Genomic DNA, 115,343 nt, shown 5'->3' on the forward strand with positions numbered 1-115,343 from the left:
AAAGCACTCTATATACATGTAAGCAATAATAGATGCATTTTGTGCAATAAGGGGAGGAAATGTGTAATGCCTAAGTTATTTTGTTCAAATGTAAAAGTTAAAAGTTTAGCAAGCATAGAAAGAGGGGATCATTCTCAAGTCGATGATTTGATTGAAGAATTTTATCCCTACATGAAAAGTAAGCATGGTAAAAAGTTTAGGGGGAGAAGAGTGGTTGATCTTGATGATTTTAAGCAAGAGTGTAGTGTGGAGATTGTAAAAAGTATACCTAATTTTAGAAAGAATAGTGTTGGGGAACTTTGCAATTTTATAATAACAATAATAGATAGAACAGCTATAAGGATGGTCGATGAGTATACAGAGTATGGAAATTACCATATCTATGTAGAAGGAACTCATGATGATTATTATTCAGAGATTGCTTATTTTAAGGATGGTTTTGAAGAGGAGATAGTAAATAATATTTCTCGGCATGAATCCTATACAAAATTTATTAAGGGAAAAATAACTAGATGTGAGGAAAAGGTAGTGGAGGCACTACTTCTTAATAAAGGAGATATTAATGCTTCGATTAAGAAAACAAAGATGAAATCAGGAAACTTTAAAAGAACTTTATCAAGGGCTAGAAAAAGTATTGATATGATTGTAGTTTCAGAAGAATTTAGGAAGTGTCACCATTATTTAATTTTAGTCTTAGTTACATTACATCAAGAGATTCTTGAAGAGAGTATTTTATTGTTAACTAATTTATAAATTTAATGTCACCTTTTTTGAAAAAAAGGGTATCTATTGTATGATACATTAAATAATTAGGGGGAGTTTATTTTGGTTGAGGGGAGTATGAGAGATAATATCATAAAGGCAAAGTTTAATGATAAAGAGGCTTTAGAAGAAATAGTTAGAGCTTTTACGCCTTATATAATAAAGACAGCTAGGTGTACCTTTATTAAGAATTATGAATTTGAGGACTTGGTACAGCATGGTAAGGTGTTAGTGATTAAAGCTGTAAAAATGTATGATATAAATCGGGGGAACGGTTTTACAACCTATGTTATGAATTCCATAAAAAGAGGCTTTTATTATTTGATAAGGCAAAATGTGAAGAACATGGGCTGCTGCAGCTTGAATAGCTTAAATGACAAAGGTGAAGAACTGATAAATGCTATAGCTTCTGAAGAAAACTTTGAGGAAGATATGTTTAAGGAGGTTGAAAAAGCCTTACTTAGAAAGGCCTTAAACATGCTTAATGAAAGTGATAAGGAGCTTATTCACTGGTTTTATTTTGAAAATAAAACTTTACAGGAATATGGGAAGTTTAAAGGACTATCTTATAGAACCTTAAGTGATAGAAAAAGAAGAATACTTTTAAGGCTTAGAAAGAGTTTAGAGGGGATGGGTTATCATGGCGATATATAGACAAATACAAACTAGTTTTTGGTACGATATTTTTGTTTTAGAGCTTACACCAGAGGAGAAATATTTTTATTTTTACATAATGACTAATCCTAATAGTACTCAATGCGGAATATTTGAATTTTCTATAATGAAGGCTGCTCTTGAGACAGGCTATAATGTAGAGACTATAAAAAAGCTTATAAAAAAGTTTGTGGAGTATGGAAAGATATTATACAGTGAAGAAACAAGGGAAATTATGATTATAAACTGGATGAAATATAACTTTATAAATAGTAAAAATACTATTTTATGTATGAATAAAGAGATTAAAAAAGTTAAAAATAAAGAACTTGTTAAAAAGTTATATGAAATATGCTTTGTTTTAGAGTATGATTTGGATTCTATTTTCAAAGGTACTAATGTAGTAAGAGAGGAAATACTAGAAAGTAGCCAAGAAAACAATCCCTTAGAAGGGGCTTCTAAGGACCTAGGGGAAGAAGAAATAAAAGAAGAAACACAAATACAAAAAGAATCTCTCAATAAGAAAAGTAATATAGATGATAAAAGACATAAAGAGAAAATAGGTGAGAGATCTGATAAGAATATAAAAGCTGAGGATGATAAAAGCTTAAATAAAATACTAGTAGTGCTCAATGAAAAAATAAAAAATTCAACAGAGGGCGATATTGAAACAATTAGGGAATTTGCTAAAGAGTTTGAGGAAGAAGTTATTATAAAGGCTATTTGTAAGGCTGCGGAGCGAAAGGCCATACATCCCGCCTATATTTGGACAATCCTTAGAAACTGGAAGAAGCTTGATTTGGTTACTATGAGCAAGTTAAATGATTATGAAAAAGACGGAGAGAAGAAAAGTGGAAAGCCTAGTGAAAAGTGTAATGTAGATGCTTATAGATATATAGATTGAAGCAAGATCTTAATTCAGATGGGGGTTCTTTTACCTCATCTGAATTTTAGAGCTGCGAATGTATGGTTTACTTGGCGTTGCACTCCCACTTGAAGGAAGGCAGAGTGCGTGGGAGGTTTACGCCAAACAAGTCATGTTAAAGGAGGAAGCTTTATGAACATAGATAGTATATATAACATGGATGCAGAGATAAATGTGATTGGGTCTATTTTAATTAAAAATGATAGTATCTGTGAGATTGGGGATTTTCTAAGAAGTGCCGATTTTTATAGAACAAGGCACGGAATAATTTATAAGGCTTTAAAAGAAATGTTTGAAGAGAGTGTGCCTATGGATATAATCAGTGTTTTAGAGAGACTGAAGGGTAACTTAAGTGATGTTGGTGGCAAGACCTATTTATGCGATATTGTAAATGCGGTAGTCAATGCTAATAATATAAGGAAATATGCTGAAATTGTAAAAGAGAAGTCTAAAATAAGAGAGCTTTTTGTAGTGTTTAATAATTCTCTTGATAGCATAAATAACGGAGATTCTTCAAATGTAAGGGAAGATGTGACGGAGGCAGAGGTAAAGGCTGCTATGGACTTAATTATTTCTAAGAATATATTCACTTCTAGCGGTGGAGATTTAAAGGTGAAGGATAGTACTCATTTAGTAGATACTAATACTACAGAGATGAGTGTTAAGTAGAGATTGTGAAAACAGGGTAGAATTTCGAATAGAGATTCTACCCTGTTTTTTTATGCTTATTTATCTAATATGAATTTATCCTTAAATAATAATGTATAAAAGCTTGAAGGCACTAATAAAAATGATAAAGAGACTACTTTTTAAAAAGAGGAGTTAACAAATTTACTAGTGGACTGGTCTTTATTAGACTAATAGATTATGAAGAGGATATAACTATGGAATTAAAGAAAGTTATTGATTTTGTAAAGAAAACTAGTAATAAAATAAGTACTAATAAAATAGTATTCATTTTATGTTTTTCACTAGGTTATAAACAAGTTTTATTTGATGCTAATATACTTAATAATATTTCCATGAAGTCTTTTGCTATGGATGTATTCATATTGTTATTCATATATTACATGCTTAGTATATTTTTAAAATCTAAAAGTTTAATGATATCTTATATTTTCTTATCAGTAGTATCTATTTTAATGCTTTCAAATGCTATTTTTTATAGATGCTACAGTGATTTTATAACGCTAGGCATTATTAATGAAGTAAGACAACTTCCGGCTATAAAATCATCTGTAAATTTCTTCTTTAATAGAATAGACTTACTGTATTTATTAGATCTACCTTTTATATTTTTGTTTCTGAAGTATTGTAATAGTGAAAATAAAAGCTTGAAAAAGAGAGTTTCTAGTTTATTAATTAGTTTGTTTTTTTGCAGTATCTTATTCCAATATACAAGCTTTAAGGTTCCTAATTTAGCTTCCGCAGTGTGGTCAAGAACGGAACTTTATTATAACTATGGCTTTGTAGCTGGAAGCTTTATAGATGGCTTCAACTATATAAAAAATAATGTGAATTTTACAAAGTTAAGTAGTGCTGAAAAACAAATAATAGATAATAATTTTAAGGTTAATAATTATAGTAAATTAAAGTACAAAGGTAAAAACTTAATAATGATACAAGTAGAGTCTCTACAGCAGTTTGTAATAAATAAAAAATATGATGGAAAAGAAATAACGCCTAATCTTAATAGACTTATTATAGAAAGCTTATATTTTAATAATTGCTATTATCAAATTTCTTTAGGACATACAGCAGATGCGGAGTTACTAACAAATACTTCTCTATACCCTTTAAAAGATAGTGCAGCCTATATGAATAAATATAATAATGATTTTATAGCATTGCCTAGGATAATGGGTTCAACAGGTTATAATTCTTTTGTTATCCATGGGAATGAAGGGTCTTTTTGGAATAGAAATTTAATATACAATAAGTATGGATTTAATAAATTTTATTCTATAGAAGAATTAGATGATAAAGATGTTATACAGATGGGTCTAGCTGATGATAGTCTTTTTAGCCAAAGTTTTGATATTATTAATAAAAATAAAAGTCCATTTTATACCTTTATCATAACGCTATCCAGTCACGGTCCTTTTAAAGTCAGTAATGATTTTTGTAAAGCAGATAATTCACTATTAGATTATTATAATGCAATAAATTATACGGACAAGCAAATTGGCCAGTTTATAACTAAACTAAGGTATAGTGGTATATTAGATAATAGTATTATCATAATTTATGGTGATCATAATGCGATGACGATAAATGATAAGGATATTATGGAAAAAGAGGTTAGAGAAAACTTAGATAAAACTTATCAATGGCAGATGTATCAGAAGGTACCATTAATTATTAGAGTTCCTCATGGGGAACTTAAGGGAACAAAGTATAATAGTGTTGGTCAGATAGATGTTTTACCAACTATATTGGATTTATATGGTATAAGTGGGGTAAAACATTTTGGAGCCAGTATTTTAGATTATAGTAATCATTTAGTTGTTTTAAGAAATGGAAGTTATATTTATGGAGAAGAATTTTATGATAGACAAACTGATACTACTTATGATTTGGATAGTGGTGAGGTGCTAAATAACGATCCTAATAAAATACTGGAAGCTGAGACACAGTTAAAAGCATCCGATTATATTATGAGGTACAATTATTTTAAATAGAAATATAAAATAGTAGGGCTAAAAAGTACAAATAGTTAGTTTTTAGGGACTTAATTATTTCTAAGAGTATATTTATTTTTAGCGGTAGAGTAATCACATAGTGTATATCAATACACAGATATAAGCGTTAAGTAGTTAACATGAGAAACAGGATAGAATTTCGAAGAGAACTCTACCCTGTTTTTTAGTTTTAATGAATTGTAAATCCAGAAACTTCTTGAGAACCTGTACCATCAAGCTTTACTTTATAAGTTTTGTAATCAATATTATTAGATGAGGAGGAATAGTAAATACAATCACCTAATATATAAATATATTTAAGGCCTGAACCAGATACAAAGGTATCTCCATTTGAGCCATCTAAATGTACCTTATTAATAGATTTTGAATCTAATGACACATAATAAATATAGTTACCTTCCGTATTGAAATAGTTAGATCCAGTAGCTGTTAGTGTAGTATCATCAGTTCCATCAGTTTTTATTTTATGAATTTTATTACCGTCTGTTGAATTAGTATAATAAATATAGTCATTGATTACTATAATTTGAGATACAGCGTCTTTTGTTAGGGCTGATTTATTTGCACCGTCAGTCTTTATTTTATATAGTATTGAGCTATCTGAGGTGTTTCTATAATAAATCCATCCTCCAGATACATCAAAGTAACCTACAGTATCGTTGCCTAATTTAGTCTTATCTGCACCGTCAGTTTTTATCTTATATAGTTTTCCATCATCAGAGAGATTAACATAGTAGATCCAATCACCAACTACAGTAGGGTGTAGAGCTACGTCATCACAGAGCTTTGTTTCGCCTGTACCATCTGTCTTTATTTTATATATCTTTCCATGCATTGTTCTAATTCCGCTGCCGCTGTTAACCGGATAAACTCCAGGATCATTCGAATTTTGATAATAGATCCAATCACCAGCTACATTTATATTCTCTACACTACCAGAAGTTTTTATTAGGGTACTAGTACCTTTAGCAATGCTTATCTTCTTAACACTTTTGCCACTAATATTATAAATAAAATCTCCTTTTATAACAGCAGTATTTCCATTAAACGTATTTCCTGATGAATTTCCTTTTTCTAAAATGCTTATATCTACTACATTCAGCTTTAAGGCAACTTCCTTACTGTAGCCTAGTACAACTCCTTTAAAGGAAGATGTTCCAGTTTTAGTTGTGTCTATAGTACTTTGTGCCCAAGTTACTGGTACATCTTTAGTAGTTCCATTAAATAAAGTTGCCTTCACTGTTGAAGGTAATTGATAGTTGCTATTTAATTCTGTATCAACAGTAACATCATTTATTAAAGCAATATCAGTACCTTCTAAGTTACCACTTATATAGTCTTCAAAATTTTTGCTTATTGAAGCAGTTCCACCAAATAAGTAAGTTGCATCAGTTCCTTTGTAAACCCAATTACGGGCTGATTGTCCATCAGTTAATACTATTGGAGAATTTAGTTTTGCTGCAAAAGCGCTCCCCGCTAAACCATCCGGAAAGTTTTCTCCATTTGCTATACAGCTGTTTTGAGTGCTAAGGTCTTGTCCAAGTTTTTGTATAATAGAGGTATTGCTTGAGTATTTGTTATCTGCTGAAGTATCTATTCTATTTATGCCTGGAAAAGCTTTAGCAACAGATTCACTTATATAGTTTAAGTCTCCTATTACAAAAGTTTGGGTTATGGAATTTTGTTTTATATAGTTTGATATTTCACTTGTAACGGTATCCTTAGGTACGAGAATGATTGGCATACCTTTTACTGCAGCTATCGAAGATATAGATAAAGCATCTGGATAGTCATTACCATTAACTATACATATTCCACTACTATTAATACCGACTTCAGCAGCAACTTTAAGGGAGGTTTCATATCTATCCTTTCCAGCAAATCTCACTGTTGATATTTTAAGGTCAGTAAGAGCTTTTTCAACATTAGCTGAAATTGATCCAGTTCCTCCAGTAATAAATACTTTTTTAACTTTTAATCTTACTAATTCATTTTTAGTGTTAGTATTTAAAGTATCCTTAGAAGTTAAAAGAATCGGAGCCTTATATTTTTTAGCGAGTGGAGCTGCACATAAAGCATCTGGAAAGTTTTCGCCACTTGATAATATGGCGTAGTCCGATTGATCCCAACCTTTAGTAGAAATCTGTGCAGCTGTTTCATATCTATCTTGTCCAGCAAGCCTAGTTACTGTATCCGATGCGAATACAGTAGTTGAATATATAGAAGAAGCTAAAGCTGCTGAGCTTAAATATCCTAATAACTTAGAGAATTTTAAATCTTTTTTCATATGTGATCACTCCTTAATTTTCCTGTTAATGAAATTCTATCATTAGTAATAATTGCAGTCAAATTATCAGTAGGTATCGTTGAAAAGGTAAATAGTTTATTGAAGCTAAGGTAGTCTGATTACTCCTAGCCTTTTGTAGAAATAAAAAAAGAAAAAGTGGTTATGATAAAAATATATGTAATAGATAGACTGTCAAAGATATTTATTATTGGAGGAAGAATAATGAGAAGTAGCATACACAAGGGGGTACATAGAGGTATCAAGGAAGATAGTTGGCATCACGTAATTCCTTTAGCATTTTTAGTTTTTTTAGTACCGTTAATTGTCTACGGAAAAGTAGTTAATCTAACAGGGGATTACTACGAATACTGGATGCATATAACTCAGACTATGGATTTTTTTTCCTATTATAAAGTAATATGGATAATAGTGTCGGTAGCAGTAATCCTAATAGTACTAGGAAAAAAACTATCCTATAAAAACATAAAAAGGCAAAAAAATATAATATATTTTCCTATGGCCGCTTACTCCCTAATGATTATCTTGTCAACAATATTTTCGGAACATAAGGAAATATCATTATTCGGATTTGTTGATAGGTATGAAGGAATGATAGTCCTTCTCTCTTATATGATTCTTTTGTTTGCAACTATAAACCTAGTAAATAATAAGAAAAGTATTAAGGTTCTACTAATTGCATTGCTCTGCTCAGCAGTAGTAATAGGAACTATCGGAATTCTCCAATATTTTGGGCAAGATATATTTAGAACTAACTTGGGCAAGAAACTAATTCTCCCTAGGGAATATCGAGATATGGCATCAAGGATAAGGTTCAAGTTTAGTGATAAGGTTATTTACTCAACGTTGTATCACTATAATTATGTAGGCAGTTATATGGCAATGCTATTTCCTATGACTTTTACTATGTTCTTGTTGATAAAAAATAAGACTTATAAAGTCATTATAGGAACTATATCTCTGCTTATGTTTTTAAATTTGCTACTGTGCAATTCTCGTGCTGGTGTTATTGGTGGGATAGCAGCCTTATTACTGTTGTTTATAATGTTGAGGAGACTAATTATAAAAAAATGGAGGATGTCGCTTCTGATGCTAACTATGCTCATTATCATAGGGGCTGGCTTTAACACATACTCAAAAGGTAGTTTAGCACAAAGATTAAGTTCTTTGCTTAGCGATGCAAGAAATATAACTAAAGCTTCAAATCCAGTACTTTTAAAGGATGTAGTTTCGAAAGATAATAACTTAGAAATTGTAACTTCAAAGGATATTTTAAAGGTAAGTTCAAACTATGGGAATATCCAATTTAAAGATAATCAAGGAAATCTAATAGCTAATCATTTTGATAAAGAAAATAAACGAGTCGTGTTAGATGATCCTAAATATAAAGATTATATTATAAATTTAAAGGATTATCCTATAGATAAGGATGAAAAATATAATTTAGAAATACATAAAAGCAATATAAAAATGTGCTTTCTTGTTAGTAATAATTGCTTTAGCTACATAACTAATAGAGGAAAGGCGGTAGAGCTAAAATCAGTAGCAAAGTGGGGCTTTGATGGAAAAGAAAAACTAGGCTCATCAAGGGCATATATATGGTCCAGAAGTATACCTTTGCTCAAGAATACATTATTAGTTGGATATGGTCCAGATACTTTTACAGCTAAGTTTCCACAGTACGATTATATTGGAAAACTTGTAGCATATGGAACTACTGAAATAATTGTAGATAAACCTCACAATCTATATTTGCAGAATGCTATTAACATAGGAATACCAGGACTAATCTCCTTTTTAGCTATGATAATTATTTACTTTATAAGTTCTATTAAGGTGTATTATAAAAATAACTTTGACGATTTTTATTCAATTATAGGGTTATCTATTTTTACGGCAGTTTGTGGTTATTTAGGAGCGGGATTCTTTAATGACAGTGTAGTTTCAGTAGCACCAGTATTTTGGGTATTGTTTGGAATGGGAATAAGTATTAATTATAGGCTATCTAGAAATATAAAAACTTAATCAAATATTTTATTAAGCAGCATTTTACATGTCCTAGATGGTTAAAGAAATTACATGATGCATGGATATAAAAACTATAGGAGATAATTATAGAAAGTGCAACAGACTTTATTTTAGTCTGTTGCACCTTTTTAGTTTAGCAGAAAATTATCTATACTCATATAACATCTTATTGATATAAAGTAAAATTGAACAACTTTACCGTGAAATCACTTATTTAACAACTAACTTTTATTTAATATTAGAGCTCAGTAAAGTTAGTTCATGGATAAAAGTGGCGATTATATACATACATTATAATAAAGAAATTTTTATGGAGGTTCTAAATGAAAGGAATAATACTCGCTGGCGGTACAGGTTCGAGACTTTTTCCCTTAACAAAAGTAACAAATAAACACCTACTTCCAGTAGGAAAATATCCAATGATTGATCATATAATTGCTAAAATGAAACAAGCTAACATAAAGGATATAATGGTGATCACCGGTAAAGAGCATATGGGGGCGGTAGTTAACCTTCTCGGTAGTGGCTATGATTACGGCGTAAGATTTACCTATAGAATCCAAGATATGCCCGGTGGAATAGCGGAAGCATTAGGTTTATGCGAGGAATTTGTAGGAAAAGATAAGTGTGTTGTAATACTAGGAGATAACATCTTCTTAGATAACATTACCCCTTTTATAGAAAAGTTTAAAGAACAGGAGGAGGGGGCAAAGATACTTATTCATAAGGTTGAAAAGCCAGAAAGATATGGTGTAGTTCAGTTTGAGGGAGATAGAATAGTTCAAGTAGAAGAAAAACCAAAGAATCCTAAAAGTGATTATTGCGTAACGGGTATATATATGTACGACAGCAGAGTATTTGATGTAATAAAAACCTTGAAACCATCTAACAGAGGAGAACTTGAAATTACAGATGTGAACAACTGGTATATAAGAGATGGTTCGTTAACTTATGATGTGCTAAAAAATTGGTGGACGGATGCAGGAACTTTTGAGTCTTTAGTTTATGCGAATTCTTTAGCGAGATGTATAAATTTAGATGCTACTTTAAGTAATAATTATAAAACTCAGTAATGCATTTATAATCTGAATTTGAGGTTGTCCAAAATAAAGCTTTGTACATGAGTACTTTATATAAAAGTATACTGATGGTAGACATTTATAGGCATATGAAATGAAAATGTGAAAGGCGGTATAGTAAATGAAAATACTAATTACCGGTGCTAGAGGTCAACTGGGGAGTCAACTTTTCAAATCTTTCAAAGCAGCACAACTAGAACTAGAAGGAATTAATCACTTATACAAAAATACTAACAATCAATTTAACAAGTATGAATATAGAAATGATAAGAACATCCATAAATTATATGAGAATCTAGAGATATTCACCCCAACTTCGGAAGAACTAGATATAACAAATCAAACTGACGTAAAGAAATATCTATATAAATTAAAACCTGATATTGTAATAAACTCAGCTGCCTATACAAATGTAGATGGCTGTGAGGAAAACCCCAAAGAAGCCTTTAAGGTTAACTCGATTGGGCCAGGAAATTTAGCAATAGTGTGTCAGGAATTAAAAGCTAAACTAATCCAAATATCTACAGACTATGTTTTTGAAGGGAATGATAAGCAGCCTTATAGAGAATATGACATTCCGAATCCAATAAATGTATATGGAAAAACAAAGTTCTTAGGAGAGAAGTATGTTCAGAACTTTTGTAGTAATTATTTTATCATTAGAACATCCTGGCTCTATGGTTATAATGGAAAAAACTTTGTTAAAACCATCATGACCGCAGCAAAAGAAAAAGGATATTTAGAAGTAGTTGATGATCAAATAGGAAATCCCACTAATGTTGAAGATTTAGTTTACCACATTCTGAAACTTGGTATTACAGAAGAATATGGAGTCTATCATTGCACAGGAAAGGGAGAATGTAGTTGGTATGACTTAGCAAGGAAAATAGTTCAATATGCAGGACTAAATTGCATAGTAAATCCTATAAAGTCAGATAAATTGACCAGAAAAGCGAAAAGGCCCGCTTATTCTGCCTTAGATAATATGATGCTTAGATGCTCAGTTGGAGATGAAATGAGATATTGGGAAGATGCGCTAAAGACATTTATAGATAGCTACTTCGCTAAATAAATAGCTGCTACAACCAGTTCACTAACTATTTAAACATATTGAACTTACAAGTATAACACTGTTAAAAAATTTTAGTTACCGCTCGAGGGGTGTATATGTAAAAATTAGTTACACTATAGAGCGAAATGGGGGGACGTATGAAAACCTATTTAGTAACAGGTGGAGCTGGTTTTATAGGCTCTAATTTTATTATTTACATGCTTAAGAAATATTCTAATATAAATGTAATAAATCTAGACAAACTAACCTATGCAGCAAATCTAAAAAACTTAAATTTTGTAGAAAATAATCCTAACTACAAGTTTATTCAAGGAGATATTTGTGACAAGCATATCGTAGAAAACATATTTAAACAGCAGGACATTGACTATTTAATAAATTTTGCTGCAGAATCTCATGTAGACAGGAGCATAGTAGAACCTGAGATATTTGCAAAAACAAATATACTAGGTACAGTAAACCTATTAAATGTAGCAAAAAGTTTCTGGGAAACAAAAGAAAACTTTATTAGCGGGAAAAGATATTTACAGGTTTCTACAGATGAAGTCTATGGCTCTCTTGGAGAAACAGGATACTTTACAGAAAAAACGTCATTAAATCCTCATAGTCCCTATTCCGCTAGCAAAGCCTCAGCAGACTTAATGGTAAAATCCTATTTTGACACTTATGGAATGCCAGTGAATATAACGAGATGTTCAAATAACTATGGGCCATTTCAGTTTATCGAAAAATTAATACCTCTAATAATAAAGAATTGTTTAAATAATATTCCCATTCCAGTATACGGGGATGGTTTAAATGTGAGGGATTGGCTTTATGTGGAGGATCACTGCAGAGCTATAGATATGGTTATAAATCATGGTGGACTAGGTGAGATTTATAACATAGGTGGGAACAATGAAAGGACAAATCTCCATATTGTAAAAACAATAATATCTTATATAAATGAAAATATAGATAGAGAAATTACAGAAGAATTGATTCAATATGTAGAAGATAGAAAAGGTCACGACCGTAGATATGGCATAGACTCAACTAAAATAAAAGAAGAACTAGGATGGTTTCCAAAAACTGATTTTGAGAGTGGACTAAAAAATACTATACAGTGGTATTTAGAGAATAAAAGTTGGATTAATAACTAAACTTTAGGGAATTATAAGATTAATATATAAATAACATAAGATACTATTAAAAGTTTTAAAGTGAATCTGTATTACTGACAAGACGTAGAAAATTGAAGGGTAACAGGATTTATAAGCTAAAGGTGAATAATAAAAAATATATAGAAATAATTAAAGGAGAGATGTAATTGGAGAAATTTGGATTTATAGAAACTCCTATTACAGGGCTTTATGTTATAGAAACCATATTATTCGAAGATGATAGAGGATATTTTATGGAAACCTATAACTATAATGACTTTAAATCAGTAGGCTTAGATATAATTTTTCATCAGGATAACCAGTCTAAATCCAAGAAAGGTGTTCTTAGAGGACTTCATTTTCAGAAAAAGCATCCTCAAGGGAAGCTTGTTAGAGTTATAAGTGGCGAGATTTTCGATGTAGCTGTTGATCTAAGAAAGGATTCAGAGACTTACGGTAAGTGGTATGGAGTGACTCTTAGTGATAAGAATAAAAAACAATTTTATATACCAGAAGGCTTTGCACATGGATTTTTAGCTTTATCTAACGAGGCAGAGTTTTGTTATAAGTGTACAGATTTTTATCATCCCGAAGATGAATACGGAATTGCCTGGAATGATAAAGATATAAATATAAAATGGCCCTTAGACAAAGTAGTAGAAATAATTTTATCTGAGAAGGATAAAAACTGGCCTAATTTCGAAAGTATATGTACTGGGGAAGGCAGCATTGTATAAAGCTTTAAGGAGTAAATTTATGATTAAGATATACTTAAGAAATTTTATAAAGTATAGGTGGTTGCTTTATGAATTAGTGATAAGGGATATAAAGGTAAAATATAAACGTTCTGTATTAGGACTATTGTGGAGTCTTTTAAATCCTCTTTTTATGATGATAGTAATAACTATAGTATTCTCCAATATTTTTAGGTTTGATATATTGAACTTTCCAATTTACTTACTTACTGGTCAGATTATATTTGGCTTTATGTCAGAGTCTACCAATATGGCAATGGGGTCTATAATGGCAAGTGGAGAGCTTATAAAAAAGGTATATATTCCAAAGTATATATTCCCTTTATCAAGAGTGCTCTCGTCCTTTGTTAATTTAATTTTTGCATTAATAGCAGTTATTATAGTTATGATAGTTACACATACGAAAGTTACATTTACGATACTCTTATTCCCTATATCTCTAGTATATATCTTAATATTTTCGATAGGTTTAGGGCTGATTTTATCAACTTATGCTGTATTTTTTAGAGATATAATTCACTTATATGCAGTGTTTATAACAGCATGGAACTATTTTACGCCACTATTTTATCCAATAAATATAATACCAGAAAAGTATAGAATATTGATTGAACTAAATCCAATGTACTACTATATAGAGCATTTCAGGGATATTGTTCTATACTCAAAAATACCTTCGCTACAGCTTAATTTGACTTGTATAGGTATTTCTATCTTTACGCTTATTTTAGGATTAGTAGTGTTTTATAAAAATCAAAATAAGTTTATCTTATATATCTAAAACTTAGCTGTACATTTAATATAGTAAATTTATTTTATATATTAGAACTTATTAGTGTATTTATCAAGAATAATTTTATTTCACATATTTATAACTTGATAAGGCATTTATCCGATGACTACCCGCTCTAATACTCCCTCGCACGGTGTGAAAGCGACTATCACCAAATCGGAGATTTGGGATATCTGCTTTTCTCCAAGAGTACGTTGCGAGCGGCTACGTCCCTGGATTCGTTCAACTAAGAATCAGATGGGATTAAAACCCTATCTGATTCAAGTTTCACTTTATAAATGCAGATTCAGCCCATATATTTAGAATTTGGTGGTAGATTTAAATGAATATGATAGAAGTTGAAGGCTTATCTATGTGCTTTAATATGAGCAGCCAAAAGGTAAATGGACTTAAAGAGTATATAATAAAGCTAGCAAAAAAAGAGTTGTTATTTCAGGAGTTTTGGGCACTTAAAGATGTAACTTTTAGTGTAGAAAAGGGAGAAATATTTGGTCTGGTGGGGCTAAATGGTGCAGGAAAAAGTACTATGCTAAAGCTTATTGCGGGAGTTCTTAAACCTACGAAAGGCAGTATAAAAGTTTATGGAAGTATTGCTCCTCTTATTGAGCTTGGAGCAGGTTTTGACATGGAACTAACCGCCAGAGAAAATATATTTCTAAATGGAGCTATCCTGGGTTATTCCAGGGAATTTATAAAAGGAAGATATGATGAAATAGTTGATTTTGCAGAGGTCCGTGGTTTTATGGATGTTCCAATAAAGAATTATTCTTCAGGCATGATAGCAAGGCTTGGATTTTCCATAGCAACTCTTGTAAAGCCTGAAATATTAATAGTAGACGAAATTTTATCAGTAGGTGACTATAAGTTTCAAGAAAAATGTGAGAAAAAAATCGAGGAAATGCTATATGGAGGAACAACTGTAATAATGGTTTCACATTCCCAGGGGCAGATAGAAAAAATGTGTAATAGAGTCCTATGGCTTCATAAGGGGCAGGTAGAAATGTGCGGGTATACAAAACAGGTCATGAAAAATTATATACAATAATATTTTTAGCTCAGGTATCTGAAAATAAATAACAAGTTAAAGCTGAGACGGATATTTCATGTTAGATAAGGAGATATAAATCGATGTTAGTTGTTATATCAAGGGTTTTCCGTGAGGAGCAGATATTTCTTTTCAGATGCCCCAACTATTAAACCTGCTAATAAAAATCAATACTTTTTTAGAAAATTTTCGCGTTTTAAAGTGAGGTAAGAACTATGGAACTGATGGATAAAAGTATTAGAGTAATAAAAGAAGAAGGGTTATTTTCATTCTTTGAGAGAAGTAAGAATTACATAAAACGCAGAGTGATACCGGGAAGCGGCAGAAAGTCTTTTAGAACTGGAACATCAGTTAAGGATAAGAGGTTAAAGAGTAATAAGAGCATATTTATATTTGGAACAGTACCGTATTATGACATAGGTGGAGGTCAAAGAAGTGCACAACTTACGAAGACCTTTGATAAGATGGGATATAGCGTTCATTATATATATGTCTATGAAGCAAGTGACGGAAGTAGTGAACAAGATATATATATTCCATGCTTAACACATGCTTTTATAGAAAAAATAGATGAACAGTATATAAAAGACAGATTAACTGAAGAGAATATATTCATATTTGAATTGCCACATGTACAATGTGAAAGGTACCTTGATATGGCCAATAAGTTTAATATATCAGCAGTATATGAACATATTGACAATTGGGAAACCTCCCTTGGAAGTATGTTCTTTGACATAGATACGTATAGAAAGTTTATAAACAAGTCAGATATACTGATTGCCACAAGTAAGCTGCTTCAAGAAAAGCTTCAGACTTTTATAAAAGAAGACAGTGGAATGGAAGATAAAAACAAGAAGGTAGAGTACTTAGCAAATGCTGTAGATAGTGAGCTTTTTGAACATATGATAGAAAGAGAGATCCCAAAAGATCTAGTTAAGGGAAAGAAAACTCTTATATATTATGGCTCTCTATGGGGAGAATGGTTTGATTGGGAACTTATAAAATATATTGCAATGGGAAAACCAGACTATCAAATTAATTTAATAGGTGACTATAAACCAATTGAAAAGATAATAAAAAATATGCCTTCTAATATACACTTCTTAGGCTTAAAGAAGCAAGCAGAGTTACCGGCTTACTTAAAGCATAGCGACATAGCACTTATACCTTTTAAAAATGATGAAATAGGGAAGTATGTTTCTCCGCTTAAGATATTTGAATACATATCTGCTGGAAAGATAGTGGTATCAACTGCGCTCCCTGATATAGAACAGTATCCTAATATATATTGTTCTGATAGAAAGGAAGAGTGGGTAAGGTTTATAAGTGAAGAACATAAGTTAGAGGAATTTAATACATTTATAAATGAAAATAACTGGTACTCACGTTGCAGATACATAGTTGATAGAACAAAGGCAAAACAAGAGGATAACAGTATATCAGTAATAATACTTAACAGAAATAATAAAAAGGTAATTACAAGGTGCGTAGGCAGCCTTTTAAAACATAATTCTTATGGATATGAAATTATAGTTATTGATAATCAAAGTAATGACGGTTCTTATGAAATGTTGAAAAATGAGTTTGGAAGCAAAATAAAGCTTTTAAGAAATGGAAAAAATGGATGCTCATCAGGAAGAAATCTTGGAGTAAAGAATGCAAAAGGGAGTTACCTAGTATTTCTTGATAGTGATCAATGGGTATTAGAAGATAGGTGGCTAGATAATGGACTTGAGATAATGAGAAGTAAAAAAGAAATTGGTGCCTTAGCATGGAATGCTGGCTGGTTTAATAAAAATTCACCTCAAGGTCCTATTGTAGATTATTTTCCCAATAGAGCCATAAAACCTGGAGAGAAGATAAGGACAGATGTAGCATATCTTGCAACCTCCGGTTTTTTGATGAGAAAAAGTCTATTCAATGAAGTTGAAGGTTTTGATGAATATTATGATCCTACATGCTTTGAAGATACAGATTTGTCTTTGAAGGTAAGGCATGCAGGCTACGAGATTGCCTATTGCCCATATATGAGTATATTTCATTTACCACATCAGACTACGAACTCAGGATCACCGGAACATATAGAGAGAATGAAGAGAAATGGTGATTATTTTATGAACAAGTGGAAGAATCTTAACCCAAGGTTATTGGAATACTATTGCAGAGAATAACTTTATAGATAACGAAACATAGAGCTAGACTTATACGCCGGGATATATTAGCAATTCTTCTGCGCCATAAATACTTTTAATTCGTCTAAAGCTCAGGATTTATGAAAAACTAAGAATCTTCGATAACTCGCTACACTCAGACAATCTAAGATTCTAAGCCTTTCATAAATCCTTCGCTAAGACTACTAAAAAAATATTTAAATGTACCTTCAAATTGGTATTATGTCTCTTCGAATAAGTCAGCTTTCTAGGTTGGGTATCTATATAGATAAACAAATATAGAGATAGACTTATACGTCGGGATGTATTAGTCTAAGATGAAATTGGTTTATCTATAACAAAATAAAAACAAGTAAGGAAAACACTATTCTAAGAGGTGATAGTACACATAAGATGAGCAATGAGAGACAGTTTAATATAATTTGTTTTTCTAACATTGACTGGGGCTTTATATATCAGAGGCATCAACATCTAATGAATGCCTTTGGTGAGCTTAAATACATAAATAAGATAATATATGTAGAAACTTTAGGCTGCAGGTCTATAAGGCTAAATATAGAGGATACTAAAAGAATTCTTAATAAGTTATTGGTTTGCCTAAGCAGAAGGAATAAGAATGTTAACTCTACAAGATATGTGAATTCTAAAATATCAATCACTACTCCTTTGGCTATACCACTTTTTAATGATTTATTTTTTGCAATTAATGAGAAACTTTTAGAAAAAAGGTTAGATAAGGAGCTTTATAGATTAAATATTGACCTAAATAACACGATTGCATGGGTAAATTTATCTCATCCTTCTGTATATAACTATGTAAGAAAAAAGAAATTTAAACAGGTTATATATGATTGTATTGATGATATTAAGTCAATTCCTAAAATGAATAACTACATAGTAGAATGTGAAAAAAGCTTTGTAAAAGATGCAGATAAGGTATTTGCTACTTCTAAAAGCCTGTATAACAAGTGTAGAGAACTAAATAATAATGTGGAGTTACTTCCAAATGCTGTAAGCAAGAAGTTTATAAAATATAAAAAAGTTAAAATCACAAAGGAAAAGAAGGTTGTAGGTTATGTAGGCACAGTATATGAGTGGTTTGATGATGACTTGTTATATAATTGTGCAAAAGCTTATCCGAATATTGATTTCTGCATAGTTGGTCCAGTAAGAATAGACATAGATAGATTTAAGAACTTAAGAAATGTAAGTTTTAAAGGAAAAGTAAGTTACGATGAAATAGAAAATTATATAGAAAGTTTTGATATTTGTATAATACCATTTAAGATTAATGAGCTTACTTTAAGTACAAATCCCGTAAAAGTATTTGAATATTTTTCAAAAGGAAAGCCAGTTATAGCAACCAATCTTCCAGAGTTACAGTTCTATGATGATTGTATGTATATAGCGAGAAATGAATTAGATTTCATTAAAAATATTGGAGAAGCATTAGTTGAAGATAACTTACAGTTATATAGGAAAAGAATCTGTATCGCAAAAGACAACACATGGAAGCGTAGAGCGGAAGCAGTAATTAATGCTTTTATCCGATGACTACCCGCTCTAATACTCCCTCGCAGGGTGTGAAAGCGACTATCACCAAATCAAAGATTTGGGATATCTGCTTGCACGGTGTGAAAGCGACTATCACCAAATCAAAGATTTGGGATATCTGCTTTTCTCCAAGAGTACATTGCGAGCGGTTACGCCCCTGGATAATGATTTCCCCTAAAGGATAACGAGTTCTAAGTGTCAAAGACACTAAGAACTCTGTTAATAAGCATCAGATGGAGTTAAAACTCCATGTGATACCAAGAACTCTGTTTGCAAAATAAGAGAAAAGTTTAATACTGATAGGAAGTGTAGTAATGGATTTATCTATAATAATAGTAAGCTATAATACAAAGGATTTACTAAAACAGACGATTCAATCTGTAAAAAAAACAACAAAATACATAAGTTATGAAATAATAGTATCAGATAATGACTCCACCGATGGCAGCATAGAAATGCTTAAGCAGTGTTTTCCAGAGGTTATTTTAATTCAAAATAAAGCTAATCTTGGATTTTCAAAGGCAAATAATATTGCTATAAAAGAATCTAAAGGGAAATATATACTTTTGCTAAATTCAGATACTGTAGTATTAGAAAATTGTCTGAATAAATGCATGGCTTATATTGAGGAAAATAAGGAAATAGGAGCATTAGGGTGTAAGCTTACGCTTGAAAATGGTGAGCTAGACCATGCTTGCAAACGAGGATTTCCAACGCCAGAAGCCTCTTTATTCTATATATTAAAGTTGAATAAGATTTTTCCCGAGAGTAAAAGTTTCGGACAATACACTATGGGACATTTAAGTAAAGATGAAATAAATGAAGTAGATTCTTTAACTGGTGCTTTTATGCTGCTAAGAAGAGAAGCAATAAATAAGGTTGGACTTTTAGATGAAGACTTTTTTATGTATGGTGAAGATATAGACTGGTGCTTTAGAATAAAAGAATCAGGCTGGAAGATTATTTATTATCCAGAGGCTGAGATTATCCATTGTAAAGGTGGGAGTAGTAAAAAGAAAAGCTTTAAAATAATCTATGAATTTCATAGGGCTATGCTTCTATTTTACAATAAACATTACATTAATAAGTACAATATATTAGCAACTTCTTCTGTATATTTAGGAATATATTTCAAACTAATAGTATCTCTTTTTAAAAACCTGTTTAAGAGGAGAGGTGTGTTAAATGATAAAGGAAAATCAGAAGTACTTGAATAGGCTTTTAGCAATAATAGACGCAGTAATATTAGTGATGTCGCTAATATTAGCATGGAATATAAGATTTAAGAGTGGATTAATAGGTGCCGCAGAAAATTATTTAACACTTACTCAGTACTTAAAACCTATAATATCCATAATACCAATATACCTATTGATATTTAGTATCTTTAAACTCTACACTCCTCATAGACATAAAAATATGATTGAGGAATTTATAAACATAATAGAAGCCAACATAGCGGGGTTACTGATTTTTGTGCTCATACTTTTTTTATTTAAACAAATAGATTATTCAAGATATCTCCTTTTAATCTTTTCAGTAGTATCTGTATTTTTAATAACTTTAGAAAGAAGTTCCGTAAGGCTATTTTTAAGGAAAATTAGATTAAAGGGTTACAATATCAAACATATCTTAATTATAGGGTATAGTGAACTTACTATGGAATTCTTGAAGAGATTAGAAAAAAACAAAGGCTGGGGATATGAGGTTATAGGTATATTAGATGATAATGAAGAATTTAATAAACTTGAAGGCTTTAAAATAATAGGAAGGACTACTGAGCTCGAATACATTCTAAATAACCTTGATATAGATGAAGTCTTTATAACCTTGAGTATAAAAGAATATGAAAAGCTAGGTGATATAATCATAACTTGTGAAAAAACAGGTGTAAGAACAGAAATTATTCCAGATTACTATAAATACATTCCAGCCAAGCCTTACGTTGAAGAGGTGGATGGCTTGCCAATAATTAATATAAGATACATACCCTTAGATAACCTAATCAAGAAAGTTATAAAAAGGCTTTCTGATATAATGCTGTCATTTGTAGGTATAATATTATTTTCACCAGTTATGTTAGGAACGGCTATAGTTATTAAGCTAACTTCACCAGGACCAATATTGTTTAAGCAAGAAAGAGTAGGTTTGAATAAGAAAACCTTTAATATGTATAAATTTAGATCAATGAAAGTGCAAAGTGAAGAAGAAGAAAAATTTCGATGGACTACAGAGTTTGATCCTAGAAAAACAAGGTTTGGGTCTCTTATAAGAAAAACAAGTATTGATGAGCTGCCTCAGCTTTTCAACGTATTTAGAGGAGATATGAGTATTGTAGGCCCAAGGCCTGAGAGACCATATTTTGTAGATAAATTTAAAGAAGAGATTCCAAAGTATATGGTTAAACATCAGGTGCGTCCAGGAATTACTGGTTGGGCTCAAGTTAATGGGTGGAGGGGCGATACATCTATAGAAAAGAGAATTGAATGTGATATTTATTATATAGAAAATTGGAACTTTTGGTTAGATATTAAAATTATGATTCTTACGGTGGTTAAGGGGTTCATGAACAGAAATGCTTATTGATTTTAAATAAGGGATTTTAGGCATAGGATACGAGAATGAAGTTACATCTTTAGAAATTTCTGTTAAAGATGCATATAATGCGGATTATACGGATAATAAGATTTAGAAAGGGCTTGGAGATGAAAATCTAAAAATAGAAAATTGGAAGGAGCAAAATAAGCTTTTGGCTAGTGGAATAATGGGGTAAAAGATATGCTCTAAAGGTGTATGGAAGCAGAATTAAAACTAATGTGCTTCATAACGTGAATTCTAGCAATAAAGCTAGTAGTGTAACAAATAATGTTATTAATGTAATTAATCAACGTTCAACTAAAAATAAGAATGAAAAGATAAATATAATAATAAGAAAGAATGCTCATGCTTTTGAGTATTTTATATTAGCTCTGCTTATATGCAATATATTTTTTGTTTTTAATTTTAAGGGGTATAAGGTTATTATATACATATTATTTCTTTGTCTATTTTACGCAGTTACTGATGAGTTTCACCAAGTGTTTGTACCAGGAAGAGCATCATCCGTGGTAGATGTTCTTATAGATTTTTTTGGGAGTATCATAGGGATTATAATTTTTTATTTGGTATATTATTCGTTTTTTAAGGATGAATCTGTGTTCAGAAGTTAATTTTCTTAATAAATTTGGGCAGATAATACGGCTATGGTTTAACATTGAATAATTGACATCAATTCATAGATTGTAAAGTCAACAATTATGAATTAAAATAAAAACATCGGTTGAAGCAAATGACGTAAATCGACAAAAAATACTCTAAAAAGACAGTATGTTACTTTAGAGTATTACAATATAAAGCCTAAGTAAACCAAATAGATTAAGCTATAAAACTTATGCTTATTTTTAAATTACTATTATAAGAATTAAATTTAAATTACTTGGGAGGAATTTATTTTATGAATAAAAAAGGTACAAGAGTATTAGCGAGTGGAGCACTTATGTCTTTAGTTTTAACTTCAGTTTTATCTGTAGGACCAGCACACGCAGCGGCATCTCAAGTTACAAGAACAAGTGGAGCAGATAGATATGCAACAGCTGCAGAAGTAGCAAAAGCAAACTGGGCAGATGGAGCACAAGACGTAGTATTAGTAAGTGGAGAAGGTTATGCAGACGCAGTAAGTGCATCAGCATTAGCTAAGAAGTTAAATGCACCAATTCTTTTAACAACAGCAGGATCATTAGATAAAAATGCTGAAGCAGCACTAAACACATTAAAGCCAAAGAATATATATGTAGTTGGTGGAAATGCATCGGTAAGCCAATCAGTAAGAGATGGTTTAAAAGCAAACTATAACTTAGTAGAATTACAAGGAAAGAACAGATACGAAACAAACTTAGCAGTAGCTAAAAAGTTAGTAGATTTAGGAGTAAAAGCAGACAATGTATTACTAGTAGGTGGAGAAGGATTCTCAGATGCACTATCAGTAGCCCCTGTAGCAGCAGCTAAAGGACAAATATTACTACTAGGAAATAACAGTGCAGAATCAATGCAGCCAATAATAGACTTCGTAAAAGCTAACAGCTCAAAAGTAACAGTAGTAGGAACTACAAATGTTATAAGCGAAGATATGTACAAGGCACTAGGAGCGGTAGAAAGAGTAAATGGCGGAGCTGACAGATTTGAAACAAACAGAAATGTATTAGCAAAATTCAGCTCAGATCTACAAGGTGAGCAGTTATTTATTGCTAACGCAAGTGGACAAGGTTATGCAGATGCATTAGTAGCATCAGCGCTAGCTGGAAAAACAGCAGCACCGTTAGTATTAATAGATTCAGCATCATCAGATGCAACATCAAAAGCAATGGACTACATTAAAGGAAAAGCATCTGGAATAAAAGGCGTAAACATTGTCGGAGGAACAGGAGTTGTTTCAAAAGACACAGAAGATGCTATAAATGAAGCAGTAGGTAATCCAGGCAATAACAACGGACAAGCAACAGTTCAATCAATAGAAGCAGTGAACCTTAACCAATTTAAAGTACACTTCAACACAGCTATTGACAGTGATTCAGCTGAAGAGGTATCAAACTACAAAATAGATGGAAATTCATTAACTGCAGCTACAGCAGTAGCGAAAGCAATTGATGACAACACAGTTTTAGTTACATTAGCACAATCAAGAAAACAATATGATGATATGACAGTATCAGTTAAAAAAGCTATCTTAACTAAAGATAAAAATAATACAGTATCTGCTTTTGACCAAGCAATAACATTCTCAGATACAACAGTACCTACATTAAAATCAGTATCAGTGCAAGGAAACAGTAAAATAACTATAGAATTCTCAGAAGCTGTTAACATGAAGGATATTGATAGTATAAAAGGAAAGTTCAAAATTGATGGACAAAGCATATCAAACTACGGAATAAACAGTGACCCATCACTAACTAAGATAAAGAACTCAATCTCAGCTGATGGAAAGACATGGGCAAACAAAGTTGAATTCTACTTTGACTCACCAATAGCTGCAGGAGAGCACTCACTAAAAGTTTCAGATGGAGAACTAAACGGAATATTAAGTGATGCAGCAGGATTCACAGTAAAAGAATCAAGCTTAGCATTCACAGTAGATACGAACTCTACAAAACCAGAAATCAAATCAGTAGAAGAAACATCAAGCGGAGAAGTTCACGTTACTTTCGATAGACCAATGGATAAGAAAACAGCACTTGTTGCTTCAAACTATGAATTAAACGGTGTAGCTTTATCTGGAGTAACATTCGATACAGATAATAATGATACTGTAATTGAGATAAAAGGCTTAACTGGTATTAAAACAGGAGCAAACACACTTTATATCAAAAATAATGTTAAAGATGCCTTTGGCAACAAAGTTGCAGATGATACAAGAATAAGCTTTAACAACATTAAGGATGAAACAAAACCAGTAGTTACAAGCATCAACGTAATTGATTCAGAAACTATCCGTGTAAGATTCAGCAAAGATGTTGACTACAACTACGCTACAAATAAATCAAACTACAAACTAGAAGACAGCAAAGCTACAAATATAACTAACCATATTGCTGGAATATACAGCACTAAGGGTCAAAGTGATAAGAGCAACACAGACACTTATGACATCAAGCTTACAAAAGTTAATCCAAACAATTCAAACGATGACTGGAGATTAACAGACTCTAAATACACTTTAACAATTAAGAATATCATAGACACAGCAACTACACCAAACACAATGGATGACTATATAGCTGTACTAAATGGATCAGATGATATAGCACCAAAAGCAACTGGAGTATACTATAAGCAAAATAGTAGTTCAGGAAAAGATCAAGTAGTTGTTTACTTCAGCGAAGCTATGGACTCAGACACACTTACAAACAAAGCTAACTACAAGTTTGTAAATGGAGAAAGAGATACTAAAGCATTACCAGGAGATGCATCAATTACTGTTGGTGGAGATAACAAGAGTGTTATAATAGAATTCTCATCAAGCTACCACGTAAAAACAACTGCGGATGCAGCTGAGAACAAAACAGGCAGCAACGATGTAGTTAAAGTAATAGTTACTAACGTTAAAGATGAAGCTGGAAATCTATTAGACGGAGTAGCATACACAAGTGAAATAGCTGTTAACGGAGTAGGGTCAGAAGTAAAAGCTAACACAATTAAAGTATACCATGATGGAGACGATCTAAAAGCTGAAGTTCAATTTGATAAAGCTATAGATAACTTAACAGCAAGTGACTTCACATTAGGTGGAGTAACACCAACAAGTGCAAGTCTTGCAGGAGATAAGGTAACACTTACATTCAGAGATGGAGCGTTAGCGACAGATGCTGATAAGGCGGCAGCCCCAGTAATAAGCTATGTTAACGGAAAAACTGACAACGATGCAAACACAACTAAGATAGACTTAATAAAAGCTCAAGGACAAGCTGCACACCTTGGAATAAAAGCAGGAGCTACAACAACAGATGAAACTGGAGCAGCGGTAGCTAGCTTAGATAACACAGTAGCAAGTGAGCAAAACACAATCTACGATTACCAAGCAGCACCAAAGACAACATCAGATTACTGGACAGCAGTAAAAGATGTAAATGGTGGAAAAGTATATGTAACATTTGATACAGTAATTGATGCAAATAGTGGAATAAAGACAGATGACTTTATATTCACAGGATCAAATGGAACAGACTTAAAAGCTGATTCAGTACAAATAGATGGAAATACTGTAGTATTCACATTCAAGAGTGATAACAGCCGTATAGCTTCATTCACTGATAAGGTAACTGTAAAATCTAAGAGCACAGTATCAATCAGAACTCAAAAGGATGCTGATGGAAACTATGCAAGCTATGCACCATCAAGCGATGACTTGAAGGATAGAACAGTATCTATAACAGCTCAATAATTAAATTAATAATATCTTAAAGGGGATAGCATATCGCTATCCCCTCAGATTGTTCAAGAACCCATCACTTTTTAGGTGCTGGGTAAAATTATGCCTTTAGTTAATACGATAGTATTCATGAAATGTATTTCTATAGAATAAGTGCAAAAGGGATAACATAGTACTATCCACTTTAGGTGTATATATAGAAGGTTTATTGATTTAATATACTAAATGTTAAATTAACAGGTTTTGAAATAGATGTTTTATCTTTAGACAGAACCCCCTGAGTTATAACTAAATGATATGTAGCTCCTGCTACGTATTCTTTTTTTGGTTTAACATATATTATTTTGCTAGAACTATTATAAGATATTTCTATATCTTCCACAGGATACAGGCCGTTATCATATTCTTTAAGTACAAATATATTACTGCTATTTATTGTAGATATATCAGTGGACTTATTAAATTTTATATTCCAAACTTTATCTTTAGATACATTAGGTCTGTTACCCCATTCTTTATAATTAGAAGAATCTATACTAACACTATCACTTGATACTACAGTAATTTGACAGCTAGCTGTGTATCCGCCATCTTCCGTCTTTACATTTATGGTAGCACGGCCTTCCTGTAAAGCTTTAATAGTTCCATTGTTGTCTACAGTGACTACACTAGGATTAGTCGATTGCCAGAGAATATTTTTATTATACGCATTTGTAGGGCTTACAGTAGCTTTAAGATTATATGTTTTTCCTATTTTAAGAGCTAAATCTTTAGTTGATAGTTTTATTCCTGAAACTGAATTTGGCACTGGTGTTTTTGTATAAGATACTGTGGAACTTGGGTATTTTGAATGATCCCACGAGTGATCTAGAGCCATTTTATTATCTGTTAAGTTATAGTAATCATATAAAACCCTACCTTGAATATCTGGAACTGGGTCATCCCAGGTTAAATCCAGGTGATACCAGTTCCTATCTAAATTAACAAGATTCCAAGAATGATCTTCTGTTACATAACCGTTATTTGCGGTTCCTATAACGATTTTATTTTCAATTCCGGCAGCTTTTAACATCTTAAAGGTTAAAAGTGAATACCCCTGACATACAGTTTTACCTTCATCTAATGCATTGTAGGCACTATATCTTGAAAGAGATGTATCATATTCAACATTTGCAGTGATGTAGTCATGAATTCTTCTTTCCTTCTCATGGTCATTCATGTTTGAATCAATAATTTGCCCTAATATATTAGCCACTTGTGAATCAACAAAGTTTTCTTGAGCCTTTGTTGTTAGATATTCAAATGAGAAGTGTATAGTAACATTATTTTCATAACCACTATAACCCCACTCATATCCGGTGTAAGAATGATTTAAGTAATCATCCTGACTTAAAATAGTGTCAATTATATTAGTCAGGTTAGCCTTCAAATTTGAAGTGTCTCCCTTATAAATAATTGAAAAACTTGTCTCCCGATTATTCATGCTATACTCTATTTTAGTTTTCAAGTCAGATAATGAATACAGGATTCTACTACTAGTATTAGCATTATAGGTAGGTGCAGCAAAGCTTTCTACATAATTAAGCTTTGCACTTTTAGGAAGATTTGTATTTGTAAATCGATCACTTCCACTAATGAAACTTGTATCATTTACCACATTAGCTTGTACTTTTGTAGGAATCAAAAACATTAAACTTACTATAAAAATTCCAACTATACTTTTTATATATTTATAGTCCAAAATAATACCTCCTTTTAAACAAAATACAGATTCAATTATACTACTTTTTTTATAAAAAAGTATATAGGAGTTCTACCCACGATACTTTAGAGATTAACTTATGCCTCAGGGTATATTAATAATCATTCCCCACTATAAATACCTTTAATGAGTTCAAGGTTCAGGTTTTCTATATTATTTATTTGAATATAATCAAAGGTTATATGTCGACAGAGGTACATACATCATCAAATAAAAAGTAAAGCTGTAGTCTCATTTTATTTATAAGTAATCCTAAGAGAAAAGTAAGAGTATCTTTTAGTGAGTAATGATCTATTTAATGTATGATGATTTTATGGATAAGTTTTAATGATTAGGATTGACTTTCCACAGTATCCAATAATCAATGGATTGAAAAGAAGACAAAACAACAGTACAATAAGTTTGTTAGCTTAAACAACATATCGTACAAGCATAAAGAAAGTCAGCATTGTATTAAATTGAAGGTTATGAACTACCCCTCAATAATTATGTTATGCGAGTTCAGGGGAGATAGTATTATCTTAATAAAAATTGTGAACCGTCCCCTTAATTAAAGTGGTTTAGCCTTGAATAATTACCAAGATTTAATGGATTGTAAAGTGGACAAAAACAAGGTACAATAAACCTATCGGGTTGAGCGAGACATTATAAACTGATAGAAAGATGTAGATAATCGAAACTTGATGAATTTAATAAGACAAACTAATCGAGCTATCATAGTAAATTACTTAGAATATATTAAAAAAATTATTATTAAAAGAAATGATTAAATTAATTTTAATCTAGGAGGCTATTATATATGAATAAAAAGGGTACAAGAGTATTAGCAAGTGGAGCACTTATGTCTTTAGTTTTAACTTCAGTTTTATCAGTAGGACCAGCACATGCTGCAGCGGCACCAGTAACTAGAACAAGTGGAATAGATAGATATGCAACAGCTGCAGAAGTAGCAAAAGCAAACTGGGCAGATGGAGCACAAGACGTAGTATTAGTAAGTGGAGAAGGTTATGCAGACGCAGTAAGTGCATCAGCATTAGCTAAGAAGTTAAATGCACCAATCCTTTTAACAACAGCAGGATCACTAGATAAAAACGCTGAATCAGCATTAAATACACTAAAACCAAAGAATATATATGTAGTTGGTGGAAATGCATCGGTAAGCCAATCAGTAAGAGATGGTTTAAAAGCAAACTATAACTTAGTAGAATTACAAGGAAAGAACAGATACGAAACAAACTTAGCAGTAGCTAAAAAGTTAGTAGATTTAGGAGTAAAAGCAGACAATGTATTACTAGTAGGTGGAGAAGGATTCTCAGATGCACTATCAGTAGCCCCTGTAGCAGCAGCTAAAGGACAAATATTACTACTAGGAAATAACAGTGCAGAATCAATGCAGCCAATAATAGACTTCGTAAAAGCTAACAGCTCAAAAGTAACAGTAGTAGGAACTACAAATGTTATAAGCGAAGATATGTACAAGGCACTAGGAGCGGTAGAAAGAGTAAATGGCGGAGCTGACAGATTTGAAACAAACATGAACGTTCTTGGAAAATTCAGCTCAGACCTAAAAGGTGAGCAGTTATTTGTTGCTAACGCAAGTGGACAAGGTTATGCAGATGCATTAGTAGCATCAGCGCTAGCTGGAAAAACAGCAGCACCGTTAGTATTAATAGATTCAGCAACTTCAGGAGCAACATCAAAAGCAATGGACTACATTAAAGGAAAAGCAGCTTCAGTAAAAGGTATCAACATCGTTGGAGGAACAGGAGTTGTTTCAAAAGACACAGAAGATGCTATAAATGAAGCAGTAGGTAATCCAGGCAATAACAACGGACAAGCAACAGTTCAATCAATAGAAGCAGTGAACCTTAACCAATTTAAAGTACACTTCAACACAGCCATTGACAGTGATTCAGCAGAAGAGGTATCAAACTACAAAATAGATGGAAACTCATTAACTGCAGCTACAGCAGTAGCGAAAGCAATTGATGACAACACAGTTTTAGTTACATTAGCACAATCAAGAAAACAATATGATGATATGACAGTATCAGTTAAAAAAGCTATCTTAACTAAAGATAAAAATAATACAGTATCTGCTTTTGACCAAGCAATAACATTCTCAGATACAACAGTACCTACATTAAAATCAGTATCAGTGCAAGGAAACAGTAAAATAACTGTAGAATTCTCAGAAGCTGTTAACATGAAGGATATTGATAGTATAAAAGGAAAGTTCAAAATTGATGGACAAAGCATATCAAACTACGGAATAAACAGTGACCCATCACTAACTAAGATAAAGAACTCAATCTCAGCTGATGGAAAGACATGGGCAAACAAAGTTGAATTCTACTTTGACTCACCAATAGCTGCAGGAGAGCACTCACTAAAAGTTTCAGATGGAGAACTAAACGGAATATTAAGTGATGCAGCAGGATTCACAGTAAAAGAATCAAGCTTAGCATTCACAGTAGATACGAACTCTACAAAACCAGAAATCAAATCAGTAGAAGAAACATCAAGTGGAGAAGTTCATATCACATTTGATAGACCAATGGATAAGAAAACAGCACTTGTTGCTTCAAACTATGAATTAAACGGTGTAGCTTTATCTGGAGTAACATTCGATACAGATAATAATGATACTGTAATTGAGATAAAAGGCTTAACTGGTATTAAAACAGGAGCAAACACACTTTATATCAAAAATAATGTTAAAGATGCCTTTGGCAACAAAGTTGAAGACGATACAAGAATAAGCTTTAACAACATTAAGGATGAAACAAAACCAGTAGTTACAAGCATCAACGTAATTGATTCAGAAACTATCCGTGTAAGATTCAGCAAAGATGTTGACTACAACTACGCTACAAATAAATCAAATTACAAACTAGAAGACAGCAAAGCTACAAATATAACTAACCATATTGCTGGAATATACAGCACTAAGGGTCAAAGTGATAAGAGCAACACAGACACTTATGACATCAAGCTTACAAAAGTTAATCCAAACAATTCAAACGATGACTGGAGATTAACAGACTCTAAATACACTTTAACAATTAAGAATATCATAGACACAGCAACTACACCAAACACAATGGATGACTATATAACTGTACTAAATGGATCAGATGATATAGCACCAAAAGCAACTGGAGTATACTATAAGCAAAATAGCAGCTCAGGAAAAGATCAAGTAGTTGTTTACTTCAGTGAAGCTATGGACTCAGAAACACTTACAACCAAAGCTAACTACAAGTTTGTAAATGGAGAAAGAGACACTAAAGCATTACCAGGAGATGCAACACTTACAGTAGGTGGAGATAACAAGAGTGTTATAATAGAATTCTCATCAAGCTACCACGTAAAAACAACTGCGGATGCAGCTGAGAACAAAACAGGCAGCAACGATGTAGTTAAAGTAATAGTTACTAACGTTAAAGATGAAGCTGGAAATCTATTAGACGGAGTAGCATACACAAGTGAAATAGCTGTTAACGGAGTAGGGTCAGAAGTAAAAGCTAACACAATTAAAGTATACCATGATGGAGACGATCTAAAAGCTGAAGTTCAATTTGATAAAGCTATAGATAACTTAACAGCAAGTGACTTCACATTAGGTGGAGTAACACCAACAAGTGCAAGTCTTGCAGGAGATAAGGTAACACTTACATTCAGAGATGGAGCGTTAGCGACAGATGCTGATAAGGCGGCAGCCCCAGTAATAAGCTATGTTAACGGAAAAACTGACAACGATGCAAACACAACTAAGATAGACTTAATAAAAGCTCAAGGACAAGCTGCACACCTTGGAATAAAAGCAGGAGCTACAACAACAGATGAAACTGGAGCAGCGGTAGCTAGCTTAGATAACACAGTAGCAAGTGAGCAAAACACAATCTACGATTACCAAGCAGCACCAAAGACAACATCAGATTACTGGACAGCAGTAAAAGATGCAAATGGCGGAAAAGTATATGTAACATTTGATACAGTAATTGATGCAAATAGTGGAATAAAGACAGATGACTTTATATTCACAGGAACTAGCGGAACAGACTTAAAGGCTGACTCAGTACAAGTAGATGGAAATACTGTAGTATTCACATTCAAGAGTGATAACAGCCGTATAGCTTCATTCACTGATAAGGTAACTGTAAAATCTAAGAGCACAGTATCAATCAGAACTCAAAAGGATGCTGATGGAAACTATGCAAGCTATGCACCATCAAGCGATGACTTGAAGGATAGAACTGTAACTATAACAGTTAAATAGTAAGATAAATTAATTATTTTAAAAAGAGGTTGCTCATAATACATGAATATGTGTTATGGGCAACTTCTTTTTAAACTTAACTTCTGTTTGCTATGAATTCATTATTATTTTAGGTATAAAAATTACTCTTCATAAAATTATATTGTATTAAATTAAGGTAACAGGTGAAATTTGAAAGTAATTTATATAGTTTATTTGATAGTAAGTGTGGTAAAATGTAAATAATAAGTTTGATTATAATCGGTAAGGAGACTGTAGAGACTTATGAGAAGCTTTGATAAAGAATTGGAAAGTATAAAGAGGCAAATAATAGAAAACTATAAACCAAAAGAGATAATACTATTTGGTTCTGTGGCAAAAGGAAATTTTAAGAGTAGTAGTGATATAGATTTGTGTATTATCAAGGATACAAATGATAAGAAAAAGATATTGGCAGAGATGTATGTTGAAATAGACAGCACCATTCCTTTTGATTTAATTTTGTATACAGTAGAAGAATGGGATAAATGTATAGACGATGAAAATAGCTTTGCGTATATTATAAATAATACAGGAGTGAAAATATATGGTTGATACCTTACGATATAAGGACTGGATAGAAAAGGCAGAAAGAGACATCAAGTCTGCGAAAATACTAAAAGATCATAGTTGCGGAAATGATGTTGTAGCATTTCATTGTCAGCAGGCAGTAGAAAAGTCACTAAAAGCTTATTTAATATCTAAGGGGGAGGGGATAGTAAGTGGGCATAGTCTTATATACTTATGTAAATTAAGTGAAAAGTATAGCGGTGAGTTTAGAAAATATATTAAGGACTGTGGTTTTTTAAATCAATATTATATAGAAACTAGATATCCTGCAGATAATCCGCTTATAGTAAGTGATTACGAAGTGGAAGAGTGTATTCAGATAGCCGAGAAAGTCTTCAAAGCTGTTATAGAGGGGATCAGATCTCTACAATAAATAGTATAACCGTTGCTAACAGGACATGATACTTACTATAAATCATGTCTTTTTTGTTATTTTCAAACTGCAATTAACAATATAGAGCTTATGTAGCAATATTGCTAAACTTTTCATAACTCTTATCTTTAAAATTGCTATAATAATTAATAATTGAGGGGGCAAAAAGATAGCAAAATCACGACACAATGAGATCGTAAAGCTGATCAACATATTGTATAAGCATAAAAAGAGTCAGCATTGTATTGAATTGAAAATTGTGAACTGCACCCAAATGAAAGTTGTAGACTGTTCATCATAACTATGTTATATGAGTCCAAGATGGTATGGCATTAGCTTAATGAAAATTACAAACCGTCTCTATAATTATGATGATTTTATGGATAAGTTTTAATGATTAGGATTGGTTTTCCACAGTATCCAATAATCAATGGATTGAAAAGAAGACAAAGCAACAGTACAATAAGTTTATTAGCTTGAACAACATATTGTATAAGCATAAAGAAAGTCAGCATTATATTAAATTGAAGGTTATGAACTACCCCTCAATAATTATGTTATGCGAGTTTAGGGGAGATAGTATTATCTTAATAAAAATTGTGAACCGTCCCCTTAATTAAAGTGGTTTAGCCTTGAATAATTACCAAGATTTAATGGATTGTAAAGTGGACAAAAACAAGGTACAATAAACCTATCGGGTTGAGCGAGACATTATAAACTGATAGAAAGATGTAGATAATCGAAACTTGATGAATTTAATAAGACAAACTAATCGAGCTATCATAGTAAATTACTTAGAATATATTAAAAAAATTATTATTAAAAGAAATGATTAAATTAATTTTAATCTAGGAGGCTATTATATATGAATAAAAAAGGTACAAGAGTATTAGCAAGTGGAGCACTTATGTCTTTAGTTTTAACTTCAGTTTTATCAGTAGGACCAGCACATGCTGCAGCGGCACCAGTAACTAGAACAAGTGGAGCAGATAGATATGCAACAGCAGCAGAAGTAGCAAAAGCAAACTGGGCAGATGGAGCACAAGACGTAGTATTAGTAAGTGGAGAAGGTTATGCAGACGCAGTAAGTGCATCAGCATTAGCTAAGAAGTTAAATGCACCAATCCTTTTAACAACAGCAGGATCATTAGATAAAAATGCTGAAGCAGCACTAAACACATTAAAGCCAAAGAATATATATGTAGTTGGTGGAAATGCATCGGTAAGCCAATCAGTAAGAGATGGTTTAAAAGCAAACTATAACTTAGTAGAATTACAAGGAAAGAACAGATACGAAACAAACTTAGCAGTAGCTAAAAAGTTAGTAGATTTAGGAGTGAAAGCAGACAATGTATTACTAGTAGGTGGAGAAGGATTCTCAGATGCACTATCAGTAGCCCCTGTAGCAGCAGCTAAAGGACAAATATTACTACTAGGAAATAACAGTGCAGAATCAATGCAGCCAATAATAGACTTCGTAAAAGCTAACAGCTCAAAAGTAACAGTAGTAGGAACTACAAATGTTATAAGCGAAGATATGTACAAGGCACTAGGAGCGGTAGAAAGAGTAAATGGCGGAGCTGACAGATTTGAAACAAACAGAAATGTATTAGCAAAATTCAGCTCAGATCTACAAGGTGAGCAGTTATTTATTGCTAACGCAAGTGGACAAGGTTATGCAGATGCATTAGTAGCATCAGCGCTAGCTGGAAAAACAGCAGCACCGTTAGTATTAATAGATTCAGCATCATCAGATGCAACATCAAAAGCAATGGACTACATTAAAGGAAAAGCAGCTTCAGTAAAAGGTATCAACATCGTTGGAGGAACAGGAGTTGTTTCAAAAGACACAGAAGATGCTATAAATGAAGCAGTAGGTAATCCAGGCAATAACAACGGACAAGCAACAGTTCAATCAATAGAAGCAGTGAACCTTAACCAATTTAAAGTACACTTCAACACAGCTATTGACAGTGATTCAGCTGAAGAGGTATCAAACTACAAAATAGATGGAAACTCATTAACTGCAGCTACAGCAGTAGCGAAAGCAATTGATGACAACACAGTTTTAGTTACATTAGCACAATCAAGAAAACAATATGATGATATGACAGTATCAGTTAAAAAAGCTATCTTAACTAAAGATAAAAATAATACAGTATCTGCTTTTGACCAAGCAATAACATTCTCAGATACAACAGTACCTACATTAAAATCAGTATCAGTGCAAGGAAACAGTAAAATAACTATAGAATTCTCAGAAGCTGTTAACATGAAGGATATTGATAGTATAAAAGGAAAGTTCAAAATTGATGGACAAAGCATATCAAACTACGGAATAAACAGTGACCCATCACTAACTAAGATAAAGAACTCAATCTCAGCTGATGGAAAGACATGGGCAAACAAAGTTGAATTCTACTTTGACTCACCAATAGCTGCAGGAGAGCACTCACTAAAAGTTTCAGATGGAGAACTAAACGGAATATTAAGTGATGCAGCAGGATTCACAGTAAAAGAATCAAGCTTAGCATTCACAGTAGATACGAACTCTACAAAACCAGAAATCAAATCAGTAGAAGAAACATCAAGCGGAGAAGTTCACGTTACTTTCGATAGACCAATGGATAAGAAAACAGCACTTGTTGCTTCAAACTATGAATTAAACGGTGTAGCTTTATCTGGAGTAACATTCGATACAGATAATAATGATACTGTAATTGAGATAAAAGGCTTAACTGGTATTAAAACAGGAGCAAACACACTTTATATCAAAAATAATGTTAAAGATGCCTTTGGCAACAAAGTTGAAGACGATACAAGAATAAGCTTTAACAACATTAAGGATGAAACAAAACCAGTAGTTACAAGCATCAACGTAATTGATTCAGAAACTATCCGTGTAAGATTCAGCAAAGATGTTGACTACAACTACGCTACAAATAAATCAAATTACAAACTAGAAGACAGCAAAGCTACAAATATAACTAACCATATTGCTGGAATATACAGCACTAAGGGTCAAAGTGATAAGAGCAACACAGACACTTATGACATCAAGCTTACAAAAGTTAATCCAAACAATTCAAACGATGACTGGAGATTAACAGACTCTAAATACACTTTAACAATTAAGAATATCATAGACACAGCAACTACACCAAACACAATGGATGACTATATAGCTGTACTAAATGGATCAGATGATATAGCACCAAAAGCAACTGGAGTATACTATAAGCAAAATAGTAGTTCAGGAAAAGATCAAGTAGTTGTTTACTTCAGCGAAGCTATGGACTCAGACACACTTACAAACAAAGCTAACTACAAGTTTGTAAATGGAGAAAGAGATACTAAAGCATTACCAGGAGATGCATCAATTACTGTTGGTGGAGATAACAAGAGTGTTATAATAGAATTCTCATCAAGCTACCACGTAAAAACAACTGCAGATGCAGCTGAGAACAAAACAGGCAGCAACGATGTAGTTAAAGTAATAGTTACTAACGTTAAAGATGAAGCTGGAAATCTATTAGACGGAGTAGCATACACAAGTGAAATAGCTGTTAACGGAGTAGGGTCAGAAGTAAAAGCTAACACAATTAAAGTATACCATGATGGAGACGATCTAAAAGCTGAAGTTCAATTTGATAAAGCTATAGATAACTTAACAGCAAGTGACTTCACATTAGGTGGAGTAACACCAACAAGTGCAAGTCTTGCAGGAGATAAGGTAACACTTACATTCAGAGATGGAGCGTTAGCGACAGATGCTGATAAGGCGGCAGCCCCAGTAATAAGCTATGTTAACGGAAAAACTGACAACGATGCAAACACAACTAAGATAGACTTAATAAAAGCTCAAGGACAAGCTGCACACCTTGGAATAAAAGCAGGAGCTACAACAACAGATGAAACTGGAGCAGCGGTAGCTAGCTTAGATAACACAGTAGCAAGTGAGCAAAACACAATCTACGATTACCAAGCAGCACCAAAGACAACATCAGATTACTGGACAGCAGTAAAAGATGTAAATGGTGGAAAAGTATATGTAACATTTGATACAGTAATTGATGCAAATAGTGGAATAAAGACAGATGACTTTATATTCACAGGATCAAATGGAACAGATCTAAAAGCTGATTCAGTACAAATAAATGGAAACACTGTAGTATTCACATTCAATAGTGATAACAGCCGTATAACATCATTCACTGATAAAGTAACTGTAAAATCTAAGAGCACAGTATCAATCAGAACTCAAAAGGATGCTGATGGAAACTATGCAAGCTATGCACCATCAAGTGATGACTTGAAAGATAGAACAGTGTCTATAACAGCTCAATAATAAAATAATTAGTATCTAAAGAGGTTGATCATAATACATAAATATGTATTATGACCAACCTCTTTTTTTAACTACTGATTGCTCCAAGTCATTTATTATTTTAGGTACAAGAATCATTCTTTATGGAATTATATTAGATGAATACAGAAGGTGTAATTTATATAGCTTATCCGATGACTACTCGCTCTAATACTCCCATCAAATACAGTGAAAGTGATTCGCACTAAATCATAGATTTTGGGTCCCTACTTTTCTCAAGGTTTGGGCAAAGAGCGGTTATGCCCTTGGATAACGATTTTCCCTAAAGTCTAACGAGTTCTAAGTGTTGAAGCCACTAAGAACTCTCTATCAAATGCTAAGAATTCTGTTTATACAAAGATATAAATATCCACAAATTTGTCTGTTTATATAGACTTATGAGACCAGTTACATAGGTTATTAACAAAAAATATAAATTTAATCTGTAGAAATAAGAGTGTTCATATGGTAAAATTATTTCAAGATTGAAATATTTAATGTTGAAAGGAAATAGTATGAGTAAGGATAAAATCTATGAAATAGTAAAGAAAATCAAATCTATTTCCAATTTGATGAATAAAAAGATGAGCAACAGCGATAATTGTAAGAAGCTTACTCTTCCAGCTCTTATGATACTGCATCAGTTAAGTAGTGGGAATATAAAAACTTTAACTGAAATAAGCGAAACTTTAGGCATTCCTAATAGTACAGTTTCTGTTTTAATAGATAGACTTGTGAAACTGGGAATAGTTAAGCGAGAAAGGGATGAGATAGACAGACGAAAAGTACTAATAAATATTACTAGTAAAGGAAAAGAACAGGAAGAACAAATTGCCAAGCAACATATGGAATATTTCGGAAATTTATTTCAAGGTGCTAGTGATGAAGAAATAGATTCTATATTAAAAGGACTAAAAACACTAGAGAGTGTAGTTATAAGAAATTCGTAATAAGTTTATTGAACCATTAGTAAGGAGGGTCATACATCCATGAAGAAACTTAGATTACTTTGTATGAGTGTAGCTGTGGCTACCACATTATTTTCATCAACAGTTTTCGCTGATACAGTACAACCTACAGCAAATTCAGTTAATATTGATGCTGCTATAAATACGGCCATAGAAAATTCTTATTTAATTAAGAAGATAGATCTACAAATACAACAAGTTCAAAATAATTATAAAGATGCACTTAGGGGTTCAGGAAATGGAAATCTTTCGTCAACTGCTACAGATGATGAAAAAATGAATCTTATTAAATCAAGAGACTTTGCTCAACTTGAAGATAAATATTCTATATTCCAATATACAAATGTAAGGGAAGTAACTAAAAATCAATTAAAATTAAGTATATATCAAGCATATGCACAGCTTGTAACTATCAAGGATGCATTAGCTTTAGAACAGCAGAATTTCAATAATGTTGAGATGCAGTATAAAAAAGCACAAACTCAATCTGAACTTGGAATGATATCACCAATAGAGTTAAAAAGTGCAGAAGCAGCTTATTCTGCAGAACAAGCAGCTTTAAACAAGGTGAAAAGACAATTTGATTCCGTTGTTAAGCAGCTTAAGCTTTTAGGTATAGATATAAATTCTATAGATACTACAACAGATGTATTAGCAAGTGGTGCAAAGCCAAGAAATTATCAAGATTATATAACTGCAGCTTTAACAAACAGAGCAGAAATTAGAAATGATAATGAAAGCATTAATGTAAAGAAACTTGAATTTAGTTCTGTAAGAGGAATGTTTTATAGTACCTCACCACAGTATAAAATGTACAAGTATCCAGTAGACGAAGCACAAAACAAATTAGATACAGATAAAATAGACATATCAATAGAAATAAACGAACTATATAATGATTTGCAAAATAAGATTAGAAGTTTAGCTCCTGCACAGAAGGATTACGACTCTGCAAAAAAGAGTTATGATAATGCTCTAGCAAATTATAATGTAGGCATGATAAGTAAAATAGACTATGATAAAGCAGCAATAAATCTTAAGTCTAAGGAAAATGCTATAAAGTCTATAGAAAGAAATATATGGTTGGCACAAACAAAGCTTGACTATGCTTCAAATCTTGGTGCAAATGCATCAGGTCTTACAGGCAGCGGCAATTAGAAGTGTAGCCAATATAGTGTAAACTGGGAGGTAAAATTATGAGAAAAAAATTAAGTCTTTTAGTTGCTTTAGCTATTTCTTTGAGTATATCAACGACATCTTTTGCAGCTGCAACAAATACTACAGTAAATAACGTAACTAATAGTAGTATAAAAATAGATGGTAATATCGTAAATTTAACAATGGATGATGCTTTAAATAATGTAGAGGGCAGTAATACAGAAGTAAAACTTATGAAGGATAAAATAAATTATCTAAATAGACAATATGACTTAGATCATGATAAGGCTATATCTATGAATATGCCGTCTACTAATAAGTTACAGGCTAAAATGCAGGAACTTATTACTCCATTAAGAGATGAACAAAACGTAAAGAACCAAAAAGACTCTGTAGATGTAAGACTTAATAACATAAAGTTTGATTTAGAGAGACAATATTTAAATATCTTAACTTGTAAAGATCAGATTGATAATATTAATAAAACTTTATCTAATATAGATGAACAGATTAATAAGCTACAACAACAAATATCCTTGGGACTAGCAACCTCAGATTCATTAAACCCATATAATGTTCAAAAAAGTCAGCTTTTAGTTCAAGTAGATTCTATTAATGCACAAATAGATCAATCTTTATTAACTATAAAGCAATATTTAAATCTAGACTTAAATAAGGAATTAAAACTAGCTCCAGCACAAAAGGATTATGTTAAATTTGATGATACAAATATAGCAGATAAAATTAATAAAGCTGTAGAAAAGGATTATGGTGTAAGACAATCACAAAGTAATTTAGATTTAGCGCAAAAACAACAAGAATTATATGTTCAATACGATAATGATAGTAGTGGTGGATTAAGCAGTGCTGAGTCGAGTTTACTAACAACTCAAGGGGCATTGGTTAGCACTATGGCATCTGCACAAGCAAATTTATGGAGTAAATATTATGCTTTAAAGAGCTATGAAAACTCAGTAGAAACTCAAATTTTAAGCAAAAAAAATGTACAGGCTAATTATGACAAAGCAAAGAGTAATTATGACAATGGAATGATAGATAAAGTGTCCTTAGATTCAGCGGCACTAGCTCTTGATAAAGAGAGTAATTTAACTCAAAGAGCAGTAAATGAATATATGATAGCACAAGAACAGTTTAAATATATGTTAGACGGTCATGCTTCATCACAACTTTCAACTCAATCTATAGGAGTTTCAGGAATAAGCTACTAGGAAGCAAATGAAATAATAGAATCCTATAGAAGTCTTAATATGGAGGAAAAATTATGAGAAAAAAATTAAGTCTTTTAGTTGCTTTAGCTATTTCTTTAAGTATATCAACTACTTCACTTGCAGCTACGAATGAAGCTATAGGCCCAGCGACTACTAATACTACCTCTGTAAGTATTAATGCATCAGCTCTAACACTAGATGAGGTTTTGAAGAATGTAGAAATTAGTAATATGGATTTAAAAGCTATAGATAAAAAGATAGATGCACTTAATAAACAGTATGACAGTGATAAAAGAAAAGCTATATCTATTGATGTAACTGATAAAAGTCCATCTCAGTATAAAAATGGTCAATACGCACAGATTTTAATGCAGCAGAAAATCACACCAGCACAAGATGAACAAAGTATTGTTGACCAAAAAAATAGCAAGGATGAAAAGCTTAATAGCATAAAGTTTGATTTGAAAAAACAATATATGAATGCTGTAACAGCTAAAGAACAACTAGACAATATTAATGAAAATATAACTAATTTAGATGGACAGATTCAACAAGTACAAGCAAAGATTAACGTTGGTACAGCTACTCAATATGATATAAATCCATTACTTGTTCAAAAAAGTAAACTTTTATCTCAATTAGCTGCTCCATCTACACAGATGCAGCAATCTTTACTAAATGTAAAGAAGTACTTAAATATGGATTTAAATACAGATATGAACTTAACTTTTGCTAAAGAGGATTATGTTAAATTTGATGATGCAGAAATAGAAGCTAAAATCACTAATGCTCTTCAAAAAGATTCTAGTTTAAATAGTATAAGAAAGAGCATTGATATTGCAAAAGTTCAAGTTGATATATATACTAAATATGCTTATGATTCAGTTACGCAGCCTATGAATTCGCAATTAAGTTTGCAAGAATTAGAAAGTAGACTACAGTACAATAGTGATAGTCTACAAGTATCCTTGTGGAATGCATATTACACATTGAAAAATAAAGAAGAGGCTGTTCAAACACAGTTATTAAATGAACAGGTTGCTCAAATGAATTATGAGAAAGCAAAGCAAAATCTTGCTAACGGAAATATAGATAAAGTATCATTAGATTCTGCTGAACTTACTTTAAACAATCAAAAAGTGGCTACACAAAAGGCAATAAACGATTATATGGTTACACAAGAACAATTTAATTATGCTCTAAATGGACACGCATCTACAGCGTCATCTATTCAGTAGATTAAACGTCTTGTAGATAATTAATAAAAGGATATACTGATAACAACATAGTTTTAGTAGTGTTATCATATGTCCTTTTTTATATAAGTACTTGAGTTTAAAACAGTAATGCACAATTTAAAAGTTATGGTATAATATTGATATGATTCCTTGTAAAGGAAGTTGGGAAGGGGATGTACAATGAATAGAAAATCTATACAATTAATGATTATGTCTTTAGTTTTAGCTGCATCTATACCAGCGCCATTGGTTAAGGCTGCAGGAGGACAAGTTACAAGAGTTGGAGAATCAAATAGATATGAAACTGCAGCTAAGGTTGCAACTTCCAATTGGAGTGACCCAAAAGATGTAGTGTTAGTATGTGGGGAAGGGTATGCAGATGCGGTAAGTGCTTCAGTACTTGCAAAGCAATTAGATGCACCAATACTATTAACAACACCTAAATCACTTAATGATAGTGCGAAGAATGCACTAGAGACTTTAAATCCACAAAATGTATATGTGGTAGGAGGAACTGCTTCTGTATCGCAAAGTATTAGAAGTACATTAAAAAGCTACAATTATAATGTAATAGAGTTAACTGGTAAAAATAGATATGAAACGAATATAGCTGTTGCTAATGAATTAGTTAATCTTGGAGTAAGTGCTGACAATGTTCTTTTAGTTAGCGGAGAGGGATTCTCAGATGCTCTATCTGTTGCACCTATAGCTGCTGCTAAGGGACAAATACTTTTACTTGGAAATAATAGCACTAGCACAATGAAACCAGTATTTGATTTCGTAAAAAATAATAATTCAAAGGTTACAGTAGTTGGTACAACTTATGCTATAAATAATTCTATATTTGATAAATTAGGAGCCGTTACTAGAATAAATGGTGGAGCAAACAGATTTGAAACTAACTTAAATGTGTTAAATGCTTTTCAAGATACTCTAAAAGCAGAAAAGATGTTTGTTGCTAATGCAAGTGGAGAGGGCTATGCAGATGCACTTATAGCTTCTACTTTGGCAGGAAAGGCATCGTCTCCATTAGTATTAGTGGAAGATGAGGAAGATGCTACTACAAGCAATGCTATAAACTATATAAAAGGTAAATTAAATGATAAAACTAACTTAAATATAATAGGTGGAAAAGCAGTAGTTTCAGATAATATAGTATCTAGAATAAACTCAACTAATCCAGATCCTATTCCAGTACCAAAGCCAAGCAATGATAGCCCTACAGTAAAGTCTATAACTACTAATGGATTAAATCAGGTTAAGATTGAATTTAATACAGCTGTAGATAAGGACTCAGCAGAACTTTTAGCAAATTATGAAATTGACGGAACTAAGCTAGGAGCAAGTTACCAAACTAATTCTAAAGTAACGCTACAAGATGACAAAAGAACAGTAGTAATTACACTTACACAGCCATTTGATCAGTTTAAAGAAGCAACCTTTAAAGTGAAAAATGCCATATTAGATGAGAACCTAGATAAGGTTATAGATGAGTATGAGCAAAAGATTACATTCTCCGATGTTGATAAGCCTGTAATAAAGTCTATAGATGTTAGGGGAGGAAATAAGTTAATAGTAAAATTCTCTAAAGCTATAAGAATTCATAAGGATGATTTAAACTTAATAAAAATTAATAGACAAAGTATACAAAACTTCTCATTAAATAAAAGTGAAACTGAGTTTCTTAATGCATCTGACAATTGGACAGATGGAGTAGAACTTTATTTTGATTCAGCACTGCCAGAAGGAAGTAATACAATTACATTCCCAGATGGTAATGTTGGACAAAATTATGACAGCGTAGCAGGATTACCTTTAGATTCAACTACTTTAAGCTTCTCCATAAAACCTGCACAGGGTGTTCCAGAGGTTAAGAGTGCAACTACTTCTAACTCTGATACGCTTTATGTAACTTATGACAGACCTATGGATACTCAAACGGCACTAGAAGATGGAAACTATAAAATAAATGGTAAGATTGTTAGTGTAAATTCATCAGATATATCATTTGATGTTGGATCAAACGACACAGTTGTAAAAATAAAAAATGTAGGCGATTTAATAAAGAATGGAGAAAACACCTTAGTCGTAAATGATAATGTCTTAGACAGCTATGGCTATGAGATTAGTGAAACTAAGTTAACTTTCAATGTTGGACAAGATGATGTTAAGCCTCAAGTTACAAGTGTAAGCTTATTAGACAATAAAACCATACGTGTAAAGTTTAATAAAGGGGTTTCAAACGGATCAGCAACAAATAAGTCTAACTATAAGATAATTGATAATTCTGATGGTGAGGACATTACTTATAAGATTTCTTCAATAGCAGGTGTATCCAATGTGTATGGAGATAATAGGGATACCTTTAACATTAAATTTGAAGATAGCGATGCATTGAAGGGTGACGACTATACAGTAACTATAAATAATATAGTTGATACAAACTCACCTCCTAATGTTATGGATACTTATACTACAGTTATTGCAGGTGGAGATGATAAAATAAAGGTAACATCTATAGTTAAAAAGGCTGATTCTGACAGAGATGTAGTTATATTCTTTAATAAAGCTATGGATGAATCTTCAATTACTAACCCTGCAAATTACTTCTTCATAAATGGTTCAGGAGATACAAAAAGTTTACCATCTAATGCATCTATTCAACCAGGAGTGGATAATAAGTATGTAACTGTTACTTTCCCATCTAGTTATAAGATAGGTAAAGGAACTACTGATAGATATGTAGTGAAAATGGGAGTTGCAAATGTTAAGGATCAAAATGGAAATGAGTTAGATTCAGTGGCATTTAGCGATGAAATAAGTAAGGATTATAATGAAGGACCAAGTTTAGTGGAGAATACAGGAAAAGTTACTTATGATGGTAACAATATGATGATTAGATTCTCATTGACTGACTCACTAGATGTTTTAAGTATAAAAGATTTTAGAATTGATGGAAGAACACCAGATAGTGGTATGACTCAAGGTAAAGAAGTTATACTAATGTTTAAGGCTGGAGTTGATGATAATGAAAAGATTGATGGCATAAGAGCATCCGGCGCTACTGCTACAATTAGTGCATATAGTGGTGACTCAGCTGATGCAGCTGGACGTAAGTTAAGGTCTGGTTCAATTACATTATTATTACCACCAGTAACAAATAAGGATACATGGACTGCAAAGAATTCTTCAAACTACGATTCTGTAACTATACAGTTTAACCAAGACCTTGATAAGAGTATTAAGACATCATATTATGATGACTTTATATTCACAAATGAAACAACTGGTGCAAAGCTTAATGTTACAGATCTTACAGTAGATGATAACCATAATATTATTTATAAGTTTGATTCTAGTGCAATGAACTCTGGAGATCAAATTAATGTACGTGTAAATGATAATTCAAGCAATATTAATATTAGAGGTAAGGAATATGGCAATGGAAACTATGCTGTATTTGCTCCATCAAGGGATGACTTGAAGACTAAAACAATAACTGTACGTTAAAAAGAAAGGGGCTGCTTAAAATGCATAGATGTGTATTTTAAGCGGCCCCTTTTCTAATTTTCCAAAATTATTTATTAGTTATTGAAAAATCCATTACTGTAACAGATGGTTGTAATTGGTGTCCGTTCTTAGATTTAAAATCATTAAGAACTGTAAGTTTATATTTTTCTCCTTTTTTATATCCGTTGTAAGGAGGAGTTATCACTACTGTTTTAGGACCTTTAAATTCAAAAGATGCATTTACATAGTGACCAGAACTATCTGTAATTCTGATGTTATTAAGCATAGTTTTTTCTATGCTGCTTATTATTGTTTTGTCATCATCATTAATTTCAGTCTTATCATCTAATGCTTCGCTGAATTTTATAGTCCATACTTTGAATGGATCCACATCTGACTTATTTGTTTCATACTGAATATCTGAAATTTTTACAACATTATAAGTAGTATCTTTTTGGGTTAAGGCTAGGCCATCTTCGAAGTTTGTCACAGTATTAAGGTTCCTGTTAATAACAGTAGATCCTAATCTGTCTATAAAGCCCCATTTGTTATATTTGCTAGATAAATCATTGCCACCATAGTCAGGTCCATCATTTTTCATTACTGCTGCTACTCCATCTTTAAAGTCGTTAGCATCATCATATGTGGGTTCTACAATAGTTTGACCTAGGTCATTTATAAAGCCAAACTTGCTTCCTTTTTTTACTCTAGCGAGACCTTCGTGAAAAGGATAAATCGTGTCAAATTCGGATTTTAAGGTTACTTTTCCTTTCATATCTACGAAGCCATATTTGCCATGGTCTTTTATTATTGCTTTGCCTTCTTCCATATTGTATATCCAATCAAATTTAGGTGAGAAAATAATATTTCCTTTCCCGTTTGCAAGGCCATAAGTATCACTTTTCTTTAGTGCTATATATTCCTCATCTAAGGAAAATATATCATTATAGTATGGATTCATTACTATCTTTCCGTTTTTGTCTATTATGCCATAGAGGTCATTGTCCATATACTTAAGCAAGTCTTTATTAAGGAAGCTTATGGATTTGAATTGAGGCTCTAAAATTACAGTTCCTTTGGTATTTACAAGTCCCCATTTATCATTCTTTTTTACAGGGGCTACTCCGTTTTGGAAGGACTGAATGTCGTCAAAAGGTAGTGAAGTAAGCTTACCTTTTTCATCTGATATATACCAGGTTCCATTCTTTTTTACAGATGCAAAAGTATCTTTAAAGTTACGTGCATCATCAAACTCAGCAGCTAAAACTAAAGTGCCACTTTTATTTATAATGCCATATTTACCGTTTTTTCTTACTATTGCATAGCCTTCACGGAAGTCATAAATAGTATCAAATTCAATTGAGGTTACAAGAGAACCAGCTTTGTTTATAAGGCCCCACTTAGTACCATCACTTACTTGTGCCAGTCCTTCTAGATAAAAATCTGATACTTTACTGAAATGAGGGTCTACAATAATAGCTCCAGATTTATCTATGAAGCCATATTTACCTCCTCTTTCTACTACGGCTAATCCCTCTTTAAAGGAAGCAATAGAGCTAAACTGAGGCTCTAAAAGAACTCGGCCATTTTGAGCTATTAAACCATATTTACCATCTTTCTTAACCTTTGCTACTCCATCTTCGAAGGAATAGATAGTGTCAAAGGAAGAAGATATATTTGTTGTAGTATAGTTTTGGTTTGTCTTAGCAAGCACTTTATTGGAATGTCCATAGAAGAATGAAGCGTTAAAGGCAACTGAAAGAGCTAAAGCTAAGTTTAAATATCGTTTTGACTTCTTTTTCAAGTTTTTCACCGCCTAATAATTATTGTATATTTAGATAATTATAACATCTGACAAATAAAATTTATACTGGAAAGTATTATAAAAGTAACATTTTTACTGGGAAAGCACTATAGATAAGCAACACCGAAAGTAGACTCACACCCCGGGATATATTAGTAATTCTTCTGCACCATAAATACTTTTTAATTCGTCTAAAGCTCGACTATAGGGAAAAGCCAAGAACTTCGCCAAACTCGCTATCGCTCAGACATGTCGAAGTTCTAAGCTTTTCCCTATAGTCGAGCTAAGACTCATAAAAAAGTATTTAAATGTGCTTCAGAATCACTAATATATCCCTCTGTATAAGTCAAGTATTTAGTTGGTTTATCTATATAGATAAAATGATCAGAAGTTAGACTTATACGCCAGGATATATTGCCAGTTCTTCGGCACTATAAATACTTTTTAATGATTCTAAAGCTCGCACCTTATAAAAACCTAAGAACTTTAGATAACTCGCTTCGCTCAGACAATCTAAAGTTCTAAGATTTTTATAAAGTCCTTCGCTAAGACTACTAAAAAAAGTATTTAAAGCTACCTTCAAATTGGTATTATGTTTCTCCGAATAAGTCAGCTTTCTAATTGGGATATTTATATAAGAAGAGCAGCGAACCAAAGTCTTTGATTTGGTGTGAGTAGCTTTCACAAAGTGCGTGGGAATGAGGAGCGGGGAGTCAACGTATGGATCAGGTAAGTTTTCACATATCTAGGTTAAATATTGTAAACGGAAGTTAACTATGATAATATTTACTTTATAATATAGAATTAAATACATAATTGAAAACTACATTTTTATTATTATTTTTGTAGAGAAATATCTCTATAATTTGGCTTATAAATTTAGAAAATCTCTTTAGTTTGCTAAGTTTTAAGGAGTACATTAGTCAAATTATGAAATTGCTTATCGATGATGTTGTTTGTTAGTTATAAATTAGTATTAAACTTGAGCAATAAATATATTAAATCAAATAATCTTCAAGGGGGAATAAATATGCTTAATAGAAAGTTGCTAATTACTATTGCAGCTGTAGGAATATCTGCATTTGTTGCTACAAATGCTAGTGCAGCGCCACAAACTAAGAGAATTTGGGGAAATAATAGATATGAAACTGGATCAGCTATTGTACAACAAGGTTGGCAGTCGAGCTCTTATTATGCAGTTGTTGTTAATGGCCAAAACTTTCCAGATGCCTTAAGTGCGGCACCATTAGCTAAAAAATATAATGCACCAATATTACTTACAGGAAGTAGTAGCTTGGATAGTAACACTGCTAGTGAATTAAAAAGACTTGGTGTGAAAAGCGTATTTATAATAGGTGGAGAAGGTGTAGTAAAAACTAGTGTAGAAAAGGCTATAGGCAAACTAGGTATACAAACTACAAGATATAAGGGACAAGATAGAGGAGAAACTTCTGTAAAAGTAGGAGAGCAAATAGGAACAAATAACGGAATTATAGTAGCTATAGATAATGACTACACAGATGCATTATCTGCAGCACCTATAGCGGCCAATTTAAATATGCCAATAATATTGGTATCTAAGAATTCCATTACTAGCAGTCTTAAAAACTTTATATTTATGAATCATATTCCAAAGACATATATATTAGGGGATTCAGATATAATCAGTGACGGAGTGGCAAATATGTTCCCTAATGTTGAAAGAATTACAGGAAAAGATAAGTATGAGAGAAACATAAATATTATAAAAGCTTTTGAAGATAAAATTGATTTTAAGAATGTTTCATTAGCTTATTCAGAGGGATTTGCAGACGCTCTATCTGGTTCAGCTTTTGCAGCTATTGATGGAAATCCTATAGTTCTAGTAGGTGATGAAATTTCTGATGTAACTAGATATTTTATAAAAGATAAATTAAGCAAAATTAATACTTTTAATGTTTTAGGTGGTAATGCAGGCATAAAGGATGGATTAGTGAATCAGTTAGCTTCAGGAACTTCAGATTCTTCAGAGGATACTGCGGAAGTTTTAAGTGATAATGAAGGTAACAGCGAAGGAAACCTACGTAATGGAGGTTTTGTTGTTGAAAAAAATGGCTGGATTTACTATATTAAAAACGGCAATAAAATTTACAGAATAAGAACTAACGGCAAGGATGAAACTAAAATAGCAGATGTAAAAAATGCAAGAGACTTAAATATTGTAGGAAGTGACCTTTATTATGTAGCTTCTTCAGATACTTCTACAAATATTCATTCACGTTCTGAGTCTGTTTCAATTTACAAAGGATCAACAGGTGGAGGTTTTAGAACTACATTAATCAGTATGGATGAAGATACTTTTGGAGAAGGCTACCCTTACATGAAAGTAGTTGATAATCAAGTATACTATTCACCAGACTATAAGTTTATAACTAAGGAAAACTCAAGTTTTTATGACGGTTTCCACAAGATGGATTCAAATACTCGCGAAGATAATCAATCAGCTAGCTATTATATAAAGAGTATGTCAGTAAGAGGTGGGTTTATTTACTTCACAACTCTCGGAGATGATAGAATCCGTAAAATGCCTACCAGTGGTAATAAGAAAAAGGACGGAACTCTTGATAATAAGGAAGTTGACCTTGGACTTAGAGGAGCAGTTATTGATGTAGTAAAGGACTATATCTACTACAAGGATGCAGATGGAGATACCTATAAGATAAAAGAAGATGGCAGTGAAAAGACTAAAATAGTGGATATACCTAATAAATCCATTATATATGGTGATTGGGTATACTATGTAGTGCCAGGTAAAGATAATCTACGTCAGTTGCGTAAGATGAGAATTGATGGTACACAAGATACTGGTCTAAATGCATTTAAAGTGGATAGCTTCTCTATAACTGGTGATTGGATTTACTATCGTAATAGCGGAAATGGAAATACATATAGAATTAATCTAGATGGAACTATAGGTGAACAATTCCCAGATAGAATTAGTATAGATACAATAAAAGACGTAAATGTAAAAGTTAAACAAGGAGAGTCTTATGAACTACCAGTAGCTGTTTCTGCCACAATGGAGGATGAGTCTAGCGAATACTTTAGTGTTGCTTGGGACAAAACTATTGTAGATACAAATAGTTTAGGAACACAGAGTTTTCAAGGAACTGTAGAAGGATATAATAATAAAGTTAAACTTACAGTAGAGGTTTATGAATAAATAATGTGAGAAGCCGAAGACTTAGCTTATACATAGAGATTGATGAAATATCTTACTGTATAAGTTGGGTCTTTATGTTTATGACAAATTTTAATTTAATTAGATTTGATTTTACAAAATCATTATGATATATTAGATAAGTATAGGTAATAATATAAATATTAGTATAGTTATTAAGGAAATTTTAAGCATATGATTTTTAAGTATCCTAATGTTTAAGGATATTTATTATAAGTAACTTGGAGGGATAAAATGGCAAAGAAGATAGAAAATAAAGAAGGCAGTAAAGCTCAAAATGAAGATAATAATAAAGATTATGTTCCCACAGTACTTTCTCTTTTGAGTAAGGATGAAAATGTAATTTCAGATGTTCAAAAAGAACTTCTAGTAGAAGAGTTAGAAGAGCTTCCACCAATACAAGAAGGACAATTAAACGTATCTGGTATCTATGCTTATGATTTAGGGGACAAAATTGAAGTTAAGGCATATATAAGAAATGGTCTTTCAGAAAACTTAGATCTTGGAGATATACCGTTTATAATAGTAAATTCTAAAAATGAAACTTTAGCTTATCAAATGTTTAACTTAGAGTCTTTAGGTAAATTACCGCCACATTCAGCTAGACCAGTAAAACTCTATTTTGATAGGAAGAATGTTAAAGTAGATAAGATCCCTCTAGATGATTGGAGATTAGCTTTAGAAGGAAACTTCAGCATAACTACAAAGGTTAAAACCGCATATGAAGGCTTACCAGAGGGAATTGAAGTTGAAGATAAGCTTGTTTTTGAAAAATTTTTAGATGAATTACCAGAACTAAAAGAAGGTGAATTCAGTATATCTACCTTTAGTGTGGGAATTCAAAAAGATGGGAATATATTAGTTACAAGTGTAATGAGAAATGCTTCAGGAAGACCAATCAAAATAGATAAAGTACCTGTAACTGTAATAGACCAAGATAGAAACGTAGTAAAGTCAGACTCATTTAAAATGAAGGATTTTACTGTAGCCCCTTATAGGGCAAGGATTTGTAATTTTGCATTTCCGACTGGAGTACGATTACAAGAAGATGTATCATTAAATGATTGGACAGTATCTTATCAGCTAGTAAATTTGGAAAAATAATTTTATAAGTCACTGAAGTATAGAGATACATCTGATATGAGCAATAATTTAATGTTTTATTTGCAATTTAGAATATAGAAAAATGGGTAAACTGTACCCTTTGTCAAGTACACAATAAAACAGGCTGTTCACCTAGAAATTAATTTCTAGGTGAAATTTTTAATATGGCATAATACCTGTAGTCAAATAACTATAGTATTCATTGGGAGTCATTTTCATAAGATCCCACTGGTAACGTCTATTATTGTAATACTCTATGTATTCATCAATCTCTGATTTAAGTTGTTCAAATTTTTCACACTGACTAAGATTGAGCTCATCTTTCATATGACCATAAAATGATTCTTGAGGAGCATTGTCCCAGTAATTTCCTTTTCTTGACATAGATTGTATAAATCCTTTTGACTTTATCAAGTTTTAAAACTTTCTACTTGTATAATGGATACCTTGATCTGAATGCAAGTAAGCATCTTTTGATATAACGTATGATTTATTATCCATCAGAAAATGAATCGTATCTGTTGCAATAAGAAGTTCAAGCGATTCACTTAATACATAAGATGGTATTTGACGTGTGCATCCATCTTTGATAGTTGATAGATATGCGCATTTTCCAGAACCATAGTATATGTAAGTTATATCTGTCAGTAGAACTTTACCAGGCTTACCCACACAAAACTCTCTATTTACTTTATTCCCTACAGCGTGGCTTTTTATAGCTTTACCAATCTTTTTATATGGATTAGGTTTCCTTATAGGGCAACGTACCCCATACTTAGCCATTAGCCTACGAATTTTTTTAAGATTCATATTGATACTAAGTTTCCTGAATAAGAACATTTTTATGCTTCTTGCACCTTTGTTTCTGTTTTTGAACTGAAACGTATTTAAAATAAGCTCAAAGTCATGTCTGTCTTGCTCTTCCTTTTTGATTCGGTGATCTTCTCTTTGCAACCATGAATAATAGCCCGACCGTAAGACACCAGCCATTTCGCACATATATTTTATGTCAAGGCAACATTTACTTTTTTCTGACAATCCTCTAATTATTTTGTACTTTTCATCTGGTTTAATTTTGAATTGGGCATCACCTGCCTTTCCAATCTTCGTAGTTCCCGCAGAAATGAATTTTCTTGCTTTAAACGTGTTAACTCCTCTTCAATACTTATTTCGCCTTCTAAACTTATGGTTGTTCCAGAGTTACCTTTTCGTGTGTCTCTAACCCTTTCGGGGCGATTTGCTTTTGAACGCCATCTTACACCACAACGATCGATTCGATTTTGTCCTATCATCTCAGGATCAAATCCATTCTCTATAAGAATATCTCTAGGAAGCATCCCCTCATTATGTTCAGCGATAAATAATTCTTTAAAGGCATCTGTATACGTAATTTGTTTTGGAGTAACATTTTTAACATGTATATTTTTGGACAAAATATCTATTTCAGCTTGTATGGAGTCCCTGTTTCTTGACTTGCTCATAGAACTCCCCCCTTTTTTTCTTCATCATACTAAATTGTTAAATACAAAAATACCCTGTAAGATAGCACAGCCTCTTTTCTGTGTCTATCTTACAAGGTACAGTTTACCCATTTATTCTTATAATGTTACATTGGCTATATTTTTTCCATTTTGAACTGCTTGTACATTCACCTTCATATCTTTATATTGTTTCTTTAATTGTTGTGCATACTTTTCTGCCAATGCTTTAGCATCTGCTTCACTTACATTGTCTTTTATTATCATTGTTGCTACTGCAACATTATTTTGTACATATACTTGTCCAGCTGAGACTTCCTTTTCTTTAGTTAAGGCTTTTGTCTTTTTTTCATCTTTATTAATCTTAGGTTCGTCTTTCTTTTGCTGTGTATTATTTGAATTTTTAGTTATATTTTCATTGTTACTTGCAGTTTTACTATTTGAAGAACATGCTGCAAAAGATAAAAACATAAATGTAATTATTGAAAATAAGCCAAATTTTTTAAATTTGTTATTCATAATGAAACCTCCAATTTTTATTGCTGTAACTAATTTTAACATATAAGAAATAGAAGGTCAAAATCAAAATCTTCTATATTTGGTTGGTAAAGTTATAATTAATTTTTCTTGATTGTAAAGTATTATTAGCTGTGATATTATTATAACGCTCCTAGATGGATAATTAATATAGTTTTTGGACTATCTAGACTAAAAGATTTATTAATAACCAATGATAAAGTCTCATAGCCTTAAGCAAACCCAATTTCTACATAAGTAACCGAATAATTGTTAACTATCACTTAATTCTAGATATCTCTAGACTAAAAAAAAGTTACCTATTGTAACCTAAATTTGCCAATGATATAATTACATCATCAAGTGCAGGGGGGAGTAATAATGAATATTAAGAAAATAGCATGTTTATTATCCATAAGCTTATGTTTAAGCATGGCAGCGGGAGTTAAAGTTAAGGCAGCTATTACACCAGAGCGTATAAGTGGTGCAGGAAGATATGATACTTCTGTAGCCATTTCAACAAATGGATGGAGCAGTACATCTGATTATGCGGTTATTGCAAGTGGACAAGATTTTGGGGATGCATTAAGCGCAGCACCACTAGCAAAAAAGTACAATGCACCTATATTATTAGTTTCTAAGGATCATCTAGATAACCAATCTACTTCTACTAATATAAGTAGTGAACTTGCAAGATTGAAAGTAAAAAAGGTGTTTTTAATTGGTGGAACTGCGGTAGTATCGGAGAAAGTTGAAGAGGAAGTTAAGAGCAAAGGAATAGAGCTAGAAAGAATAGCTGGAAAAGATAGATATGCTACATCTATGGAAATAGCAAAACTTGTAGGAACAGATAAAGGTGTTGTTTTAGCTACTGGAGAAGATTATCCAGATGCGTTAACTATGGCACCTATTGCAGCAGTAAAAGGAATGCCTGTTATTTTAGTGCCTAAGGATGATATAAGTCCTGAAGTTAAGGATTATATATCTAAAAATGAGATACCTAAAACATATATTGTAGGTGAAAATAACATAATAAGTGACAGCATTTCAAAAAACTTTAAAAATGTTGAAAGAATTTTAGGAAAAGATGAGTATGAGAGAAATTTTAATGTCCTACAAAAGTTTGAAAAGGATATTGATTATGACACAGTTTATATAGCAAGTAGAAGTGGGTTTGCAGATGCACTTTCTGGATCAGCATTAGCAGCATTAACTTCATCACCAATTATTTTAGTTGGTGAAAAATCTGAAACTAATTTTCAAAGTTATATAAAAGAGAGAATAAAAAATATAGGACAGGTTAATATTCTTGGAGGAGACAGTGTAGTTAGCACCTCATCATTAGAAACTATTTTACCAATCGCTAAGAATCAAGTAATTAATAGTGGCTTACTAAATGCTTCCTTAAATCAGCAAAATATTACTTCTATTCAAAGTGATAGTACTATTGGAATAAATGTTGGAGCAAAGGATTTACCTAAGGAAGCGCAAGAAGTAGCTAACAATATAATACCTATAATTGATAATTCTAAGCTGAATTTAAAAATAAAGATGAACGGTAACAGTTCTAAAACTATAAATAATGTTCAGGAAGACATAGTTTTGCAAATTGGAGGAATGAACATAGAGACAACTGCATGGGTTACTATGGATATGTCTGGAAAACAGCCTAAATTTAAGGAAATAATAAAGGTTCCAGAAATGGCACTACCATATCTTCCACCACAGTTTGCAAAGAAACAGTATATGATAATGGATCTTATAGAAACAAATTCACAACCTACTATGTCTACATTAGATTATAATAGCTTAATGAATTTTTCAAAGAATTTTCAACCTCAATTCCAAAGCTTTATGCAGAAATATGCAGAGAGTTGGAATCCAGGAGTTAAGTTCATTAGTTATAATGGATTGATGAGAATGGAGACTAAGGAAGGACCGAAATATGCTCAAACTTATCAATTGAAAATGGATGATTTAAAGCTAAAAACTATCTTAAACTATACTGCAAATGATTTCGTTGATAATAAGGAACTTATGAGCTTTATGAAACAGCTGATGACAACATTCATAGATTTATCATCAACACCAGATAAGGATGTTCAAAAAGCTCAAATGGAGAGTATATTTAATAATATAGCAGCTAATCCTAAGGAGTCTAAAGAACAGATAAAAATATTTATGGATGCAATAAAGGATCTAAAAATAATTGGTGATAAAGGGATAGATATAACTTATAACATTTGTGATGGATATATAATTAGTGAGAGTGGAGTTATAGACCTTCAACTAGACACTCATAAATTCATAGAGGTCATGAATAAGTTGAACAATAGCACAGAAAATAATACCGCAGATGAGGTAAAGGGAATGTTTAATTTAGGATATAGCTTTACTACCGAAAATTATAATATTAATAAAGATGTAAAAATACAGTTACCACAACTTACAAATCAAAACTCTTTTGATTACATGGAACTTATTAATATGGAACAAAGTATATCATCAAAGCCAGCAAATAATTAAATACTAAAGAAAGTTGAAGTTTAATTATTTTAATTAAATTTCAATTTTCTTTTCGTATACATAATGGTAAAAAAGTTCAAAATAATGAGCCAGATAAAGTTAACTTTGGGCATGTACCCTTTTTATATTAAATTCTAAAGATAAAACTTTAGCTTATCAGATATTTAACTTAGAGTCTTTAGGAGATATACCACCACATTCTGCAAGACCAGTGAAACTTTATTTTGAAAAGAAGAATGTTAATGTTAAGGAAATTCCTACTGATGATTGGAAAATAGCATTTGATACAAAACTTCAAGTTGCAAGAAGGGTTAAGACTGAGTACGAGAAACTTCCTAAGGATATTGAAGTAGAGGATAAACTTGTTCTTGATAACTTTTTAAGAGATCTTCCTGAGTTAAAAGAAGGAGAATTTAGTGTTTCTACTTTTAGCATAGGTGTTCAAGAAAATGGAAATATATTAGTTACATTAGTAATGAGAAATGGAACTAATAAACCGATTCAATTAGATAAGATACCTGTAACTGTAAAGGATGCTAACGGAATTGTAGTTAAATCACAGTTATTTAAAGTTGATAATTTCTCTGTAAGTTCGTTTAAAGCAAGAGTGTCTAATTTCGCATTCCCTACTAACTTAAAGTTAGAGCAAGATGTGGCCTTAGATAATTGGTCAGTTTCATTTAAATTAGAAAAAGAGGCAGAAATGCCAGTATAAGAATAATAATTAAGATTTAGGCATTTTAAGAAAGATAATTTCTTGAAATGCTTTTTATTTAGAAAGAAATTTAAAAAGGTTACCTGCATTGAAGAATCACGAGGAGTTATGATAGACACATGTATAAGATTACTTGAAACGCTGGCATATATAAACCAAGACATAAAGTACCAGATTATATTTTAAAAGATTAGATTTTAATATAAGGAAAAATGAGTTATAATCTTTATAAACTATGTAATAGCAGGAGGAAAAAACAAAGTATGAAAAATAAGTTTTTCAACGCAAAGGATGAGTTGAAACAAAATAGTGTTCACAGTAAAAAACATACAACTAGCAGTATCTTTAATATATTACTTCTATTGACATTCTTTATTAGCAGTTTTTCATTTAATGTACAAGCTGCCGGTTCGGTACTAGATGAAGCAAGGAGTATTATTAAAGATAATTATGTAACTAGCGTTTCTAATGATGTGTTAAATCGATCAACAATAGAAGATATAATTAGTGGATTAAATGACCCTTATTCTAAATATTTTTCTAAAAAAGAGGAAGAAGACTTTTTAAATTCAATAGACAACAAAATGTATGGTATAGGAATATACATGGATATAGTACCTGAAGGTGTTAAAATCAGATCTGTAATTGAAGGCTCTCCTGCACTAGAAGTAGGCCTTAAAGATGGTGATATTATAACATCCGCAAATGGACAATCTTTGGCAGGATTAGACGCGGATAAGTCCGCTTCTTATATTAAAGGGGAAGCAGGTACTACTGTTAAAGTTGCTGTAAAAAGGGGAGATTCGACTCTCTTCTTCGATGTTCAAAGAAGAGAAATAACTTTACCAACAGTAACTGGTCAAATGTTAAACAACAAAACAGCATATATCAATATAGTCTCCTTTGGAGGGGACACTTCGGAATTATTCAGCAAAAAGTTGCAAGAGCTTAGGATGAAGAACCCAAATAACTATATAATTGATCTAAGAAATAATGGAGGAGGGTATATGAGTACGGCTATTGATATAGCTGGAAACTTTATTGGAAAGCAAGCTGCCATAGCTATCCAAGATAGAGATGGTAATGTGACAAAATATCGCGCTGAGGATAAAGCAGGTACTATTGATAAACCTGTAATTTTTTTAGTTAATGAGTATACTGCAAGTGCTTCCGAAATATTGTCAGCAGCAGTGAAGGATTATAACAAAGCATTTTTTATTGGAAATAAGACATATGGAAAAGGCGTTGCACAGGAGATATTTCCTTTGTCTGATGGAAGCTCCATTAAATTAACTGTGGAGAAGTTTTATTCACCTATGATGAATGAGATAAATAAAGTGGGAATATTACCGGATTTTGAGGCAAAAGATATGTATTCTTTAGCGATTGCAGAATTATTTTCCGGGAAATCAATGAACGATGTAGATAAAAGAGGATATGTGAAGGTAGAAGGTGATGGGCAAAAGTTTGAAATAGACTTGAGTCTTGCTAAAGACCAGAAGCACTGGGCTGCCTTTAAGTATATAATAGATAATATGCCAAAAGAAAGTGTGTATATAGGAACAGAAACTGGATGGATGCAGGCACCAGCAGATTATTTTGATAATATTTACAAATTCTTATATGGTAACTTTAAAGTTATTGATACTTTAAAGAACGTACCAGAAAATAAGGCTTTTACTATAACTTTTAATAAGAATGTGAATTTGGATACTATAAAGGATTATACTAATATTGAAATTATAGATTCCGCAACTGGAGAACGTGCAGCATTTGATGCTAATCTAGTTGATGATAAGAAAATAAGTATAGCTCCTAAGGGAAACTGGAAGAAGGGACAAACTTATTATATAAAAATTAAGGATGTTATTAAGCCTTTTACAGTAAAAAATTAGAGGTGAAGTGATGGGGACGGAATACAAATATCCATCTTTAGCTAGTACAAGTATGGGGACAGAATACAAGTATTCTTGTTTTACTTATAAAGTTATTAGAAGGAATAGAAAAACTATTGGAATTAAGATAACAGAGAAAGGGGAGATTATAGTTATCTCCCCTTTCAATATAAGTGAAGAAACTATAAGTAACATTGTTAAGAAGAAGGAAAATTGGATAGTGAGTAAGATTACGTTTATAAAACAGCAACAACTGGTCGATATAGATAAGAGTTTTAAAACAGGAAAAACACTTTTATATTTAGGTGAAAAGATAACTTTAGATATTTTGGGGAGTAGTGGTGGTAAGCGTAAAACTACAATTTCAAATGGAAATCTAATAGTTCATACCAATAAGAATGAGAAAGAAGACATGATAAGAGATTCTATTGTAAAGTTCTATAGGAAAGAAGCTAGAGAGATATTTGATGAGAGAACAAACCTTTATAGCGGGATAATTGCTGTACGTCCCCAAAGAATAACAATTAAGGATCAAAAAACTCTCTGGGGAAGTTGCTCATCGAAGCAAAATATTAATTACAATTATAGGCTTATAATGGCGCCTATGGATATTATTGATTACATAGTAGTTCATGAGCTGTGTCATTTAATTCACATGAATCACTCTAAGGAGTACTGGCAAACTGTAGAGTCAGTATTACCTGACTATAAGCAACGAAGGCAATGGCTTAAGGCTAATGGTTTTATGCTTAGGATTTAAGTCTTAAGGGGACGATATATAATTTTTAGTAATAGATATCCCTAATGTTCTAATGTCACAGGGACGGTTAACAACTATTCAGTTAAGAATAGTAAACAATCTCTAAAACTTCCTTAGTAAAGATTGTGTACTGTCCCCTACAAAATCACATACTGATAAAAAAACAAGAATTTAATTTACAAAGTAGGTAGCTTGTCCAACTAAAACCCAAAGTAAATTATTAATATTATATATAAAGTTTTTTATGCAGATTTATTATAGCTAATAAAATCATGTACAATATTCATGTATCGTTCATTAGTGCTTACAAGAGAAATACCTTTTTCACACAACCTCCAGACATTGGAGTTAGTAACATTTCCGACTACATTCGATATATCGTTCAAGCTAAAATCACAAAAAGATCTCATCAAAAAAACACATACAGCCTTAAACTCTATGCTGCTATGATTATATTTAGCATGTATGCAAAAGTTTCTATCTGTATATTTTGAAACAAAGTGAAGGATATTCTCTGGACTATAATTTCTAATCAATAAGTGTTTTTCTTTTATATATTTAGGTTCATTTTCTATAAACTCTATTTCCTCTTCAATTTTTGAGTCTATAGATTTTGTTATGAACTCTAAATAAAACTTTCTAGCAGTATTAGGATTGCTACTGAAATATTTCAATACAAAATTTACATCTACAATATCAGAGTTTTTTGATGTAATCCCAAGATAAGTTTTTAAACTAGAGTAATTATATTTATGTACATGTTTATCATAGCCTCTTATATCTTTAGGATTATTATGTATATATGCTGAGGTAGTAATAACATAGCTATCTTTCTCGATAGGTTTGCTTTTAAATCTGTCTGCGAAGACATGACCATGTCTTTGATACTTTTTATTGTAATACTGAGCATAACTTTGATTAATTGATTTCATAAATTTAGATATATCAGCACCATTATCATTGATTTCTAGATGGTAGTGCGTATCCATTATTACAAATGAATAAATGACGAACATATATATTTTTTTATATCTTCGTACAATATCTAAAAATTTGTCTTTATCGCTAGACTCTCTGAAAAGCTGAATTTCACTTATACTTCTACTCATAACATGGTGTATATTAGTTAAAGATTTTTTACGAGATGTCCTTGCCATTTGTAACAACCTCCTTCTTTATTTAAATTATTGACATATTATAGTAACCTAAACATATATAATTATTTATAAGATAGTTGGATTAAGATATTTGTATTCAAAGAAAAGTTGCAGACTGTCCCCTAATGATATCTATGGTAAATTTGTAGAGCGTCCCCAAAATACCCCCAAAATACCCAGGACATAATTTACATATTGGCTATATAGACAATATTATAGATATAAAGTAAAATAGTATTGTTATGGAATGAAACAAGCATCATATAGGAAGTTACCCCGTATAGTTCTTAGTTGAACTAATCTAATACTTAATACATATAGTAATATGTAAAAGCTTCAGTACTATTTGTTCAGATATAACAGAACATTAATTTTAGTTAATTATAGAACAAAAAACCTAAAATCAAGGAGAATTAATATGAGTTTTTATTCATTATTTTTAATTGCTTTGGCTCTTTCATTGGATGCTTTTGGTGTAGCACTTTGTATAGGATTAAACAATGTAATAAATAGAAGTACAAAGTTATTGTTTGCTAGTTCATTTGCGTTTTTTCAATTTTTATTTTCTTTAATAGGAGCTTATGCAGGATTTTTATTCAATACCTATATAGCTTCTATGCCTAAGGTAATAGGAGGAGCATTAATAGCTATTGTCGGTGGAATGATGTTAAAGGAAGGCTTTGAGAGCAAGGATGAATGTCCTTTAATAAGACCAGGTATGTTTATAGTTCTAGGCATATCCGTAAGCATAGATGCAATGGTTATTGGTTTTACTGCGCTTAATAATATATCAAATAATTTTGTTATTTTGGAAAATACATTGTTTATAGGAGTAGTAACATTGATAATGTCAAGTATTGCCTTTATAATTGCTAAATATCTGAAAAAAATAAGTCTTGTGAGCAAGTATGCAGATTATATAGGTGGAGTTATTTTAATTATTTTTGGTATCAAAATGATGTTTTTTTAAGAAAAATTTGGGGTGAAAGTATTGGAGATAGAACAATATTTAAAGGAATATGGTATTAAGATTACAAAGGGAAGAGTTAACGTTTTGGATATTATATGCAGCAATGACGCTGCTGTAAGTGCGGAGTATATTTTTGATGAGTGTAGGAGACGAGGTATAAATATTGATTTATCAACAGTCTATAGATCATTAGAATTATTTGAGTGCAAAGATATAATAAGTAAGTTTGATTTAGGCAAAGGGAAATACAATTATACGGTAAAGAAAGAAGACCACAAACATGTGCTACAATGTAAGTTGTGTCATAAAGAGGTTGAAATAGATTGTCCCATGCAACAGATTAAAGAACTAATTAAAGATAAGACTGGTTTTGTATTTGAAAACGAAGAGTTAGATATTAAGTTAGAAGGAATTTGTGGAACTTGCAGAAAAAAAGAATAGAATAATATCTATCCTTTTAATCCTATTTAATACTCACTTTTCAAGACAACCTGAGCAGGGTATATTTTTTTGACTTTCCATATGCCGCGGCTATTTTTTTCTAAAAATACGCTGTAGGCAACTTTTTTATGGGGAGATTTTTGCTCCAATCCATCTATTTTAACTACAGCTACAGTTCCATTTGAAAAAGATAAGTTTATGTTACTGAGTTGATACATCTTATTGCTATTAAAAACTCCAGTTGTAAAATAGTTTTCAACTGCATAATTAATATCTGAGCATCTGTTTAATGTATAAATATATTTTATTAATCCACCAATTAAAACTACTGACAAGCAAATTAATAAAAATTTTTTTATAAAAGACTTATCCATAACAATCCCCCTCTTGGAAAATATATCCAATATTATAATAACTAAATTTTATGAATAAGTAAATACTAAATAATGTATTGTGAAAATAAACGAAGGATGGTGTTTATATATGGAGTTTTCATCATTAGTGTTGATGGAAAAGGAAAAAGGAACCGGTTTTATAGTGAAAGAACTTGGAAGCTACGAAGTCGGAGAAGGAGCAGAGCATATAGTAAAATTATTTTATGATGGTGAAAAAGTAAATTTATACTTTGATACACATAAGGATGTTGAGGAATGGGAGTATTCTGCTATATTTGACTTATTTGTAACAGAACAATTTGAACAAAGAGGATATGTTATAGAAGAAATAGATAACGAATACAATCCGACATGGTTAATTAAGTTTGAATTTGATGAAGAGCATTCGGTTATGGCTGATAAGTTTGATGAATTATGTGCTATTATAAAAACCTCAATAGACAAAGTTTTTGAAGATATAAAGGGGAAAAAAGAAGAATATGAAGAAAATGCTTAATCATAGTATTTTTTTATATACTTTTGTAGCAATATTTTAAGTGAATCATAAAATTAATTTAAAATTACTAAAAAGGTAAGTGCTGACTATTTTATTTTGTTGGATAAAGTGCTATGATTTAGAAGAAGAAATTTTTATGCTTAAAGCTGAAGAAAATTAGAGATTAAATGAAGTAAACTTTATTGAGGGGGAAATATGAGGCTGGAGTTTATAAATAGAGTCAAGGAAGGCGAAGTGTTAGGTAAAAGTATACTAACTAACGAGGGGCTTGTTTTACTGAGAGCTGGTGTAAGACTAAACAATGCTTATATTGATAAGTTGAAAGATCTTGGAGTCTTTTATGTTTATGTAGAGGACGACAGGCTAGATGATGTCCATGTAGAGGATCAAAGACTTTCGGAACTTAAGCAGATTACGATTAAAAGTATGTCAAGTATAATGAAAAATGTACATAACTGTAATGGAAAACAACTAAAAGAATCCCTTGAAAATGTTAAGGATATGATAGATTACATAATAGATGTTGGAGATGTTAACAAAAGTCTTTATGATATAAAGACTTACGATAATTACACCTATGTTCACTCACTAGATACTTGTATAATGGCTACTTTTTTAGGCATGAATTCAAGATTAAATGAGTGGGAGTTAAAAGATTTAGGAGTAGGTGCCATACTTCATGATGTTGGTAAAATGGAGATACCTATTAAAATATTAAACAAAGAAGGAAAACTTACTAATGAAGAGTATGAAGAAATAAAGAAGCATACTTTATATGGAGCTGAAATCCTTAAAAAAAATGTTTCAATACCTAGTGCAATAATAAAAATCGTAGAACAGCATCATGAGAGGGTTGACGGGAAAGGATATCCTTATGGCTTAACAGATAAACAGATATCTAAGTTTGCGAAGATTGTGTGCATATGTGACGTATATGATGCTATAAGCAATGATAGATGCTATAGAAAAAAGTTTAGCCCAAATGATGCATATGAACTTATTCTTTCTGGAAGTGGAAGCAGTTTTGATGAAGATATCGTTAGGAATTTTAAAAATACGTTTTCTATTTATCCTTTAGGATGTTGTGTTAAGCTTTCAAATGGAGAAGAAGGCTATGTTATAAAACAAAATAAAGGTTTTCCAGATAGGCCTATTATAAGGGTGCTATACGATACACAAACTAAGAGTCCTGTATCTTTTTATGAAGTAGATCTATTAAAACATCCGAGCATTGTAATAGAGAGTATTGCATAATATCCTCATGAAAAGTATAAGATAAACTTAAAATTTAATTAGTCTATACTTCTGAAGATTAATGCCGCTAAAGCTCTTACTTAAATAAGTAAGAGCTTTAGCGGCGGTTGGCCAATAAATAAAATAAAAAATTTATATGTTATATAATCTGATTTTAAAGTCTTATTATATTTTTAAGGAGAGGCTTTATGGATACATATGTAAGGAATCTGATACAAAAGTTATATGAATTATATGGTTATAATATTATAGAGCTTGAAGGAGTAACAGGGCTTTGTAGTAATTGGGGTGTATCAAAAAAACAGAATAATATAACTGAAATAATGTTTTTTACGAATTTGAATACAGTTAATGAATTAAATGTAGGACAATTAGTTTCTTATCTTAAGAATGCTCTGCAAGAGGAAAATATAAGACCAATTGAAGTTTTTATAAACGAAGACTTAAAACTTGAAGAAGATGAAAATGGAGAGTTTCGTTTAAATCACATAATTAATCCACAATGTGAATTTATTTTAGTCCACAATGTGGATAATAAAGTGATATTTTATAGTCCTGGACTAGAAGATAAGGGTCAAGAAGTGCTAAATTCTATAAATTACTCAGTTGGTACTAGGACGGAATTTGTAAAAATAGAAAAACCTATAATAACATATACGTTCATTGTCGTAAATCTATTAGTATATGCTATAACTGCCTACTTTTCGGGAAGTATTTCCGATAGCGATATAAATGTATTGATATTTCTTGGAGCAAAAGTTAACGAGCTAATAAGTAATGGAGAATATTATAGGTTAGTTAGCTGTATGTTCTTACATGGTGGAATCATACATGTTGGATTAAATATGTATGCTCTTAATTCATTAGGTCCACTAGTTGAAACGGTATACGGTAGGGGGAAATATATATTTATATACTTTTTATCTGGAATTCTTTCATCAACTTTTAGTTATATATTTTCAAATGATGTCTCAGTAGGGGCATCAGGAGCAATATTTGGGCTGTTTGGGGCAACACTAGTTTTTGCAATAAAAGCGAAGAATAGATTAGGGAAAAACTTCATATTTAACATTTTATCTGTTATTGCGATTAACTTAATTATAGGTTTTTCTATTCCGAATGTTGATAACTTTGGACACCTTGGAGGATTGTTAGGGGGAATAATTCTGTCTTATTTTTTAGTAAGCAGGGATAGTTTACAAATTTAATTTAAGGGGACAGTACACAATTATCCAACGGTTACTATTGAGTAATTGTGTACTGTCCCCTTAAGTTATGTTTAAAAATTGTAATATGACCCCAATTCCAGAGCCAACCTAAAAGTAAATGTTAAGAATGACTTTAAAAAAGGGACAGTTAACAATTTTAAATAATGAAAATTGTTAACTGTCCCCAGCCTAGACTAATTTAAAACTAAATCTTCAGCATATAATGTTTCTTTTTCTAAAAGCATATCTGTTATATTATCTAAATTATGCTTTTCCTTAATCAACAGCTCTTTAACTTCCTCGTATAAAGAAGCAACCAACTCTTTAGACTCCCTAACAACATCATCTTGATTTAAATTTAATTCCATAAGCTCTTCCATATTCAATAACCCTAATGTTTCTCCCATACCATACTGAGTTATCATATGAAATACCATACTTGTAATATGCTTTAAATCATTGTGAGCACCTGTAGTTATGCTGTCAGCACCGAATATAATTTCTTCGGCAGCTCTTCCACCAAGAAGAACCATGATTCTTCTCCTCAAATAATCCTTAGTCTTATACAAGCTATCCTCAGGAATACTTAGAGTATATCCACCAGCACCTTTGGTTGTCGGTATAATTGTTACCTTTGATACCTTTTCCTCAGGAAGAACCTTTAATGATACAAGGGCATGTCCAGATTCATGATAAGCAGTTATTTTCTTATCTATTTCTTTAATATGAACTCTTTCCTTCTTCTCGTACCCAGCTAAAACGATTGAGAAGGCTTTATCAACATGAACATCTTCGATAGTACCACTATTGTCCTTACATGCAAGTATAGCTGCCTCATTTATTAAACTTTCAAGTTTAGCACCTGAGAAATAAGAAGTCTTTTGAGCCCATTCATGTACATTTATATTACCAACAGGCTTATTTTTTAAGTGAAGGTCAATAATCTTTTCCCTAGCACTAACATCCGGAAGCATTATTTCTACATGTCTATCAAATCTCCCTGGTCTTAAAAGTGCAGGATCTAGTATGTCTAATCTATTTGTAGCCGCCATGATAATAATTCCTTCTTTTTCGTTAAAACCAGACATCTCTGTAAGAAGTGCATTTAGAGTCTGATCTCTTTCGTCTGAACCACCAGTACCCTTAGCTCCATCTCTCTTTTTACCAATGGCATCTATCTCGTCGATAAATATAACTGCTTTTCCGGTAGGGTTATTTTTAGCTTTTTTAAATAACTGTCTTATACGGCTAGCACCAACCCCTACATAAACCTGTATAAAATCAGAACCAGATACAGCATAGAATGGAACGCCAGCTTCACCAGCTACGGCCTTTGCAAGAAGGGTTTTTCCTGTTCCAGGCTCACCGTAAAGAATAATTCCCTTAGGCATTCTTGCACCATATTGTGCATACTTTTCTGGGTTCTTTAAGAAATCTACAATATCTTTAACGCTCTCCTTCGCCTCTTCATTTCCAGCAACATCTTTGAAACTAAAACCAGATTGCTCTACTGCAGTTGCGTCTAGCGAATCTACTGAAAGCATCCTCTTTGAGGTAATATTGGATGACTTTATAGCCATAACTAATAAAGACATAATTGAAGCAACCAAAGCTGCAATAGCAATTACTTGTTTAGTATCAGTAGGTATTTCTTCTGATACAGTAACGCCATTTCTTAATAAGTTTTCTTTAAAATCTGTCGTTCTAGGATTGTCTGTTTCGTATACTTTGCCACTAGCAAGCTTAACTCTTACCTTTGGTGAAGGCGTTACATAAACTGTTGAAACGTTTTTACTAGAAACATCTTTTAAAAATAATACGTAAGATTTATATTCAACAGAAGCAAAGCCATAATTAAAGAATATCAAAGCTGCTACAGATAATATAGCCGTAATTATTGGTACAATCATAAATTTGTTTTTAATTTTATTCTTCAAGTTTTTGTCCCCCTAATAATTTTATTGTAATTAAAATAAAAGTTTTGAACTCTCTATAGTGAATGTTTATGGTCTGTCCCAAAAATGATATGGCTTATATAAGAATTTAAAATAATTTACGAGTTGGTATCTAACCGATCTGTAGATCACGATATTGATATTATAATATTTTTAACATAAAGTCTAATGAAAATCATAAAATTTGCTAAAGTAATTTATGGTGACTATGGTTAAAGTTTAACAAATTGTCCTCTTTACGTACAAATAATTCACTATTTAAGCCTTTCTAATCCAATAATATATACCGGATATCCCCTTATATTTGCAAATGAAATTTAAAAACTATTTCCCAAGAATAAATAATGATATTGAAAATAATTGTGGACTGTCCCCAAATATATAACATCAAACTAGAGTTATAAATTGTTGAGAAATTGCAGACTGTCCCCGAGAATTTAACTACCAAATATAACCTTAAAACTTATTGCACAAATATTAATTTCCTGTATACTTTATTTATAAAGTTAAGATTTAATAAAATTTGCCCAAGAACATAGTAATATAGTTCAAGGGGCGACTTACAAGGGGGAAAAGCTCATGAAGATATCAGAGGTAAAAGCAGTATTAACTGAACAAGATGTACTAAGCATAATAGATGATTATTTAAATATAGAAGGACTAATTGTAGAGGATGTACAAATAAAAGAACTTATAACTATAAAAGGAAGATATAAAAAGAAAATAAGTATTCCATTTGAAGTTAAAATAGGGTTTGGAAGCATATCTGGCAATATAATAAACATAAAAGTATTTAATGTTAATATATCTAAAATAGGAATATTTAGTGGCCTTAGAAATATTGCATTAAAGAAAGTGCTTAGTGAGTTTTCAGAATATGGAATAAAAGTGGACAAGGATATTGTAATACTTGATTTAGATATAGCATCTAAGTTTGTTCCTTATTTTTACTTTAAACTAAAAAGCATAAATATAACTGGTGATTCTTTAGAAGTAGAAGCTCAGGATGTTGTTTATTCGGAAAAGAAACCAGTGAATTTGAGTAAAAATTGTGAAGTGTCCCCATCTTCAACAGAGGAGAAAAGTTGCAGACTGTCCCCAAGCTTACAAGACGGATATTCTAAAGTTAGAGACAAGGTAGTACATAAGGTTCCAGATAAGTACGAAAAAATAATGGAGTATGCTATGCTCGTACCTGATATTGTAGCATTATTATGGAGGCTATTTAGGGATAAGAGAGTAAAGTTAAATGTAAAGATGATGGTAGCGGGAGTAGTAGCATATCTAGCAAGTCCAATAGATATTCTTCCTGACTTTATACCTTTTGTTGGAAAAATTGATGACGTTGCTATAGCTTTTTTTGCACTAAATGCTATAATTAACGAAGTGCCTCAAGAGATTATTTTAGAAAACTGGCAGGGCGAAGAGAATATCATAGTTGTAACAAAAGAAGCAGTAGGTCATATTTCTAAGTTCGTTGGAAGTCAAAATGTTGGAATTCTGCTGTCTTTTATGAAAAAGATATTTAAGAATAAAAATAAAAACTTAAAAACACCTAAAGATGAAGAATTGTATAAAGGTTTTAATGATTAAAGGAGGTGGCTAGTGAGATAAGAATTAAATTTAAGTCTCACTATACATATAATGGGAAAATTATACGTGGTTAAAAAAGGACGAAAAATAGGAATATTTAATACATGGAAAGAATGTGAGGAACAAGTAAAAGGTTTCTCCGGTGCAGAGTTTAAAAGTTTTACCAATAAAAGTGAAGCAGAGAACTACTTATCAGGAAATACCATAATATATAAGGCTGAAGAGTCATCCGAAGAATCAAGAAGTACAAATGAGATAACTTCAGTTAATAATACTAAAGATCAAATAATGGCTTATGTAGATGGTAGCTATAATATAAATACAAAGGAATACGGATCAGGTGTAGTGATTCTGCATAGTGGAGAAAAGAAAACCTACAGCATAAAAGGAGCGGACCCTACTTTAGCTGAAATGAGAAATGTAGCAGGGGAAATTAAGGGTGCCGAAATAGCTATGAAATATGCACTCGATAATAAGTTAGCTAAAGTAGTTATATATCATGATTATGAAGGAATAGAAAAATGGTGTACTGGTTCGTGGAAAACGAATAAGATAGGAACAAAAAAATATAAGGAATTCTATGACGGTATTTCTAAATATGTAAGAGTTGAATTTATAAAAGTAAAGGCTCATAGCGGCGATTACTATAATGAAGAGGCTGATAAGTTAGCTAAGAGCGCTATTGGATTATAGCTTTAGAGATATAGGAATGAAATCAAATGACTTTTGTTAGTGGAATTTTAAGCAAAAAAGAATGTTATATAAATTTCTTTGTTTAATAATTACAAAAATGCATATTCTATATATGAATCCTAAAAAAACAAAGGAGTGAGTAGAATATGCGTGGAAAATTTATAACAGGTGCATTAATAGGTGCTGCGGTTGGAATGATGTTTATGCCAGAGATGGATAGATCAACTAAAAGAAGAGTAAGAAAAACAGCCAAGTTTATGAAAAATGCTGCAGAAGATGTTTTTGATGGTATGAAAGATAGAATCAAATAAAAAATTAACAATTACATCATAAATTGCGTGCTTAGATAGCATAAATGTATATCAGAGTGCGCAATTTTTTTTATGCAAAAAGATGAATATTAATTCACATATTGTTGAATTGCATGGCAATATAATGAAAATTAGTACTATTTTATTGAAAAGTTTTATATTATTATTAAAAAAATATGTTATAATAAAATAAGTGGTTTATATGCTTTTTTTTAGCGGAGTTAAATTTTTGTCTAGTAAAGTAAAATTAAGAAATTATTTAGATTAATTATGTATGGTATTAGTGAAATGAATAAGTAAATTAGTACAATTTGAGCTTGTCATAAGGACTCTAATTTGTTGAAATAAAAAAGTTGCAATTGTCTACCTCTTTTAAGAGTGGTGGCATTAGTGGTAGTTAGTTATCGGTTAATATTGTAGATAGTAAAGGAAGAGTGAGTTATGGAGATACTGTCTTTAGGGGAGAAAATTAAAAGAAGAAGAAAAGAATTAAATATGACTTTAAAAGATTTGGCGGGAGATAGAATAACTCCGGGACAAATAAGCCTCGTGGAATCAGGAAAGTCGAATCCAAGTATGGACTTGCTAGAATATCTTGCAGTCTCATTAAATACTTCTATTGAATACCTTATGGAGTCAGAAGAAACTCAGGCTGAAAAAATATGTACTTATTTTGAAAATATAGCTGAATCTTATATAATAAACGAAGATTTGAATCAGGGAGAGAAATACATAGAAAAAGCTTTATACTATGCAGAAAAGTATAACCTTGAGTATAGAAAGGCTAAAACTCTATATCTCAGAGGTATCATATACATGGCAAAAAGTGAACATGCTATTGCACAACAGTTTTTTCTTTCGGCAAATGTAATATTTATAAAAAATAATAATTATGATGAAACTATAAAGACTTTCGTAAACTTAGGAAAAATTACGATGGAATTAAAGTCATATCATTCCGCTTGTAGTTATTTCCAACAGGCAGAAAATGTTTACATGGATAATGATATAGGTAATGATTTCTTATTAGGTCAGATATATTACTATGTATCTAGTGTATATCTGAAACTAGAAAATGTGGACAAGGCTATAAATTATTCCTATCTTGCTAAAGAGAAATTTAGACAAATGGATAATAAAAAGGAATATGCTAAAACACTTTTATTGTTGTCTGAGGAGTATAATCAAAAAGGTGATGTAGATAACGCCATCAAGTATTCAAAAAAGACTTTAGATGTTTATAAGGAAATAGATGATTTGACGCATATCGCTAAAATAGAAAACAGTTTAGGAAAGCTATTTTATGAATTTGACAACTTGGAAGAATCATTTATACATTTGAATAAAGCTAGAGAATTAAGAATTAGAATTAGAGATAAAAATATAGTTGAAACTCTTATAAGTATATGTGAAAACTATATTAAACTGAAAGATGTAATGAATGCAAAAAAAATGCTTAGTGAAATAATGGACAACATTAATGATGGTAGTGATAGAGCTTTAATACAGTATTATTTACTTAAGTATAGAATAGATATGCTTCAATCTGATTTAAAAGAAGCAGAGAACACTTTGGTAACAGCCTTAAATTTTGTTAAGAATATGGATTATACAAAAGAGATTGCAGAAATTGCGATTATGTTAGGTAAGTTTTATATAGACTATAGCAGAGATAAGGAAGCAGCTCAGTATTTAAATGAGGGTGTGGAGACGTTCAAGAAGCTTGGGTTATTGAAAGAGTCTTAATCTGTGGTGGATAGGTGAGAATTATGGAGATACTTTCTACAGGGGAAAAAATTAAAAGGGCACGAATATATAAGGGATTAACCTTAAAGGATCTTTGCGAAGATAAAATATCTGTTTCAAAAATGAGTTGTATAGAAAATGATAAGGTTAGGTCAGAAGAATGGGTATTAGACTTTGTTGCAGAAAAACTTGATATAGATTCTAATTACCTAAAACAAGATATAAGAGCGCAGGTAATGAGAAATATTGAAGAGATACGAAAGCAGGAAATTTCTAAGGATTATGAAGAGATATTAGAATATAATCTAAAGTTTATTGAAGAATATTCTTATTATGACCTGTCATTCCAAATTATGCATTTACTTTTTAACTACTACTTAGATAATAATAAGATTGAAAAGATACAATTGATGATTTCTAAGTACTATGATTACCTACAGAAGAGCTTTTCTGAAGAAGGAGCAGCTGTATACTATATGGATATAGCGAGGTTTTTCTATATTACTAAAGAGTTTGTACAAGCATCTAATTATTATAATAATGTTAGAGAGATTGCTAAAAAAGGCAATAACTTTATTTTACTTTCAAGAGCAACGTATAATGAAGCGGCTTGTTACTTAATGCTTGAGAACCACGGAAAAGCTTATGAAATAGCTATCAAGCTTATTGATTTAATGGAGTACATAGAAAGTGATATAAAGAAAGCTGAGGCATATCATATGCTTGCAGTACTTTGTCTTAGAGGAAACCTTGATAAATTTGAAGAGTATGAACAAAAATCATATCAATTGTATAAAAATGATTTAGTTCATAAATCACAAGCAATATACAATTATGCGGCTATAATGTTTACTATAGGATTAAAAGAAAAAGCTATAGATTATATAAGTAATGCACTTGAATGTTATCCTAAAAATGATAGGGAACTTCTAGTAAATTTTATGCTTATGAATATCAGCAAGTTGATCGAAAATAATGTTTTGGACAAAGCTCAAGGCATTTGTGATGAGACTTTAGACTATGCAATTAGCTTAGATAATATTGTTTTTATCGAAAGAGCTTACTATTATAAGGCGTTAATCCTAGAGAAAGAGGGAAACCTTTACTCAGCGGAGATGTATATGAATCTATCGTTAGATGCACTTCTTAAATTTGCAAATAATAATCAAATCTACAAGAGGTACATGGAAATGGGAGATATGTATCATAGAATAGGAAACGTTGTAGAGTCCATAAAATACTTTAATTTTGCAATACAATTAGAGAAGAAGATGTAGTCATCGGATAACGATTTCTAAGCATAAAGTTGGAGTTAAAACTATATCTGATTCAAGTTTCACTTTATCAGAATAGGCTACAAGAGAATATAATGATTAAATATAAGGTTTAACTAAAGTCAGATGGGGCTGTACATATCCCGTCTGACTTTTTTATTTGATGACTACCCGCTCTAATAATCCATCTGATGCTTAGAACCCTGTTTATTATGAGCTGTTTTAGGAATATTGAATAGTAAGCTTATTTCCATGAGTTCATTTATTTGCCATCATTATTTAAAAAATAAAGGTTAACCTATATGATAGAGACGATAATGTTTTAAATATTATCTTTTAACTAAACTTACTAAAAGAAGGTGGTTTTGTGAAAAGGTATATTCCTATTTTGTGTATTGTATTCTGTTCCGCATTGTTTCTATGTTTATATCCATTGAATTTTAATAAGGTTCCTGATTCGCATATTAATGATAATACTAATAATAGTAAGATTTCAATTAATAATGAGAGTTTAGTTCAAGAAAAACCTCTATATCCTAGAGAAGTTTTTCTAACCTTTGATGATGGTCCCTGCACAAATAATACTAAGAAAATATTGAATATACTCAAGGAATATAACGTAAAGGCTACCTTTTTTGTTGTAGGAAAGAAAGGGGAAGAAAATCCTACTATATTGAAGGAACTGAGCGACAGTGGCATGAGTATAGGTATACATACATATTCTCATGAGTACAAGAAAATATATAAAAATTTAGAAGGATACTTGGAGGATTTTCATACTTGCAAGAATGTTATAAAAAATATAACTGGTAAAGAACCTCTTAAATACATAAGGCTACCTGGTGGATCTGATAACTTAGTTACGAGCAAAAGTGTTTTGGAAAGTATAAAAAGAAACTTAAACGAAAAAGGGTTTAAATATGTAGACTGGAATGTGTGCACAGGAGATGCAGAAAATAACAAAATTACTGTAGATATGTTAAAAAAGAATATAAGAGTACAATGTAAGAGCAAGAAACTTGCAGTGGTATTAATGCACGACACATATTACAAACATTTTACAGTAGAAGCGCTGCCAGATATCATAAAATATCTTAAAGATGAAGGCTTTGTTTTTAGAACCTTTGATGATTTGACTCTAGGAGAAGAAAAGGAAATGATAAGAATGAGAATATTAAATCGCAGTTAAATATTAAATGTATAGATAAACAATACCGAAAGTCAACTTATCCTCCGAGACATAATACCAATTTTCGGTACGTTAAATATTTTTAAGAAGTCTAAAGCTCAGGATTTATGAAAAACTAAGAATCTTAGAAAACTCGCTGACGTTCAGACAATCTAAGATTCTAAGTCTTTCACAAATCATTCGCTAAGACTACTAAAAAATATTTAAATCTATCCCCAAATTGGTATTATGTCTCTCCGAATAAGTCAACTTTCTAGATTGGATATTTATATAGATAAGCAACACCGAAAGTAGACTTATCCTCCGAGACATAATACCAATTTTCGGTACGTTAAATATTTTTAAGAAGTCTAAAGCTCAGGATTTACGAAAAACTAAGAATCTTCGATAACTCGCTAACGCTCAGACAATCTAAGATTCTAAGTTTTTCATAAATCCTTCGCTAAGACTACTAAAAAATATTTAAATCTATCCTCAAATTGGTATTATTTCTCTCCAAATAAGTCTACTTTCTAATTTTGATATCTATATAGATAAACAAATTCATAGTTTGACTAATGTACTCGTTAAATCCTTGCAGACTAAAGAGACTTTCTCGATTTATATGTCAAGTTATAAAGTTGTTTATCTATATGCAAAAGCACTATTAAAATTTATCCGATGATCGCCTGCTCTAATACCTCCTTGTACTGTGTGAAAGCGGGAGCAAAGAGTGGCTACGACTCTGGATAAATTTTAATAGTGCAATATAAGCTTAAGGCTAAATTTTCTATTAAGATGATATCTTAAATGGAATTTTTAATTACTCTTTCTTTCGAGTTTCTCTTTTAACTATAAATTCTTTTGCTTTAAGTTCAAAACTATCATCTAATGGTTCTAGGCTCACTTCTCCATATTTTTTACTTAGGGCGGAAGTGATAAGTCTATCAGCTAATTCAGGGTTTTTAGATAAAAGAGAGCCATGAAAATATGTGCAGAAGCAATTTTTATATATACACCCTTCATATTTATCTTCACCGTTATTGCCATATCCGGCAACTACCTTGCCAAGAGGTTTTAGACTTCCGATATAGGTCCTTCCGGAGTGATTTTCGAAGCCTACATAGGTTTCATTGAATTCTTCGTTATGTATTACCGTATTTCCAATGAATCTTGTGTCTCCACCTTCACTGTATATGTCCAAGATTCCAAGCCCTTCAAGTTTATCTCCATCTGGTGTAGTATAGTATTTTCCAAGTAATTGATATCCACCACATATAGCTAAGAATACTTTTTCATTTTCTATATACTCCACTAGACCATCCTTCTTGTTTTGACTTAAGTCCTCAGAAACTATAGATTGTTCATAATCTTGGCCGCCTCCAAAAAAGGTTATATCATGCTGTTCAGCGTTAAAAGGATCACCTAAGGATACATTAGATATATTAACTTTTATCCCTCTTTGTTCAGCCCTGTATTTTAAAATAAGAATATTACCGAGGTCACCATATACGTTTAATAAATCTGGGTATAAATGACATATATTAAGTTCCATTGAGTTACACTCCTTTATAATGAACTTCTTTGATAAGTTATTTACCACAACTTTTTAATGTACCCTTTAGAATTAAGATACTTTCTAAAGTTTATCATAGCAGTATAAGTAGCTAATATGTAAACTTTATCTGTTTTACAAGACTTGATTTCCTCTAGTAGTTTTTCATATCTTTCGCAGATGATGAATTTATCATCTGGAAGTCCAGAAATCTTAAGTCTTATTGCCATATCATAAAGCCTTATTCCAGCTACCATTATTTTATCAATATCTAGTGATGCTAGCTTTTCGAAGTTAACATCCCATATCCAAGATACATCCCTACCATCTGCATAGTTATCATTTAATAATACTGCAAGATCGAATTTGCTTTTATTAAGATTTATAGTATTTATTGCCTGATCATATCCAGCTGGATTTTTAACTAAAATTATTTTAACATCTTTACCTTCGATATCTATGTTTTCTTGTCTTCCAAAACTGCTTTGTTGACTTTTTAAAGATTTAGCGATTACTGAATTTTCAACCCCACAAACCTTTGATACTGAATAAGCGCATAAGGCGTTGTATATATTATAGGTTCCTGGTTGATTTATGTAATATTCCTTACCGTTAATAATAACAAGAGAGCCTTCTGGAGTTTGTTCTTTAATTTCATCTATCCTATAGTCCAATTCTGGTCTTTTGTAACCGCAGTTTTCGCAATAGAAATCTCCTAAATGGTTATATGTAAGATAGTTGTATTTGTATGGGCTTTTACACCTTTTACAGAACTTCGCATCTGCATTCAAATCAAGAATCTTATTGTTATCTAAAGATGTATTAAATCCATAGTAAATAGTTCGATTAGGAAGCTCCAAATCTCCAAGTAATGATTCATCACCATTTAAAACTAAATTTGCAAGAGGAACTTTTTCAACCCCCTGGAGAATTTTCTTTAAAGTTGTATAGACCTCTCCATATCTATCTAGTTGATCTCTGAACAGATTTGTAATAGTTATTACTTCTGGAGTTACATAATTAGTGAAAAGCTGTACATTTGCTTCATCACATTCAATAATAGCATACTTAGTTTCGGAACATTTAGTAAAGCAAAAATTCTCCACAAAGCAGGAAACTATTCCCGGAAGCATATTGGCACCTGTATTATTTGTTATAACGTATTTTCCACTATCTTTTAGCATATTATATATCATACTTGTAGTTGTTGTCTTTCCATTGGTACCAGTGATAAGAATCACTTTATAGTCCTTACAAACTGTCTTTAAAATATCTTTATCTAATTTCAAGGCAACTCTTCCAGGAAAGTTACTCCCACCTTTAAATAAAGTTTTGGATAGCTTTATTATTATTTTTGAAACTATCACACTAAAAAAAGATTTTATATTAATTTTTGACACCACCTTTTAAAGATTAACGATGTGTTGTACAAACTATCACAACTCTTAAATATTATAATACATTATAACTTTTTTTACATCAACAAAAATTAGGGGACAGTTTGCAATTGTTATAACATTTGGGGACACACTACAATTATTAAGCATTCATAAAGCTAGTTTGCAAATTTTCAATATAGGGACAGTACACAAGTTTTCAGCAATAAATTTGAGTGTTGACAGACTATATTCAGAACTAAGTTTAAATAGGGACGCACCACAATTATTAAATACAATATATCATTAAGGTATTTATAAACTTTTAAACCAACGATGTAAGTAGAAAAATTGTGGACTGTCCCCATTATAATGAGTAGAAATTGTAGTGTGTCCCCAGTATATAAGTGAATGCTGCAAACTTTTATTATTAGGAGATGAATTAATGAAAAAGGTATTAAATATAGCACATAGAGGATTTAGTGGAGAGTATCCTGAAAATACAATGCTTGCATTTATGAAAGCAATTGAGATAAAATGTGATGGTATCGAAACAGATGTACAGCTAACAAAAGATGGAATAGCTGTTTTGTGCCACGACGAAACAGTAGATAGAACAACTGATGGTACTGGATTTATAAAAGACTATACATATGATGAACTTTCAAGGCTAAATGCTGGAGATAAAGAGTCGGGTAATTTGAGAATATCTAAAATACCAACCTTAGATGAGTTCTTGAATTACGTTAAGGATAAGAATATACTTATAAATCTTGAATTAAAAAATAGTATAATAATGTATCCGTGTATAGAAGAACTAGTTATAAATAAGATTTATAAATATAATATTCAAGATAACTGTATTCTCTCTTCATTTAATCATTATTCAATAGTGAAGTGTAAAAAACTAGATAGCAAAATAAAAACTGGTCTATTATATGATGAAATTCTTTATAAACCAGAAAAGTACATAGAATATGTGGGAGCTGATATGCTTCACCCTAATTTTCACTCTATTTGCTCAGGGGATATTATAAAAGGGGTAAAAGAAAAGAATATTCCACTTAACGTGTATACAGTTAATAAGGAAGAGGATATGATTAGGATGATTAAATTGGGGGTAGATGGTATAATTACAAACTATCCCGATAAGTTAAGGAAGATAATCTCCAATCAATTTCTTGAAATATAAAAGTGGTAAAATATTAAACATAATACAAAAGAATAAGGACGTGATTAATCTGAAAAAAGGGTATGTTTACTCGATAATATCTGCGATTCTATTTGGAACAGCAGGTATATTTGTCAAACTAGCTCATAATACTGGGCTTGATTCTGTAAGTCTTCTTACAGTTCAATATATGATAGCAGTATTTCTAATGTTTCTAACTGCATTTTTAAAAAACAAAGAAAAACTTTATGTAAGCAAAAAGCAGCTTATTGACTTGGCTATACTCGGTGGTGTAGGGAATACTCTAATGACTATATTTTATTACATGGCTTTTGAGTATTTGCCTGTAGCAATGGTTACAATGCTTTTGTTTACATATCCAATAATGGTTTTTATATATTCTGTAATTTTCGAAAAACAGAATATTAATAGAAAAAAAGTTTTAGCAATTATTGCAGCATTTTTAGGTTGTATTTTAACCTTGAATGTTTTATCTGGAGAGTTTATGTATTCAGTAAAGGGAATAATATTTGGACTTCTAAGTGCTATTTTTTATGCCTTTATGAATTTATATTCAGAAAAGAAGTTGGAGGATGTAGATTCTTTATCTATAAATGCCTACTCTACTTTATTTTCTCTAATAGTTTTAATTTTATATAAGCCGCCAGGAATAATATTTAGTGGACAAATTAAACTGGATAGTTTAATTTACATAGTTATACTTGCAATTTTCTGTGAGATAATACCGTTAACCCTTTTATATGAAGCTATACAATATATAGGGGCGTTAAAGGTATCTATAATAAGCAATTTAGAAATTCCTACAGCAATGATAGTATCTTTTCTATTACTAAAGGAGTCAATGTTAATTACACAGATTATTGGCGCAGTACTTATATTCTATTCCATACATTTAGTTAGACAAGAAGAAACCATACTAAAAAAGAAAGCATCATGAAATAAGTGTTAAATTAAATATAATAAAAGCACTATCAAAATAATATTGATAGTGCTTATTTCAATTACGATAACCTAATATAAAGCCTTGCAATATAATAGACTTTGAAACAGTCCTTAAGTTTTTCCTAAAAACATTATATTACTGAACCGTTAATGCCCTGTTTGTAAAATTCCCTATTATATTATTTACAGGAGATATAGTTACAAAAGATTTCGGGTCTATATCATTTACGATAGTTCTCAAGGTACTCAATTGATTTTTCTGAATAACCAAATATATAAATTTCTTACTATCACTAGAATATCCTCCAACAGCGTCTAGAACAGTAACACCTCTTACAAGTTTTGTCTGAATTTCATTTATTATTAAATCAGAATTCTCACATATTATCACACACTGCCTTGAAGAAGCTAGTCCTTCTTGAATTGCATCCATTGTTTTTGTTCTTATGAAACTCATTATAAGTGCATACATAACTGACTGAGGTCCCATTACAATTCCAACTAATATATAAACAATGATGTCTTGTACCAAAAGCAGCTGAGAAAGATTCAATGATTTAAATTTATTATTTATCATTTTAGCAGATATATCTAGCCCACCAGAAGATCCTTTGGCTATGAAGACTACTGAACCGCCTATACCAAATAGTAGTCCACAAAATATAGATGCAAGCAGTCTGTCGTTAAGTGTTGGGATCTTTAAAAATAGATTCATATTATCTATTAAAATTGAGGTTAAAAATACCACAAATACACTTCTTATGGTAAATTTTCTACCTAATAGCTTGTAACCAAAAATAAATAACGGAATATTAAATAACAAACTCATTAATCCTACCTTAGTACCGAATAAATGATTCAAAGAAAGTGCTATACCAGTGACACCACCGCTTCCTATTTCACAAGGTATCATAAAGGCGGTTGTAGCAAACGCAGATGTTACGCTCCCAAGTATAAGTATTAAGTATTCAATAACAGTATTTTTAAAATTATTCACTTATATAACCCTCCATATTAATATTAAATTTGCAATCTAACATTCATGCATACAAGATATTAGCATAAAACACTTCAATAAACAACATGGATATTATTAATAATTTGTTATCTTTTATATACCGATATTATCAGTAAACGGTTTCCGAGAGAATAATGAACGACAACAGTAATTATTGGTATATATATATAAACTTTTTTCGATTATAAGTATTTTTAATTATAGAAAGTTATACTTTCAAAAGTAGGATTTATATTAGCTGTAATATTTTAGACTGGCTTTGCAAGTTGCAATGAGAAAAAATTGCATTATAAATATATCACAAAGATAAAAGTATAGCATTTTACCATGTTAAACAGTTAAATGTGTTACATTAATGAAGGTTAAACAACAAAAACAAAGCAAAACTGGTTAAAAATAAAATTTTTCTTGCATTTTTCTATATTTGGTGTAATATATAACTATATAGTGCTAGGGGGTTAAATGATGAATATAAATTTAGATTACTTGAACATTAATAATTATAAAAATTTGTATAGAAATTTATCAGTGGCTGATTTAACAGAATTTGCAGTTAGAAGAGGCGAAGGAGTTTTATCAGACAAAGGAGCCCTAGTTGTAAATACAGGGAAATATACTGGTAGATCACCTAAAGATAGATTTATTGTGAAACAAAAAAGCATTGAAGAAAAAATAAATTGGGGAAGCGTAAACCTTCCAACGGATGAAAACGTATTTAACAATCTATATAATAAGGTTATTGAGTACTTAAGCGACAAGGATTTATTCGTATTTGACGGATTCGTTGGTGCAATGAAGGAATATACTCTACCTATAAGAGTCGTTTGTGAACAGGCATCACAAGCTATGTTTTCGAATCAATTATTTAGAAGACCTAGTATCGTAGAATTAATTGACTTTGCACCTGAATTTAACATTATTTCAGCACCAGGGTTCAAAGCTAATGGGGCAGAGGATGGGATTAATTCTGAAGCTTTCATATTAGTTAACTTCGATAAAAAAATAATTTTAATAGGCGGAACTCAATATTCAGGAGAGATAAAGAAATCAGTTTTCTCTATAATGAATTTCTTGTTACCTGAAAAGGGAGTTATGCCAATGCACTGCTCAGCTAATATTGGCGCTGATGGTAATACAGCTGTGTTCTTTGGATTATCAGGAACAGGAAAAACTACTCTATCTGCAGATCCTGAGAGAAATCTAATTGGAGATGACGAACATGGATGGAGTGATAATGGCGTATTCAATTTTGAAGGCGGTTGTTATGCTAAAACAATAAAGTTAGATCCTGAAAAAGAAAAAGAAATATATAATGCTATAAAGTTTGGAACTATATTAGAAAATGTTGAGCTTCATAATAATAGAAAGCCAGACTTTGAAAGTAATAAGTATACTGAAAATACAAGAGCAGCTTATCCACTCGAATATATTGATAATATTGAAAAGAGTGGAATAGGTGGAAATCCAAGTACTATTATTTTCTTAACAGCAGATGCTTTTGGAGTAATGCCTCCTATATCTAAGCTTTCAAAAGAAGCAGCTATGTATCATTTTATGTCAGGATATACAAGTAAGGTTGCAGGAACTGAAAGAGGAATAACTGAGCCTAAAGCTACTTTCTCTGCTTGTTTTGGAGAACCTTTTATGCTTATGAATCCAACTGTGTACGCTGAACTTCTTGGAGAAAAGATAGATAAGTATAATACAGAGGTTTATCTTGTGAACACTGGTTGGCTAAGTGGTGGATACGGAAAAGGTAGCAGAATAAAGCTTTCCTATACAAGAGCTATGGTTAAAGCTGCATTGGAAGGTACTCTAAAAAATTCAAGCTTTGTTGAACATCCTATATTTAAGGTATTAATGCCAACAGAGTGTCCAGGCGTACCGTCAGAACTATTAAATCCTAAGAATACCTGGGAAGATAAAGAAGGATACGATGTTAAGGCGTTAGAATTAGCCGAAAAGTTTAGTGAAAACTTCAAGAAATTTAATAATGTACCTGATAATATTGTTAAAGCTGGTCCAGAAGTAAAAGCTATTAATGTTAAAAATATATAAATGTATTTATTTTAGAATATAAAATTTATAGAAGCTTCATTTCCATATAAATAAACAGGAAATGGAGCTTTTTGATTTAGTTAATACACTAATATTGTTAAGCGTATTAAAAAAGCATTGAATCTAGCATTCTTTTATTAATAAAGTACAAAATATGACTAAACTTAGCAATTGACAATCTAAATAAAATAGGATAATTATTAAAGGTATGTTTAAAGGCAGGTGTTATTATGAAGTTAAAGAAGGTTGGAATGAGAAACTTAAAAACTGCACTCTCAGTTTCAATATGCGTAGCTTTATCACAGTATTTTAATAGAGAGTATATTTTCTACGCAGCAGTGGCTGCTGTGATGGCTATGCAAAGCTCAGTTTCTGATTCTTTTAAAGCGGGAAAGAATAGAATGCTAGGCACTATTATGGGAGCTTTTATAGGTCTTGTATGTGCAATAGTTAACCCTGGAAATGCAGTTCTATGTGGAATAGGTGTTAGTATAATAATATACGTTTGTGATGCTTTAGATTGGGGAAAATCTGTAACTATATCTTGTACAGTTTTTCTTGTAATCATGTTGAGCTTAAATAATAGAGGACCAGTAGCATATAGTATTAATAGAACTCTAGATACATTCTTAGGTATAATTGTAGCCGTCTTAGTTAACTATTTTGTATACCCTCCAGAACATATAGATAAGGTATATGAGGAGCGTGCAATTGCTGTAAAGAAAGTGTTTAATATTGTGGAAGATAAATTGTGTTACAATAAAGAAATAGATTTGGAAAGTTTGAATAATGGGATTATAAAGCTCGAGAATATATTAGGCACATACTTATCTGAATTGAGGATAAAAAAACAACAAGAATTAGCAATAGATAAAATAAAAGAGGTAATTCAGGTTTGTAAGGATGTATATATGCATTTAAAGATAATTCAATCATTGGAAAAGAATTATAGTTTTAGCCAGGAAAACTATAATCATCTTAAGAGAATATTTAGACATGATTTCACTATTGAGGAGGACGATAGCGAGATAAGTGTAGTATTTAACTATCATACAAATAAAATAATAGAAGGTTTATGTACATTAGAAGGTCTTTAAATAATATGGGTAAGCTTATAAGGAAATAGTTTATCCGATGACTAACCGCTCTAATACTCCCCCGCACTCTGTGAAAGCGATTCACACCAAATCGGAGATTTGGGTTCTCTGCTTTTCTCCAAGGGGGAGTAAAGAGCGGCTACGTCCCTGGATAACGACTTCTAAGCATCAGGTGGAGTTAAAACTCCATCTGATGCTTAGAATTCTGTTTATAGATAAGTTATAGGTTGTATTTTGACTGCTTAAAATAGTATAATGAAAATTGTTGTTATAAAAATTAAGTAAGAGAGTGAGTGTGAATAATGGAGATAATTCTTATGCTTAAAGCTGCTATTATCGGAATAGTAGAAGGAGTAACCGAGTTTTTGCCTGTTTCCTCTACTGGACATATGATTATAGTAGGAAATTTGATTAATTTTCGGGCACCAGCATATCCAAAAGAATATGTGGGTATGTTTGAAGTTGTAATTCAGCTTGGTGCTATATTAGCTATAGTTGTTCTTTATTGGAAAAAAATAAAAAATTCCTTGATAAATATCGCGCCTGGAAAATGGGGCTTCAAGTTATGGTTGAACATAATTGTGGCATTTATGCCATCAGCTGTTATAGGACTTCTTCTACATAAAACTATTGAAGAGAAACTATTTAATGCTGTTACTGTGTCAATCGCATTAGTTCTAGGCGGATTTTTAATGATATTTATGGAGAAAAAATATAGAAGAGGAAACAAAACTAGAAGTATTGATGACGTTAATATTGTACAAGCATTTAAAATAGGATGTTTCCAATGCCTTGCATTATGGCCAGGTATGTCAAGATCAGCTTCTACTATAATGGGAGCATGGGTGAGTGGTTTAAATAATGTGGCAGCTGCAGAATTCTCATTTTTCTTAGCTATACCTACAATGGTAGCAGCTTCTGGACTTTCATTAATAAAATCAAATGTTGTAATGAATAGTTCACAAATTATAGCTCTTGTAGTAGGCTTTGTAGTATCTTTTGTTGTTGCTATAGTTGTTGTAGAAAAGTTCATAAGCTTCCTACAAAGAAAACCAATGAGAGTATTTGCTATATATAGAATATTTATTGGAGTAATAATACTTATTCTAGTGTTTACAAAAGTAATAACAGTATAATTTCATTAGCCTTATTCCTATATTGGAGTAAGGTTTTGTTTTTTTATGGGGTAAATTCTTATATGGTATTTTGAAAGAAAGGTTAACATAAAATCGGAAAATTCGATTCGTTAATTACATTGAATAAAAGCGGTTTGCGTAAAATCAAGGTCTGTCTTCCGTTGTTTTCTAAATTTACATTATCAGTGTTTATATATTTTAAATTGATAAGTCTAGAATTATAAAGTTACAATCTAATATAATAGTACTTTGAATCAATAAAATAAAAAAAGACGAGATATAAAATATCTCGTCTTTTGGTGCTGAAGACCGGAATCGAACCGGTACGGGTTTTAAAGCCCGCAGGATTTTAAGTCCTGTGCGTCTGCCAGTTCCGCCACTCCAGCGCAATTCGTACTGACAATAATCATTATATTTCAGAATAGTTTTAGTGTCAATAGAAAAGTTTAAAATAATTGTAAAAAAGTTTGATTATCATATACTTATCCTGGAGTGTCATTATATGTGAATTTAATTAATCGCTAGAAAAATAAAGAATATACAATATAAGTTTAAATTTTGAACGATAAGTAACATTAAAGGCTATACTTTTGTGATACAATAACACATGTCGTCAGGAGATGACGAAAGTTGATAAAAAATAATAAAAATATGTTGACAAAATAGTCAACGTGTGATAATCTAATTGAGTCAGCAAAACAGTGGTCTTTGAAAATTAAACAGAGTGAAAAATAAGTTAAAACTTGTTTTTAAATAAACCAGCAATTCTTTGAGTTACTTTTAAAGTAACAAAACAGTAATGAGCAAGCAAACTTTTAAATTGAGAGTTTGATCCTGGCTCAGGACGAACGCTGGCGGCGTGCCTAACACATGCAAGTCGAGCGATGAAACCCTTCGGGGTGGATTAGCGGCGGACGGGTGAGTAACACGTGGGTAACCTGCCTCAAAGAGGGGGATAGCCTCCCGAAAGGGAGATTAATACCGCATAACATTAGTTTTTCGCATGAAGAACTAATTAAAGGAGTAATCCGCTTTGAGATGGACCCGCGGCGCATTAGCTAGTTGGTGAGGTAAAGGCTCACCAAGGCGACGATGCGTAGCCGACCTGAGAGGGTGATCGGCCACATTGGAACTGAGATACGGTCCAGACTCCTACGGGAGGCAGCAGTGGGGAATATTGCACAATGGGCGAAAGCCTGATGCAGCAACGCCGCGTGAGTGATGAAGGCCTTCGGGTTGTAAAGCTCTGTCTTTGGGGACGATAATGACGGTACCCAAGGAGGAAGCCACGGCTAACTACGTGCCAGCAGCCGCGGTAATACGTAGGTGGCAAGCGTTGTCCGGATTTACTGGGCGTAAAGGATGCGTAGGCGGATATTTAAGTGAGATGTGAAATTCCCGGGCTTAACTTGGGAGCTGCATTTCAAACTGGATATCTAGAGTGTGGGAGAGGAGAATGGAATTCCTAGTGTAGCGGTGAAATGCGTAGAGATTAGGAAGAACACCAGTGGCGAAGGCGATTCTCTGGACCATAACTGACGCTGAGGCATGAAAGCGTGGGTAGCAAACAGGATTAGATACCCTGGTAGTCCACGCCGTAAACGATGAGTACTAGGTGTAGGGGGGTCCAACCCTCTGTGCCGCAGTTAACACAATAAGTACTCCGCCTGGGAAGTACGATCGCAAGATTAAAACTCAAAGGAATTGACGGGGGCCCGCACAAGCAGCGGAGCATGTGGTTTAATTCGAAGCAACGCGAAGAACCTTACCTGGACTTGACATCCCCTGAATTACTCGTAATGGAGGAAGCCCTTCGGGGCAGGGAGACAGGTGGTGCATGGTTGTCGTCAGCTCGTGTCGTGAGATGTTAGGTTAAGTCCTGCAACGAGCGCAACCCTTATCATTAGTTGCTACCATTAAGTTGAGCACTCTAGTGAGACTGCCCGGGTTAACCGGGAGGAAGGTGGGGATGACGTCAAATCATCATGCCCCTTATGTCCAGGGCTACACACGTGCTACAATGGTGAGTACAATTAGATGCAAACCCGCGAGGGGGAGCCAAACTAAAAAACTCATCCCAGTTCGGATTGTAGGCTGAAACTCGCCTACATGAAGCTGGAGTTGCTAGTAATCGCGAATCAGAATGTCGCGGTGAATACGTTCCCGGGCCTTGTACACACCGCCCGTCACACCATGAGAGCTGGCAACACCCGAAGTCCGTGAGGTAACCGTAAGGAGCCAGCGGCCGAAGGTGGGGTCAGTGATTGGGGTGAAGTCGTAACAAGGTAGCCGTAGGAGAACCTGCGGCTGGATCACCTCCTTTCTAAGGAATAATAACTAGAAACTTAGGTTTTTAGTTACATTGGAGTTCTGGTTTACACTCTGTTTAATTTTGAGAGACTATTATGTTTCTTTATAGTATGGGGGTATAGCTCAGCTGGGAGAGCACCTGCCTTGCACGCAGGGGGTCAAGGGTTCGAATCCCTTTATCTCCACCATACGGGCTTATAGCTCAGCTGGTTAGAGCGCACGCCTGATAAGCGTGAGGTCGATGGTTCGAGTCCATTTAAGCCCACCACATTGTTCTTTGAAAATTGCACAGTGATAAGCGTTAAATAATGAAAGTTATTTAACATAAACAAAGTAAAGCTAAAGGTATATATACCTTTGTAGAATTATGATTTAAGGTCAAGCTACAAAGGGCGCATGGTGAATGCCTTGGCACCAGTAGCCGATGAAGGACGCGATAAGCTGCGATAAGCTTCGGGTAGGCGCAAATAGCCTGCGATCCGGAGATTTCCGAATGGGGCAACCCACATAGCTAACGCTATGTACTGTAAACTGAATTCATAGGTTTATAGAGGTATACCCGGGGAACTGAAACATCTAAGTACCCGGAGGAAGAGAAAGAAAAATCGATTTCCTAAGTAGCGGCGAGCGAAAGGGAAAGAGCCCAAACCAGGAACTTGTTCCTGGGGTTGCGGACAGATCATAAAAGGAAGTAGGAATTAATTGAAGAGAGCTGGAAGGCTCCGCCATAGAAGGTAACAGCCCTGTAGATGAAAATGAAAACTTCTAGATCTGATCCAGAGTACCACGAGACACGTGAAACCTTGTGGGAAGCAGGGAGGACCACCTCCCAAGGCTAAATACTAACTGGTGACCGATAGTGAAGCAGTACCGTGAGGGAAAGGTGAAAAGAACCCCGGAAGGGGAGTGAAATAGAACCTGAAACCGTGTGTCCACAATCAGTCGAAGCAGTTTTACCTGCGACGACGTGCTTTTTGTAGAACGAGCCAGCGAGTTACGATGTGTAGCAAGGTTAAGTATTTAAGATACGCAGCCGAAGGGAAACCGAGTCTGAATAGGGCAAAAAGTTGCATGTCGTAGACCCGAAACCGGGTGACCTATCCATGGACAGGTTGAAGCGGAAGTAAAATTCCGTGGAGGACCGAACCACATTGGTGTTGAAAAACCATGGGATGAGCTGTGGATAGCGGAGAAATTCCAATCGAACTCGGAGATAGCTGGTTCTCCTCGAAATAGCTTTAGGGCTAGCGTTTTGAATGAGTAGTGGAGGTAGAGCACTGAATGGGCTAGGGGCTGACAACAGTTACTGAACCCTATCAAACTCCGAATGCCATATACTTGAATCAAAGCAGTCAGACTACGAATGATAAGATCCGTGGTCAAAAGGGAAACAGCCCAGACCATCAGCTAAGGTCCCAAAGTGTAAGTTAAGTGGAAAAGGATGTGGGATTTCTAAGACAACTAGGATGTTGGCTTAGAAGCAGCCACTCATTTAAAGAGTGCGTAATAGCTCACTAGTCGAGAGATCCTGCGCCGAAGATGTTCGGGGCTAAAACTTACCACCGAAGCTATGGATTCACCGTAAGGTGAGTGGTAGAGGAGCTTCCTGTATGGGTTGAAGTCGTACCGTAAGGAGCGGTGGACTGTACAGGAGTGAGTATGCTGGCATAAGTAGCGAGAAATAAGTGAGAATCTTATTGGTCGAAAACCTAAGGTTTCCTGAGGAAGGCTCGTCCGCTCAGGGTTAGTCGGGACCTAAGCCGAGGCCGAAAGGCGTAGGTGATGGACAATCGGTTGATATTCCGATACCACCAGTTTGCGTTATTACAAATGGGATGACGCAGGAGGATAAGATGTGCGCACTATTGGATGTGCGTCTAAGCACTTAGGCAGACTAGATAGGCAAATCCGTCTAGTTAATGCTGAGGTGTTACGGGGAGCCCTTTTGGGCGAAGTATCTGATTCCACGCTGCCAAGAAAAGTCTCTATGGAGTAAACTGGTGCCCGTACCGCAAACCGACACAGGTAGGTGAGGAGAGAATCCTAAGACCAGCGGAAGAATTGTTGTCAAGGAACTCGGCAAATTGACCCCGTAACTTCGGGAGAAGGGGTGCCACCGCAAGGTGGTCGCAGAGAATAGGCCCAAGCAACTGTTTAGCAAAAACACAGGTCTCTGCTAAAGCGAAAGCTGATGTATAGGGGCTGACGCCTGCCCGGTGCTGGAAGGTTAAGGGGAACACTTAGCGCAAGCGAAGGTGTGAACTTAAGCCCCAGTAAACGGCGGCCGTAACTATAACGGTCCTAAGGTAGCGAAATTCCTTGTCGGGTAAGTTCCGACCCGCACGAATGGCGTAATGACTTGGGCACTGTCTCGACAACAAATCCGGCGAAATTGTATTGCGAGTGAAGATGCTCGCTACCCGCGATTGGACGGAAAGACCCCGTAGAGCTTTACTGTAGCTTAGCATTGAGTCTCGGTATTGTCTGTACAGGATAGGTGGGAGACTGCGAAGCAGAGGCGTCAGCCTTTGTGGAGTCGTCCTTGGGATACCACCCTGACAGTACTGGGATTCTAACCGGCGGCCATGAATCTGGTCACGGGACATTGTTAGGTGGGCAGTTTGACTGGGGCGGTCGCCTCCTAAAAAGTAACGGAGGCGCCCAAAGGTTCCCTCAGAACGGTTGGAAATCGTTCGTAGAGTGCAAAGGCAGAAGGGAGCCTGACTGCGACACAAACAAGTGGAGCAGGGACGAAAGTCGGGCTTAGTGATCCGGTGGTACCTCGTGGGAGGGCCATCGCTCAACGGATAAAAGCTACCTCGGGGATAACAGGCTGATCTCCCCCAAGAGTCCACATCGACGGGGAGGTTTGGCACCTCGATGTCGGCTCGTCGCATCCTGGGGCTGAAGTAGGTCCCAAGGGTTGGGCTGTTCGCCCATTAAAGCGGCACGCGAGCTGGGTTCAGAACGTCGTGAGACAGTTCGGTCCCTATCCGTCGCGGGCGTAGGAAATTTGAGAGGAGCTGTCCTTAGTACGAGAGGACCGGGATGGACTGACCTCTGGTGCACCAGTTGTTCCGCCAGGAGCACAGCTGGGTAGCTATGTCGGGACGGGATAAACGCTGAAAGCATCTAAGCGTGAAGCCCACCTCAAGATAAGATTTCCCATAGCGTAAGCTAGTAAGACCCCTTGAAGAACACAAGGTTGATAGGTCAGAGGTGTAAGCATGGTAACATGTTCAGCTGACTGATACTAATAGGTCGAGGGCTTGACCTAATATATCACTGTGCAATTTTGAGAGAACAATTCTTTCAAACAAAAAATAACAATAAAAATTGATAGAAGCGAGCAGTTCAAGGAAAAGCTTGAGCGAGGAGCAGAGTTTACTTCAGTAAATGAGCACCACAGCGAAGGATTTGACGCAGAAATGCGAAGCTTATAGCAATTTTTGCGAATCTAGTGGTTATGACGTGAAGGTTACACCCGTTCCCATTCCGAACACGATGGTTAAGCTTCACAGTGCCAATGGTACTGCACGGGAGACTGTGTGGAAGAGTAGGTCGCTGCTAGATATGTAATTTGGCTAGATAGCTCAGTCGGTAGAGCAGAGGACTGAAAATCCTCGTGTCCCTGGTTCGATTCCTGGTCTGGCCACCAAAAGCACTTCATTTAATTATGAAGTGCTTTTTTTACTTTAAAGATAGTTATTTTATATTTAAGATTTGTTAAAAAAATAATAAAGTAATAAAATGTTTAGTATTAAAGGATAATAGGTATATTGATATTGAGCAACAAACACTATAATGAATATGTAAAATATTTGTTATACTAAGGAAAGACGAAACACTATAGATAATTTAGTAATATATTTTAAAATTTACATTTTAAAACTAAAAAATACTAAAATTACCTTATTATACTTTGAAGCTTATTGTAAACTTATGATTTAAGTGTTATAATTTATGATAATTATGATAATATTGTGAAATATTTGTTTAATTTATGATATTACAAAAGTTTTCAATAACTTATAAAATCTTTCAACATGAGAGGAGGATTATTGAACGAATCATTATATAAATAATGTGTTCAATAAAAAACTATGGTAGATGAAAGCAAAATTAAAGCAGCAGTTAAAATGATTATTGAAGCTATAGGAGAGGATCCAGGAAGAGAAGGATTAATTGAAACTCCTGATAGGATAGCAAGAATGTATACCGAAATTTTTTCAGGTTTATATACATCCCCAGAAGAGCATTTAAGTAAGACTTTTACTGTTGATAGTGATGACATAATATTAGAAAAAGATATACAGTTTTACTCGATGTGTGAGCATCATTTGGTTCCCTTTTATGGAAAGGCTCATGTGGCTTATATACCAAGTGGAAAAGTTGCAGGTTTGAGCAAATTAGCAAGAACAGTTGATGTATTTGCAAAAAGGCCACAACTTCAAGAGAGAATGACTTCACAGGTCGCAGATGCTATAATGGAGTACCTAGATGCTAAAGGTGTAATGGTAGTGATTGAGGCAGAGCATATGTGTATGACTATGAGAGGTGTAAAGAAGCAGGGCAGCAAAACAGTAACAGTTGTTACAAAAGGAAAGTTTAAAGAAGATTTATCACTTAGAGAAGATGTATATAGAATGATTAAGATATGATGGGGAGATGTAGCTTATTTGGACAAAGTTAATGCTATATTAAATAATAAAAATTTCATAGAGTACTTAAACAAAAGTATAGAGTATGAAAAGAATAGGATTTTCTGTAAACATGATTTGCAGCATTTTTTAGATGTAGCAAGAATAGCTTACATTATGAATTTAGAAAAGGGCATAGGAATAGATAAGCAAATAGTTTACGCAGCAGCTCTATTGCATGATATAGGAAGATGGATGCAATATAAGGAAGGCATTTCACATGAGATAGCTAGCTGTAATTTAGCAGAAGATATTTTAATTCAGTGTGGATTTGTAGAAGAAGAGATAGGAATAATTATAGGTGCTATTTCAAGTCACAGGGGAATGAAAAGTGGAAGAGAGGGCTTCAATGAGATATTTTACTTAAGTGATAAACTCTCTCGTGGATGTTTCACTTGTAAGGCTGTATCGGATTGTAATTGGCCTAATTCAAAGAAAAATTATAGTATCACCTATTAGCAATTAATTTGATAGCAGAAGCACATTAAGGAGAGAAGAGACTAATGGATAAGATATACGTAAAAGATTTAGAGGTTTATGCATTTCATGGGGTAAATCAGCAAGAAAAGGATATGGGGCAACGTTTTCTAATATCACTAGAGCTTTTTTTAGACCTACAAGAAGCGGGAGAAACTGATGATTTAACTAAAACGGTTAACTATGGAAAGTTATGTTTGGATGTAGAAGAACAGTTTAAAAAAGAAAAATATGATTTGATTGAAAAGGCTGCAGAAAAGCTAGCTGAATTTATTCTACTAGAATACGATTTAATAAATAGAGTAAAAGTAAAACTTAAAAAGCCGTGGGCTCCTATAGGAAAGCCGCTTGATTATGCAGCAGTTGAAATCGATAGGGGATGGCATACAGCATACGTTGCTATTGGGTCTAACATGGGAGATAGAAGTGAAAATCTAAATACGGCTATTAAGCTTATCAGTGATTCTAAGCATAGTAAGGTTTCTAAAATATCTAACTTCTATGAAACGAATCCAGTAGGATATTTGGAACAAGATAAATTCCTTAATGGTGCGTTAGAAATAAAAACACTCTTAGCTCCTAGTAAATTAATGAAATTTTTACTGGAAAAAGAAAAGGATCTGAAACGTGAAAGAATAATAAAGTGGGGACCAAGAACCATAGATTTAGATATACTACTTTACGATAATATAATAACTTCTGAGGAGGAAATAATTATTCCTCATCCCAGAATGCATGAAAGAACATTTGTATTAAAGCCGTTGTTAGATATAGCGCCATATGTAATTCATCCAATTTTAAATAAAAGAATTATACAACTGATGAATGAATTAGGTGCAGAGTAAGGATTTGAGCAATTACATTATATTTTGATTTTAAATATTGCATTGCTATCTGGAGAGTCAACATTAATAAAAATATAAGCGTATAGACTTACAAACTAAGAACACATATTATAAGATAAGAACTAGATTTTTATATTAAGTTATATAGAAATCTAGTTTTTTATATTTTGAATCAAATTATATACAAGTATAGAAAATCATCTACAAATTGGATTATTTATTATATTAAATAGCTATCATAAAAATCAGGAACTAAATGGCATAAACTAGTCCAAGAGTGTCTACAGTAGAAAATCGAAGAAATATATATTTAAGTGTAGAAATATCGGATTAATTTAATAAAATGGCTTATATTTATAAGAATTAACGGAGATTAAGTGATATTATATCTCTTGTCAGTTGAAGAGTGGTAAAGTCAACTAAAGATATTTAAGTTGATTTGCTATAAGATTCATTTTTAAAATATTGAAAAATAGTTTAAAAAATGTTGACAGATTTAATTCTACATGATAAGATGTAAAAGTCGCTAAGTTGAGTGACATGATCCTTGAAAATTAAACAGAGTGAAAGATAAGTTAAAACTTATTTTTAAATAAACCAGCAATTCTTTGAGTTACTTTTAAAGTAACAAAACAGTAATGAGCAAGCAAACTTTTAAATTGAGAGTTTGATCCTGGCTCAGGACGAACGCTGGCGGCGTGCCTAACACATGCAAGTCGAGCGATGAAACCCTTCGGGGTGGATTAGCGGCGGACGGGTGAGTAACACGTGGGTAACCTGCCTCAAAGAGGGGGATAGCCTCCCGAAAGGGAGATTAATACCGCATAACATTAGTTTTTCGCATGAAGAACTAATTAAAGGAGTAATCCGCTTTGAGATGGACCCGCGGCGCATTAGCTAGTTGGTGAGGTAAAGGCTCACCAAGGCGACGATGCGTAGCCGACCTGAGAGGGTGATCGGCCACATTGGAACTGAGATACGGTCCAGACTCCTACGGGAGGCAGCAGTGGGGAATATTGCACAATGGGCGAAAGCCTGATGCAGCAACGCCGCGTGAGTGATGAAGGCCTTCGGGTTGTAAAGCTCTGTCTTTGGGGACGATAATGACGGTACCCAAGGAGGAAGCCACGGCTAACTACGTGCCAGCAGCCGCGGTAATACGTAGGTGGCAAGCGTTGTCCGGATTTACTGGGCGTAAAGGATGCGTAGGCGGATATTTAAGTGAGATGTGAAATTCCCGGGCTTAACTTGGGAGCTGCATTTCAAACTGGATATCTAGAGTGTGGGAGAGGAGAATGGAATTCCTAGTGTAGCGGTGAAATGCGTAGAGATTAGGAAGAACACCAGTGGCGAAGGCGATTCTCTGGACCATAACTGACGCTGAGGCATGAAAGCGTGGGTAGCAAACAGGATTAGATACCCTGGTAGTCCACGCCGTAAACGATGAGTACTAGGTGTAGGGGGGTCCAACCCTCTGTGCCGCAGTTAACACAATAAGTACTCCGCCTGGGAAGTACGATCGCAAGATTAAAACTCAAAGGAATTGACGGGGGCCCGCACAAGCAGCGGAGCATGTGGTTTAATTCGAAGCAACGCGAAGAACCTTACCTGGACTTGACATCCCCTGAATTACTCGTAATGGAGGAAGCCCTTCGGGGCAGGGAGACAGGTGGTGCATGGTTGTCGTCAGCTCGTGTCGTGAGATGTTAGGTTAAGTCCTGCAACGAGCGCAACCCTTATCATTAGTTGCTACCATTAAGTTGAGCACTCTAGTGAGACTGCCCGGGTTAACCGGGAGGAAGGTGGGGATGACGTCAAATCATCATGCCCCTTATGTCCAGGGCTACACACGTGCTACAATGGTGAGTACAATTAGATGCAAACCCGCGAGGGGGAGCCAAACTAAAAAACTCATCCCAGTTCGGATTGTAGGCTGAAACTCGCCTACATGAAGCTGGAGTTGCTAGTAATCGCGAATCAGAATGTCGCGGTGAATACGTTCCCGGGCCTTGTACACACCGCCCGTCACACCATGAGAGCTGGCAACACCCGAAGTCCGTGAGGTAACCGTAAGGAGCCAGCGGCCGAAGGTGGGGTCAGTGATTGGGGTGAAGTCGTAACAAGGTAGCCGTAGGAGAACCTGCGGCTGGATCACCTCCTTTCTAAGGAATAATAACTAGAAGCTTAGGTTTTTAGTTACATTGGAATTCTGGTTTACACTCTGTTTAATTTTGAGGGATTAAAACCTCAAATAAAGCTAACACTAAGGTGGTAGCAAAATGTTCTTTGAAAATTGCACAGTGATAAGCGTTAAATGATGAAAGTTATTTAACATAAACAAAGTAAAGCTAAAGGTATAATTGTTTATATGAAAGTATAAATAACAAACCTTTGTAGATTTATGAACTAAAACTAGAAAATTGATAGAAGCAAGCAGTTCAAGGAAGGACTCGAGTGAAGAGCGGAGTTTACTTATGGTAAATGAGCATCTGAAAGAGAGGCCTGACGCAGAAATGCGAAACTTATAGCAATTTTCGGTCAACTAGGTCAAGCTACAAAGGGCGCATGGTGAATGCCTTGGCACCAGTAGCCGATGAAGGACGCGATAAGCTGCGATAAGCTTCGGGTAGGCGCAAATAGCCTGCGATCCGGAGATTTCCGAATGGGGCAACCCACATAGCTAACGCTATGTACTGTAAACTGAATTCATAGGTTTATAGAGGTATACCCGGGGAACTGAAACATCTAAGTACCCGGAGGAAGAGAAAGAAAAATCGATTTCCTAAGTAGCGGCGAGCGAAAGGGAAAGAGCCCAAACCAGGAACTTGTTCCTGGGGTTGCGGACAGATCATTAAATACTGTGATTTCTTAATTGAAGAGAGCTGGAAGGCTCCGCCATAGAAGGTAACAGCCCTGTAGGTAAAAAGAATAACAGTCAGATCTGATCCAGAGTACCACGAGACACGTGAAACCTTGTGGGAAGCAGGGAGGACCACCTCCCAAGGCTAAATACTAACTGGTGACCGATAGTGAAGCAGTACCGTGAGGGAAAGGTGAAAAGAACCCCGGAAGGGGAGTGAAATAGAACCTGAAACCGTGTGTCCACAATCAGTCGAAGCAGTTTTACCTGCGACGACGTGCTTTTTGTAGAACGAGCCAGCGAGTTACGATGTGTAGCAAGGTTAAGTATTTAAGATACGTAGCCGAAGGGAAACCGAGTCTGAATAGGGCAAAAAGTTGCATGTCGTAGACCCGAAACCGGGTGACCTATCCATGGACAGGTTGAAGCGGAAGTAAAATTCCGTGGAGGACCGAACCACATTGGTGTTGAAAAACCATGGGATGAGCTGTGGATAGCGGAGAAATTCCAATCGAACTCGGAGATAGCTGGTTCTCCTCGAAATAGCTTTAGGGCTAGCGTTTTGAATGAGTAGTGGAGGTAGAGCACTGAATGGGCTAGGGGCTGACAACAGTTACTGAACCCTATCAAACTCCGAATGCCATATACTTGAATCAAAGCAGTCAGACTACGAATGATAAGATCCGTGGTCAAAAGGGAAACAGCCCAGACCATCAGCTAAGGTCCCAAAGTGTAAGTTAAGTGGAAAAGGATGTGGGATTTCTAAGACAACTAGGATGTTGGCTTAGAAGCAGCCACTCATTTAAAGAGTGCGTAATAGCTCACTAGTCGAGAGATCCTGCGCCGAAGATGTTCGGGGCTAAAACTTACCACCGAAGCTATGGATTGATACGTAAGTATCAGTGGTAGAGGAGCTTCCTGTATGGGTTGAAGTCGTACCGTAAGGAGCGGTGGACTGTACAGGAGTGAGTATGCTGGCATAAGTAGCGAGAAATAAGTGAGAATCTTATTGGTCGAAAACCTAAGGTTTCCTGAGGAAGGCTCGTCCGCTCAGGGTTAGTCGGGACCTAAGCCGAGGCCGAAAGGCGTAGGTGATGGACAATCGGTTGATATTCCGATACCACCAGTTTGCGTTATTACAAATGGGATGACGCAGGAGGATAAGATGTGCGCACTATTGGATGTGCGTCTAAGCACTTAGGCAGACTAGATAGGCAAATCCGTCTAGTCAATGCTGAGGTGTTACGGGGAGCCCTTTTGGGCGAAGTATCTGATTCCACGCTGCCAAGAAAAGTCTCTATGGAGTGAACTGGTGCCCGTACCGCAAACCGACACAGGTAGGTGAGGAGAGAATCCTAAGACCAGCGGAAGAATTGTTGTCAAGGAACTCGGCAAATTGACCCCGTAACTTCGGGAGAAGGGGTGCCACCGCAAGGTGGTCGCAGAGAATAGGCCCAAGCAACTGTTTAGCAAAAACACAGGTCTCTGCTAAAGCGAAAGCTGATGTATAGGGGCTGACGCCTGCCCGGTGCTGGAAGGTTAAGGGGAACACTTAGCGCAAGCGAAGGTGTGAACTTAAGCCCCAGTAAACGGCGGCCGTAACTATAACGGTCCTAAGGTAGCGAAATTCCTTGTCGGGTAAGTTCCGACCCGCACGAATGGCGTAATGACTTGGGCACTGTCTCGACAACAAATCCGGCGAAATTGTATTGCGAGTGAAGATGCTCGCTACCCGCGATTGGACGGAAAGACCCCGTAGAGCTTTACTGCAGCTTAGCATTGAGTCTCGGTATTGTCTGTACAGGATAGGTGGGAGACTGCGAAGCAGAGGCGTCAGCCTTTGTGGAGTCGTCCTTGGGATACCACCCTGACAGTACTGGGATTCTAACCGGCGGCCATGAATCTGGTCACGGGACATTGTTAGGTGGGCAGTTTGACTGGGGCGGTCGCCTCCTAAAAAGTAACGGAGGCGCCCAAAGGTTCCCTCAGAACGGTTGGAAATCGTTCGTAGAGTGCAAAGGCAGAAGGGAGCCTGACTGCGACACAAACAAGTGGAGCAGGGACGAAAGTCGGGCTTAGTGATCCGGTGGTACCTCGTGGGAGGGCCATCGCTCAACGGATAAAAGCTACCTCGGGGATAACAGGCTGATCTCCCCCAAGAGTCCACATCGACGGGGAGGTTTGGCACCTCGATGTCGGCTCGTCGCATCCTGGGGCTGAAGTAGGTCCCAAGGGTTGGGCTGTTCGCCCATTAAAGCGGCACGCGAGCTGGGTTCAGAACGTCGTGAGACAGTTCGGTCCCTATCCGTCGCGGGCGTAGGAAATTTGAGAGGAGCTGTCCTTAGTACGAGAGGACCGGGATGGACTGACCTCTGGTGCACCAGTTGTTCCGCCAGGAGCACAGCTGGGTAGCTATGTCGGGACGGGATAAACGCTGAAAGCATCTAAGCGTGAAGCCCACCTCAAGATAAGATTTCCCATAGCGTAAGCTAGTAAGACCCCTTGAAGAACACAAGGTTGATAGGTCAGAGGTGTAAGCATGGTAACATGTTCAGCTGACTGATACTAATAGGTCGAGGGCTTGACCTAAAAAATATCACTGTGCAATTTTGAGAGAACAAAATTCTCAAAGGAAACTCACTCAGCAGAGCTGAGGAGTACTGATTTGTTACCAAAATCATAGATTTTGACAAATCAACATCTGGTGATTATGACGTAAAGGCTACACCCGTTCCCATTCCGAACACGAAGGTTAAGCTTTACAGTGCCGATGGTACTGCACGGGAGACTGTGTGGAAGAGTAGGTCGTTGCCAGGTTAAAATATTCCGCGATAGCTCAATGGTAGAGCACTCGGCTGTTAACCGAGTTGTTGGAGGTTCGAGCCCTCTTCGCGGAGCCATTTTTATTTTGAATAAGTAAATTGTTTTGAATTTAAGACTGCCAGATTGGGTAGTCTTTTTAGCTATATAATAATATGTTTGAAAAACTTAGTGAAAATTAATATACTATCAAATTGAAGATATGGCCACATTAGATAGTGTCTATAATTAATTGTTTAATAATTTGTAAGATTGAGACTACCTAGCGGTAGTTTTTTATGCTTTATTAAGTAATACAAATTTAAATAGAAATAATCAACAAACAAGGGGAAATGTAAGGTTTAATTAATACCAAATGAGTAACAATTAGTGCAATTATTGTACAAGAAAAGTGGGGATGAATATGCTTTTTATGAAGAAAGAGGATAAGAAACAGGGGAATTTAAGTTCTAAAGAGATAGTAGGTGCCAATGAAAGCCATGAATTAGCAAAGATGTTAAATAATCAAATGTATCAAAACATTATTAGTTCTAGGATTGTTAAAGAAGCAGAAGATGCTTTAGAGGTAACAAAGACTCTTTTAAACTCTGTAAAAGATATTAACATGGAAATGGAAAAACATAGTCAACACATAAATAAAACTGTTAGTGTATCATCAACAGTGGGTGCTTTCTCAGAGGAAGTTAACGCAAGTGTCGATGAAACAATGAATGTTATTGAAAATACCATGAATAAGGCACAAAATGGACAGAAATCTTTTGATGAGGTAGTTACCAGTATTAATTCTGTATATGATACAGTTAATAATATGAAAGATGTATTAGAAGAATTAATGGGTAAATCATCAAAAATAAAGGGAATCGTAGATACAATAAAAGGAATAGCGAAGACCACTCATCTATTGTCGTTAAATGCTAATATTGAAGCTGCAAGAGCTGGTGAAGCTGGTAAGGGTTTTTCGGTAGTAGCTGCTGAAGTGAAAAAGTTAGCAGAGAATAGTTCAAATTCAGCAGATGAAATAGATAATATAATTACTGAAATTACTAAAGTTAACGAAGACACTTTAACAATAATAAGCGAAGGAATAGATAAGGTAATCAATAGCATGAAGACAGCTGAAGATGCTAGTAGCGTTATAGACGATGTCATGAATTCTATTAAAATAACAAAGGATATATCTAATCAAATAAAAGGTGCTGTAAAGGAACAAGCTGATAAGAATCAATACATGGTAACAGTGATCAATGAGCTTGTTAACGTTTCTGAAGCTGTAAAGTCACTTAATGAAAATATTTCAATAAATGCAGAGAGACAAAAAGCTTCGTTGATGGCTTTAAAATATACTATAAATAACTTAAGTGAATTATCTAAGGTTAACCTAGATAGGAGTAAAGCGGACAGAATAGAATTTTCAATGCCAGCTTCTCCAATACCGTCTTTTGATCCCGCTATATCAGGAGATATAAATAGTTCTAACATTTTATCACAAATTAATATTGGATTAGTTCAGTTTGGAGTTGGTACAGAAGTAATAGGAGCAATAGCTAGGAACTGGTACTTAGAAAATGATAATATTACTTGGAATTTCTATTTAAGAAAAGATGCTAAATTTCATAATGGAAGAGTTATTACCGCACAGGATGTTAAATTCTCTTTTGAAAGATTACTAAGTAAACAGTTAAATTCTATAAATAGATGGTTTCTATCTATGATAGAAGGCGAAGATGAATTTTATAAAGGAATTAGCAATGAAGTATCTGGAATAGTTGTCACAGGAACTAATACTTTAAAAATAGTTTTAAAGTACCCTTACAGTTCATTTATAAATAATTTAGCGCATAATTCCTGTTCAATACTTCCAATGGAAGATATACAAAGTGTAGATTATAAACCGGTGGGAGCAGGTCCATATAAGTTTATATCTGATGATAAAGAGGGTAGGGAGATTCTATTAGAAAAGTTTTTAGGTTATACTCTCGGTGAAGCTCTGATAGATGTAATAAGGGTTAAGTATGATGACGAGAATCTAACGGAGAAGTTTCTAAAGGGAGAAATTGATTATATAAATCTTGATGCATCAAACAAGGATTTATTGATTAAGGAAGGTTATAAAATAGAACGAACTGAATGTATTGGTATGAGATTATTACCATTTAACTTTAAAAGCAATAATCCTATAGTACAAAGCAGAGAAGCTAGACAAGCATTAAGTTATTGTATTGATAGAGAGAGAATTATAAAGGAGGCTCTAGGAGACCTTGAAACTCCAGTTAATGGAGCGTTTCCTTCAAGCCTGCTTAATAATCACAACTCAAAGAGTTATAGTAGAAATTTGTCCAAAGCAAAGGAACTCATGAAAAAAAGTGGTATTATATCAGGTGATTTAACAGTTCCTATTGCCAACAATGGACCGAGAAAAGATATGCATGAGAAAGTTATAGCTGTATTAAGCGAAAATTTAAAGGATATAGGAATAGACCTGAAAATCATCAAGGTTGAAGGTGCGGAATATTACGATAGTAAAACTATAAGACAAAGTGACATGATAATCTATGGATGGTTAGGAGATTCTGGAACTGCAGATAACTTTATTGAGCCACTCATTGATATTAACAATGGTTCCAATAAATGTAGCTATGGAAATAGCAAAGTAATGGAGCTTTTAGACGAAAGTAAAAAAACGAGAAATCCATATAAATATAATGAATTGTTAAATATCATAGAAAGCCAAATAGTTGAGGATGCACCATGGATATCCTTGTCTAACATTTGTGTAGCCTATACTAATCAGAAGAATGTAAAAGGGCTAAGAGTACATACTTCAAATATAGTTAAATTGTCAGATGCATGGAAAGAATAGAAGTTTAATCACAAGCATAGTTTGATTAGGAATCATATTATTTTAAAATTCTAATATACTAGGCTATTTAAAAGGCTTGGTGGATTTAAGTTATAAAGTATAGAAAGAGAAATGTAAAGTGACTTATATAAACCACTTTACATTTCTCCTTTCATTCATATAACATAAAAACTTGATGTAAGTAATATCTAACTACTAAATCACTTATTGTTTTGATATATTCTTACCGTCTGATACTAAAACTACAGATCCATCTATATCAGTTCTATAAGTTTGAATATTTCTCTTTTTTAACTCAGTAGTAGTTTCTTTATGAGGATGTCCATAATTATTATCCTTTCCTAAACTTATAACTGCGATTTTAGGAGAAACTTTGTCTAAAAATTCTTTAGAGGAAGATGATGAACTTCCATGATGTCCTATCTTTATAACATCACTTGATAAATCATAATTTTTATTTAGCATTTCCTTTTCGCTTAACTTTTCTGAGTCTCCAGTAAATAGAAACTTGGATTTTCCATAGGTTATCTTAAGAACAACAGAATAGTTATTAGTATCTTCATAACTACTATTGTTAGGCGCGAACATCTCACATTTTGTATTATTACCTAAGTTTAACGTTGCGCCTGCTTTCGCTACGTTTATTTTAATATTCTTTGATTTTAGAGCATTAATCATATTTTCAAAGGTTTTAGTTGTTTCTGTTTTCTTAGGTGCATAAAACTCACCTATATCGTATTTCTTAATTACAGAGTCCATTGCTCCTATATGATCTTCATGAGGGTGAGTTGCAACTACATAGTCTAGTTTTTTTATATTTTGTTTACTTAAATAAGACATTAATTTATCTGTACTATCATTTGGACCTGCGTCAATTAACAAGTTTTTACCATTAACTTGTACTAAAATGCTGTCACCTTGTCCAACATCTATGTAATTTACTTTTATTGAACTCTTATTAGATACGTTGCTTTTAGTATTATCACTGGTTTGAGTTGTGCTGCATCCTGTAATGGTAAAGATTAATATAAGTATTACTGTAAATAATTTTATAAGATTGTTACGAAATTTCAAGCCTATACATCTCCTTTTAAGATTTTCACTCCATAATTTACATTACTTAATAAAACGGTTATTGATCTAAGTTCAAATTTATTATAAAGTGTGGTATAATATAACATTGTAGCACTTGTAAATATAATAGTAAACCTTATTGTAAAGGAGAGAGTTATTCATGAAATCTTTTCTATTTTATTTAGATTTCTTTACTTATATAATAAACTTGAATTTTAAAAAAGGAAAATTTGAAAAGATAAAACAGTCAGGGAACAAGGAAGAAGTGGATAAACGCCTACATAACATTTTAACAACTTGGGCATCACATGTATTAGACTATGTAGGTGCTAAGATTAAAGTAGAAGGAAAAGAAAATATTCCAAAAGAAACTTGTCTTTACGTGGCAAATCATCAAGGATTCTTTGATATACCAATAACTGTTTATAGCGTAAATAAAGTTATTGGATTTATTGCTAAAAAAGAGTTACTAAAGTTTAGAGTTCTTACCTACTGGATGCAGCAGATTCACTGCATATTTATGGATAGAAGTAATGTACGAGAATCAATAAAGGCTATAAATGAAGGGGTAGAGGCTCTTAAAGATGGTCATAGTTTAGTTATTTTCCCGGAAGGAACCAGAAGTAAAGGACCAAGAATCGGAGAATTTAAAAAAGGAAGTCTAAAGCTTGCTTTAAAGTCAGGAGTTCCTATTGTACCGATTGCTATCGATGGAAGTTACAAGTTGAGAGAAGGAAACGACAAAAGTAGAATAAAGTCAGCAGAAGTTAAAGTTACAATATGCAAACCAATATATTTGAACAAGCTTTCAAAAGAGGAGCAGTCAAATTTATCAGAAATAGTGAGAGAAATAATAAAAAACAATATTACTATTGAAGATTAGTAGGTAAGCTACTTCTAACAATACTCAACTAATTAAATATATAAAAGTATCTTAGGATAGATAGTACTATTATAGTTCTGTCTATCCTAATTTTTATTTATCCGATGACTACCCGCTCTAATACTCCCATCACACTCTGTGAAAGCGATTCACACAAAATCGGAGATTTGGGATATCTGCTTGCACGGTGTGAAAGCGACTATCACTAAATCAGAGATTTAGGATATCTGCTTTTCTTCAAGGTGTACGTTTCGAGCAGCTACGTCCCTGGATAACGATTTCTAAGTAAGAACTCTGTTTATTAGAATTACTTAGTAATATTTACACATAATAAGAATAACTAAAAATAATAGTTATAAAGCTTTAGAAGGGGTGTTAAAAATGATTAAAAAAACTGGATCGTTAATTTTGGTTGTCTTATTAGTTACTATGTTTACACAGAAGTTTGATGTGGAGAAGGTATATGCTCAAGAAAATCCCACCGCCAAAAATATTAAAAGAGTCCAAGGGATAAATAGATTTAAAACATCCAGAGCTATTGCAGAGGAGTTAGGTGACAAGTCTTTTGATAACATAGTTATAACATCAGGTTATGATTTTCCAGATGGCTTAAGTGGCGGAACTTTAGCTAAAAAACTTAATGCACCTTTATTACTAGCAGGAAATTCAGAAGATAGCAAAGAAGCGCTAGAGTATATATCAACTCATTTAAATCCTAAGGGAAATGTTTATATTCTTGGTGGAACCGCTGTAGTAAGTAAGGATATAGAAGATGTACTTATGAGTCAGGGATACACTATAACAAGAATTTTTGGTGCAAATAGAATAGAAACAAATAATTCTATTATTAATAGCCTAAATGTTGAAGAAGGGACACCAGTATTTCTATCGAATGCTTACGGATTTGCAGATGCCCTAAGTGCATCAAGCATTGCTGCTATAAAAGGATATCCAATGTTACTAACAAGTGATACTAAGCTGCCCGATTTAATAAAGTCTCAATTGTCTAAAATAAAGCCTTCTACAGTATACATAGTTGGTGGTACGGGGGTTATTAAGAATGCTGTAGAAGATGAGATTAAAAGTATACTACCTTCTGTTCAAATTACTAGATTGTCTGGAGATAACAGATATGAAACTTCGATGAGTGTATTTAAACATTTCAATATTGACACCAGTAATGTTATCTTAGCATCGGGAAAGAATTTTCCAGACGCACTATCAGCCAGCCAATTAGCTGCAAAGCTAAATGCATCAATGGTATTATCAAATGAGGATAATTTAGAAGGCCAACAAAATGCATTTAATGAAAAGAATATACAGAATTATTATTTGTTAGGTGGTACTGGTGTACTCAGCAGTTATGTTGAGGAGGCTATAAACTTTAATAGAGAAAGTGAGATTAATAAGATAAAAGAATTGTATGGTAAGGCTGCTCAGGCGATAAGACTAAGAGAACTTGATCAATATATGTCGTTGATAGATAAAAGTGCACCGGGATATGAAATTACTAGAAAGGCTTATGAGGAACTATTTAGTTTACTAGCTCAGCATGACATTGATGTTATTTCTACCTTTGATTCTTTTGAAATACTTTCAATTAACTATAAGGAAGCAAGGGTAAAGGTGGTAGAAACAGACTCAATTACGGATAATAGTGAAAAAACTACAGAGCATAAAACCTTTAATGCAATTTCTAATTTTAGAAAAGTTGATGGTCAGTGGAAATTTTATAGTACTGAAGCTGTTGAATAATAAAGGGAGATTCTGGTATATAACTACTAGAATCTCTCTTTTATTATCCCTATAATTTTAACAAATTATAAATTATATCAATTAATTTTAATTTTGAGAAAAAATATATTACAAAATAAAACTATTTACGACTAATTACCACATGATTTAGTAATAAAAATTTAAAAAATATCTAAAAATATTAAATAAATAAATAAATAACAAATTGATAAATTGCTCAAAACATAATAAATAAAAATAAAAAGACAGTTAACATCTATTAGATAGTGCCAATCAACAAATGAAAAAATCCTATTTTCACAAATAAAAAGGAATAATGAAAAATGACGAATATAAATTGCAAGATTACAAAAATTTTTATTTGCATAAATAAATTAGAAATGCTAATATAAAGGTATAAATGTAGCGGATAATACTAAAAACAAGGAAAAAAATTAATAAATATGCAATTTAATAGGATCGATATGAGGTTAAGTAAAACATCTCATAAAATCAATAATGAAAGATATGAATGATAATCATGCAAATACTTATTTAAAATCTTTGGTCCAATAATTGTGTGAGAGTGGGGATGGTAAAATGAATAGTATAAAAAAATCAAATTATGAATATCAATTACAGAATATTGAAGCTCCAAATCTTTATAAGAATATATTTCCTTATTCAGAGGTTCCTAAGGTAACCTTCAATCAAATTCAACTTCCTATGGATCTACCAGAGAATATATGGGTTACAGATACTACCTTCAGAGATGGACAGCAGTCAATGCCGCCATATACGGCAGAACAAATAATTAGGATATTTGATTACCTTAATCAATTAGATAACAACTCAGGTATTATTAAGCAGACGGAGTTTTTCTTGTATACAGAAAAGGATAGAAAAGCAGCTCAAGTTTGTATGGAAAGAGGTTATAAGTTTCCTGAGGTTACATCATGGATAAGAGCGAATAAAGAGGATTTTAAGTTAGTAAGAGAAATGGGGATTAAGGAAACAGGTATGCTCATGTCTTGTTCTGATTATCATATATTTAAAAAGTTAAATAAAACAAGAGAGCAGACTATGGACATGTATTTATCAGTTGTTAAAGAAGCATTAAGTAGAGGTATTCGCCCTAGATGCCACTTAGAAGATATAACTAGGGCAGATTTTTATGGATTTGTAGTACCGCTGGTAAATAAATTAATGGAATTATCAAAAGAGGCGAATGTTCCTATAAAGGTTAGAGTATGTGATACTTTAGGACTTGGTGTTCCATATAGCGGTATTTCTCTTCCAAGGAGTGTACAAGGGCTTATTCATGGTCTAAGAAATGATTGTGCTGTTCCATCTGAATTAATAGAGTGGCATGGACATAATGATTTTTATGCAGTAGTTAGCAATTCAACTACAGCATGGTTATATGGTGCGTCCTCTGTAAACACTTCACTTCTAGGAATAGGTGAAAGAACAGGTAATTGTCCACTAGAAGCAATGTTGTTTGAATATATGCAATTAAAAGGTACAGCAAAGAACATGAAAATGGATGTTATAACAGAGCTAGCTGAATACTTCTCAAAGGAAATGAAATATACCATACATGAGAGAACTCCATTTGTAGGAAGTCAATTCAATGTAACAAGGGCAGGCATTCATGCTGATGGAATATTAAAGGATGAAGAAATATACAACATTTTTGATACAGATAAGATACTAGGCAGACCAATAGTTGTTGCTGTAAATGAATATTCAGGCCTTGCAGGCATAGCGGCTTGGATTAATACCTATTACAGACTTAAGGACAATGAAAAGGTAGATAAGAAGGACTCTAGAGTTGCAGTAATCAAGGAATGGGTGGACGAACAGTATGTAGATGGTAGAACTACAATTATAGGTAATAATGAGTTAGAACTTCTTGTAGAAAAGTTATTACCTGAGGTTGTTGAAAATAGAGAAATAATAGCAAGTTAATACAATGAAAAAGAATTGGAGGCTTAAAGATGGGATTAAATGTTGCACAAAAAATAATTAAAAATCATCTATTAAAAGGAGAAATGGTAGCAGGAAAAGAGATTGCTATAAAAATAGATCAAACGTTAACTCAGGACTCAACAGGAACTATGGCGTACCTACAATTTGAAGCCTTAGGAATAGATAGAGTTAAGACAAAAAAGTCCATAGCTTATATCGATCATAATATACTACAATCAGGTCCAGAAAATGCAGATGACCACGTATATATACAAACTGTAGCTAAAAAGCATGGAATATATTTTTCTAAGCCTGGAAATGGTATTTGTCATCAAGTTAACTTAGAAAGATTTGGTGTCCCAGGGGATACTCTTTTAGGTTCAGATAGTCACACACCTACAGGTGGTGGTATAGGAATGCTTGCTATGGGAGCAGGTGGACTTGATGTTGCTGTAGCAATGGGCGGTGGAGAATATTATATCAGCATGCCTAAGATAGTTAAGGTGAATTTAAATGGTAAATTAACTGATTGGGTTTCAGCTAAGGATATTATATTGGAGCTTTTAAGAAGACTTACTGTTAAAGGTGGAGTAGGAAAGATATTTGAATACTGTGGAGAAGGGATTAAAACTTTATCAGTGCCACAAAGAGCTACTATAACAAATATGGGGGCCGAGCTTGGAGCAACAACATCATTATTTCCAAGTGATGAATTAACTTATGATTTTTTAAAAGCTCAAAATAGAGAAAGTGATTTCATAGAATTAAAAGCTGACGAAGATGCAGTATATGATGAAGAAGTAACAATAGATTTATCAGAATTGGAGCCAATGGTAGCGGCGCCTCATAGTCCTGATAACATTGTACCTGTCTCTTCACTAAAGGATATAAAAGTGGATCAGGTATGTATTGGAAGTTGTACAAACTCATCATATGCAGATATGATGAAGGTTGCTAAGATATTAGAAGGAAAAACAGTAAATGAAAAAGTATCATTAGTTATTGCACCAGGCTCTAAGCAAGTTTTAAATATGCTTGCAAAAAACGGAGCCTTGGCAACTATGATTGCTGCAGGAGCGAGAATTCTTGAGTCAGCTTGTGGTTTTTGTATAGGTATGGGGCAATCACCTGCGACAAATGCAGTATCTCTTAGAACATCTAATAGGAACTTTGAAGGAAGATCAGGTACAATCTCTGCGAATGTTTATCTAGTTAGTCCTGAGATTGCGGCAGCTTCCGCTTTAACAGGTTATATAGCAGATCCAAGAGAATTAGGTAAAGCCCTTGATATCGAAATGCCAAAGGAATTTTTAATAAATGATAATTTAATAGTTCCTCCAGCGGTAGATGGGGAAGACGTAGAAGTTGTTAGAGGGCCTAACATAAAGCCATTCCCTAAGGCAAGGACTTTAGAAAACACTGTTGAAGGAAAGGCATTAACTAAGGTTGGAGATAACATAACTACAGACCATATTATGCCTTCAAATTCTAAGCTTTTACCTTACAGATCCAATGTTCCTTATCTTTCAGAATATTGCTTAACACCATGCGATAAGGATTTTCCAAGTAAGGCAAAGGAAAATAACGGTGGATTTATAATTGGTGGAAGTAACTATGGTCAAGGTTCAAGCAGAGAACACGCAGCGTTAGCACCACTTTATCTAGGAGTAAAAGCAGTGCTTGCTAAGTCTTTTGCTAGAATTCATATGGCTAACTTAATAAACAATGGTATAATGCCTCTTGTATTCAAGAATGTAGAGGATTATGACAAGGTAGATATTTTGGATGAACTTTCAATAGAAAATGCAGTTGAGCAAGTAGATTTAGGAGTTGTTGTTGTTAGGAATAAGAGCAAAAATGAGGAATATGAAATGCTTCTAGAAATTGCTGATAGACAGAAAAATATGATAAAAGCGGGGGGACTGCTTAATTTAATTAGTTCCAGCAAATAAAGAGATAAGAGTTAAGAAAGTTAGGATTTTCACTAGAAAAATCCTAACTTAAGAGTGGATTAAAACGAAGTTTTAATATAACTGTATTTTAGATTTTCTCTAGTGTAGCGAAAGAAAGTCATCTGTAACACTTCACTCTCAACTCTTAACTGGTACTTGCATATACATTTTACTAAGGTAAATATAAATTTTGGAGGCGACGAGTATGGCACACAAAATTACCCTTATTCCTGGAGATGGAATAGGACCAGAAGTTACAGCAGCAGCTAGAAAAATTATTGATGCTGCAGGAGTTAAAATAGAATGGGAGGTAGTGGAAGCAGGAGCCGCTGTTATAGAAAAGTATGGTGTTCCACTTCCAGATTATGTATTAGAAAGCATAAAGAAAAATAAAGTTGCTTTAAAAGGGCCTATAACCACTCCTGTCGGGAAAGGGTTTAAAAGTGCAAATGTCACACTAAGGCAGGCTTTAAATCTTTATGCTAATATAAGGCCTATAAAAACTTATGAGGGAGTAAAATCTAGATATGATAATGTTGATCTTATCATTTTTAGAGAAAATACAGAGGATTTATACGCTGGAATAGAGCATATGGTTAGTGAGGATATTGCAGAAAGTATAAAAATTATATCTAAAAAAGCAAGTGATAAAATAATAAGAGCGGCCTTTGAATATGCTAGAACACATAATAGAAAAAAAGTTACAGCAGTTCATAAAGCTAATATAATGAAACTATCAGATGGACTTTTCTTAAAATGTGCAAAAGCTATAGCTGAAGAGTATAAGGATATAGAATTTGAAGATTTAATAGTAGATGCTATGAGCATGAAACTTGTTCTAAATCCTGAAAAATATGATGTACTTGTAATGCCTAATTTATATGGAGATATACTTTCAGATATGGCATCTGGACTTGTTGGAGGGCTCGGATTAATTGCAGGAGCCAACATAGGAGAAAACGGTGCAGTATTTGAAGCTGCTCATGGCTCTGCACCTGATATAGCAGGGCAGAATAAGGCAAACCCATCAGCGGTAATCTTATCAGCAGTAATGATGCTGAAGCATATTGGAGAAATAGAAGCAGCAGAAAGAATTGAAAAATCATTATCAGAAGTTATAAAAGAAGGAAAGAATGTGACAGTTGATTTAGGAGGAATTTCAGGGACTAGTGAATTTACCGAGTCAATAATTAATAAGTTGAACTAGGTTCAACTGGAACGTATGAAGCTTAATTTTATTACGTGGTGAAATTAAAGTATTAGAATAGTTGCTTAATAATACAAACTAATTAGAGGTCTATTATCAGATATACAATGATAATAGGTCTCTAATTTTGCTTTTATAAAAGTATAAATTATTATACAATTAGCATAGGGAGAATTATTGAAATTTGCAGGATTTTGTATAAAAATATCAATGTTAAGATTATTAAATTATAGGACGAGTATATATTTATTAATTGTATAATAATTTAAGTGTAAATGGGGTGCTAAGTTTGAAAATAAGAAATAAAGTATCTATTATTATGTTAATTTCTTTAATGCTAATAATTTTAGGAATCTATATCATAGCTAATATATTTTTTTTAGGAGAGGTAAAATCTCAGGAAAGAACTCAGATAACTGAAAGGGTAAATAGGGTAGAATACTTAATTAATGACACTATTGACGGAGTAAATACAATTTCATCAGATTGGGCACCTTGGGATGATACTTTAGATTTTATCAAGACTAATAACCCTAGATATATCCAAACTAACTTAAATGATACCACTTTTAATAACTTAAAAATTAATACGATGATTTTTTTAAATAAGGATAATGAAATAAAGTACTATTATTTTTATGATTTAGAAAATAAAAAGAAAATAGATATGCCTGAAGAATTATTAAACTATATTAAAAATAGAAATCATATAATATCTAATCATAAGAATGCCAATAGTATAATATCAGGTATAATATCTATAAATGGAAAGCCGATGATGATATCATCTCGACCTATAACTAATTCGGATGCTACCGGTCCTGTTGAAGGGACCTTAATCATTGGAAAGTACATAAATGTTTCCATTAAAAATAAGATTGAAAAGATTATAGATTCAAAAATAGAAGTACAAAGCGTCGATAAGTTAGAAGCTTCTAAAGGGATAATAAATATAAATAACAAAAAAATAAACTTTTCAAGTATAGAAAACATTCATTTAGAGGCAGTAGATGAAAACAATATACTAGCATATTACCCTATAAAGGGACTAGAAAATGAGCCATTATTTATATTGAAAATAAATAGTGCAAGAATAATTTATAATCATGGAGTTGATTCTGTAAGATTTTTTATTATGATGTTTGCACTCTGTACAATAATATTCTTTATACTTTGCACAATAATGTTAAGGGTATTTATAATCAAACCTATAGAGACTATTGGTAAAGAGGTAAGTGAAATAGATTTAACAAACAAAAGGCTCTCCAGTGTTAAATCAAGGGGGAATGATGAATTAGAAAAACTAGCAGTTGAAATAAATAATATGCTAGAGAAGATTGAACTTAGCAATAAACAGGAAGAGGAGCTTAAATATTTAACCTATTACGATAAGCTAACGGGAGCTTTCAATAGGGGATATTATGAATTTATACTAGGGAAGTTAAATAAAAGTGGAAAACTTCCTCTTTCTATAATAATGGGAGATTTAAATGGTCTTAAAATTACAAATGATACTTTTGGACATGAACAAGGAGATATGCTATTAAAGGAAGCTGCAGAGGTTCTAAAGTTAATTTGTGGACCTGGTGCTATTATATCTCGTTACGGCGGTGATGAATTCATAATATTAGTAGAGAATACTGATGAAGTAGAGGCAGAAAAAGTGTGCATGAAAATTAAATTGAATTGTTTAAGGAAAAAGGTAGGATCTATATCTATTAATATAGCATTAGGGCATGCAACTAAAGTTGATGCTCTGGAAGATATAGATGAAATTATTAAAAAAGCTGAGGACCGAATGTATAGAAATAAGCTATTAGAAGATAGAAGCATAAGAAATAATATTATTTCATCACTAACTAAAACATTATCAGAAAAAAGTAATGAGACAGAAGAACATGCTAATCGTATCTATAATTGGTGCGTAAGTATATGTAATAGTTTAGAGTTAAGTACTAGTAAAAAAAATGAATTGTATTTGTTAGCCAAGCTTCATGACATAGGCAAAATAGGAATAGATGATAAGATACTGAATAAGCCAGATAAACTAAATGAGGAAGAATGGAAGACTATGAAGACTCATTCGGAAATTGGATATAGAATAGCATCATCTACACCAGATTTAAGGCACATTGCCTACTATATACTGACTCATCATGAAAGATATGATGGAACAGGTTACCCTAAGGGATTGAAGGGGGAAGAGATTCCACTTATTTCAAGGATACTTGCTATAATAGATGCTTTTGATGTAATGACACATGACAGGCCTTATAAGAAGGCTATGTCGAAGGAAGAGGCTATAAAAGAATTAGCAAGATGTTCTGGAACACAATTTGATCCTCGTTTGCTTCCAGTATGTGTAGAGGTATTTAAAAATAAGTAAATAATACGAGTAAAAAATAAACAGGCTGTTAAAGAGAATTCTTTTAGAAGTTAGAATTAACACAAGATTTTCAAGCATATTTTTATGGTTTAATCTAGGATATAAGGGACTGTCTCAAAATGTATAGGAATACATTTTGAGACAGTCCCTTTTCCATTATATAACTGAAATTATATATTTATTTACTAAAGACGCTATATTAAACTAACATCTTTAGGTAAAAATGAGGTAAACTGTACCCTGTAAGATAGACACAGAAAAGAGGCTGTGCTATCTTACAGGGTATTTTTGTATTTAACAATTTAGTATAATGAAGAAAAAAGGGGAGAGTTCTATGGGCAAGTCAAGAAACAGAGACTTCATACAAGCTGAAATAGATATTTTGTCCAAAAATATGCATGTTAAAAATGTTACTCCAAAACAAATTACGTATACAGATGCCTTTAAAGAATTATTTATCGCTGAACATAATGAGGGGATGCTTCCTAGAGATATTTTTATAGAGAATGGATTTGATCCTGAGATGATAGGACAAAATCGAATCGATCGTTGTAGTGTAAGATGGCGTTCAAAAGCAAATCGCCCCGAAGGGGTTAGAGACATACGAAAAGGTAACTCTGGAACAACCAGAGGTTTAGAAGGCGAAATAAGTATTGAAGAGGAGTTAACGCGTTTAAAACAACAAAATCAATATCTAAAGCAAGAAAATTCATTTCTGCGGGAACTACGAAGATTGGAAAGGCAGGTGATGCCCAATTCAAAATTAAACCAGATGAAAAGTACAAAATAATTAGAAGATTGTCAGAAAAAAGTAAATGTTGTCTTGACATAAAATATATGTGCGAAATGGCTGGTGTCTCACGGTCGGGCTATTATTCATGGTTGCAAAGAGAAGATCACCGAATCAAAAAGGAAGAGCAAGACAGGAATGACTTTGAGCTTATTTTAAATGCGTTTCAGTTCAAAAACAGAAATAAAGGTGCAAGAAGCATAAAAATGTTCTTATTCAGGAAACTTGGTATCAATATGAATCTTAAAAAAATTCGTAGGCTAATGGCTAAGTATGGGGTACGTTGCCCTATAAGGAAACCTAATCCATATAAAAAGATTGGTAAAGCTATAAAAAGCCACGCTGTAGGGAATAAAGTAAATAGAGAGTTTTGTGTGGGTAAGCCTGGTAAAGTTCTACTGACAGATATAACTTACATATACTATGGTTCTGGAAAATGCGCATATCTATCAACTGTCAAAGATGGATGCACACGTCAAATACCATCTTATGTATTAAGTGAATCGCTTGAACTTCCTATTGCAACAGATACGATTAATTTTCTGATGGATAATAAAGCATACGTTATATCAAAAGATGCTTACTTGCATTCAGATCAAGGTATCCATTATACAAGCAGAAAGTTTCAAAACTTGATAAAGTCAAAAGGATTTATACAATCTATGTCAAGAAAAGGAAATTGTTGGGACAATGCTCCTCAAGAATCATTTTATGGTCATATGAAAGATGAGCTCAATCTTAGTCAATGTGAAACCTTTGAACAACTTAAATCAGAGATTGATGAATACATAGAGTATTACAATAATGAACGTTACCAGTGGGATCTTATGAAAATGACTCCCAATGAATACTATAGTTATTTGACTACAGGTATTATACCATATTAAAAATTTCACCTAGAAATTAATTTCTAGGTGAACAGCCTGTTTTATTGTGTACTTGACAAAGGGTACAGTTTACCTCATTTTAATTTAGCCTATATCCAATATCAGCATTTCTTAATTTATAAGTTTCATTTATAAGATGTTCTTTATTCTTTTCACCTTCTTGTGAAGAGAATAAGCTTTGCTGTGATCCTGCAGGAAAATACATTTTTAATAATCTGTCTTCTAATTCTTCTTGTAACTCTGCACTACCATCAGGAAGTATATGAATTACTTTGTAACCTTCTTTTACTAATTCAGGTGCAATCATTACACTTCGATGGCAGTCTATAGGATCCTTTTCTGTACACATTAAACAAATCTTGTATCCCTTATCTGTTCCGGAAACTAGCCTTTTTATTCCTTGTTTAAAATCATTGCTATTTATAATTTTTTCAAAATCCAAATACCCATTTGGATGAAACAGACATATATCATCCCTAACAGCACCAAATTCTTTTGCCATATAGATATCATAGATTCCATTAGAATTTAAAAATTTTTTTATAACATTTTTATTAAAATGAGGAACATATTTTGAGAAAGGAACACTTCTAATATCTATAATACAATTTATATTATATTTCTTCAGAAGTTCTAGAAAATAAAGATTATCATGAGAAGAATGCCCTATAGTATAAATTTCCCGCATACCATTACTTCCTTATTATAGTTTTGTGAAACACATTATTTATATTATATTTCCAGAAAAGTATAAGTTTTATACAATATCCTTTAGACTTAGTATATTGAAAATCTTCTCTCTCTATTTTTATTTATGAGTTCAGTTATTCCAGTGCCCACTGTACCATAACCAAGTACTGCTATAGACGCCATATAAATTCCCCTCCTGTTATTTTTGATGATAAAAGATTATAAAATATACCCTAAATGTATTACTGATTAAGCTATGTCTTAATCGTTAGATATTATAGGCTTCCTATGTTACAGCCAAGATTATCCCAAGGGCGTTTAAGGCTGCAGTTATTATAAAGTCTATCTAAAAACTCGCATAAAAACTCTCTATACTTTTCACACTCTAATAGAAAGGAATCGTGTCCAAAATTTGA

Annotated in this window: 73 protein-coding genes, 5 tRNA genes, 6 rRNA genes and 1 pseudogene (1 of these 85 running past the window's edge); 70 read left to right on the plus strand and 15 right to left on the minus strand. The window is 33.0% G+C overall.

Translation table 11 applies throughout. The annotated features are described in order from the left end of the window. Nucleotides 1-66 precede the first annotated feature (66 nt). From AC0N0V_RS01590 to AC0N0V_RS01610, 5 genes are all read left to right on the plus strand, one after another. Nucleotides 67-753, plus strand: coding sequence for a hypothetical protein (locus tag AC0N0V_RS01590; RefSeq protein WP_474461815.1), 687 nt, complete (start codon nt 67-69; stop codon nt 751-753). Nucleotides 754-840: 87 nt separating this feature from the next. Beyond that, the gene (locus tag AC0N0V_RS01595) at nt 841-1,416 is read left to right on the plus strand and encodes a sigma-70 family RNA polymerase sigma factor (RefSeq protein ID WP_474461816.1); all 576 of its coding nucleotides are present in this window, start codon (nt 841-843) and stop codon (nt 1,414-1,416) included. Further along, on the plus strand, nt 1,403-2,320 hold the full coding sequence (locus AC0N0V_RS01600) for a DnaD domain protein (RefSeq protein ID WP_474461817.1): 918 nt from the start codon (nt 1,403-1,405) through the stop codon (nt 2,318-2,320). Before AC0N0V_RS01595 ends, AC0N0V_RS01600 begins: the two co-directional genes overlap by 14 nt. Before the next feature lie 153 nt (nt 2,321-2,473). Further along, the gene (locus tag AC0N0V_RS01605; RefSeq protein ID WP_474461818.1) at nt 2,474-3,010 is read left to right on the plus strand and encodes a DUF2922 domain-containing protein; all 537 of its coding nucleotides are present in this window, start codon (nt 2,474-2,476) and stop codon (nt 3,008-3,010) included. Between the two features lie 215 nt (nt 3,011-3,225). Beyond that, entirely contained in the window at nt 3,226-5,022 is a 1,797-nt protein-coding gene (locus AC0N0V_RS01610) for an LTA synthase family protein (RefSeq protein WP_474461819.1), read from the plus strand. Between the two features lie 190 nt (nt 5,023-5,212). On the opposite strand, the gene AC0N0V_RS01615 is transcribed toward AC0N0V_RS01610, so the two are convergent. After that, nucleotides 5,213-7,330: a DUF5050 domain-containing protein gene (locus AC0N0V_RS01615; protein ID WP_474461820.1), complete on the minus strand. Its 2,118-nt coding sequence runs from the start codon at nt 7,328-7,330 to the stop codon at nt 5,213-5,215. Nucleotides 7,331-7,552: 222 nt separating this feature from the next. Between AC0N0V_RS01615 and AC0N0V_RS01620 the strand changes: the two genes are divergently transcribed. The 13 genes from AC0N0V_RS01620 to AC0N0V_RS01680 all read left to right on the plus strand — a co-directional run bounded on the left by AC0N0V_RS01620 (nt 7,553) and on the right by AC0N0V_RS01680 (nt 25,966). Further along, nucleotides 7,553-9,373: an O-antigen ligase family protein gene (locus tag AC0N0V_RS01620; protein ID WP_474461821.1), complete on the plus strand. Its 1,821-nt coding sequence runs from the start codon at nt 7,553-7,555 to the stop codon at nt 9,371-9,373. Between the two features lie 326 nt (nt 9,374-9,699). Next, nucleotides 9,700-10,449 carry a sugar phosphate nucleotidyltransferase gene (locus AC0N0V_RS01625; RefSeq protein ID WP_474461822.1) on the plus strand — a complete coding sequence of 250 codons (750 nt, stop codon included), beginning with the start codon at nt 9,700-9,702 and terminating at the stop codon, nt 10,447-10,449. Between the two features lie 127 nt (nt 10,450-10,576). After that, nucleotides 10,577-11,527 carry a dTDP-4-dehydrorhamnose reductase gene (gene rfbD / locus AC0N0V_RS01630; protein WP_474461823.1) on the plus strand — a complete coding sequence of 317 codons (951 nt, stop codon included), beginning with the start codon at nt 10,577-10,579 and terminating at the stop codon, nt 11,525-11,527. A 137-nt stretch (nt 11,528-11,664) separates the two neighbouring features. Continuing rightward, on the plus strand, nt 11,665-12,669 hold the full coding sequence (rfbB, locus tag AC0N0V_RS01635) for a dTDP-glucose 4,6-dehydratase (RefSeq protein ID WP_474461824.1): 1,005 nt from the start codon (nt 11,665-11,667) through the stop codon (nt 12,667-12,669). 167 nt (nt 12,670-12,836) lie between these two features. Then, nucleotides 12,837-13,406 (plus strand): dTDP-4-dehydrorhamnose 3,5-epimerase, encoded by a 570-nt coding sequence (gene rfbC / locus AC0N0V_RS01640; RefSeq protein ID WP_474461825.1) that lies wholly within the window; start codon nt 12,837-12,839, stop codon nt 13,404-13,406. 19 nt (nt 13,407-13,425) lie between these two features. Next, the gene (locus tag AC0N0V_RS01645; protein WP_474461826.1) at nt 13,426-14,205 is read left to right on the plus strand and encodes an ABC transporter permease; all 780 of its coding nucleotides are present in this window, start codon (nt 13,426-13,428) and stop codon (nt 14,203-14,205) included. Between the two features lie 334 nt (nt 14,206-14,539). Further along, nucleotides 14,540-15,262: an ABC transporter ATP-binding protein gene (locus AC0N0V_RS01650; protein WP_474461827.1), complete on the plus strand. Its 723-nt coding sequence runs from the start codon at nt 14,540-14,542 to the stop codon at nt 15,260-15,262. Nucleotides 15,263-15,477: 215 nt separating this feature from the next. Further along, the gene (locus AC0N0V_RS01655; RefSeq protein ID WP_474461828.1) at nt 15,478-17,436 is read left to right on the plus strand and encodes a glycosyltransferase; all 1,959 of its coding nucleotides are present in this window, start codon (nt 15,478-15,480) and stop codon (nt 17,434-17,436) included. A 393-nt stretch (nt 17,437-17,829) separates the two neighbouring features. Then, on the plus strand, nt 17,830-18,990 hold the full coding sequence (locus AC0N0V_RS01660; RefSeq protein ID WP_474461829.1) for a glycosyltransferase: 1,161 nt from the start codon (nt 17,830-17,832) through the stop codon (nt 18,988-18,990). Between the two features lie 314 nt (nt 18,991-19,304). Then, nucleotides 19,305-20,207, plus strand: a complete 903-nt coding sequence (locus AC0N0V_RS01665; RefSeq protein WP_474461830.1) for a glycosyltransferase family 2 protein — start codon at nt 19,305-19,307, stop codon at nt 20,205-20,207. Further along, the gene (locus tag AC0N0V_RS01670; RefSeq protein ID WP_474461831.1) at nt 20,176-21,576 is read left to right on the plus strand and encodes an undecaprenyl-phosphate glucose phosphotransferase; all 1,401 of its coding nucleotides are present in this window, start codon (nt 20,176-20,178) and stop codon (nt 21,574-21,576) included. The genes AC0N0V_RS01665 and AC0N0V_RS01670 overlap by 32 nt, the downstream gene beginning before the upstream one ends. 242 nt (nt 21,577-21,818) lie before the next feature. Further along, nucleotides 21,819-22,199, plus strand: a complete 381-nt coding sequence (locus tag AC0N0V_RS01675) for a VanZ family protein (RefSeq protein WP_474461832.1) — start codon at nt 21,819-21,821, stop codon at nt 22,197-22,199. Nucleotides 22,200-22,483: 284 nt separating this feature from the next. Next, nucleotides 22,484-25,966: a cell wall-binding repeat-containing protein gene (locus tag AC0N0V_RS01680; RefSeq protein ID WP_474461833.1), complete on the plus strand. Its 3,483-nt coding sequence runs from the start codon at nt 22,484-22,486 to the stop codon at nt 25,964-25,966. Nucleotides 25,967-26,159: 193 nt separating this feature from the next. Here the strand turns inward: AC0N0V_RS01680 and AC0N0V_RS01685 are convergent, their stop codons facing one another. Further along, entirely contained in the window at nt 26,160-27,695 is a 1,536-nt protein-coding gene (locus tag AC0N0V_RS01685; RefSeq protein ID WP_474461834.1) for an Ig-like domain-containing protein, read from the minus strand. Nucleotides 27,696-28,515: 820 nt separating this feature from the next. Between AC0N0V_RS01685 and AC0N0V_RS01690 the strand changes: the two genes are divergently transcribed. From AC0N0V_RS01690 to AC0N0V_RS01730, 9 genes are all read left to right on the plus strand, one after another. Then, nucleotides 28,516-31,998, plus strand: coding sequence for a cell wall-binding repeat-containing protein (locus AC0N0V_RS01690; RefSeq protein ID WP_474461835.1), 3,483 nt, complete (start codon nt 28,516-28,518; stop codon nt 31,996-31,998). Between the two features lie 264 nt (nt 31,999-32,262). Then, nucleotides 32,263-32,571, plus strand: a complete 309-nt coding sequence (locus AC0N0V_RS01695) for a nucleotidyltransferase domain-containing protein (protein ID WP_474461836.1) — start codon at nt 32,263-32,265, stop codon at nt 32,569-32,571. After that, nucleotides 32,564-32,959: a HEPN domain-containing protein gene (locus AC0N0V_RS01700; RefSeq protein WP_474461837.1), complete on the plus strand. Its 396-nt coding sequence runs from the start codon at nt 32,564-32,566 to the stop codon at nt 32,957-32,959. The genes AC0N0V_RS01695 and AC0N0V_RS01700 overlap by 8 nt, the downstream gene beginning before the upstream one ends. Nucleotides 32,960-33,824: 865 nt before the next feature. Continuing rightward, entirely contained in the window at nt 33,825-37,307 is a 3,483-nt protein-coding gene (locus AC0N0V_RS01705; RefSeq protein ID WP_474461838.1) for a cell wall-binding repeat-containing protein, read from the plus strand. Between the two features lie 533 nt (nt 37,308-37,840). Beyond that, entirely contained in the window at nt 37,841-38,275 is a 435-nt protein-coding gene (locus AC0N0V_RS01710) for a MarR family winged helix-turn-helix transcriptional regulator (RefSeq protein ID WP_474461839.1), read from the plus strand. A gap of 39 nt (nt 38,276-38,314) precedes the next feature. Further along, the gene (locus AC0N0V_RS01715) at nt 38,315-39,451 is read left to right on the plus strand and encodes a TolC family protein (RefSeq protein ID WP_474461840.1); all 1,137 of its coding nucleotides are present in this window, start codon (nt 38,315-38,317) and stop codon (nt 39,449-39,451) included. A gap of 38 nt (nt 39,452-39,489) precedes the next feature. Next, nucleotides 39,490-40,680 (plus strand): TolC family protein, encoded by a 1,191-nt coding sequence (locus AC0N0V_RS01720; protein ID WP_474461841.1) that lies wholly within the window; start codon nt 39,490-39,492, stop codon nt 40,678-40,680. Nucleotides 40,681-40,733: 53 nt separating this feature from the next. After that, nucleotides 40,734-41,918: a TolC family protein gene (locus tag AC0N0V_RS01725; RefSeq protein ID WP_474461842.1), complete on the plus strand. Its 1,185-nt coding sequence runs from the start codon at nt 40,734-40,736 to the stop codon at nt 41,916-41,918. Between the two features lie 180 nt (nt 41,919-42,098). Further along, complete coding sequence (locus tag AC0N0V_RS01730; protein ID WP_474461843.1) at nt 42,099-45,428, plus strand: cell wall-binding repeat-containing protein; 3,330 nt, start codon at nt 42,099-42,101, stop codon at nt 45,426-45,428. Between the two features lie 67 nt (nt 45,429-45,495). On the opposite strand, the gene AC0N0V_RS01735 is transcribed toward AC0N0V_RS01730, so the two are convergent. Further along, nucleotides 45,496-47,232 carry a WG repeat-containing protein gene (locus AC0N0V_RS01735; protein ID WP_474461844.1) on the minus strand — a complete coding sequence of 579 codons (1,737 nt, stop codon included), beginning with the start codon at nt 47,230-47,232 and terminating at the stop codon, nt 45,496-45,498. Between the two features lie 1,030 nt (nt 47,233-48,262). On the opposite strand from AC0N0V_RS01735, the gene AC0N0V_RS01740 reads away from it, so the two are divergent. Beyond that, nucleotides 48,263-50,434 (plus strand): cell wall-binding repeat-containing protein, encoded by a 2,172-nt coding sequence (locus tag AC0N0V_RS01740; protein ID WP_474461845.1) that lies wholly within the window; start codon nt 48,263-48,265, stop codon nt 50,432-50,434. Between the two features lie 252 nt (nt 50,435-50,686). Beyond that, nucleotides 50,687-51,556, plus strand: coding sequence for an SLAP domain-containing protein (locus tag AC0N0V_RS01745; RefSeq protein ID WP_474461846.1), 870 nt, complete (start codon nt 50,687-50,689; stop codon nt 51,554-51,556). Nucleotides 51,557-51,715: 159 nt separating this feature from the next. Here the strand turns inward: AC0N0V_RS01745 and AC0N0V_RS01750 are convergent. Both AC0N0V_RS01750 and AC0N0V_RS01755 read right to left on the minus strand, forming a co-directional pair. Next, a pseudogene (locus AC0N0V_RS01750) lies at nt 51,716-53,037 on the minus strand (IS3 family transposase). A 117-nt stretch (nt 53,038-53,154) separates the two neighbouring features. After that, a complete protein-coding gene (locus tag AC0N0V_RS01755) occupies nt 53,155-53,553 on the minus strand; it encodes a hypothetical protein (RefSeq protein ID WP_474461847.1) in 399 nt (132 codons plus the stop codon). 378 nt (nt 53,554-53,931) lie between these two features. Here AC0N0V_RS01755 and AC0N0V_RS01760 point away from each other — a divergent pair, with 378 nt between their 5' ends. From AC0N0V_RS01760 to AC0N0V_RS01775, 4 genes are all read left to right on the plus strand, one after another. Next, the gene (locus AC0N0V_RS01760) at nt 53,932-56,076 is read left to right on the plus strand and encodes a cell wall-binding repeat-containing protein (RefSeq protein WP_474461848.1); all 2,145 of its coding nucleotides are present in this window, start codon (nt 53,932-53,934) and stop codon (nt 56,074-56,076) included. 124 nt (nt 56,077-56,200) lie between these two features. Then, entirely contained in the window at nt 56,201-56,791 is a 591-nt protein-coding gene (locus AC0N0V_RS01765; protein ID WP_474464400.1) for an SLAP domain-containing protein, read from the plus strand. Between the two features lie 263 nt (nt 56,792-57,054). Further along, the gene (locus AC0N0V_RS01770) at nt 57,055-58,686 is read left to right on the plus strand and encodes a S41 family peptidase (RefSeq protein ID WP_474461849.1); all 1,632 of its coding nucleotides are present in this window, start codon (nt 57,055-57,057) and stop codon (nt 58,684-58,686) included. A gap of 10 nt (nt 58,687-58,696) precedes the next feature. Then, the gene (locus tag AC0N0V_RS01775) at nt 58,697-59,446 is read left to right on the plus strand and encodes a M48 family metallopeptidase (RefSeq protein ID WP_474461850.1); all 750 of its coding nucleotides are present in this window, start codon (nt 58,697-58,699) and stop codon (nt 59,444-59,446) included. Nucleotides 59,447-59,688: 242 nt separating this feature from the next. On the opposite strand, the gene AC0N0V_RS01780 is transcribed toward AC0N0V_RS01775, so the two are convergent. Continuing rightward, the gene (locus AC0N0V_RS01780) at nt 59,689-60,603 is read right to left on the minus strand and encodes a transposase (protein WP_474461851.1); all 915 of its coding nucleotides are present in this window, start codon (nt 60,601-60,603) and stop codon (nt 59,689-59,691) included. 418 nt (nt 60,604-61,021) lie between these two features. Between AC0N0V_RS01780 and AC0N0V_RS01785 the strand changes: the two genes are divergently transcribed. Both AC0N0V_RS01785 and AC0N0V_RS01790 read left to right on the plus strand, forming a co-directional pair. Next, nucleotides 61,022-61,573 (plus strand): manganese efflux pump MntP, encoded by a 552-nt coding sequence (locus tag AC0N0V_RS01785; protein ID WP_474461852.1) that lies wholly within the window; start codon nt 61,022-61,024, stop codon nt 61,571-61,573. A 21-nt stretch (nt 61,574-61,594) separates the two neighbouring features. Continuing rightward, nucleotides 61,595-62,014: a Fur family transcriptional regulator gene (locus tag AC0N0V_RS01790; RefSeq protein ID WP_474461853.1), complete on the plus strand. Its 420-nt coding sequence runs from the start codon at nt 61,595-61,597 to the stop codon at nt 62,012-62,014. Between the two features lie 26 nt (nt 62,015-62,040). Here the strand turns inward: AC0N0V_RS01790 and AC0N0V_RS01795 are convergent, their stop codons facing one another. Next, complete coding sequence (locus AC0N0V_RS01795) at nt 62,041-62,388, minus strand: hypothetical protein (RefSeq protein ID WP_474461854.1); 348 nt, start codon at nt 62,386-62,388, stop codon at nt 62,041-62,043. 109 nt (nt 62,389-62,497) lie between these two features. On the opposite strand from AC0N0V_RS01795, the gene AC0N0V_RS01800 reads away from it, so the two are divergent. The 3 genes from AC0N0V_RS01800 to AC0N0V_RS01810 all read left to right on the plus strand — a co-directional run bounded on the left by AC0N0V_RS01800 (nt 62,498) and on the right by AC0N0V_RS01810 (nt 65,367). After that, entirely contained in the window at nt 62,498-62,905 is a 408-nt protein-coding gene (locus tag AC0N0V_RS01800; protein ID WP_474461855.1) for a DUF6762 family protein, read from the plus strand. Nucleotides 62,906-63,100: 195 nt separating this feature from the next. After that, complete coding sequence (locus tag AC0N0V_RS01805) at nt 63,101-64,159, plus strand: HD-GYP domain-containing protein (protein WP_474461856.1); 1,059 nt, start codon at nt 63,101-63,103, stop codon at nt 64,157-64,159. A 188-nt stretch (nt 64,160-64,347) separates the two neighbouring features. Then, the gene (locus tag AC0N0V_RS01810; RefSeq protein WP_474461857.1) at nt 64,348-65,367 is read left to right on the plus strand and encodes a rhomboid family intramembrane serine protease; all 1,020 of its coding nucleotides are present in this window, start codon (nt 64,348-64,350) and stop codon (nt 65,365-65,367) included. A gap of 194 nt (nt 65,368-65,561) precedes the next feature. Here the strand turns inward: AC0N0V_RS01810 and AC0N0V_RS01815 are convergent, their stop codons facing one another. Beyond that, entirely contained in the window at nt 65,562-67,277 is a 1,716-nt protein-coding gene (locus tag AC0N0V_RS01815) for an ATP-dependent metallopeptidase FtsH/Yme1/Tma family protein (protein WP_474464401.1), read from the minus strand. A 624-nt stretch (nt 67,278-67,901) separates the two neighbouring features. Here AC0N0V_RS01815 and AC0N0V_RS01820 point away from each other — a divergent pair. From AC0N0V_RS01820 to AC0N0V_RS01845, 6 genes are all read left to right on the plus strand, one after another. Then, on the plus strand, nt 67,902-68,915 hold the full coding sequence (locus tag AC0N0V_RS01820; RefSeq protein ID WP_474461858.1) for a YkvA family protein: 1,014 nt from the start codon (nt 67,902-67,904) through the stop codon (nt 68,913-68,915). Nucleotides 68,916-68,966: 51 nt separating this feature from the next. Beyond that, a complete protein-coding gene (locus AC0N0V_RS01825; RefSeq protein ID WP_474461859.1) occupies nt 68,967-69,608 on the plus strand; it encodes a ribonuclease H1 domain-containing protein in 642 nt (213 codons plus the stop codon). 146 nt (nt 69,609-69,754) lie between these two features. Beyond that, nucleotides 69,755-69,919 (plus strand): YtxH domain-containing protein, encoded by a 165-nt coding sequence (locus tag AC0N0V_RS01830; RefSeq protein ID WP_474461860.1) that lies wholly within the window; start codon nt 69,755-69,757, stop codon nt 69,917-69,919. A gap of 441 nt (nt 69,920-70,360) precedes the next feature. Next, on the plus strand, nt 70,361-71,665 hold the full coding sequence (locus AC0N0V_RS01835) for a helix-turn-helix domain-containing protein (protein ID WP_474461861.1): 1,305 nt from the start codon (nt 70,361-70,363) through the stop codon (nt 71,663-71,665). Nucleotides 71,666-71,688: 23 nt separating this feature from the next. Further along, a complete protein-coding gene (locus AC0N0V_RS01840; RefSeq protein ID WP_474461862.1) occupies nt 71,689-72,942 on the plus strand; it encodes a transcriptional regulator in 1,254 nt (417 codons plus the stop codon). Nucleotides 72,943-73,306: 364 nt separating this feature from the next. Continuing rightward, nucleotides 73,307-74,128 carry a polysaccharide deacetylase family protein gene (locus tag AC0N0V_RS01845; RefSeq protein WP_474461863.1) on the plus strand — a complete coding sequence of 274 codons (822 nt, stop codon included), beginning with the start codon at nt 73,307-73,309 and terminating at the stop codon, nt 74,126-74,128. 802 nt (nt 74,129-74,930) lie between these two features. On the opposite strand, the gene AC0N0V_RS01850 is transcribed toward AC0N0V_RS01845, so the two are convergent. Both AC0N0V_RS01850 and AC0N0V_RS01855 read right to left on the minus strand, forming a co-directional pair. After that, nucleotides 74,931-75,662 carry a type 1 glutamine amidotransferase gene (locus tag AC0N0V_RS01850; protein ID WP_474461864.1) on the minus strand — a complete coding sequence of 244 codons (732 nt, stop codon included), beginning with the start codon at nt 75,660-75,662 and terminating at the stop codon, nt 74,931-74,933. 41 nt (nt 75,663-75,703) lie between these two features. Continuing rightward, nucleotides 75,704-77,062 (minus strand): MurT ligase domain-containing protein, encoded by a 1,359-nt coding sequence (locus AC0N0V_RS01855; RefSeq protein WP_474461865.1) that lies wholly within the window; start codon nt 77,060-77,062, stop codon nt 75,704-75,706. A 421-nt stretch (nt 77,063-77,483) separates the two neighbouring features. Between AC0N0V_RS01855 and AC0N0V_RS01860 the strand changes: the two genes are divergently transcribed. Further along, complete coding sequence (locus AC0N0V_RS01860; RefSeq protein WP_474461866.1) at nt 77,484-78,230, plus strand: glycerophosphodiester phosphodiesterase; 747 nt, start codon at nt 77,484-77,486, stop codon at nt 78,228-78,230. Then, a complete protein-coding gene (locus AC0N0V_RS01865) occupies nt 78,220-79,167 on the plus strand; it encodes a DMT family transporter (RefSeq protein ID WP_474461868.1) in 948 nt (315 codons plus the stop codon). Before AC0N0V_RS01860 ends, AC0N0V_RS01865 begins: the two co-directional genes overlap by 11 nt. Nucleotides 79,168-79,308: 141 nt before the next feature. Here AC0N0V_RS01865 and AC0N0V_RS01870 read toward each other — a convergent pair whose 3' ends face one another. After that, nucleotides 79,309-80,169 carry a YitT family protein gene (locus AC0N0V_RS01870; RefSeq protein ID WP_474461869.1) on the minus strand — a complete coding sequence of 287 codons (861 nt, stop codon included), beginning with the start codon at nt 80,167-80,169 and terminating at the stop codon, nt 79,309-79,311. 486 nt (nt 80,170-80,655) lie between these two features. Between AC0N0V_RS01870 and pckA the strand changes: the two genes are divergently transcribed. The 3 genes from pckA to AC0N0V_RS01885 all read left to right on the plus strand — a co-directional run bounded on the left by pckA (nt 80,656) and on the right by AC0N0V_RS01885 (nt 84,481). Beyond that, complete coding sequence (gene pckA, locus AC0N0V_RS01875; RefSeq protein WP_474461870.1) at nt 80,656-82,248, plus strand: phosphoenolpyruvate carboxykinase (ATP); 1,593 nt, start codon at nt 80,656-80,658, stop codon at nt 82,246-82,248. A gap of 230 nt (nt 82,249-82,478) precedes the next feature. After that, nucleotides 82,479-83,345, plus strand: coding sequence for an FUSC family protein (locus AC0N0V_RS01880; RefSeq protein WP_474461871.1), 867 nt, complete (start codon nt 82,479-82,481; stop codon nt 83,343-83,345). Between the two features lie 302 nt (nt 83,346-83,647). Beyond that, the gene (locus AC0N0V_RS01885; protein ID WP_474461872.1) at nt 83,648-84,481 is read left to right on the plus strand and encodes an undecaprenyl-diphosphate phosphatase; all 834 of its coding nucleotides are present in this window, start codon (nt 83,648-83,650) and stop codon (nt 84,479-84,481) included. Between the two features lie 297 nt (nt 84,482-84,778). On the opposite strand, the gene AC0N0V_RS01890 is transcribed toward AC0N0V_RS01885, so the two are convergent. Next, nucleotides 84,779-84,867 (minus strand) — tRNA-Leu (locus AC0N0V_RS01890). A 430-nt stretch (nt 84,868-85,297) separates the two neighbouring features. On the opposite strand from AC0N0V_RS01890, the gene AC0N0V_RS01895 reads away from it, so the two are divergent. The 14 genes from AC0N0V_RS01895 to AC0N0V_RS01960 all read left to right on the plus strand — a co-directional run bounded on the left by AC0N0V_RS01895 (nt 85,298) and on the right by AC0N0V_RS01960 (nt 101,353). Then, nucleotides 85,298-86,804: ribosomal RNA gene (locus AC0N0V_RS01895) — 16S ribosomal RNA — on the plus strand. A gap of 99 nt (nt 86,805-86,903) precedes the next feature. Continuing rightward, nucleotides 86,904-86,979 (plus strand) — tRNA-Ala (locus AC0N0V_RS01900). Between the two features lie 3 nt (nt 86,980-86,982). Continuing rightward, a tRNA-Ile gene (locus AC0N0V_RS01905) sits at nt 86,983-87,059 on the plus strand. Nucleotides 87,060-87,167: 108 nt separating this feature from the next. Beyond that, nucleotides 87,168-90,068, plus strand: a 23S ribosomal RNA gene (locus AC0N0V_RS01910). Nucleotides 90,069-90,247: 179 nt separating this feature from the next. Next, a 5S ribosomal RNA gene (gene rrf, locus AC0N0V_RS01915) occupies nt 90,248-90,364 on the plus strand. The 16S, 23S and 5S rRNA genes sit together here with 3 tRNA genes alongside, the layout of an rRNA operon. 9 nt (nt 90,365-90,373) lie before the next feature. After that, nucleotides 90,374-90,449 (plus strand) — tRNA-Phe (locus AC0N0V_RS01920). Between the two features lie 445 nt (nt 90,450-90,894). Continuing rightward, the gene (gene folE, locus AC0N0V_RS01925) at nt 90,895-91,452 is read left to right on the plus strand and encodes a GTP cyclohydrolase I FolE (RefSeq protein WP_474461873.1); all 558 of its coding nucleotides are present in this window, start codon (nt 90,895-90,897) and stop codon (nt 91,450-91,452) included. A gap of 18 nt (nt 91,453-91,470) precedes the next feature. Next, nucleotides 91,471-91,950, plus strand: a complete 480-nt coding sequence (locus AC0N0V_RS01930; protein WP_474461874.1) for an HD domain-containing protein — start codon at nt 91,471-91,473, stop codon at nt 91,948-91,950. 44 nt (nt 91,951-91,994) lie between these two features. Beyond that, nucleotides 91,995-92,813: a 2-amino-4-hydroxy-6-hydroxymethyldihydropteridine diphosphokinase gene (gene folK, locus AC0N0V_RS01935; protein ID WP_474461875.1), complete on the plus strand. Its 819-nt coding sequence runs from the start codon at nt 91,995-91,997 to the stop codon at nt 92,811-92,813. Nucleotides 92,814-93,468: 655 nt separating this feature from the next. After that, nucleotides 93,469-94,975, plus strand: a 16S ribosomal RNA gene (locus AC0N0V_RS01940). A gap of 383 nt (nt 94,976-95,358) precedes the next feature. Then, nucleotides 95,359-98,262: ribosomal RNA gene (locus AC0N0V_RS01945) — 23S ribosomal RNA — on the plus strand. A gap of 111 nt (nt 98,263-98,373) precedes the next feature. Next, a 5S ribosomal RNA gene (gene rrf / locus AC0N0V_RS01950) occupies nt 98,374-98,490 on the plus strand. Nucleotides 98,491-98,498: 8 nt separating this feature from the next. Beyond that, nucleotides 98,499-98,573 (plus strand) — tRNA-Asn (locus AC0N0V_RS01955). Between the two features lie 323 nt (nt 98,574-98,896). Beyond that, on the plus strand, nt 98,897-101,353 hold the full coding sequence (locus tag AC0N0V_RS01960; RefSeq protein ID WP_474461876.1) for an ABC transporter substrate-binding protein: 2,457 nt from the start codon (nt 98,897-98,899) through the stop codon (nt 101,351-101,353). 204 nt (nt 101,354-101,557) lie between these two features. On the opposite strand, the gene AC0N0V_RS01965 is transcribed toward AC0N0V_RS01960, so the two are convergent. Then, nucleotides 101,558-102,433: a ComEC/Rec2 family competence protein gene (locus tag AC0N0V_RS01965; RefSeq protein ID WP_474464403.1), complete on the minus strand. Its 876-nt coding sequence runs from the start codon at nt 102,431-102,433 to the stop codon at nt 101,558-101,560. Between the two features lie 154 nt (nt 102,434-102,587). Between AC0N0V_RS01965 and AC0N0V_RS01970 the strand changes: the two genes are divergently transcribed. From AC0N0V_RS01970 to AC0N0V_RS02000, 7 genes are all read left to right on the plus strand, one after another. Beyond that, nucleotides 102,588-103,310 carry a lysophospholipid acyltransferase family protein gene (locus AC0N0V_RS01970; RefSeq protein ID WP_474461877.1) on the plus strand — a complete coding sequence of 241 codons (723 nt, stop codon included), beginning with the start codon at nt 102,588-102,590 and terminating at the stop codon, nt 103,308-103,310. A gap of 381 nt (nt 103,311-103,691) precedes the next feature. Then, the gene (locus AC0N0V_RS01975; RefSeq protein WP_474461878.1) at nt 103,692-105,065 is read left to right on the plus strand and encodes a cell wall-binding repeat-containing protein; all 1,374 of its coding nucleotides are present in this window, start codon (nt 103,692-103,694) and stop codon (nt 105,063-105,065) included. 579 nt (nt 105,066-105,644) lie between these two features. Next, nucleotides 105,645-107,015: a 2-isopropylmalate synthase gene (locus AC0N0V_RS01980; RefSeq protein WP_474461879.1), complete on the plus strand. Its 1,371-nt coding sequence runs from the start codon at nt 105,645-105,647 to the stop codon at nt 107,013-107,015. Between the two features lie 29 nt (nt 107,016-107,044). After that, complete coding sequence (locus AC0N0V_RS01985) at nt 107,045-108,967, plus strand: aconitate hydratase (protein ID WP_474461880.1); 1,923 nt, start codon at nt 107,045-107,047, stop codon at nt 108,965-108,967. A gap of 205 nt (nt 108,968-109,172) precedes the next feature. Further along, the gene (locus AC0N0V_RS01990; protein ID WP_474461881.1) at nt 109,173-110,174 is read left to right on the plus strand and encodes an isocitrate/isopropylmalate dehydrogenase family protein; all 1,002 of its coding nucleotides are present in this window, start codon (nt 109,173-109,175) and stop codon (nt 110,172-110,174) included. Nucleotides 110,175-110,463: 289 nt separating this feature from the next. Continuing rightward, a complete protein-coding gene (locus AC0N0V_RS01995; RefSeq protein WP_474461882.1) occupies nt 110,464-112,560 on the plus strand; it encodes an HD domain-containing phosphohydrolase in 2,097 nt (698 codons plus the stop codon). Nucleotides 112,561-112,894: 334 nt separating this feature from the next. Beyond that, nucleotides 112,895-114,237, plus strand: a protein-coding gene (locus AC0N0V_RS02000; protein ID WP_474464388.1) for an IS3 family transposase whose coding sequence is annotated in 2 segments (ribosomal slippage) — nt 112,895-113,302 and nt 113,305-114,237 — 1,341 coding nt in all. Because the reading frame shifts where the segments join, the coding sequence is not laid out codon by codon here. A gap of 79 nt (nt 114,238-114,316) precedes the next feature. On the opposite strand, the gene AC0N0V_RS02005 is transcribed toward AC0N0V_RS02000, so the two are convergent. Both AC0N0V_RS02005 and metX read right to left on the minus strand, forming a co-directional pair. Then, on the minus strand, nt 114,317-114,925 hold the full coding sequence (locus tag AC0N0V_RS02005; RefSeq protein ID WP_474461883.1) for a DUF488 domain-containing protein: 609 nt from the start codon (nt 114,923-114,925) through the stop codon (nt 114,317-114,319). A 277-nt stretch (nt 114,926-115,202) separates the two neighbouring features. After that, on the minus strand, nt 115,203-115,343 hold the final stretch of the coding sequence (metX, locus tag AC0N0V_RS02010; protein ID WP_474461884.1) for a homoserine O-acetyltransferase MetX. It continues 1,041 nt past the right edge of the window; 141 of the gene's 1,182 nt are visible here — the last part of the coding sequence; its start codon lies off the right edge, out of view — the gene reads right to left on this strand; its stop codon occupies nt 115,203-115,205.

It is taken from the genome of Clostridium sp. CS1-1, from assembly GCF_056135525.1.

Excerpts from the sequence above, each read along its gene's own strand:
- AC0N0V_RS01590 (WP_474461815.1), top strand. The coding sequence starts at position 67 with ATGCCTAAGTTATTTTGTTCAAATGTAAAAGTTAAAAGTTTAGCAAGC.
- AC0N0V_RS01595 (WP_474461816.1), top strand. The coding sequence starts at position 841 with ATGAGAGATAATATCATAAAGGCAAAGTTTAATGATAAAGAGGCTTTA.
- AC0N0V_RS01600 (WP_474461817.1), top strand. The coding sequence starts at position 1,403 with ATGGCGATATATAGACAAATACAAACTAGTTTTTGGTACGATATTTTT.
- AC0N0V_RS01605 (WP_474461818.1), top strand. The coding sequence starts at position 2,474 with ATGAACATAGATAGTATATATAACATGGATGCAGAGATAAATGTGATT.
- AC0N0V_RS01610 (WP_474461819.1), top strand. The coding sequence starts at position 3,226 with ATGGAATTAAAGAAAGTTATTGATTTTGTAAAGAAAACTAGTAATAAA.
- AC0N0V_RS01615 (WP_474461820.1), bottom strand. The coding sequence starts at position 7,330 with ATGAAAAAAGATTTAAAATTCTCTAAGTTATTAGGATATTTAAGCTCA.
- AC0N0V_RS01620 (WP_474461821.1), top strand. The coding sequence starts at position 7,553 with ATGAGAAGTAGCATACACAAGGGGGTACATAGAGGTATCAAGGAAGAT.
- AC0N0V_RS01625 (WP_474461822.1), top strand. The coding sequence starts at position 9,700 with ATGAAAGGAATAATACTCGCTGGCGGTACAGGTTCGAGACTTTTTCCC.
- rfbD (WP_474461823.1), top strand. The coding sequence starts at position 10,577 with ATGAAAATACTAATTACCGGTGCTAGAGGTCAACTGGGGAGTCAACTT.
- rfbB (WP_474461824.1), top strand. The coding sequence starts at position 11,665 with ATGAAAACCTATTTAGTAACAGGTGGAGCTGGTTTTATAGGCTCTAAT.
- AC0N0V_RS01645 (WP_474461826.1), top strand. The coding sequence starts at position 13,426 with ATGATTAAGATATACTTAAGAAATTTTATAAAGTATAGGTGGTTGCTT.
- AC0N0V_RS01650 (WP_474461827.1), top strand. The coding sequence starts at position 14,540 with ATGAATATGATAGAAGTTGAAGGCTTATCTATGTGCTTTAATATGAGC.
- AC0N0V_RS01655 (WP_474461828.1), top strand. The coding sequence starts at position 15,478 with ATGGAACTGATGGATAAAAGTATTAGAGTAATAAAAGAAGAAGGGTTA.
- AC0N0V_RS01660 (WP_474461829.1), top strand. The coding sequence starts at position 17,830 with ATGAGCAATGAGAGACAGTTTAATATAATTTGTTTTTCTAACATTGAC.
- AC0N0V_RS01665 (WP_474461830.1), top strand. The coding sequence starts at position 19,305 with ATGGATTTATCTATAATAATAGTAAGCTATAATACAAAGGATTTACTA.
- AC0N0V_RS01670 (WP_474461831.1), top strand. The coding sequence starts at position 20,176 with ATGATAAAGGAAAATCAGAAGTACTTGAATAGGCTTTTAGCAATAATA.
- AC0N0V_RS01680 (WP_474461833.1), top strand. The coding sequence starts at position 22,484 with ATGAATAAAAAAGGTACAAGAGTATTAGCGAGTGGAGCACTTATGTCT.
- AC0N0V_RS01690 (WP_474461835.1), top strand. The coding sequence starts at position 28,516 with ATGAATAAAAAGGGTACAAGAGTATTAGCAAGTGGAGCACTTATGTCT.
- AC0N0V_RS01695 (WP_474461836.1), top strand. The coding sequence starts at position 32,263 with ATGAGAAGCTTTGATAAAGAATTGGAAAGTATAAAGAGGCAAATAATA.
- AC0N0V_RS01700 (WP_474461837.1), top strand. The coding sequence starts at position 32,564 with ATGGTTGATACCTTACGATATAAGGACTGGATAGAAAAGGCAGAAAGA.
- AC0N0V_RS01705 (WP_474461838.1), top strand. The coding sequence starts at position 33,825 with ATGAATAAAAAAGGTACAAGAGTATTAGCAAGTGGAGCACTTATGTCT.
- AC0N0V_RS01710 (WP_474461839.1), top strand. The coding sequence starts at position 37,841 with ATGAGTAAGGATAAAATCTATGAAATAGTAAAGAAAATCAAATCTATT.
- AC0N0V_RS01715 (WP_474461840.1), top strand. The coding sequence starts at position 38,315 with ATGAAGAAACTTAGATTACTTTGTATGAGTGTAGCTGTGGCTACCACA.
- AC0N0V_RS01720 (WP_474461841.1), top strand. The coding sequence starts at position 39,490 with ATGAGAAAAAAATTAAGTCTTTTAGTTGCTTTAGCTATTTCTTTGAGT.
- AC0N0V_RS01725 (WP_474461842.1), top strand. The coding sequence starts at position 40,734 with ATGAGAAAAAAATTAAGTCTTTTAGTTGCTTTAGCTATTTCTTTAAGT.
- AC0N0V_RS01730 (WP_474461843.1), top strand. The coding sequence starts at position 42,099 with ATGAATAGAAAATCTATACAATTAATGATTATGTCTTTAGTTTTAGCT.
- AC0N0V_RS01740 (WP_474461845.1), top strand. The coding sequence starts at position 48,263 with ATGCTTAATAGAAAGTTGCTAATTACTATTGCAGCTGTAGGAATATCT.
- AC0N0V_RS01745 (WP_474461846.1), top strand. The coding sequence starts at position 50,687 with ATGGCAAAGAAGATAGAAAATAAAGAAGGCAGTAAAGCTCAAAATGAA.
- AC0N0V_RS01755 (WP_474461847.1), bottom strand. The coding sequence starts at position 53,553 with ATGAATAACAAATTTAAAAAATTTGGCTTATTTTCAATAATTACATTT.
- AC0N0V_RS01760 (WP_474461848.1), top strand. The coding sequence starts at position 53,932 with ATGAATATTAAGAAAATAGCATGTTTATTATCCATAAGCTTATGTTTA.
- AC0N0V_RS01770 (WP_474461849.1), top strand. The coding sequence starts at position 57,055 with ATGAAAAATAAGTTTTTCAACGCAAAGGATGAGTTGAAACAAAATAGT.
- AC0N0V_RS01775 (WP_474461850.1), top strand. The coding sequence starts at position 58,697 with ATGGGGACGGAATACAAATATCCATCTTTAGCTAGTACAAGTATGGGG.
- AC0N0V_RS01780 (WP_474461851.1), bottom strand. The coding sequence starts at position 60,603 with ATGGCAAGGACATCTCGTAAAAAATCTTTAACTAATATACACCATGTT.
- AC0N0V_RS01785 (WP_474461852.1), top strand. The coding sequence starts at position 61,022 with ATGAGTTTTTATTCATTATTTTTAATTGCTTTGGCTCTTTCATTGGAT.
- AC0N0V_RS01795 (WP_474461854.1), bottom strand. The coding sequence starts at position 62,388 with ATGGATAAGTCTTTTATAAAAAAATTTTTATTAATTTGCTTGTCAGTA.
- AC0N0V_RS01800 (WP_474461855.1), top strand. The coding sequence starts at position 62,498 with ATGGAGTTTTCATCATTAGTGTTGATGGAAAAGGAAAAAGGAACCGGT.
- AC0N0V_RS01805 (WP_474461856.1), top strand. The coding sequence starts at position 63,101 with ATGAGGCTGGAGTTTATAAATAGAGTCAAGGAAGGCGAAGTGTTAGGT.
- AC0N0V_RS01810 (WP_474461857.1), top strand. The coding sequence starts at position 64,348 with ATGGATACATATGTAAGGAATCTGATACAAAAGTTATATGAATTATAT.
- AC0N0V_RS01815 (WP_474464401.1), bottom strand. The coding sequence starts at position 67,277 with ATGATTGTACCAATAATTACGGCTATATTATCTGTAGCAGCTTTGATA.
- AC0N0V_RS01820 (WP_474461858.1), top strand. The coding sequence starts at position 67,902 with ATGAAGATATCAGAGGTAAAAGCAGTATTAACTGAACAAGATGTACTA.
- AC0N0V_RS01825 (WP_474461859.1), top strand. The coding sequence starts at position 68,967 with ATGGGAAAATTATACGTGGTTAAAAAAGGACGAAAAATAGGAATATTT.
- AC0N0V_RS01830 (WP_474461860.1), top strand. The coding sequence starts at position 69,755 with ATGCGTGGAAAATTTATAACAGGTGCATTAATAGGTGCTGCGGTTGGA.
- AC0N0V_RS01835 (WP_474461861.1), top strand. The coding sequence starts at position 70,361 with ATGGAGATACTGTCTTTAGGGGAGAAAATTAAAAGAAGAAGAAAAGAA.
- AC0N0V_RS01840 (WP_474461862.1), top strand. The coding sequence starts at position 71,689 with ATGGAGATACTTTCTACAGGGGAAAAAATTAAAAGGGCACGAATATAT.
- AC0N0V_RS01850 (WP_474461864.1), bottom strand. The coding sequence starts at position 75,662 with ATGGAACTTAATATATGTCATTTATACCCAGATTTATTAAACGTATAT.
- AC0N0V_RS01860 (WP_474461866.1), top strand. The coding sequence starts at position 77,484 with ATGAAAAAGGTATTAAATATAGCACATAGAGGATTTAGTGGAGAGTAT.
- pckA (WP_474461870.1), top strand. The coding sequence starts at position 80,656 with ATGAATATAAATTTAGATTACTTGAACATTAATAATTATAAAAATTTG.
- AC0N0V_RS01880 (WP_474461871.1), top strand. The coding sequence starts at position 82,479 with ATGAAGTTAAAGAAGGTTGGAATGAGAAACTTAAAAACTGCACTCTCA.
- AC0N0V_RS01885 (WP_474461872.1), top strand. The coding sequence starts at position 83,648 with ATGGAGATAATTCTTATGCTTAAAGCTGCTATTATCGGAATAGTAGAA.
- folE (WP_474461873.1), top strand. The coding sequence starts at position 90,895 with ATGGTAGATGAAAGCAAAATTAAAGCAGCAGTTAAAATGATTATTGAA.
- folK (WP_474461875.1), top strand. The coding sequence starts at position 91,995 with ATGGATAAGATATACGTAAAAGATTTAGAGGTTTATGCATTTCATGGG.
- AC0N0V_RS01960 (WP_474461876.1), top strand. The coding sequence starts at position 98,897 with ATGCTTTTTATGAAGAAAGAGGATAAGAAACAGGGGAATTTAAGTTCT.
- AC0N0V_RS01970 (WP_474461877.1), top strand. The coding sequence starts at position 102,588 with ATGAAATCTTTTCTATTTTATTTAGATTTCTTTACTTATATAATAAAC.
- AC0N0V_RS01975 (WP_474461878.1), top strand. The coding sequence starts at position 103,692 with ATGATTAAAAAAACTGGATCGTTAATTTTGGTTGTCTTATTAGTTACT.
- AC0N0V_RS01980 (WP_474461879.1), top strand. The coding sequence starts at position 105,645 with ATGAATAGTATAAAAAAATCAAATTATGAATATCAATTACAGAATATT.
- AC0N0V_RS01985 (WP_474461880.1), top strand. The coding sequence starts at position 107,045 with ATGGGATTAAATGTTGCACAAAAAATAATTAAAAATCATCTATTAAAA.
- AC0N0V_RS01990 (WP_474461881.1), top strand. The coding sequence starts at position 109,173 with ATGGCACACAAAATTACCCTTATTCCTGGAGATGGAATAGGACCAGAA.
- AC0N0V_RS02005 (WP_474461883.1), bottom strand. The coding sequence starts at position 114,925 with ATGCGGGAAATTTATACTATAGGGCATTCTTCTCATGATAATCTTTAT.